At 43.1% G+C, this 115,343-nt stretch carries 94 protein-coding genes and 8 pseudogenes (1 of these 102 cut by a window edge); 76 read left to right on the forward strand and 26 right to left on the reverse strand.

The features are described from left to right. The 12 genes from ABNN70_RS05130 to ABNN70_RS05185 all read left to right on the forward strand — a co-directional run. Window positions 1-54, forward strand: the 3' end of a protein-coding gene (locus ABNN70_RS05130; protein ID WP_353948946.1) for an ABC transporter permease. It extends 750 nt beyond the left edge of the window; the window shows 54 of its 804 coding nt (coding positions 751-804); the start codon falls outside the window, past its left edge; its stop codon occupies window positions 52-54. A 37-nt stretch (window positions 55-91) separates the two neighbouring features. Beyond that, complete coding sequence (locus tag ABNN70_RS05135; RefSeq protein ID WP_353948947.1) at window positions 92-877, forward strand: ABC transporter ATP-binding protein; 786 nt, start codon at window positions 92-94, stop codon at window positions 875-877. A 4-nt stretch (window positions 878-881) separates the two neighbouring features. Then, window positions 882-1,598, forward strand: coding sequence for an arylsulfatase (locus tag ABNN70_RS05140; RefSeq protein ID WP_353948948.1), 717 nt, complete (start codon window positions 882-884; stop codon window positions 1,596-1,598). After that, entirely contained in the window at window positions 1,532-2,524 is a 993-nt protein-coding gene (locus ABNN70_RS05145) for a hypothetical protein (protein WP_353948949.1), read from the forward strand. Before ABNN70_RS05140 ends, ABNN70_RS05145 begins: the two co-directional genes overlap by 67 nt. Beyond that, on the forward strand, window positions 2,496-3,728 hold the full coding sequence (locus ABNN70_RS05150) for an IS256 family transposase (protein ID WP_353948950.1): 1,233 nt from the start codon (window positions 2,496-2,498) through the stop codon (window positions 3,726-3,728). The genes ABNN70_RS05145 and ABNN70_RS05150 overlap by 29 nt, the downstream gene beginning before the upstream one ends. A gap of 257 nt (window positions 3,729-3,985) precedes the next feature. Next, window positions 3,986-5,317, forward strand: a complete 1,332-nt coding sequence (locus ABNN70_RS05155) for an amidohydrolase family protein (RefSeq protein WP_353948951.1) — start codon at window positions 3,986-3,988, stop codon at window positions 5,315-5,317. A gap of 31 nt (window positions 5,318-5,348) precedes the next feature. After that, the gene (locus ABNN70_RS05160) at window positions 5,349-6,551 is read left to right on the forward strand and encodes an amidohydrolase family protein (RefSeq protein ID WP_353948952.1); all 1,203 of its coding nucleotides are present in this window, start codon (window positions 5,349-5,351) and stop codon (window positions 6,549-6,551) included. A gap of 32 nt (window positions 6,552-6,583) precedes the next feature. Beyond that, window positions 6,584-7,324, forward strand: coding sequence for an SDR family oxidoreductase (locus tag ABNN70_RS05165; RefSeq protein ID WP_353948953.1), 741 nt, complete (start codon window positions 6,584-6,586; stop codon window positions 7,322-7,324). Between the two features lie 24 nt (window positions 7,325-7,348). After that, window positions 7,349-8,050, forward strand: a complete 702-nt coding sequence (locus tag ABNN70_RS05170) for a thioredoxin domain-containing protein (protein WP_353948954.1) — start codon at window positions 7,349-7,351, stop codon at window positions 8,048-8,050. A gap of 38 nt (window positions 8,051-8,088) precedes the next feature. Further along, window positions 8,089-9,264 carry an amidase gene (locus ABNN70_RS05175; protein WP_353948955.1) on the forward strand — a complete coding sequence of 392 codons (1,176 nt, stop codon included), beginning with the start codon at window positions 8,089-8,091 and terminating at the stop codon, window positions 9,262-9,264. Window positions 9,265-9,415: 151 nt separating this feature from the next. Continuing rightward, window positions 9,416-10,105, forward strand: coding sequence for a FadR/GntR family transcriptional regulator (locus ABNN70_RS05180; protein ID WP_353948956.1), 690 nt, complete (start codon window positions 9,416-9,418; stop codon window positions 10,103-10,105). Between the two features lie 142 nt (window positions 10,106-10,247). Continuing rightward, complete coding sequence (locus ABNN70_RS05185) at window positions 10,248-10,727, forward strand: chromate transporter (protein WP_353948957.1); 480 nt, start codon at window positions 10,248-10,250, stop codon at window positions 10,725-10,727. 26 nt (window positions 10,728-10,753) lie between these two features. On the opposite strand, the gene ABNN70_RS05190 is transcribed toward ABNN70_RS05185, so the two are convergent. Beyond that, window positions 10,754-11,104: a hypothetical protein gene (locus ABNN70_RS05190; RefSeq protein ID WP_353948958.1), complete on the reverse strand. Its 351-nt coding sequence runs from the start codon at window positions 11,102-11,104 to the stop codon at window positions 10,754-10,756. A 117-nt stretch (window positions 11,105-11,221) separates the two neighbouring features. Here ABNN70_RS05190 and ABNN70_RS05195 point away from each other — a divergent pair, with 117 nt between their 5' ends. The 16 genes and pseudogenes from ABNN70_RS05195 (at window position 11,222) to ABNN70_RS05270 (ending at window position 25,947) form a co-directional block, all read left to right on the forward strand. Then, entirely contained in the window at window positions 11,222-12,241 is a 1,020-nt protein-coding gene (locus ABNN70_RS05195; RefSeq protein ID WP_353948959.1) for an NERD domain-containing protein, read from the forward strand. 90 nt (window positions 12,242-12,331) lie between these two features. Then, complete coding sequence (locus ABNN70_RS05200; RefSeq protein WP_353948960.1) at window positions 12,332-13,567, forward strand: IS256 family transposase; 1,236 nt, start codon at window positions 12,332-12,334, stop codon at window positions 13,565-13,567. A gap of 976 nt (window positions 13,568-14,543) precedes the next feature. Then, window positions 14,544-14,813, forward strand: coding sequence for a sporulation transcriptional regulator SpoIIID (spoIIID, locus tag ABNN70_RS05205; RefSeq protein ID WP_129928377.1), 270 nt, complete (start codon window positions 14,544-14,546; stop codon window positions 14,811-14,813). A 191-nt stretch (window positions 14,814-15,004) separates the two neighbouring features. Continuing rightward, window positions 15,005-16,005, forward strand: a pseudogene (locus tag ABNN70_RS05210) (rod shape-determining protein). An 84-nt stretch (window positions 16,006-16,089) separates the two neighbouring features. Beyond that, window positions 16,090-16,908 (forward strand): flagellar hook-basal body protein, encoded by an 819-nt coding sequence (locus ABNN70_RS05215; protein ID WP_353948961.1) that lies wholly within the window; start codon window positions 16,090-16,092, stop codon window positions 16,906-16,908. 25 nt (window positions 16,909-16,933) lie between these two features. Continuing rightward, window positions 16,934-17,791, forward strand: coding sequence for a flagellar hook-basal body protein (locus ABNN70_RS05220; RefSeq protein ID WP_353948962.1), 858 nt, complete (start codon window positions 16,934-16,936; stop codon window positions 17,789-17,791). A gap of 12 nt (window positions 17,792-17,803) precedes the next feature. After that, a complete protein-coding gene (locus ABNN70_RS05225; protein ID WP_353948963.1) occupies window positions 17,804-18,139 on the forward strand; it encodes a DNA-directed RNA polymerase subunit beta in 336 nt (111 codons plus the stop codon). 16 nt (window positions 18,140-18,155) lie between these two features. After that, window positions 18,156-18,587: a 3-hydroxyacyl-ACP dehydratase FabZ gene (gene fabZ / locus ABNN70_RS05230; protein ID WP_353948964.1), complete on the forward strand. Its 432-nt coding sequence runs from the start codon at window positions 18,156-18,158 to the stop codon at window positions 18,585-18,587. 620 nt (window positions 18,588-19,207) lie between these two features. Further along, window positions 19,208-20,344, forward strand: coding sequence for an amidohydrolase family protein (locus tag ABNN70_RS05235; RefSeq protein ID WP_353949384.1), 1,137 nt, complete (start codon window positions 19,208-19,210; stop codon window positions 20,342-20,344). A 1,263-nt stretch (window positions 20,345-21,607) separates the two neighbouring features. Next, window positions 21,608-21,808, forward strand: a pseudogene (locus tag ABNN70_RS05240) (aromatic amino acid lyase); the annotation flags it as partial. A 55-nt stretch (window positions 21,809-21,863) separates the two neighbouring features. After that, window positions 21,864-22,055 (forward strand): annotated as a pseudogene (locus ABNN70_RS05245) (aromatic amino acid lyase); the annotation flags it as partial. Beyond that, complete coding sequence (locus tag ABNN70_RS05250) at window positions 22,052-22,522, forward strand: aromatic amino acid lyase (RefSeq protein WP_353948965.1); 471 nt, start codon at window positions 22,052-22,054, stop codon at window positions 22,520-22,522. The pseudogene ABNN70_RS05245 and the gene ABNN70_RS05250, both read left to right, overlap by 4 nt. A gap of 175 nt (window positions 22,523-22,697) precedes the next feature. Further along, complete coding sequence (locus tag ABNN70_RS05255) at window positions 22,698-23,342, forward strand: ABC transporter permease (RefSeq protein ID WP_353948966.1); 645 nt, start codon at window positions 22,698-22,700, stop codon at window positions 23,340-23,342. An 18-nt stretch (window positions 23,343-23,360) separates the two neighbouring features. Next, entirely contained in the window at window positions 23,361-24,272 is a 912-nt protein-coding gene (locus tag ABNN70_RS05260; RefSeq protein WP_353948967.1) for a glycine betaine ABC transporter substrate-binding protein, read from the forward strand. Between the two features lie 24 nt (window positions 24,273-24,296). Then, the gene (locus tag ABNN70_RS05265) at window positions 24,297-25,253 is read left to right on the forward strand and encodes an ABC transporter ATP-binding protein (protein WP_353948968.1); all 957 of its coding nucleotides are present in this window, start codon (window positions 24,297-24,299) and stop codon (window positions 25,251-25,253) included. 28 nt (window positions 25,254-25,281) lie between these two features. After that, window positions 25,282-25,947: an ABC transporter permease gene (locus ABNN70_RS05270; protein ID WP_353948969.1), complete on the forward strand. Its 666-nt coding sequence runs from the start codon at window positions 25,282-25,284 to the stop codon at window positions 25,945-25,947. A 682-nt stretch (window positions 25,948-26,629) separates the two neighbouring features. Here ABNN70_RS05270 and ABNN70_RS05275 read toward each other — a convergent pair. Together ABNN70_RS05275 and ABNN70_RS05280 are read right to left on the reverse strand one after the other, a co-directional pair. Continuing rightward, the gene (locus ABNN70_RS05275) at window positions 26,630-27,982 is read right to left on the reverse strand and encodes a TrkH family potassium uptake protein (RefSeq protein ID WP_353948970.1); all 1,353 of its coding nucleotides are present in this window, start codon (window positions 27,980-27,982) and stop codon (window positions 26,630-26,632) included. Between the two features lie 40 nt (window positions 27,983-28,022). Beyond that, window positions 28,023-28,679 (reverse strand): TrkA family potassium uptake protein, encoded by a 657-nt coding sequence (locus tag ABNN70_RS05280; RefSeq protein WP_353948971.1) that lies wholly within the window; start codon window positions 28,677-28,679, stop codon window positions 28,023-28,025. Between the two features lie 529 nt (window positions 28,680-29,208). Between ABNN70_RS05280 and galU the strand changes: the two genes are divergently transcribed. The 12 genes from galU (at window position 29,209) to ABNN70_RS05340 (ending at window position 43,579) form a co-directional block, all read left to right on the forward strand. Then, window positions 29,209-30,090, forward strand: a complete 882-nt coding sequence (gene galU / locus ABNN70_RS05285; RefSeq protein WP_129928364.1) for a UTP--glucose-1-phosphate uridylyltransferase GalU — start codon at window positions 29,209-29,211, stop codon at window positions 30,088-30,090. A 50-nt stretch (window positions 30,091-30,140) separates the two neighbouring features. Further along, on the forward strand, window positions 30,141-30,788 hold the full coding sequence (locus tag ABNN70_RS05290; RefSeq protein ID WP_353949385.1) for a sugar transferase: 648 nt from the start codon (window positions 30,141-30,143) through the stop codon (window positions 30,786-30,788). A gap of 42 nt (window positions 30,789-30,830) precedes the next feature. Next, the gene (locus ABNN70_RS05295; protein WP_353948972.1) at window positions 30,831-32,021 is read left to right on the forward strand and encodes a glycosyltransferase; all 1,191 of its coding nucleotides are present in this window, start codon (window positions 30,831-30,833) and stop codon (window positions 32,019-32,021) included. 59 nt (window positions 32,022-32,080) lie between these two features. Next, window positions 32,081-32,854, forward strand: coding sequence for a WecB/TagA/CpsF family glycosyltransferase (locus ABNN70_RS05300; protein WP_353948973.1), 774 nt, complete (start codon window positions 32,081-32,083; stop codon window positions 32,852-32,854). Window positions 32,855-32,886: 32 nt separating this feature from the next. Then, complete coding sequence (locus ABNN70_RS05305) at window positions 32,887-34,143, forward strand: O-antigen ligase family protein (protein ID WP_353948974.1); 1,257 nt, start codon at window positions 32,887-32,889, stop codon at window positions 34,141-34,143. A 15-nt stretch (window positions 34,144-34,158) separates the two neighbouring features. After that, window positions 34,159-35,286 carry a UDP-galactopyranose mutase gene (gene glf / locus ABNN70_RS05310; protein ID WP_353948975.1) on the forward strand — a complete coding sequence of 376 codons (1,128 nt, stop codon included), beginning with the start codon at window positions 34,159-34,161 and terminating at the stop codon, window positions 35,284-35,286. Window positions 35,287-35,290: 4 nt separating this feature from the next. Further along, complete coding sequence (locus ABNN70_RS05315; RefSeq protein ID WP_353948976.1) at window positions 35,291-36,241, forward strand: glycosyltransferase family 2 protein; 951 nt, start codon at window positions 35,291-35,293, stop codon at window positions 36,239-36,241. Window positions 36,242-36,269: 28 nt separating this feature from the next. Next, window positions 36,270-37,301, forward strand: coding sequence for a glycosyltransferase family 2 protein (locus ABNN70_RS05320; protein WP_353948977.1), 1,032 nt, complete (start codon window positions 36,270-36,272; stop codon window positions 37,299-37,301). 35 nt (window positions 37,302-37,336) lie between these two features. Continuing rightward, window positions 37,337-38,449, forward strand: a complete 1,113-nt coding sequence (locus tag ABNN70_RS05325; RefSeq protein WP_353948978.1) for a polysaccharide pyruvyl transferase family protein — start codon at window positions 37,337-37,339, stop codon at window positions 38,447-38,449. A gap of 176 nt (window positions 38,450-38,625) precedes the next feature. Further along, window positions 38,626-39,648: a nitroreductase family protein gene (locus ABNN70_RS05330; protein WP_353948979.1), complete on the forward strand. Its 1,023-nt coding sequence runs from the start codon at window positions 38,626-38,628 to the stop codon at window positions 39,646-39,648. Window positions 39,649-39,666: 18 nt separating this feature from the next. After that, on the forward strand, window positions 39,667-41,076 hold the full coding sequence (locus ABNN70_RS05335) for an oligosaccharide flippase family protein (RefSeq protein WP_353948980.1): 1,410 nt from the start codon (window positions 39,667-39,669) through the stop codon (window positions 41,074-41,076). Window positions 41,077-41,131: 55 nt separating this feature from the next. Beyond that, complete coding sequence (locus ABNN70_RS05340; RefSeq protein ID WP_353948981.1) at window positions 41,132-43,579, forward strand: glucosaminidase domain-containing protein; 2,448 nt, start codon at window positions 41,132-41,134, stop codon at window positions 43,577-43,579. 327 nt (window positions 43,580-43,906) lie between these two features. Here ABNN70_RS05340 and ABNN70_RS05345 read toward each other — a convergent pair whose 3' ends face one another. The 8 genes from ABNN70_RS05345 to ABNN70_RS05380 all read right to left on the reverse strand — a co-directional run bounded on the left by ABNN70_RS05345 (window position 43,907) and on the right by ABNN70_RS05380 (window position 51,938). Next, window positions 43,907-44,056, reverse strand: coding sequence for a hypothetical protein (locus tag ABNN70_RS05345; protein WP_353948982.1), 150 nt, complete (start codon window positions 44,054-44,056; stop codon window positions 43,907-43,909). 52 nt (window positions 44,057-44,108) lie between these two features. Beyond that, a complete protein-coding gene (gene istB / locus ABNN70_RS05350) occupies window positions 44,109-44,861 on the reverse strand; it encodes an IS21-like element helper ATPase IstB (RefSeq protein ID WP_353948983.1) in 753 nt (250 codons plus the stop codon). After that, window positions 44,842-46,401 carry an IS21 family transposase gene (istA, locus tag ABNN70_RS05355; RefSeq protein ID WP_353948984.1) on the reverse strand — a complete coding sequence of 520 codons (1,560 nt, stop codon included), beginning with the start codon at window positions 46,399-46,401 and terminating at the stop codon, window positions 44,842-44,844. Before istA ends, istB begins: the two co-directional genes overlap by 20 nt. Before the next feature lie 740 nt (window positions 46,402-47,141). Beyond that, window positions 47,142-47,516 (reverse strand): hypothetical protein, encoded by a 375-nt coding sequence (locus tag ABNN70_RS05360; RefSeq protein WP_353948985.1) that lies wholly within the window; start codon window positions 47,514-47,516, stop codon window positions 47,142-47,144. A 182-nt stretch (window positions 47,517-47,698) separates the two neighbouring features. Further along, entirely contained in the window at window positions 47,699-48,547 is an 849-nt protein-coding gene (locus tag ABNN70_RS05365) for an AraC family transcriptional regulator (protein WP_353948986.1), read from the reverse strand. 217 nt (window positions 48,548-48,764) lie between these two features. After that, window positions 48,765-48,974 (reverse strand): transposase, encoded by a 210-nt coding sequence (locus ABNN70_RS05370; RefSeq protein ID WP_353948987.1) that lies wholly within the window; start codon window positions 48,972-48,974, stop codon window positions 48,765-48,767. A 739-nt stretch (window positions 48,975-49,713) separates the two neighbouring features. After that, window positions 49,714-50,706 carry a LacI family DNA-binding transcriptional regulator gene (locus ABNN70_RS05375; protein ID WP_353948988.1) on the reverse strand — a complete coding sequence of 331 codons (993 nt, stop codon included), beginning with the start codon at window positions 50,704-50,706 and terminating at the stop codon, window positions 49,714-49,716. Window positions 50,707-51,536: 830 nt separating this feature from the next. Continuing rightward, window positions 51,537-51,938, reverse strand: coding sequence for a hypothetical protein (locus ABNN70_RS05380; protein ID WP_353948989.1), 402 nt, complete (start codon window positions 51,936-51,938; stop codon window positions 51,537-51,539). A 913-nt stretch (window positions 51,939-52,851) separates the two neighbouring features. On the opposite strand from ABNN70_RS05380, the gene ABNN70_RS05385 reads away from it, so the two are divergent. After that, window positions 52,852-54,495: a hypothetical protein gene (locus tag ABNN70_RS05385; protein ID WP_353948990.1), complete on the forward strand. Its 1,644-nt coding sequence runs from the start codon at window positions 52,852-52,854 to the stop codon at window positions 54,493-54,495. Between the two features lie 90 nt (window positions 54,496-54,585). Here ABNN70_RS05385 and ABNN70_RS05390 read toward each other — a convergent pair whose 3' ends face one another. Continuing rightward, window positions 54,586-54,930 (reverse strand): hypothetical protein, encoded by a 345-nt coding sequence (locus ABNN70_RS05390; RefSeq protein ID WP_353948991.1) that lies wholly within the window; start codon window positions 54,928-54,930, stop codon window positions 54,586-54,588. Between the two features lie 63 nt (window positions 54,931-54,993). Then, complete coding sequence (locus tag ABNN70_RS05395; protein ID WP_353948992.1) at window positions 54,994-55,341, reverse strand: hypothetical protein; 348 nt, start codon at window positions 55,339-55,341, stop codon at window positions 54,994-54,996. A gap of 735 nt (window positions 55,342-56,076) precedes the next feature. Here ABNN70_RS05395 and rfbA point away from each other — a divergent pair. From rfbA to rfbD, 4 genes are read left to right on the forward strand one after another with little or no spacing between them, the layout of a single operon-like run. Next, window positions 56,077-56,949 (forward strand): glucose-1-phosphate thymidylyltransferase RfbA, encoded by an 873-nt coding sequence (gene rfbA, locus ABNN70_RS05400; RefSeq protein WP_353948993.1) that lies wholly within the window; start codon window positions 56,077-56,079, stop codon window positions 56,947-56,949. Window positions 56,950-56,982: 33 nt separating this feature from the next. After that, on the forward strand, window positions 56,983-57,546 hold the full coding sequence (rfbC, locus tag ABNN70_RS05405) for a dTDP-4-dehydrorhamnose 3,5-epimerase (protein ID WP_206184268.1): 564 nt from the start codon (window positions 56,983-56,985) through the stop codon (window positions 57,544-57,546). After that, the gene (rfbB, locus tag ABNN70_RS05410; protein ID WP_353948994.1) at window positions 57,546-58,568 is read left to right on the forward strand and encodes a dTDP-glucose 4,6-dehydratase; all 1,023 of its coding nucleotides are present in this window, start codon (window positions 57,546-57,548) and stop codon (window positions 58,566-58,568) included. Before rfbC ends, rfbB begins: the two co-directional genes overlap by 1 nt. Further along, complete coding sequence (gene rfbD, locus ABNN70_RS05415; protein ID WP_353948995.1) at window positions 58,558-59,406, forward strand: dTDP-4-dehydrorhamnose reductase; 849 nt, start codon at window positions 58,558-58,560, stop codon at window positions 59,404-59,406. Before rfbB ends, rfbD begins: the two co-directional genes overlap by 11 nt. Before the next feature lie 184 nt (window positions 59,407-59,590). Here the strand turns inward: rfbD and ABNN70_RS05420 are convergent, their stop codons facing one another. From ABNN70_RS05420 to ABNN70_RS05430, 3 genes are read right to left on the reverse strand one after another with little or no spacing between them, the layout of a single operon-like run. Then, window positions 59,591-60,955, reverse strand: a complete 1,365-nt coding sequence (locus ABNN70_RS05420; RefSeq protein ID WP_353948996.1) for a DUF6056 family protein — start codon at window positions 60,953-60,955, stop codon at window positions 59,591-59,593. Then, window positions 60,952-61,455 (reverse strand): hypothetical protein, encoded by a 504-nt coding sequence (locus ABNN70_RS05425; RefSeq protein ID WP_353948997.1) that lies wholly within the window; start codon window positions 61,453-61,455, stop codon window positions 60,952-60,954. The genes ABNN70_RS05420 and ABNN70_RS05425 overlap by 4 nt, the downstream gene beginning before the upstream one ends. Window positions 61,456-61,468: 13 nt before the next feature. After that, complete coding sequence (locus ABNN70_RS05430) at window positions 61,469-62,449, reverse strand: glycosyltransferase family 2 protein (protein ID WP_353948998.1); 981 nt, start codon at window positions 62,447-62,449, stop codon at window positions 61,469-61,471. 465 nt (window positions 62,450-62,914) lie between these two features. Between ABNN70_RS05430 and ABNN70_RS05435 the strand changes: the two genes are divergently transcribed. The 7 genes and pseudogenes from ABNN70_RS05435 (at window position 62,915) to ABNN70_RS05465 (ending at window position 71,976) form a co-directional block, all read left to right on the forward strand. Then, window positions 62,915-67,555: a S8 family serine peptidase gene (locus ABNN70_RS05435; protein ID WP_353948999.1), complete on the forward strand. Its 4,641-nt coding sequence runs from the start codon at window positions 62,915-62,917 to the stop codon at window positions 67,553-67,555. A 338-nt stretch (window positions 67,556-67,893) separates the two neighbouring features. Beyond that, the gene (locus tag ABNN70_RS05440; protein WP_353949000.1) at window positions 67,894-68,589 is read left to right on the forward strand and encodes a sugar transferase; all 696 of its coding nucleotides are present in this window, start codon (window positions 67,894-67,896) and stop codon (window positions 68,587-68,589) included. A gap of 230 nt (window positions 68,590-68,819) precedes the next feature. Continuing rightward, window positions 68,820-69,578, forward strand: a complete 759-nt coding sequence (locus ABNN70_RS05445) for a Wzz/FepE/Etk N-terminal domain-containing protein (protein ID WP_353949001.1) — start codon at window positions 68,820-68,822, stop codon at window positions 69,576-69,578. Continuing rightward, on the forward strand, window positions 69,565-70,260 hold the full coding sequence (locus tag ABNN70_RS05450) for a CpsD/CapB family tyrosine-protein kinase (protein ID WP_353949002.1): 696 nt from the start codon (window positions 69,565-69,567) through the stop codon (window positions 70,258-70,260). Before ABNN70_RS05445 ends, ABNN70_RS05450 begins: the two co-directional genes overlap by 14 nt. A gap of 49 nt (window positions 70,261-70,309) precedes the next feature. Beyond that, window positions 70,310-71,077: a CpsB/CapC family capsule biosynthesis tyrosine phosphatase gene (locus tag ABNN70_RS05455; RefSeq protein WP_353949003.1), complete on the forward strand. Its 768-nt coding sequence runs from the start codon at window positions 70,310-70,312 to the stop codon at window positions 71,075-71,077. Then, window positions 71,059-71,411, forward strand: a pseudogene (locus ABNN70_RS05460) (hypothetical protein); the annotation flags it as partial. The gene ABNN70_RS05455 and the pseudogene ABNN70_RS05460, both read left to right, overlap by 19 nt. A 151-nt stretch (window positions 71,412-71,562) precedes the next feature. Continuing rightward, window positions 71,563-71,976: a WecB/TagA/CpsF family glycosyltransferase gene (locus ABNN70_RS05465; protein ID WP_353949004.1), complete on the forward strand. Its 414-nt coding sequence runs from the start codon at window positions 71,563-71,565 to the stop codon at window positions 71,974-71,976. A 196-nt stretch (window positions 71,977-72,172) separates the two neighbouring features. Here the strand turns inward: ABNN70_RS05465 and ABNN70_RS05470 are convergent, their stop codons facing one another. After that, window positions 72,173-73,483, reverse strand: coding sequence for an IS1380 family transposase (locus tag ABNN70_RS05470; protein ID WP_353949386.1), 1,311 nt, complete (start codon window positions 73,481-73,483; stop codon window positions 72,173-72,175). A gap of 137 nt (window positions 73,484-73,620) precedes the next feature. Here ABNN70_RS05470 and ABNN70_RS05475 point away from each other — a divergent pair, with 137 nt between their 5' ends. The 3 genes from ABNN70_RS05475 to ABNN70_RS05485 all read left to right on the forward strand — a co-directional run bounded on the left by ABNN70_RS05475 (window position 73,621) and on the right by ABNN70_RS05485 (window position 77,055). After that, window positions 73,621-74,025: a WecB/TagA/CpsF family glycosyltransferase gene (locus ABNN70_RS05475; protein WP_353949005.1), complete on the forward strand. Its 405-nt coding sequence runs from the start codon at window positions 73,621-73,623 to the stop codon at window positions 74,023-74,025. Window positions 74,026-74,082: 57 nt separating this feature from the next. Beyond that, a complete protein-coding gene (locus tag ABNN70_RS05480; protein WP_353949006.1) occupies window positions 74,083-75,081 on the forward strand; it encodes a glycosyltransferase in 999 nt (332 codons plus the stop codon). Window positions 75,082-76,308: 1,227 nt separating this feature from the next. Further along, window positions 76,309-77,055, forward strand: a complete 747-nt coding sequence (locus tag ABNN70_RS05485) for a glycosyltransferase (protein WP_353949007.1) — start codon at window positions 76,309-76,311, stop codon at window positions 77,053-77,055. Between the two features lie 136 nt (window positions 77,056-77,191). Here the strand turns inward: ABNN70_RS05485 and ABNN70_RS05490 are convergent. After that, window positions 77,192-77,839 (reverse strand): annotated as a pseudogene (locus tag ABNN70_RS05490) (transposase). Window positions 77,840-77,981: 142 nt separating this feature from the next. Here ABNN70_RS05490 and ABNN70_RS05495 point away from each other — a divergent pair. Continuing rightward, complete coding sequence (locus ABNN70_RS05495; RefSeq protein ID WP_353949008.1) at window positions 77,982-79,595, forward strand: IS1634 family transposase; 1,614 nt, start codon at window positions 77,982-77,984, stop codon at window positions 79,593-79,595. 78 nt (window positions 79,596-79,673) lie between these two features. Here the strand turns inward: ABNN70_RS05495 and ABNN70_RS05500 are convergent, their stop codons facing one another. Both ABNN70_RS05500 and ABNN70_RS05505 read right to left on the reverse strand, forming a co-directional pair. Continuing rightward, window positions 79,674-80,873, reverse strand: coding sequence for a glycosyltransferase family 4 protein (locus ABNN70_RS05500; RefSeq protein WP_353949009.1), 1,200 nt, complete (start codon window positions 80,871-80,873; stop codon window positions 79,674-79,676). Further along, window positions 80,870-82,315 carry a polymerase gene (locus ABNN70_RS05505; protein ID WP_353949010.1) on the reverse strand — a complete coding sequence of 482 codons (1,446 nt, stop codon included), beginning with the start codon at window positions 82,313-82,315 and terminating at the stop codon, window positions 80,870-80,872. Before ABNN70_RS05505 ends, ABNN70_RS05500 begins: the two co-directional genes overlap by 4 nt. Before the next feature lie 1,489 nt (window positions 82,316-83,804). On the opposite strand from ABNN70_RS05505, the gene ABNN70_RS05510 reads away from it, so the two are divergent. From ABNN70_RS05510 to ABNN70_RS05530, 5 genes and pseudogenes are all read left to right on the forward strand, one after another. Continuing rightward, on the forward strand, window positions 83,805-84,572 hold the full coding sequence (locus tag ABNN70_RS05510; protein WP_353949011.1) for a WecB/TagA/CpsF family glycosyltransferase: 768 nt from the start codon (window positions 83,805-83,807) through the stop codon (window positions 84,570-84,572). Then, a pseudogene (gmd, locus tag ABNN70_RS05515) lies at window positions 84,569-85,554 on the forward strand (GDP-mannose 4,6-dehydratase). Before ABNN70_RS05510 ends, gmd begins: the two are co-directional and overlap by 4 nt. 2 nt (window positions 85,555-85,556) lie before the next feature. Continuing rightward, complete coding sequence (locus ABNN70_RS05520) at window positions 85,557-86,546, forward strand: GDP-mannose 4,6-dehydratase (RefSeq protein WP_353949012.1); 990 nt, start codon at window positions 85,557-85,559, stop codon at window positions 86,544-86,546. Further along, window positions 86,539-87,447: a glycosyltransferase family 2 protein gene (locus tag ABNN70_RS05525; protein WP_353949013.1), complete on the forward strand. Its 909-nt coding sequence runs from the start codon at window positions 86,539-86,541 to the stop codon at window positions 87,445-87,447. Before ABNN70_RS05520 ends, ABNN70_RS05525 begins: the two co-directional genes overlap by 8 nt. A 126-nt stretch (window positions 87,448-87,573) precedes the next feature. Then, complete coding sequence (locus ABNN70_RS05530; RefSeq protein ID WP_353949014.1) at window positions 87,574-88,923, forward strand: oligosaccharide flippase family protein; 1,350 nt, start codon at window positions 87,574-87,576, stop codon at window positions 88,921-88,923. 287 nt (window positions 88,924-89,210) lie between these two features. Here the strand turns inward: ABNN70_RS05530 and ABNN70_RS05535 are convergent, their stop codons facing one another. Beyond that, window positions 89,211-89,351 (reverse strand): hypothetical protein, encoded by a 141-nt coding sequence (locus ABNN70_RS05535; protein WP_353949015.1) that lies wholly within the window; start codon window positions 89,349-89,351, stop codon window positions 89,211-89,213. Window positions 89,352-89,720: 369 nt separating this feature from the next. On the opposite strand from ABNN70_RS05535, the gene ABNN70_RS05540 reads away from it, so the two are divergent. The 3 genes and pseudogenes from ABNN70_RS05540 to ABNN70_RS05550 all read left to right on the forward strand — a co-directional run bounded on the left by ABNN70_RS05540 (window position 89,721) and on the right by ABNN70_RS05550 (window position 92,561). Further along, window positions 89,721-89,939, forward strand: a complete 219-nt coding sequence (locus ABNN70_RS05540) for a hypothetical protein (protein ID WP_353949016.1) — start codon at window positions 89,721-89,723, stop codon at window positions 89,937-89,939. A 733-nt stretch (window positions 89,940-90,672) separates the two neighbouring features. Continuing rightward, window positions 90,673-91,645 (forward strand): annotated as a pseudogene (locus ABNN70_RS05545) (IS3 family transposase). 769 nt (window positions 91,646-92,414) lie between these two features. Continuing rightward, complete coding sequence (locus ABNN70_RS05550; protein WP_353949017.1) at window positions 92,415-92,561, forward strand: hypothetical protein; 147 nt, start codon at window positions 92,415-92,417, stop codon at window positions 92,559-92,561. 118 nt (window positions 92,562-92,679) lie between these two features. Here the strand turns inward: ABNN70_RS05550 and ABNN70_RS05555 are convergent. Both ABNN70_RS05555 and ABNN70_RS05560 read right to left on the reverse strand, forming a co-directional pair. Then, window positions 92,680-93,378: pseudogene (locus ABNN70_RS05555) on the reverse strand (IS630 family transposase); the annotation flags it as partial. A gap of 54 nt (window positions 93,379-93,432) precedes the next feature. After that, the gene (locus ABNN70_RS05560; protein ID WP_353949018.1) at window positions 93,433-93,819 is read right to left on the reverse strand and encodes a hypothetical protein; all 387 of its coding nucleotides are present in this window, start codon (window positions 93,817-93,819) and stop codon (window positions 93,433-93,435) included. A 184-nt stretch (window positions 93,820-94,003) separates the two neighbouring features. Between ABNN70_RS05560 and ABNN70_RS05565 the strand changes: the two genes are divergently transcribed. The 8 genes from ABNN70_RS05565 (at window position 94,004) to ABNN70_RS05600 (ending at window position 105,929) form a co-directional block, all read left to right on the forward strand. After that, window positions 94,004-95,272, forward strand: coding sequence for a Shedu immune nuclease family protein (locus ABNN70_RS05565; RefSeq protein WP_353949019.1), 1,269 nt, complete (start codon window positions 94,004-94,006; stop codon window positions 95,270-95,272). Window positions 95,273-96,551: 1,279 nt separating this feature from the next. Further along, window positions 96,552-99,269, forward strand: a complete 2,718-nt coding sequence (locus tag ABNN70_RS05570) for a glycoside hydrolase family 38 C-terminal domain-containing protein (RefSeq protein WP_353949020.1) — start codon at window positions 96,552-96,554, stop codon at window positions 99,267-99,269. Then, window positions 99,244-99,684 (forward strand): PTS sugar transporter subunit IIA, encoded by a 441-nt coding sequence (locus ABNN70_RS05575; RefSeq protein ID WP_353949021.1) that lies wholly within the window; start codon window positions 99,244-99,246, stop codon window positions 99,682-99,684. Before ABNN70_RS05570 ends, ABNN70_RS05575 begins: the two co-directional genes overlap by 26 nt. Window positions 99,685-99,699: 15 nt before the next feature. Beyond that, entirely contained in the window at window positions 99,700-100,005 is a 306-nt protein-coding gene (locus tag ABNN70_RS05580; protein WP_353949022.1) for a PTS fructose transporter subunit IIB, read from the forward strand. 20 nt (window positions 100,006-100,025) lie between these two features. Further along, window positions 100,026-101,057, forward strand: a complete 1,032-nt coding sequence (locus ABNN70_RS05585; RefSeq protein ID WP_353949023.1) for a PTS fructose transporter subunit IIC — start codon at window positions 100,026-100,028, stop codon at window positions 101,055-101,057. Window positions 101,058-101,078: 21 nt separating this feature from the next. Further along, window positions 101,079-103,055, forward strand: coding sequence for a PTS sugar transporter subunit IIA (locus ABNN70_RS05590; protein ID WP_353949024.1), 1,977 nt, complete (start codon window positions 101,079-101,081; stop codon window positions 103,053-103,055). Between the two features lie 468 nt (window positions 103,056-103,523). Then, window positions 103,524-105,188, forward strand: a complete 1,665-nt coding sequence (locus tag ABNN70_RS05595) for an IS1634 family transposase (protein ID WP_353949025.1) — start codon at window positions 103,524-103,526, stop codon at window positions 105,186-105,188. Window positions 105,189-105,638: 450 nt separating this feature from the next. Next, the gene (locus tag ABNN70_RS05600; protein WP_353949026.1) at window positions 105,639-105,929 is read left to right on the forward strand and encodes an SEFIR domain-containing protein; all 291 of its coding nucleotides are present in this window, start codon (window positions 105,639-105,641) and stop codon (window positions 105,927-105,929) included. On the opposite strand, the gene ABNN70_RS05605 is transcribed toward ABNN70_RS05600, so the two are convergent. Further along, complete coding sequence (locus tag ABNN70_RS05605) at window positions 105,885-107,120, reverse strand: IS256 family transposase (protein WP_353949027.1); 1,236 nt, start codon at window positions 107,118-107,120, stop codon at window positions 105,885-105,887. The two genes, ABNN70_RS05600 and ABNN70_RS05605, sit on opposite strands and share 45 nt — an antisense overlap. Before the next feature lie 698 nt (window positions 107,121-107,818). Here ABNN70_RS05605 and ABNN70_RS05610 point away from each other — a divergent pair. Then, a complete protein-coding gene (locus ABNN70_RS05610) occupies window positions 107,819-108,532 on the forward strand; it encodes an HNH endonuclease signature motif containing protein (RefSeq protein ID WP_353949028.1) in 714 nt (237 codons plus the stop codon). 394 nt (window positions 108,533-108,926) lie between these two features. On the opposite strand, the gene ABNN70_RS05615 is transcribed toward ABNN70_RS05610, so the two are convergent. Next, a complete protein-coding gene (locus tag ABNN70_RS05615) occupies window positions 108,927-109,085 on the reverse strand; it encodes a hypothetical protein (RefSeq protein ID WP_353949029.1) in 159 nt (52 codons plus the stop codon). 366 nt (window positions 109,086-109,451) lie between these two features. Further along, on the reverse strand, window positions 109,452-111,068 hold the full coding sequence (locus ABNN70_RS05620) for an amino acid permease (protein WP_353949030.1): 1,617 nt from the start codon (window positions 111,066-111,068) through the stop codon (window positions 109,452-109,454). Between the two features lie 355 nt (window positions 111,069-111,423). Here ABNN70_RS05620 and ABNN70_RS05625 point away from each other — a divergent pair, with 355 nt between their 5' ends. The 3 genes from ABNN70_RS05625 to eutC all read left to right on the forward strand — a co-directional run bounded on the left by ABNN70_RS05625 (window position 111,424) and on the right by eutC (window position 115,331). Further along, entirely contained in the window at window positions 111,424-112,860 is a 1,437-nt protein-coding gene (locus ABNN70_RS05625; protein WP_353949031.1) for an ethanolamine ammonia-lyase reactivating factor EutA, read from the forward strand. Window positions 112,861-112,879: 19 nt separating this feature from the next. Beyond that, the gene (locus ABNN70_RS05630; protein ID WP_353949032.1) at window positions 112,880-114,244 is read left to right on the forward strand and encodes an ethanolamine ammonia-lyase subunit EutB; all 1,365 of its coding nucleotides are present in this window, start codon (window positions 112,880-112,882) and stop codon (window positions 114,242-114,244) included. A gap of 283 nt (window positions 114,245-114,527) precedes the next feature. After that, entirely contained in the window at window positions 114,528-115,331 is an 804-nt protein-coding gene (gene eutC / locus ABNN70_RS05635; RefSeq protein WP_353949033.1) for an ethanolamine ammonia-lyase subunit EutC, read from the forward strand. Window positions 115,332-115,343: the final 12 nt, after the last annotated feature.

The following is a 115,343-nucleotide window of genomic DNA, read 5'->3' on the forward strand; positions in this document are numbered from 1 at the left end:
ATAATAATCCGTCGTATCCTTCACTGGCAGCAAGATTTACTGAACAATAAATGATTTATTGTCGTAATGAAAGAAGAGGTGAAACAGAAAAATGTCCTTGTTGGCGGTTAAAAGTCTGACTAAAAGATTTGAAGATAAGAAACGGAAGAAAAGTCTTCTTACGCTGGACCAGGTGAACTTGAATGTTGAAGAAAGTGAATTCATTTGTTTGCTGGGACCAAGTGGATGTGGAAAATCGACATTACTTAATATTATTGCGGGATTTGAATCTGTATCTGAAGGCGATCTTTTCACAAAGGGTGTCAAAATTACTGGCCCTGGCGATGATCGAGGCATGGTTTTTCAACAGGCAACACTCATGCCCTGGCTGACGGTATGGGAAAACGTATCTTTCTATCTAAAAATCCAAAAAAAATCAAAGAACGAGCGAAAACAGGCAGCTCAAAAATATATTGAAATGGTTGGGCTGAAGGGCTTTGAAAATCATTATCCATATGAGTTGTCCGGCGGTATGAAACAACGTGTTGGTATTGCTCGGGCGCTGCTGATGGACCCATCAATAATTTTAATGGATGAACCTTTTGCTGCCCTTGATGCTCAAACGCGTATGACCCTTCAGGAAGAGCTCGTAAGAATCTGGCAAATCAATAAAAAAACGATCATATTTGTGACCCATAGCGTTGAAGAAGCTTTGATATTGGGAACAAGAGTCGTGGTCATGAGTGCCCGACCGGGGAGAATACGTGACATTATAGATATTTCAGATCTGAACAGACCAAGAGATACGACTTCGATTGCGTTCAATGCTCACAAAAAAACCATTTTAAATATTATCAAAGAAGAAGCAGATCATCAAAATTCAGGAATGGAAGGATAAACCTATGAAAAAAATAGGCATGTTGACCCCCTCATCAAATACTGTTCTGGAACCGGTGACGTTCGCCATGGTCTCTGGTATTTCAGACGAAGTCTCTGTTCACTTTTCAAGATTCCAGGTCACAGAGATATCTTTAAAAGATAATGCCCTGGCTCAATTTAACAAGAAAAACCTTTTGAATGCAGCTAAACTTCTCGCGGATGCATATGTTGATGTCATTGCGTGGAATGGCACATCTGCCGGCTGGTTAGGATTTGATTCTGATGAAGAACTCTGCAGAACAATTGAAAAAGAAACAGGTATACCAACAACGACATCAGTTTTAGCTTTAAACGAATCATTCAAAATGCTTCATGCAGTGAATTATGGATTAGTCACCCCGTATACAGAAGATGTGAATGAAAAGATTATTGCTAATTATGAAACCATAGGTCTGAACTGTATAAAGCATGAAGCCTCACACCTGTATGTGAACCATCAATTTAGTGCAATTAATGAGGATGAGATTATGAAGATGGTGGGATATGTGGCTGAGGCGAAACCAGATGCCATAACCACTTTCTGTACAAATTTAAAAGCTGCACCTCTTGTTGAACAATTAGAAAACGAGTATCAGATTATCATTTTGGATACAATTTCAGTTGTTGTGTGGAAATGTTTAAAGATGATTGGTGTAAAAACAGAAAAAATAAAGGGTTGGGGCAAATTGTTTCAGTACTGAATCAAAAAGGAGATATCATGTGCACATTATTGATATATGTTGATCAGAAAACGCATAACTTTATTGCGGCGAAAACTGTAGATACAAGCCCAACCCAATTATCCTTTCAAAGGCTGATTACCCTTAGAAGATCACGTTTAATTGCTTTTCAAATGGGATGGCAACAAGGAATTAATTCTGGTATGAATGAGCACGGTCTGGTGATTATGAGTTCATATATGGGTTGGGTGAAATCATCTGATTTAAAAGGCCAACCCGATTATAATCATGATACACGCGGACTGGCTAATTTAGAAACCTTAGATCGGTACAGAAGTACAAATGATGCAATGATTGGACTTTACAATTTCTTCAAGAGTAATCCGAGCTCAGTAGGTGGTATACATTTTCTACTGGATAAGGATGGTGTAGCAGGAATACTTGAGCATAATGAAGGGCAGATAAAATGGAAAATATATAATGCCCATGACTGGGACAACGTTCTTTCGCTGGTTAGGGCGAACAATCCGGAATTCATTCATGATTATGAAACAGACTTAGATCATGTTCAAATTAAAGATCGAACAGACAGAATAAAACAAACGATTAGCCAAATAAGTCATTTTCCTCATGAGAACTTGATGAATGGTTTGAAAATACTGCTTTCAGATCGCACGGCAAACGAGGATGGAAACGAGTTGAGTCCGTATAATTGTGTAAAAAGGGTTTCTGAATATGAGAAAATGGTGAGCAGGGAATCTGTTTTTCTGGTGGGGCTGGCCAGCCCCTCCAGAAAAACAGCGGGATTTCATTTCTCTCTCGTCTCTGTCATTTTTTTCATAGAAAATGAGCCGGAGCCCATCATCTCAGTTAGAATAGAGTTAACCAAAAACCAAATTCTAAAGGAGAGATTCAGGGATGGCTCAACTACAGATTACTCTAGATGAACAACTTTTGCATCAATTATTTCTTGGCGATTCAAAAGAATCTGGCATGAATGCCCTTTTGGAGGCGATTTTAGATCAAGTACTTCAGGCGCAGGCCAGTGAGCAACTGAAAGCCGAAAAATATGAACGTAGTGAGGCCCGGACCGATTACCGAAACGGCTCCTATCCCCACCAACTAACGACCCGTGTGGGCAAGCTTTCGCTGAACGTTCCTCGACTACGCAACGGTCATTTTTCAACCGATCTCTTTAAACGCTATCAGCGCAGTGAACAAGCGCTCGTTTTGTCTTTGATGGAAATGGTCATCAATGGGGTTTCAACACGCCGTGTCAGTCACATCACTGAAGAGCTTTGCGGCACAGACTTCTCGAAGTCGACCGTATCGGATCTTTGCGGACATCTGGATCCACTGGTCCATGGCTGGAATGACCGCCCTCTGGAGGGCAGCTATCCGTTTCTGTTTGTTGATGCGATTTATACAAAGGTGCGTGAAAATGGCCGTGTTCGTTCTCGTGGTGTATTGATTAGTTATGGCGTCAACGAGAAAGGGTATCGCATGATTCTGGGTCTGAAAGTCGATGACAGCGAAAGCACGGAGGCGTGGAAGAACTATTTCGATTGGCTGAAGTCTCGTGGTCTGAAGGGCGTCGATGTGATTGTCAGTGATGATCATGGGGGTCTCGTCGGTGCCGTTCAAAAAGCGTTTCAGGGAGCCACATGGCAACGGTGCCAGGCTCACTTTCTGCGCAACGTAAACGATCGGTTCCCAGATGATTTACAGCGAGAAGGAGCTGAACAGGTAAAAGCGATTCTGCACGCCCCAGACATCGAAACCGCTCGTACGCTCCTTCAGTCTTTTCTGGATACTTATCAGGAGAAAGCGTCTAAAGTGACTGAAATGGTGGAGGAGGCTTTTGATGATGTCACTGCAGTCCTTTCACTTCCGGAGCCGTATCGTCGCCGCCTGCGAACGACAAACGGTATGGAGCGCCTCAATGAAGAATTTCGCCGTCGGGAGCAGGTCATTCGTATTTTTCCTAACCGCGAGTCAATCATCCGCCTCATGGGTTCTGTTCTCATGGAGCAGGACGAAAAGTGGTCGAACGGCCGGCGCTACCTGAGAATGGATGACTATTTTGACTGGAAAGCGAAACAACCCAAAGTGGCTAATTCCAGTAAAGTGACAGCCATTTATCCAGGATAATCAACCCTATCCTGGCTGAGATAATTTACACATAAAAAAAGACTTGACCTGGAAACGGACAGATTTATATAAAGAACTATATTAATAATGGTGAGAGAAGTATAGAACATGGTTTAATATCCACAGAAACAGCACTGATCTTTGATTCGTGGAAAAAGGAGTTCTGTTATTTGGATGGTACTCCTGAAAATGGCAAGTGGCAGTCACTAACGTTTCATTAAATAAACACATGATTTTAAAGTCAGATTCTTGAAAGGGTGATTGTTATATTATTAACAAATGCCTGTTTGCTAACTGTAAATGAAACAAATGAAATCATTAATCCTGGCGCTATCCTTATTAAAGGATCAAAAATTAGTGACCTCGGTGATTCGGGCAAGCTGATTAATAAATACCCCGGCGAAAAGGCCCTGGATTGTCATGGAAAGCTAATCATTCCCGGATTTGTAAATGTACATTATCATGGGGCATTAACCATTGTACGGGGAGTCGGGCCTGATTTAGGTGTCCCTCCTCTGTACAGCAGAAATATTCCCCAGGGTGTACTTTTGAGCCGCGAAGAGACCTATACTATGGCTTTACTGGGATATGCAGAAGCTTTGAGGTCCGGCAGTACCTGCATTGCTGCTAATTATCTATATATGGACGATCAGGTACGGGCAATCGCCAATTTAGGTTTACGGGCGGTAGTGAGCGAAAGACTGCATGATATCGACTTCTTTCGAATTGGACAAGGGGAATATATTCACGATGAACAGGCGGGCGAGACTTCGTTAGAACGTAATTTGCGACTGTTAAGTGACTGGAACGGGAAAGAGGAGGGAAGAATCACCTGTCACCTTGGCCCCCATGCTCCGGATACATGCACAACACCATTTCTGGAAAAGATTATTGATATAGCGAGCAGAGCACATGTGGGGATGACAACTCATATGGCGCAAAGCACAATGGAAAACAGAGAAATATACCGACGTGAAGGATTAAGTCCGGTCAAATTCTCCAAAGCTATAGGACTATTGAAGTCTGGAACCGTTGCTGCACATTGCATCCATGTTGATGATGAAGACCTGACAGAACTGGCAGATTCAGGTGCGAGCGTTGCGTTTGTATCAGAGGGCAACCTGAAAAGAGGAGATATTGCTCCGGTGAGCAGTATGGAAAATGATGGAATAAATGTCGCACTTTGTACGGATGCCATGACTGGAAGTATGATAGAAGCCATGCGTTTTGGTTCTATAGTTCATAAATTATCCAGTGGTGACAACACCCGACCAACGCCTGAGCATTTACTCCGAATGGCAACAATCAATGGTGCGAAGGCTTTATCACTTGATCATGTCGTCGGTTCATTAGAAAAAGGAAAAAAGGCTGACCTGCTTGCAATCAGTACAGATCAATATCATTTAGCTCCTGTCATATCCCCTGCAGGAACACTTGTGCATGCTGCTGTCGGAACAGATATATCTGATGTTTGGATAGATGGACGTCATCTGGTTAAAGAAGGGGAGATAGTTGGCCTGGATGAGAAAAAAATTTGCAGTGAGGCTCAGAAGATTGCTTTGAAATGTTGGCAACGCGTGCATAAATAAAAATGAAATCAAAGAGATAAGAGGAATCGTTATGCTGGATTTATTGTTTCATAATGTAAAAAGTATTCACTTTATTAATAATGTTGATATTGGCATTGAAGGAGGCATAATTACTTATATTAAGGATACAGGTTCACCGATGCCTCCAGCCAAACATGTTGTTGAGGCTGACGGCCGTGTTGTCCTCCCGGGATTTAATGAATCCCACATTCATCTGGAAAAGGCGTATTTGCTTCAAAAAATGGAAAAAGAGGCAACATCACTTCAAGAGGCCATTCAAATTACAGCGGATCTAAAAAAAACATTTACGAAAGAGGACATAACAGAACGGGCTACAAGAGTTTTGGGTAAATGCATACAAAGTGGTGTTACCAATTTGCGATGCCATGTTGAGGTAGATGATATACTTCAATTAAAAGCGATGGAATCCATTCTTGAACTTAAAGAAAAGTTTGCAAATCTTATCACTCTGCAAATTGTAACATTTCCGCAAGAAGGTATTTTTATACAGCAGCATGCAGCAGAACTAATGGAAGAATCATTAAAAATGGGGGCAGATGCAGTTGGCGGTATCCCCTATAATGACAGAGATTCCTCGGAGCATCTGGACTATGTTTTCCATCTTGCCGAACGCTATAACAAGCCAATAGATCTTCATATTGATTTATCAGATGATCCTGATGATTTATCCATTCTTGATATTATTGATCGGACAAAAAAATACCATATGGAAGGAAAAGTGTCAGTAGCTCATATGACCTCTCTCGGATCAGTAGAGCATCATAAGGCGCGCAAGATTGCAGCGAAAATTGCAGATGCTGGAATTAATGTTATGGCTTTGCCTGCGACAGATCTGTATTTAAACGGACGTGGCGATTTTGAAAAAATCAGACGGGGATTAACTCCAGTGTCTATTTTGTTAGAAGAGCGTGCCAATGTTATTTTCGCGACAAACAACATACAAAATCCCTTTACACCGTTCGGGACAGGCAATATTTTAGACGTTGCCTATTTATTTGCTGAGGTCACCAGAATGGGAACAAAGGAGGATGCTAACACCATAATAGATATGCTGACTTATCGATCAGCTAAAGCTCTGAATCTCACAAGTTATGGATTTAAGATAGGTGGAACAGCCGACCTGGTTATGTTTGATGCAAAGAATCTGCGCGATGTGCTGCTGACTCAGCCGCATGTTGTCTGCTCTTATAAAAACGGAAGAAAAGTGATCTGAAGAAATCTAAAACAATGAAGAAGGGATGTCAAATGGGCAGGTTTGAAAATAAGGTAATTTTGATTACAGGCGGAGGTTCTGGTATTGGTCTGGCCACAGTTAAACAATTTATTAAGGAAGGTGCCAATGTTTCCGTCTTTGATTACAGAATAACTGATGATTTAATTTCTACAGGGTGTGATTACTATCAGGTAGACATAAGAAATTCTAAACTGATTAAAGAATCAGTGGCAGCAGTGATAAATAAATGGGCTAAAATTGATGTATTGGTGAATAATGCAGGTATTGAATTCGTATGTCCACTTGAAGACATGGAAGAAGAAGATTGGGATCGTGTCCTGGATACGAATTTAAAGGGCATGTTTTTAACCACAAAAGAAGTGCTGCCCTATTTAAAACAAACACATGGTGTGATTGTAAATACAGCTTCCCAGCTTGCTCTTGTGGGATCAGGACTATTTACTGCATATACCGCTTCAAAAGCTGCTATTCTTAACTTTACTAAGAGTTTGTCCATTGAGATTGCAAAAGACCAGGTCAGAGTAAACGCTATATGTCCCGGAGCAATCAATACACCATTACTGAACAGACAGTTTGAGAATGGGAAAATTGGGCCGCAGGGGTCCCTTAATGATTTGATTAATATGCATCCTATGGGGCGTCTGGGAGAACCAGAAGAGATTGCCAGCCCAATTCTTTTTTTATGCAGCAATGAGGCTTCGTTTATGACAGGAGCTTATCTTGTAGTTGATGGTGGTTATACATCTTGGTAAAGCCACTGACGGGAGAGATATCACTTGGAGAATCACACAGGAAATAATAACAGATTCCGAACTGTTGTCTTAAGTATCCTCATTTTATTTTGTTTAGTAATAGTGAGCTATACAGGCTATAGATTGTGGGCTTCTTCACAGTTGAATAACCAATTATTGGCACAGGATAAACAAAAAATTGATGTACAAGGCTTCCCATATTTAGGAAGTAAGGATGCACCAATAACTATTGTGGAATATGGGGATTACCGATGCTATTACTGCAGATTATTTTTTAATAACGTTCTTGAAAATAAGAAAATTCAAGGCCTGATTAAGTCTGGAGAAATAAAGTTTATTTATAAGGATTTTCCTTTTTTAAGTGAAGACTCAAAACGCAGCGCCATTTACCTAAGGGGTGTTTATGACCATTTTGGTACAGATTCGTACTGGAAAATGCACGATATGCTTTATCAGAACCAGACAAAAGATAAAAAAATAAAGAATTATTTCACGGAAGACAGGCTTTCTCAATATGCATCAGAAACTCTTGGTAAAAGTAAGACGCAACAATTAAGAGAAACTTTTCAAAACAAGCAATACTCGAGTTTTACTGACAAGAGTTATTTGGATGGGGAAAAACATGGTGTGGATGGAACACCTGCTGTGTTTATAAATGGTCATCTGATTTTAAAAGAACCCTGGGATGTAGACAATATATTTAAAGCTATAGAGCTTATTAAATAATACATACCTGGGTTAATATGGATCCTGAGGTACAAAATATGGTTAAAAAAAATGATTACGGTGCTTTCATTGATCCTGACATGGATCTACCTCCGACAGGTCATGGATTATTAGATGATCTGACTTTCGCTGTAAAAGATGTATTTGCAGTCAGAGGATATAAAAATAGTGCAGGAAATCCTGAGTGGTTTGCTCATGCTGAAAAAGCAGAACAACATGCAGATGTTATTGATCAATTACTGGGTCACGGTGGAAGGCTTACTGGCCGCACCGTAACTGATGAGCTGATGTATAGTCTGAAGGGGGATAACATACACTTTCCTCCGACCATTAATCCACGCTCCCCTGAATCCTTTTCGGGCGGTTCTTCAAGTGGATCAGCAGTTGCGGCAGCTGCACGTCTGGTAGATTTTGCGATGGGGACAGACACTGGTGGATCTGTACGTATACCCTCAGCTTATTGTGGCATTTATGGAATGCGCCCCTCCCATGGCCTGATTTCAATGAGACATGTGATCCCTTTGGCACCGAGTTTTGATACAGTGGGATGGATGTCGGATGACAAACATGTATTGACACAAGTCGGCGAAACGATTTTGCCGGAACAGAAAATAAACAGCTACAGAAATTTCTTTAGATTAGAAGATGCATTTCAATTGTTGAGTGGAAAGGATGATCTGAAGGAATATTTAAATGTCATGACGAAATTGAATCAAAAATACAAGCTTCAATCCATACATCTTTCAAAATGCTGGTCTTTCCATGACTTGACTGAATGCTTCAGAATCCTTCAGGGGAGAGAAGCCTGGGAGTCTCATGGGCATTGGATAAATAAACACCATCCGAAGTTTGGTAAAGATATTGCCAATCGCTTTAAAATGGCTTCTGAAATTCAAAAAGACAGCGAATATTATGGCATGCGTCAACTAAAGGAAAAATTTACTTCAGCAATTCGAAACTTACTGGGGCATGATTCATTGTTAATCATTCCAACAACAATTGGGCCTGCCCCTGAAAGAAAAAGCGACTTTAACACAATTGAGTCTTTAAGAAATGAAACGATGAAATTGACATGTATTGCAGGCCTTTCCGGACTTCCGCAAATTACCGTGCCAATTTCAAATTCCGTAAAGCCACTTGGCCTTTCATTCATATCAGGATTAAATACGGATAAGCAGTTGTTATATTTTATTAATCATCTGGACATTTCATAAAAAGCGATAATTAATCGAACTCAGTTTCGCAACTGTTCATATTGTTCTGTTGATTTATCTGATAATTTGATAAAATAGTATTAACAAAATAACATAGTGTAAGATCGTGAGAAAGACCGGCATGAAATAGTCAGTAGAGGAGATTGAATACGTGATCGTTGTAAGTGAAACGGTTCAGAAGTATTTACTTGATTATATCAAGAAGAGAGCAAAGCCCGGCGAAAAACTTCCTTCAGAGAGGGAAATTGCCCGAATGCTTGAAGTTGGCCGTTCTTCAGTACGTGAAGCCTTACAGTCTCTTTGTGAGCGAGGGATAATAGAAAAAAAGCCAGGGAAGGGAAATTATCTCAAAGAAGATTCAGCAAACCAAATTGCGTATAACATTCGGACATTGCTTCCAACCTTTGATATCCATTCATCAATTGATCTGCTTGAATTTCGCAGAGGAATAGAGACCGAGACTGCGTATTTAGCTGCTTTGCGCCGAACTGATGATACAATTGCTGTGCTGCAAAAATCAATTGAAGATCTGGAGCTCTGTGTGAAGAATGGCGCTTCGATTATTGCACCCGATCTGACTTTTCATAACACAATAGCTCATTCTGCTCAAAATAAAGTGATTACGGAAGTCTATGATTCCCTTGTTGAATGGTTTAAAAAGGTTCGAATTGAAATGGCGATAAATGATGATGTAGACCATGCCATTTATTATCATACTGAAATGCTGAAAGCCATTAAGGAAAAAGATGCTGATAGAAGTAGTTTGTTAATGAGAAGGCATATTGAGGATGTTCTGTTACATTACAAAAAAATGCTTTCTGAGATCACTGAACAAAATTAATTCAAATTAAGGATTGCATCTGGATGATATATGCTTGATAAAATATATATAAGTTTTGCTCACAAAATTCGCATATTCTCTTGAGGTCGACAGACGAGCAATTCGACTACCCTGATTTTCCTGCCCGTCAAAAAGGGTACCCATGCTTGCAAAAAGAGGCATGGTGGCGACCGCACAGCAGCTCGCTGCACAGGCAGGACTGGACATACTGAAAAAAAGTGGGAGCGCCATCGATGCACCCATTGCCACAGCCGCATCACTGATTGTACTGGAACCGACGTCGAATATCGGTTATGAAGTCGGAGGCCTCCCGGGTTCGATCGTCGCTCTGCTGGCGACCGTCAGCCCTTCGCTGATTCTGCTGATTGTGCTGCTTCGCCTGCTGTTCCGGTTTGAAGATTCGCCGAAGGTCAAATGGCTGACGCTCCTGATCCGTCCGATCATCGTGGTCATGCTTGGCATGATGGCCTGGGACTTTTTTTCAACGTCGCAGGCAGAATCCGGCTGGCTCCCGATGATCCTGATCGGAGCCGCAAGTTTCGTGCTGATGCAGCGATTCCGGCTCCATCCGGCCTTTGTTATCGCCGGTGCCCTTCTGATCGGCGGCCTGTTCATGGGCTAAAGTTCTTCCTTTTGGGAAGAGCTTTTTTAATGGAAGCTTTGTTGAATTTCTGTGCGATGCCGAAGCATTTTGACTAAGCCGGGCAGTGCCAGAACGACCGGGATGACGGACAGAATCGGGGCGTGATCCGTCCCGGTGGCCCGGTAAACAGTGAATCCGGCAGCGCATACAACGGCGGAACTCAGCACCAGTGCTGCTCCGCAAATGATGACCAGTTTTCCGAAAGCCTGCGTTTTGAAAAATGTACGCCACTTTTCCTCAGTCATGCGCCTGATTCGAAAGATCAGATGAAAGATGCCAAGAATCAGCCCGACAGTCAGGAGCGATTCGGCGACGGACAGAAGGATAATCGTTAATAGAATAAGCAATAGATTCATCAGGCCACCTCTTTTTTTCTCCATTATACTGGATTGACACACAAATATTGAAAAATTGTGCAGGAATTTCCTGCCCGCAGGACGAATTAGATCATCATGCCCCGAAAGGAGGAAGAAATGGAATGCAAAAAGCAATACGCCCCGCTGCGTCTGCTAACGGCCGGGGCCCTGCTCGATCATCTGCCGCCAGGATGGCCCGGTTGTATGCCGATTGAGGAGGAGCATGCCAGAAGGCTGACCGGATGGCGCGGCGAGCAGAATCTCGCTTACTACCTTGATCTTCTGACTGAGGATTTCAGAATTTTTTATGGTCTTCGGGAAAACGCGATGAATCATTTTTTTCAGATGGATGTTCTTCTCATCAAAGAAAATTTTGCCTTAATTTTAGAAGTGAAAAATTATGCAGGAACGCTCGTGTTCGAATCCGCTACCGGGCAAATGATCCGACTGTTAAACGGACGGCGGGACGGATTCCCCAATCCAATCGTCCAGGTCCATCGCCAGCGTGATATGATGCATGTCTGGCTTCATGCGCGCCGCCTGCCACAAATCCCCATCGAACCGCTCGTAATCATTTCCAGCTCATCAACAATCATTGAAAACCCGAGTAATTCCCGGGAAGTGCGTGATAAAGTGATTCACGCCGAACAGGTTCCCTTCAAATTAGCCATGCTGATGGAAAAATACAAACACAGCCCGACCCTTTCTCACCTGAATCAGATCGAACGCCAGCTGCTCGAAGGACATACCGATCCACCGCTGAATATTTTGGAGAAATACCAGATACTTCCGGACAACCTGCTGCGCGGCGTTCGCTGCCCGCACTGCCATTTGTTCGGCATGCGGCGTGTCTATGCCACCTGGGTCTGCCCGCGCTGTGGCACGGCATCTCGAACGGCCCACGAACAGATGATTCTGGACTACTTTCTGTTATGCGGGGAGACGATGACCAACAAAGAGGGCCGCTGGTGGCTGGGCACAGAGAATCGACAATTGATCCACCGACTTACGCAAAAAATGAATATTAATATTGCCGGCTCCGGCCGCGGAGCCGGTCAATACTATGTCAGGCCATCCCATGAATACTTCCATCAGTACGATCAAATGCAGAGATCTATGAACAGACGCATCCGCTGAGAACTCCCTTTGTACCAGGGAGTTCTTTTGAGAACGTATTTGACTATGTGTAAATGGTAATACTTAACTCTAAAAGGAGCTGAACCATTTATGCAAAATTATCGCAACTACGGTAACATGACAATTCGTGAACTTGCCAGCCAATGTGAAAGTGTCGACGATGTACAAACAATGATTCGTGATTTATTCAAAGAGACCCTTCAAGTGATTTTTGAAGCTGAAATGGACCATCATTTGGGTTACGAGAAGCACGCTTTTGTAGGAAATAATTCTGGAAACAGCCGCAATGGTTACAGTAAGAAGTCGATCAAATCCAAGTATGGAAACATGGCTCTGGACATTCCAAGAGATCGAAATGGGGCGTTTGAACCCCAAATTATTAAGAAACATGAGACCGCCCTGAACGGTTTGGATCATCAAATTATTGGCTTGTATGCTAAAGGGATGTCTACCCGCGATATTGAAGATCATATGCGCGATCTCTATGGGATCAGTGTTTCACCGGCCATGGTGAGTAAGGTTACCGATAAAGTGCTTCCCCTTATCTATGACTGGCATTCTCGTCCCTTAGAGAAAGTCTACACGATCGTTTATCTGGATGCCATTCACTTCAAAGTGAAGCAAGATCATCGGATTGTGAATAAGGCTGCGTACACCGTACTTGGCATCAATACGGAAGGAATGAAAGATATTCTCGGGCTCTGGATTGGTGAAAATGAGAGTGCCAGTTTCTGGCTTAGCGTCTGCAATGACTTGAAAAGCCGAGGTGTCGAAGACATCCTCATTGCCTGTAAAGACGGGCTTTCCGGCTTCTCCGAAGCCATCAATGCGGCCTTCCCAAAGACGCGCATCCAGCTCTGTGTGATTCACCAGTTGCGCAACAGTATCAAGTATATATCGACTAAAAATCGCCAGCCTTTTCTCAACGATATTAAAAAAGTCTATAAAGCCTTTACTATTGAACAGGCAGAATTAGCCTTTGAGGAGGTCAAGAAAAATTGGGCGGATAAATATCCAAGAGTTATTGAATCCTGGGAGACCAACTGGTTAGAACTCACGGCTTATTTTGAGTATCCAACTGAAATCAGAAAGATAATCTATACAACCAACACCGTTGAAGGGTTCCACCGTCAACTCAGAAAAGTGACCAAGTCAAAGAATGCTTACCCTACCGATGATGCGTTGCGAAAGATTATCTATCTGGCTACGATGGACATCACAAAAAAGTGGACGTTAGCCATTCCAGGATGGTTTGAATGCAGGGCGCAACTCCGGATCATTTTTGGGGACCGCTTCACGTCCAGTCTCCCAGACAAAGACTTATGACGTTTGAGTTTAACGCTTTAAGTTCTCCTAAAAAAGGGCAGAATAAAAGAAGAGAGTGATCCTCTCCCCCTTTTTAGCTGAACCCTGACAGGTGCTCGAGTTGCTCTCCAGCAGCGCTCTATCCCCCTGTCAGGTAAGAGCTTTATCAGTGTGAACCAAACCAAGAAAATTAATCATTTACACAAAACAAATGACATTCCCGTTCTTTTTTTGATACTCAGGAAAGTTGGACCGAATCCGAAAAAAGTCGGTCCAAATCTCAGGAAAGTTGGACCGAATCTCAGGAAAGTCGGTCCAAATTCCGAAAAAGTCGGTCCGAATCCGAAAAAAGTCGGTCCAAATCTCAGGAAAGTTGGTCCAAATTCCGAAAAAGTCGGTCCGAATCTCAGGAAAGTTGGTCCAAATCCCGGAAAAGTCGGTCCTATAATCATAGAAAAGTCGGTTCAAATCTCAGAAAAGTTGATCCGAATCTCTCAGAGAAGTTGATCCGAATCCGAGAAAAGTTGGTCCAAATCACAGGAAAGTTGATCCAAATTCCGAAAAAGTCGGTCCGAATCCCGAAAAAGTTGGTCCGAACCCGAAAAAAGTCGGTCCTATAATCATAGAAAAGTCGGTCCAAATCCAGGAGAAGTCGGTCCAAATCCTGAAAAAGTTGGTCCGAACCCGAAAAAAGTTGGTCCGAATACCAGAAAAAGTTGATCCAAATCTCAGAAAAGTCGATCCGAACTCCGAATCCGGTGAACTCCAAATTAAGCAACGATGTGCTTTTACAAAACTTCTCCGTTCCTTCTCTTTCAGGCGTGATCCCTTGTCCCACTTGACTTTTTGGCATATAACCGGAACTCGTTTAATAAGATGTTACAAACTCACAAACGGGGTTTCGAGGTGAGCGCGGCGGGCCTGGAAAGCGTCTGGTTTCCGTTTCCCTCCATACATGGTCTCATTTCGCATCTTCAGATTACAGGAGGCGAGTGGTGTGCACGACTACATCAAAGAGCGTACCATCAAGATTGGAAAGCATATCGTGGAGACAAAAAAGACGGTGCGGGTAATCGCCCGTGAGTTCGGAGTTTCAAAAAGTACGGTTCACAAAGATCTCACCGAGCGGCTGCCGGACATCAATCCCGAACTGGCGAGCGCGGTGAAAAAAGTTCTCGACTATCACAAATCAATCCGCCATCTGCGCGGCGGAGAAGCAACGCGGCTCAAATATCAGAAGGAGACAGAGAAAGCGGTCCAGTCCTGAATCCCGTACAAACCCATCCCGCACCATTCACAGCACAAACCTCACACACAAGCAGCCCGCCAATCTGCGACAAAAGTCGTACTCAAAAATTATTATCCGACAAGCTCCCTGTTTGCATCTATTTATGCTAAAATGAAATAATGTATGATAAACGTACTGGCACGACCAGCGGATGGGGAGGAAATACACAGGTGTTCTCTAGAGATATTGGAATAGATCTTGGGACAGCGAATGTGCTGATTTATGTGAAAGGCCGGGGATTGTCCTGAACGAGCCGTCGGTCATTGCTTTGGATACGGATACGAGGCAAATGCTGGCAGTCGGTGAGGAAGCAAGACGTATGGTAGGACGCACCCCTGGCAATATTGTGGCTATCCGCCCGCTGCGTGACGGTGTCATCGCTGATTTTGAAATTACAGAAATGATGCTCACTCACTTTATAAATAAAATTAATGTTAAAGGTTTTTTGAAAAGGCCACGGATTCTCATCTGTACACCGACTCATATCACCTCGGTGGAAAAGAAAGCGATTCGCCAGGCGGCTGAGCGCAGCGGAGGCAAGGAGGTTTACCTTGAAGAAGAGCCGAAAGTTGCGGCGGTCGGCGCCGGCATGGAAATTTTCGAACCCAGCGGCAATATGGTGATTGATATTGGTGGCGGAACAACGGATATTGCTGTCCTCTCTATGGGCGACATTGTGACCTCCCAGTCGATTAAGCTTGCCGGTGATAAATTTGACCAGGAGATTCTCAACTATATTAAGAAAAAGTATAAACTGCTGATCGGTGAACGAACCGCTGAACAAATTAAAATTCAGGTAGGAACCGTTTTCAAAAATGCACGTGATGAGTCGATGGATATCCGTGGACGCGACATGGTCACCGGTCTGCCGAAAACGCTGACCATTCATTCCAATGAAATAGAAGAAGCACTGGCCGGCTCAATCGGCACGCTCATCCGTGCGGCGAAAAACGTTCTCGAACAGACACCGCCGGAACTTTCAGCGGACATCATTGACCGCGGCGTGATCCTGACGGGCGGCGGCGCGCAGCTTCACGGGATCGATCAGCTGCTGGCAAGTGAACTTCAGGTGCCGGTTGTCGTTGCGGACAATCCGCTGACCTGTGTCGTTGAAGGCGCGGGAAAAATGCTGGAGCATCTGGATAAAGCACCGAAACGTAAGGCAAATTGACGAACATACGGGAAAAACGTTTGTAAGGAAAAGAAAAGCCGGCATCCCGCCTGCTTTTCATACATAAAAAAGAGGTGAAGCGTCATGATCAGAGGACTCTACACTGCGGCTTCCGCGATGATCGCCCAGCAGAGGCGCACGGAGATGCTGTCGAATAACCTGAACAATGTCGATACGCCCGGATACAAGCAGGATCAGGACAGACTCCGTTCCTTTCCGGAGATGCTGATCGACCGTCTCGGCGGCGACCGGCCGAATCCTCAGCGTGTCGGCACGATCGCGACAGGTGTGTATCAGGATGAGACGATCCCTGACTTCACCCAGGGAAAGCTGAAGGAAACCGGGAAGGCGACAGATGTGGCACTGATCACCTCACAGCTTCCGGTCAATCCGCAGACCGGTGCTCAGGAAGGCACGCTGCTCTTCAATGTACGGACACCGGCCGGCGAGACCCGCTACACGCGGAACGGGCATTTTACACTCAGTCCCAGGGGCGAACTGACCGACAGCAACGGCAATCTGGTCCTCAGCACAGCGGGTCAGCCGATTCGCCTTCCCTCCGACCAGTTTGACCTGACGCCAGACGGAACGATCCTGATCAACGGTGCAGCAGCTGATCAGATTGCGGTCAGCTACGCGGCTGATCCCCATCAACTTGTCAAAGAGGGCGGGAGCCTGTTTCGCCTGAACGGCGGAGCCGCTTTGCCCGCAGTAGCCGGTCAGGCTGATATCGCCTATACGCTGAGGCAGGGCTTCACCGAAGGATCAAACGTGTCGCCTGATGAGACGGTCACCGACATGATGGCCGCCTACCGGGCGTTTGAAGCCAGTCAGAAAGTCATCCTGATGCTGGATCAGTCACTGGATAAAGCAGTCAATCAGGTCGGCAGGGTAAACGGCTGATTACACTAATAAAGCGGGTGAACATATGCAGCGGCAAATGATGGCAACAGCAGTCACACTGGGACAGATCCAGCAGCAGCTGGCCACTGTGGCAGACAATATAGCAAACGTCGGCACGACCGGGTTCAAAGGACGGGACGCCTCATTCAGCGACCTGCTTTTTCAGAACATCCGTAATGTCGATCCCGCAGCAGACGAGACCGATCAGGCGGGCCGGCTGACTCCCTCCGGCATCCGTGCGGGCAACGGGGCAAAAATCGGCGATACCCGTCTGGATCTGACGCCCGGCGCCATCCGGCAGACGGGCAATCCGCTTGACCTGGCTCTGACGGATGACCATCAGTTTTTCACGATCGGCATCGCCGGACCCGGCGGTCAGCGGGTGACCGCCTATACACGCGCCGGCAGTTTTAACGCTCAGCCGGATCCGCAGAACGCCAATCAGCTGCGCCTGCTTACGAAAAACGGTGATCCAGTGCTGGCTCAGAATGGTCAGCCGATCATGCTTCCTGCCGGTTACCGCAATCTCGAGATTGATGGCGCGGGAGTGATCACCGCAGTGATGGCAAATGGTGCCCGGATTGCCTCCGGACAGCTCGGCAGAGTTACGGTCAGCCGGCCGCAGCTGCTGGAAAATCAGGGGAACAGCCTTTTTACCCTTCCTGATCTGGCCCCGCTGGGTGTCGGACTGGGCCAGGTGCTCCAGCCTGTCGCGGCAAATGACCGGTCCGTCCGGCAGGGGGAACTGGAAAATGCAAATGTCGATCTGGCCGATGAGATGACGGAACTGATCAATCTGCAGCGCAATTATCAGCTGAACGCACGCTCACTGACTCTCGGGGATCAGATGGCAGGACTTGTAAACGGGCTCGTGCGTGGATAAGTGGTGAAACATATGATGGCGAAAGATAAAAATCTACATAGTAAAACCGCGGGAACGCCGGCCGGCGAAACGCGGGAGTCGGTAAAAAAGGCAAAAGCTGAAGCCCGAAAAGCCGAGCGAAAACAGGAGAGCAAAAAGGAAAGCCAGCCGGTGTACAATCCCTTTTTCAATTATCATAAGCGGAAATTCCCGATCTGGCAGCGCCTGGTTCTGCTGATCAGTATCTGCGCCATCGCCCTGGTCGGGGGTGCCATGTTCGGCTACGGTGTTATCGGGAAGGGCAACCCCTGGGAGGTCTTTAATCCGAATACATGGCAGCACATTCTGGACTTTTTGAGAACTGATTAACGAAGGAGAGTTACCCATGTTGAACATAGATGAAATAAAAAAAATCCTGCCGCACCGCTATCCGTTTCTGCTCGTTGATAACGTCCTCGAAGTCGAAGAGGGAAAACGCGCCGTCGGGATTAAAAACGTCACAGCGAATGAGCCGTTTTTTACCGGCCATTTTCCGGATTATCCGGTGATGCCCGGCGTGCTGATCGTTGAGGCCCTTGCCCAGGTCAGCGGCATTGCTGTCCTGCATCAGGGAACAGCTGAAAAGATGCTGCCCCTTTACGCCGGCATCGACAAATGCCGTTTCAAACGTCAGGTGCGCCCCGGTGACCAGCTTCGCCTGGAGTCGGAAATTCTCCGCTTCCGCTCCGGATTCGCCAAAGCGAAAGGCGTCGCCACCGTTGACGGCGAGGTCGCCTGCGAAGCGGAAATGCTGTTTGCTCTGAAAAAAGCAGAATAAAACACTGAAACCGGATCGGGGCAGATGGCCTGACCCGGCTTTTTTTGTAATCCTCCCCGCCTGATCTCGAGCGGGTTCGATTTTTCTGCGCAGTACACGTCACAAGGTTCCGTTGCCTGCCTCATGACGCTGCTTCCCATTTTCCGGATGTCGGCTGCCCCTTCCTTTCTTGAAAATGCTATTCAACGCTCGTCATGATAAAATAAGCCTAAAGTTGCCTCATCCCTGGCAGTTACGTAGAAAGGCTGCAGAAGATGCCGGTTGGATCAAATTCCAATGATCAACGAGAGGATATCACGCAGTACCCGGGCGGAACAGGGATTACGATTAACTTCAAAACTTATTATACGAGGAGGAATCATCATGGAATGGGATGTCGTCATTAAAAATGGAACGATTGTCACCCCGCACCAGAGCTTTAAAGCCAGTATATACATAAAAGACGGAAAAATCGCGGCGCTGTCCGATCAGCCGCTTACCGGCAGAGCAGAAAAAGAAATCGATGCATCAGGAAAGTACATACTTCCCGGATTAATTGACGTCCACGTGCACTCCCGTGACCCCGTCCAACCTACAAGGAAGACTTCTTTACGTCCACTCAGGCTGCAGCGGCGGGCGGGATCACAACGATCTTTGATATGCCGAATACAACCCCGCCGACCCGCGATCTGGAAAGCTTCAACCGGCAGACCGCGAATCTCACGCCGAAAGCCCATGTCGATTTCGGGCTCTGGGGTATCCTCCTCGGCCGGATGAACAGCGCCGACCTTCCGGATCTGGCCAAAGCAGGCGTGATTGGTTTTAAGTATTTCTGGGGTTACGCCATCAATAAAAAAACGTTCCAGCTGACGTACAACTACCGGCCCGGCATGGACGACGATGTGATTGCCCCGTTTTCTGACGGTGAAGTCTATGAGATTTTTCAGAATGTGGCGAAAACCGGCAAGGTCATGGCCATCCACGGAGAGGACAGCAGCCTGATTCAGACGCTGACTGAGCAGGTGCGTCAAACCGGTCGCAACGATTACAACGCCCTGCTGGAAGGGCGGCCGAATCTCGCGGAAGAGGTCACCGTCCAGATGGGACTCGCATTCTCCCGCGCAACCGGTGCCCGCCTTCATGTGCTCCATGTCACCACCGCTGAGGCAGTAGACGCCATCCGCCGCGCCCGGGCGCAGGGCGCACCGGTCAGTGCCGAAACCTGTCCGCATTACCTGTTTCTCAGTAACGAAGACTATCCGAAAATAGGTCCGGTCATGAAAATCTATCCGCCGATCAAATACAAAAAAGATCAGCAGCGGCTCTGGCAGGGCATCAGCGACGGCACGATCACCATCATTTCGTCCGACCACGCCCCGCATACGCCGGAGGAAAAAAACGGCGATCTCTGGTCGATCCCGGCCGGTATGCCCGGTACGGAAACGCTGGCGCCGCTGATGCTGAACGCCGTCAATGACGGGCGTCTCACCCTGCAGAAACTCACTGCTCTGCTCTCGGAAAACCCGGCCCGGCGTTTCGGCATTTATCCGCAGAAAGGATCACTCCAGATCGGTACCGACGCGGACCTCACCATCGTCGACATGGAAAAGGAAACGGTGATCCGCGCTGAGAACCTGCACAGTAAAAGCAAAATTACTGCTTATGACGGCTGGCATGTCAAAGGCATCCCTGTCGAAACCATCGTCCGCGGCGAGACCATTATGAAAGACGGCGAGATTGTCCATAAGCCGTGCGGGAAAATCGTTAAACCGCTGTAACAAGAAAACACCGGCAAAAGCCATCGCTTTTGCCGGTTTACTTTTATCCGGAGAAGGAGCACTTGCAGTCGGGAAGTTCCCCATTTGCGGAAAACGCTTCCGTCATTAAAGTCGGTCCGAATCCCGAAAAAGTTGGTCCAACTCCAATAAAAGTCGATCCGAAATCTCAAAAAGTCGGTCCGAAATCCTGAAAAGTCTGTCCGAAAGCAAAATAAAAGTTGGTCCAAATTCCTGAAAAGTCGGTCCAAATCCCGAAAAAGTCGGTCCGAATCCCGAAAAAGTTGGTCCAACTCCAATAAAAGTCGGTCCGAAATCTAAAGAAGTCGGTCCAAACCCGGCAAAAGTCGATCCGAAATCTCAAAAAGTCGGTCCAAACCCACCTCCAATATAAGCAGTCCCGAATTTCGGCAACGGCAACCGCACCAGCTGCATCGTTAAGTTACAATTCATTATTATAAAGTAATAGAATAGTATAACTTATTCAGTATTCAAACTTATTCTGTACACGATCGTTCAACAAATCAACATCATTCACTCAAAGCGTCGGAACCGGGCACCTGAATACATAACACCCATCGGAATCTAGATAGACCACATCGTTTTAAATGGACACAAACTGACAATTGATGTTAGGATGGTCTTACGGGCACATTTCAGTTAAACTAAGAATTAACGAATGGGTGTGTTCCCGTATGGGCAGCGGAAAGACGGCTAAAAAATGTAATAAAGAATTCCGCCAGATAGCCGTGGACTTTATCAATCAGTCAATTCGGTCAAAGACCTCAGCAGCGAATACGGCGTATCAGAAACGACGATTTATAAATAAATAGATTGAGAAACTGGAACCCATTTCTTTAGAAGACGGAAAATTCTTTACTCTTGAGGATTACCTGAAGCTTCAGAAAGAGATGAGACGCATTCAGGAGGAAAATGAAATATTAAAAAACGCTATGGCTAGTCGTGCTCTCTTTCAATACATTGATGGCCGGAATAACAGGGCTGGAATTACATAGTTCTCTCGATTATCTGACGCCTCAGGAAGCAGAAGATAAACTTTTGAAGACGGCCTGATCAAACATGCCGCATGAGCACCGCTTGACATGGAGAGGCGAGCGATGTAGGCTATCTCGCCAGACGAAAGAGATTTACCCTTTTGCCCTTCGCCAAAAAGCATCGCCTGTAGAGGCTCCATTTCAAACGATTCATATCAAGCCAAAATGATGCAACGCGTTCTCATCCACTAAACTTTTTGCGTTTAATCTATTGTCTTACATCCAAATTGGGGACATTGTTCGGGCTGCAAACGGCGAGGTACAGGTGGAAATCTCACAGGAAGTTATAGAGCGTATCACCAGAGCGCAGGCATTTGTCTATCAGCAAGTCGGCAAGGATGAACCCGTTTACGGATTTAACCGCGGGGTGGATCTGAACAAGGATCGGCCGGTGCAGGAGAGCGCTTTGAAGCGTATAACCGCAGTCTTATTTACTCCCACTCTATCCGGTAAAACCCGAGACGACCGGGCAGGTGGTTGGCGCAGCAATGCTGATTCGACTGAATACCCTGCTGCCTGGCTGCACCGGAATTCAGCCGGAGATTGTCAGACTCTATCAGGCGTTTCTAGATAAAGATATCTGTCCCGTCATGAATGAACGGGGATCCATAGCCGCAGCGGATATTGGCTGCCTGTCTGCGCTGTCGGTCTGGCAATGATCGGAGAAGGCTATGTCGATTACCGGGGGACGCGCATGTCCGCGGAACAGGCGCTCAGCCAGTCGGGACTTCGTAAAAACCGGCTTGGGCCAAAAGATGCCCTGGCGATTGTCAGCTCCAATGTGCTGGCAGCAGGGGAAACGTCACTGCTTGCGGATCATACTGAAAAGCTGGTGAACACCGCCAACCTGATTTATGCCCTGTCCCTTGAAGGATTTGACGGCAACATCACGCCATTAAACCCGCGGATCATTGAAACGCGTGCTGCACTAGTCCGGAACGCTCTTGAAGGCAGCTATCTATGGGACGGACATCAGCGCCTGAGCCTGCAGGATCCGCTCAGTTTCCGGGGTGGTTTCAGCATTCATGGATCGGTCAGGGATGCGCTGGATATAGTAAAAAAGACGCTCACCGTTTTCGTCAATGTATCAACTCTCAGGTCTGAACGACTGGCTGGACTCGCTTGAAACTGATATTTTATCTCAAGTATGTCAAAATTATCGAAACTGTGAAAGCTTACTGATAATACAATATCAAATTATGATCAGCATTTATCATATTTTGATATATCAGATATTCAAAGGGTGATACGGCAACCTGAAAACATGAATGCGGATGTAAGAAGGAGGGAGGGAGAAGGGATTGAATCTGCTTGTTGAAGCCATGCAGTATATCCAGGCGAACAGTCAGGAATTTAAGGAGGCCGTCGTCACACATCTGGAACTCAGCGGGCTAGCTCTTTTGATTGGCTTTTGTATCAGTATCCCCTTAGGTATCATTTCGGCGAAAAATGATCGACTCTCCAGTTTGATCATGAGTGCTGTGAATGCGATGAGGGTCATTCCCAGTTTAGCGATATTAGTGCTTGTCATGCCGATTCTTGGAACGGGTTTTGTTCCGTCACTGGTCGCTTTAACCATTCTTGGCTGTCCGCCGATGCTGATCAATACCTTTCTCGGCATTAAAAGTATTGAGAAAGAGGCGATTGAATCGGCAGTCGGTATGGGCATGGACACCCGCCGGATTCTCTTCAGAATTGAGATTCCTCAAGCCGTGCCGCTGATCATGTCAGGTGTCCGCACGGCATCAGTTGAAGTCATTTCCAGTGCAACACTTGCTGCTTTTATCGGCGGCGGCGGCCTCGGCACCTTTATTATCAATGGGCTTGGGATGTATGATTTTGCTCTGCTGTTTGTCGGAGCCATCCCGGTTGCCCTGCTGGCGATTTTTTCTGAAATGATTTTCGGACTTATTGAAAAAATGTTAACCCCTTATAAAAAAGCGTAACGGAAAAGAGGAGAAACGATGAAAAAAGTGATATTGGCAGGGATCATCCTGGTTCTCGCCCTGTCCCTGGCCGCGTGCGGATCCGGATCGGGCAGCGGGTCTTCAAATAAAGTAGAAACGGTGACGATCGGTTCCAAGAACTTTACAGAAAGCCTGATTCTCGGTGAGATGTACGCGGACGCTCTGGAAAACGCCGGTTATAAAGTCAACCGGAAACTGAATCTGGGCGGCACGCTGGTTGCTCATCAGTCGCTGGTCGACGGACAGATTGATATGTATCCGGAATATACAGGAACCGGACTGCTCAACATCCTGAAAAGGGACAAAGCAACCGATGCAGATGAAGTGTATGACACTGTATCCAGAGCCTACAAGGATAAATGGAACCTGGTCTGGCTTGAACCGACTCAGGCTAACGATTCACAGGGACTGGCTGTGACGAAAACCGTATCGGATAAATATAACATTCATACCTATTCCGATCTTGCCAAAGCCGCACCGAATATCCGGTTTGCCGCTACCCCTGAATTCAATGAACGTCCGGACGGGCTGAAAGGTTTGCAGGAGGCTTACGGCGGCTTTAAATTCAAATCGAACAAGCTCTTCGACTACGGTATTAAATATAATGTTCTGCTGCAGGGCAAGGAGGACGCTACAGTGGCCTTCACAACGGATGGTCAGCTGACGGACAAAAATCTGGTTCTGCTGGAAGACGATAAGCACTTCTATCCTCCGTATTACGTGTGCCCGGTGATCCGTAACAGTGTGATTAAGAAAGATCCGAAAGTAGCGGATATCATCAATAAAGTCTCTGCAGAACTCGACAGCAAAGTGATGCAGGAACTCAACGCTAAAGTAGACATTGATAAGCAGAAGTATCAGCAGGTTGCAAAAGATTTTCTGGTTGAGCATGACCTGATTAAGGGTTAATCAGAAGAAGGGAGGTTTGACAGCGTGCCTGAGCATGACGCAATTGTTCTGGATGGCATCAGTAAGACATTCAGACGGGCTAAAGCCCCCTCAGTGTATGAAACCCACCTGAAGGTGGAAAGCGGAAAGTTTGTCACTATTCTTGGAACATCAGGGTGCGGAAAAACCACCTTGCTGAAAATGGTTAATCGATTGTATGAGCCGTCATCAGGCAGAATTCTGATCAATAACGAAGATGTCACGGACATCCCGCCGACGGTATTAAGACGCAGGATCGGTTACGTCATTCAGCAGATCGGGCTTTTCCAGCATATGACGATTGAACAGAATGTTGCGACCGTGCCGAAAATCCTTGGCTGGGACAAAGCACGGATCAGCAGCAGGATTGATGAATTGCTGAATCTGGTCAGGCTCGATCCGGCCTTATACAGGAAAAGATATCCGCGCCAGCTTTCAGGCGGGCAGCAGCAACGAGTCGGAATCGCAAGAGCGATGGCGGCGGATCCCTCAATCATGCTGATGGATGAACCGTTCGGGGCGATCGATGCCATTAACCGCACGATGCTGCAGGATGAAATTCTGAAAATACAGAAACAGCTTCATAAGACCATCCTGTTTGTCACCCACGACATCATGGAAGCTCTGAAGCTGGGTGACAAAGTCATTATTATGAACGACGGCACGATCCAGCAATACGATGAACCCCTGAAAATCCTGCGTCATCCGGCTAATGATTTTGTCCGCCATCTGGTGAATTCGGACGACATTTTGAAGAGTCTGAGCTTCATCAAAGCGAAGGATGTTATGAATCCGGAAGAGGCGGGCGCAGATCCGGGTGACGATCCTGTACTTCATGAAGACGACAGTCTGAAGGAGGTGCTGATCGCGCTTCTCAGGGAAAAGTCAGACGAGGTACGGATTATCGGTCAGGCGAATAAAGTCACTGGAAAGATCACTTTCCAGGATCTCAAGAAAATATAATTGAAGGAAAAAAGGGAGTGGTGATCCCATGCTGGATTATATCAGATGGAGCAGTCAGGAAATCATAACCCTGTTTATACAGCATATGCAAATCTCGGGCCTGTCCCTGCTGATTGCTGTACTGATCGCCCTGCCGCTGGGATTCCTCCTGTCGAAAAGTAAGCTCGCTGCCACGATCATTCTGCCGGTTCTCAGCGTGATGTATACCATTCCCAGTCTGGCTCTGTTTGCTCTATTAATTCCGCTTGTGGGTCTGGGCATGAAATCGGCGGTGATTGCCCTGGTGGGTTACAGTCTGCTTATTCTGGCCCGGAATGTCATGGTCGGCTTTCATTCGGTGGATCCGGCGACGGTTGAAGCCGGAAAGGGCATGGGTCTGAACGTCTGGCAAATGTTTTTTAACATTGAGCTTCCGCTCGCCCTGCCGGTGATACTGGGCGGGATACGCATCGCAGCCGTATCCATTATCGGAATCGCAACGATTGCTTCGTGGATTAATGCCGGCGGGTTAGGCGTCATGCTGTTTCAGGGGCTGAGCCAGAATAACGTTCCGGAAATCATCTGGGGAACGATCTTCGTCGCTTTACTGGCGATCATCGTGAACGTTGTCCTTTCCCGGCTTGAAAAAGCGGCCCTGGCCAGATCAAAAGGCGAACGGATAATCGAGCGAAAAAAGCGCAGGAAAATCTTTTGACTTACTCTGAGGAGGGAAACAGATTGTCTGAAAATAAGACTGTATCGAATAAGAAAGCAATAAGAGCCGTCGCAGCTGCGTCAATCGGTAATGCTTTGGAGTGGTATGATTTTTAAGTTTACGCCTTTTTTACTATTTACATTTCTCAAAACTTTTTTCCGGCGAGGAACAGTTCGGTCCAGTTATTAAGTTGGTCCGGAAGCAGAAAAAGTCGGACCGAAATCTCAGAAAGTCAGTCCAAATTTCAGAAAAGTTGGTCCATATATCTCAGGAAAGTCGGACCGAGTCCACGAAAAGTCGGTCCGAATCCCGAAAAAGTCGGTCCGAATCCCGAAAAAGTCGGACCGAATCCCAAAAAAGTTGATCCGAATCCACGAAAAGTCGGTCCGAATATCTCAGGAAAGTCGGACCGAGTCCTAGAAAAGTTGATCCGAATCCCGAAAAAGTCGGTCCGAATCCCGAAAAAGTCGGACCGAATCCCAAAAAAGTTGATCCGAATCCACGAAAAGTCGGTCCGAATATCTCAGGAAAGTCGGACTGAGTCCTAGAAAAGTTGATCCAAAATCTCAGAAAGTTGGTCCAAATCCACAAGAAGTCGGTCCGAATCCACGAAAAGTCGGTCCAAAATCTCAAGGAGTCGATCCGAATTTCGGCAACCCTCGAAGACAGCGCATTCTCCCCGTCATCCGGTATAGATCTCGCCATCCGGATAGCGGATATCCACTTTTGAGCGGCGGGTGACGGAAAAGGCGAGGGTCAGTGGCCCAACCTTGCCGAAGAACATCACGCACATGATCACAATTTGCCCGAACACGGACAGCTCAGAAGTCGCTCCGATGGACAGTCCGGCGGTACCGAATGCCGAGATCACCTCAAACAGAATCATCATAAATGGCAGATCCTCCGACAGGCACAGTAAGAACAGAGCCAGGAACACCACAGCGACGGAAATCGATATAATCGACACCGCACGGACAATCACCTGATGTTTAATTGTACGTTTGTTTAACACCACTTCACGTCGCCCGCGCAGGAACGTAACGACTTCTGCCACCACAATCATGAACGTCGTCAGCTTTATGCCACCGCTCGTTGACGTGCTGCCGGCGCCGATAAACATCAACAGCATCGTCAGCAGGAGTGCCGCCTGGCTCAGTCCGGCCGGATCAAACGTACTGAATCCGGCCGTCCGCGGCGCAATACCCTGGAAGAAGGCCGCCCATGCCTTATCCCATCCGCTCAAAGCGCCAAGAGTCCGGGGATTGCCCGCTTCAATCAGGAAGATTGCGAGAACGGCGCCAACATTAATGATCACCGTACCGACGAGCATCACCTGTGAATGCAGCTGCAGTTTACGAAACCGGCGCGTCGACAAAAGATCAGCCAGCACCGTGAAACCGATACCGCCCAGCGTAATCAGCATCGTCAGGGTGAGATTGACAATCGGGTCACCGACGTACTGCGCCATACTTCCAGGGAAAAGGGAGAAACCCGCCTGATTAAACCCGCTGATCGAATGGAAAACGCTGTAATAAATTCCGCGTCCCCAGCCATAATCCGGTACCAACCGGAAGACGAGAAAAAAGGCACCGACCAGTTCAATCACAAAAGAAAACGTGAACAGCCAGCTGACCAGACGAAGCACACCGCCGATGGACGGCGAACCCAGCGCTTCCTGCATCAGCTGCCGCTGGCGGATGGACACTTTCTTACCCATCAGGATAAAAAAGAAGACCGCAAACGACATCACGCCGATGCCGCCAACCTGAATCAGTACCATCAGAATAATCTGACCAAACAGGCTGAACGTCGCAGGGACGTCAAATAGCGTAAGACCCGTCACTGTCGAAGCGGAAGTGGACAAAAAGAGTGCATCCAGCCATGAAATCGGCCGGACAGTCGACACAGGTAGCTTCAGCAGCACCGTTCCGATCAGGATCAGAAGAGCCAGCAGCCCGGACAGGAGCAACGGCGGATTAAACGTCACCGGCTTCAGGTCCAGCCGGGCAAGTATTTTTTTTATCCACAACAACATTGATGTATCAGTCCCTTACTAAATACAAAGGCCCCTGCACTCAGAGGCCTTCCTGCTCGAACCGCTCCAGATCCTCGCTTTTTCCGATAATCAGCAGCACATCGCCGCGCTCAAGCTTCAGTTCGCCGATATTCCGCACGATCACCTGCTGGTTGCGCCGGATGGCAATCACGTTGCAGCCGTAGTTGGCCCGCACGTCAATCTCCATAATCGACTTCCCAATCAGCTGGTCCGTCACTTCAATTTCAATAATGCTGTAATCCTTTGACAGCTCGATATAATCGAGAATCTTGTTCGCCGTTGCCAGATGCGCAATACGGAATCCGATCTCGACTTCCGGCCGGATAATCTTGTCTGCCCCGAGCTTCTTCAGAATCTTCTCGTGATAATCATTTTGCGCTTTGGCCCAGATCTCCTTCACGCCTGCCTCTTTCAGGAGCAGCGTCGTCAGAATACTCGCCTGAATATTTCTGCCGATCGCCACAATCACGTGATCGAAATTGCGGATCCCGAGTGCCTGCAGGACCTTCTCATCTGTTGAATCCGCTTGCACCGCCTGCGTCACAATATTTGAAAAATCATTGACCTTATCCAGATCAGTATCGACAGCAAGAACCTCGCAGCCCATATTGCTCAGCTCTGTGCAAATGCTTGCCCCGAGCTGGCCGAGTCCAATCACCGCGAACTGTTTATTCATGTAAAAACTTCCTTCATAAAAAGATCCGAGAATCGCTGATTTCCTATAATGTAACGGCAGAAAACAAAAATGTCAAATACCCGTAAATCCCGGACCATCCGCACTGAAAACCGGCCGAAAACGTGGGAAAAAAATTTCTTTTATTTCGGTTTATCTGTGAAAAACAGGCGAGAGAGATCCATAGAGTGATTCATTTTGATTGAACAATCCATCTGACCATTGAAACAAAAATGTAATCTAACTATAAAGGCAAGGATACACAGAGACAAGAATGCCTTTACATGGGCACTCTGTGACTTTTTTCCCATATCTTCCTCTTCTCAGAATACGATTCTATGCTATAATGCAAATAGCTTGACGCGCCGGATATTGTCGATTCCTGGTTTATACTTTTCCTGGATCGGACAATCATGTATAATAGCTCATTATGTGATGCTGAGCACATAGGACGTTGATAAACGGCACGCAGACACGTGCTGCGGGTATCATGAGTTACATTATTTTCCGAAATGACTCGGGGGGTTATTTGATGAAAAAGGTCAGAAAAGCTGTAATTCCTGCTGCCGGACTCGGAACGCGATTCCTGCCGGCAACCAAGGCGCTTCCTAAAGAAATGCTTCCGATTGTGAACAAACCAACGATTCAATATATCGTCGAAGAAGCAGTCGATGCCGGGATTGAAGATATTATTATCGTAACCGGAAAAGGGAAACGTGCTATTGAAGACCACTTTGATATTGCATACGAACTGGAACAGAATTTGATTCATAAAAAGAAATTTGATTTGCTCGAAAAAGTACGTGAGCCATCCAAGATCGATATCCACTATATCAGACAAAAGTCGCCAAAAGGTTTGGGTCACGCGGTTTGGTGCGCCCGCAAGTTCATTGGCGACGAGCCTTTTGCCGTCCTGCTGGGCGACGATATCGTTCAGGCGAAAGAGCCGTGCATCAAACAGCTGATTGATCAATACGACAAAACCGGCTGCTCCGTGCTTGGTGTCAAGGAAGTGCCGATGAAAGAAACGAAACGTTATGGCATCATTGACCCGAAAGCAAATGACGGTCGACTCTATAACGTCAGCAAATTTGTTGAAAAACCGGAATCCAACCCACCTTCGAACCTGGCGATTATTGGCCGGTATGTCCTGACCCCGGAAATCTTTGGCTTCCTGGATAAGAAGGAAATCGGTGCCGGTGGCGAGATCCAGCTGACCGATGCCATCCAGAAACTGAACGAACTTCAGGGCGTTTTTGCTTATCAGTTTGAGGGCAAACGGTTCGATGTCGGCGAAACTCTTGGCTTTGTCCTGACCAACATTGAAATGGCCCTGCAGAATAAGGATCTGCAGAAAGGCGTGCTTAAGGGCATCGAACGGATTTTGCACGAGAATAAATTACCGCTTGAATGATGGAGGAACCGGCGATGGCTTTATCAAGAACTGAGATCGACTCACGCTACATGGCACCTGAATCGTACAGCCAAGCCTTGGTTAATGATAGCCACTTTTATTTGTTCTTTAAAAGGGTCATGGACATCTTTGGCGCATTGATAGGGCTCATTTTACTCTCACCTGTATTTTTGATCGTTGCCCTTGCGATCAAGCTTGAAGATCCAAAGGGAAGGATTATTTTTAAACAAATACGTGTTGGAAAAAACGGAAAAACCTTTTATATATATAAATTCCGCTCAATGGTCACAAATGCTGAACAATTATTGGTGAAATTACTTGAAAAAAATGATACAAACGGTGCCATGTTTAAGATGAAAAATGATCCGCGAGTCACTCGAATCGGTCGCTTTATCCGCAGGACAAGCATTGATGAGTTACCACAGCTTGTCAATGTTTTAAGAGGAGATATGAGCCTGGTTGGACCAAGACCTCCTCTTCCAAGAGAAGTTATTGATTATTCTGAGTACGATAAGCAAAGGCTTATCGTGAGACCAGGCTGTACAGGATTGTGGCAGGTCAGCGGAAGAAGTGATCTGGGTTTTAAAGACATGGTTCAGTTAGACTTAACCTACATTCAAAATAGATCAATATGGACCGATATTAAAATTATATTTAAAACTCTGGGTGTCATGGTTGAGTCGAAACATGCATATTAAGAGAAATGTTAATATAAGTCATATTTAGAGGACGGAATGAATTTGAATATTTTATTTTTAAACAATTTATTGCCATATCCTCTTGATAATGGTGGAAAAATTAACACGTACAATACTATCAAGGCACTGTCTAAAAACAACAACGTTGATTTACTATCGTTCATTAATGATGAATCGGAGCGAGTAAATATCAAAAGACTCAACACACTGTGTGATAGAATTCAAGTTGTTAAAAAGACGGTAATCAGAGGCACTTCAACATCAACATTTGTAAAAGATTATATCATGAGTTTTTTTACACCTCTTCCCTATGTAATTAATAAATTTTACAGTAAAGAAATGGAGAAACTGATTATTCAGTACCAGGGGGAAAGAAATTATGATTTGATTTATGTTAATCATCTATCTATGATGGTTTACAATAAATCATTTTATGCAAAAGTTTTATTACACGAACAAAATGTTGAATCTAAGATATTTGGTCGTTTTATTAGAGAAACAAAAAATCCTGTAAAAAAGATTTTAGGTTACAATGAATATTTAAAATTAAAAAAGTTTGAAATTAAAATGCTCAATAAGTCAGACTGTGTCATAGCATTGAGTTCGATCGATAAAAACGAGTTTCAGCAAATGCTGAATGATAAAGCTGATAAAATTCATGTGATTGCTATTCATATTGATGCTGATTTATTAGCATTTGATCACCATTCTGACCAAAAGATCAATCTCCTGTTTATGGGTACAATGTCTTGGTATCCAAATCAGGACGGCATCATTTGGTTTTTGAAAAATTGTTTTCCCCAATTGGATCCTCAAAAATTTAACCTTTTTGTATGTGGTTCAAATCCTCCGGAAGAAGTATTAGAGTACGAAACAGAAAAAAACATCACCGTTACGGGATATGTTGATGATATAGATGATTATATGAAATATTGTGATATTGGCATTGTTCCACTATTTATCGGGAGTGGGCAAAGAGTAAAAATTATAGAATCATTTGCTAAAGGACTTCCAGTTGTTTCAACTTCTATTGGAGCAGAGGGAATTATTTCTGAACAAAACAACATACTGATTGCTGATAGTAGCGAGAAGTTTATTCAATGTATAAAAATGCTGGCAGCAGATTCTGCTTTTAGAGAAAAAATAAAAATAAATGCGAGAAAAATTTACGTAAAAAATTACTCTACGAATAGTCTTATCGGGAAACTGGATAAGATAATTTCAGAAATATGATTTGATTTGCTTATAGTATCAACGATGATATTAAGCAAATATAAGCAGGAGTGCTTCTTGTGAAGAATATCAATATTTTTTCAATAAGGATAGATAATGTTACCTTAGATAAAGCAGCTACCAGTGTTATAGAAATGGCAGATGATAAAGTTACATTTGATTTTGTTGTAACACCTAATGTAGATCATGTTGTGAAATTGCAGGCAGATGTTGAGTTCAAAAAAATATACGATAAGGCGTCCTTGGTTCTTGCTGATGGTCAGCCGCTAATATGGGCTTCTAGAATACTGAGGAAACCATTAGTTGAGAAAGTTTCAGGATCTGATTTATTTCCAAAGATTTGTGAAAAATCTGTTCAACATCGTTTAAAGATCTTTCTTGTTGGAGGAAATGATGGGGTTGCGCTACAAGCATCTAAGAGGCTTATAAAGAAATATCCAGGATTAAATATCGTGGGGACGTATTCCCCGCCACGTGGTTTTGAAAAAGATAACAACGAAAATGATAAAATCATCCGACTAATTCATAAAGCATCACCTGACATATTATTTGTCGGACTGGGAGCTCCAAAGCAGGAAAAATGGATTTATGATAATCTCTATCGTTTGCGTGTACCTGTATCATTAGGAGTTGGTGCGTCATTTGATTTTGAGGCTGGAAATATTAAAAGAGCCCCAAAAGTTTTACAAAAAATAGGGATGGAGTGGTTCTGGAGATTCTGTCATGAACCAACAAGATTATTTAGGAGATACTTTATTGATGATATAAAATTTATTAGACTCTTCTTTAAGGAGTTTAAGGGACGAAAGTATAGTCATTCGGAAAAAATATAGGACTATAAACTGTTATTAGCAGGAGATTTAATATGAAAAAAAGACTACTGGCATTAATTATTATTTTTTATCCAATTTTAGATATTATTTATAGTATTAATACAAATGTATTAAAAATTAATCTTCCTGTTAATCAGTTCTTAAGATTATTGATACTGGTTTATTTAATCACTTTTATTAAAAAGAAGAAACAACTTATTTTATTGTCAATATTGTTATTCTTTCTAGTTTGTGGGGAAGTTTTTTACAAAATAATGGATATATCACAAAATAATATATTTGATAATTTGTCTTATATTCTCAAACTTCTTTTTTTCGTTATAGTTATTTTTTCTTTTGAAAATATATTGCGAAGAAAAATTCTTGCTGCTGAAGATATTTTTAAATATATAATTTGGTCAACTTACATTATTACGATTAGTATATTAATCAGTCCACTCGGTATTGGATTTCATACATATTCCAGTACTGTACCACGTTTTGGATATAAGGGATTATTTGTCGTCCATAATGCTGTTACTGCTACTCTACTCATTATTAATCCATTATGCCTTTATATGTGGTATAAATTCAAAAAAAAGATATACATAATAAATTATATATTAATCATTTTATCATTAATAATGTTAGGTACTAAATCAGGGCTTGTGGGAACTTTCTTCGTTCTTGCAATTGAAGTTATTTGTTATATGACGGTGACTAAATGGACAAAATGGAAAACACTTGTTTCAAGTTGCATAATTGTTTTTGGAACAACTATGTTATTCTTTTTTAAAAATCCTATATTACATTTTATTGATATGCAGCGGAATCTATTACAGACACTTGGAGGAAATAACTTATATAGTTACCTTGTATCGAATAGAAATTTACAAATATATTACGTGGAAAACTATTTGAATAAATTATCTTACCCTAATATACTATTCTGGTTATTTGGTTTAGGATTTTCTACAGTAAATTCTGTCATTCATCTTGGAAAAAGTGATTTTATGATAATGGAAATGGACTTCTATGGTATTTTGTTTTATTCAGGTATATTTGTCACAGTTTTTATTACATCAATCATACTTATAAGAGTATATGCTTCAATAAGATTAATGACTAAAAATTGGTTTGATCCAAAATATTTGAACTTATTATTGAGTATATTCATGGGAATTACTCATTCATTTTTTGGAGGGCACGTTATCTATGAGGCAATGTCAGCTCTTTATTTTGGGGCAGTATTGGCAGTTTCCAAAGTAGAATATGAAGTAGTGGCTGAGGAGAATAAAATTTATTCTTGAAATGAGGTTCTAATCATGACTGCATCTTATGACTATTTAGTAGTGGGTTCTGGTCTGTTTGGAAGTACATTCGCATATGAAGCGGCAAAGCGCGGAAAACGTGTAAAAGTTATTGATAAAAGGTTACATATTGGTGGGAATATTTATACAGAAAATATAGAGGGCATAAATGTACACAAATATGGTGCACATATCTTTCATACAAATAATAAAAAAATCTGGGACTACATTAATCAATTTGCTGAATTTAACCGCTACACAAATAGTCCAATAGCCAATTATAAAGGTGAAATTTATAATCTTCCCTTTAACATGAATACTTTTAATAAATTATGGGGTGTTGTTACCCCAGAACAGGCTGCAGCGAAGATAGAAGAACAAAAAGCAAAAATTCAAATTGGTCAACCAAAGAATATGGAAGAGCAGGCTATTTCATTAATTGGAACAGATATTTATTATAAATTAATAAAAGGATACACAGAGAAACAGTGGGGGAGAGAAGCTTCAGAATTACCTGCTTTTATTATCAAAAGGCTTCCGGTTCGTTTTACCTATAACAACAATTATTTTAATGATAAATACCAGGGAATTCCGATCGGTGGATACACACAGATTATTGAAAAGATGTTGTCTAGTGAATTGATTGATGTTGAATTAGGTACTGATTTTCTTGATAGGAAAGATGAATATCTAAAAAAGTATCCTAAAATAATATACACAGGTATGATCGATCAATTTTTTAATTATTTATATGGAAGTTTAGAATACAGGAGTCTGGATTTCAAGACGGAGATATTAGATATTAAAAACTTTCAGGGGAATGCAGTAGTTAATTATACGGATTCTGAAACACCATTTACTCGAATTATCGAGCATAAGCACTTCGAATTTGGAACACAACCAAAAACTGTTATCACCAAAGAATATCCGAAAGAATGGGAAAAAGGCGATGAACCTTATTATCCAATGAATGACCAGCGTAACAACAAAATTTATCGACAATATCGACAATTGGCTGAAAAAACGCCCAATGTAATTTTTGGTGGCAGGTTAGGTATGTATAAGTACTATGATATGCATCAAGTGATTGGAGCGGCATTAGCCGTTGTAAATGCTGAGTTTGATGATAAAAGGATGAGTTAATGGGATGGAAAAAATCTGTGCAGTTGTTGTGACTTTCAACAGGTTAGATCTCTTAAAAATATGTCTCAACGCTTTAAAAAAACAAACGCGAATATTGGATGAAATATTAATTATTGATAATCATAGTACTGATGGGACTACTGAATTTTTAAAAGAAACATATTCTGAAGATCAAAAAGTTGAGATCCTCTATTTAAAGGATAATTTAGGTGGTGCCGGTGGATTTGAAACTGGGATCAGGCACGCTTATCAGGAGAACTTCGATTGGCTTTGGGTCATGGATGATGATGCCGAACCTGAATCAACTTGTCTGGAAGCTCTTCTGAAATATAATAGTCGCTCCATTGGTCTGCTAGCCCCTGTGATAATAAATAAGAAATCAAAAAAGGTGCAAAATTATCACCATAAAAGACTAAATGATTCATTAACAAAAGATATATATATATCAAACGATGAAATTAGGTCACATTCTATAATTGAGTTGGATGCTAATGCATTTGTTGGGCCACTCATTTCTCACTCTGCTATTGAACGAATTGGTTTTCCTAGAGGAGATTTTTTTATTTGGTTGGATGACACAGAATATACATACAGGATCAGTCGTAGGATGCCAATAAGATTAGTTACTCACGCCTTAATTTATCACAATGATAAAGCAGGGAATAATAATAAGGTGCTTAATTTCTGGAAACACTGTTATGGGAGTCGAAACAGATGGCTGTGGAGACATACTACTTTACATGGAGTTAAACTAGTGCGTGGAAACGTGGCTGCATATGTGGATTATATAAAACAATTCATCAAGATTTTAGTTAAAAATGATTGGAAAGGTAACCGCAAAACTGGGCTTAAGTTTTTAGTAAGAACAATCATTTTTTCGCAAAATAGGATACCAGGCAAATTTATTGATCCCGCTGACTATTTGTCAATGATTCGTAATACACTGTTCGAATAAATATTCACTTGACAGATTTGAGGACAAAATGAATAAAAAACCGTTGGTAAGTATTATTATTCCTGTATACAATGCGGAAAACTATATAAAAAATTGTATAAGCAGTATTTTGAATCAATCTTATAAAAACTTTGAGGTTATCTTAATTGATGATGGCTCCACTGATTATAGCAAGAGATTATGCGAAGAATATGCAAAAAAGGATGCACGCATTAAATTATATCACCAGGAGAATAGTGGTCCTTCAACAGCAAGAAATCTAGGGTTACATTTGGCGACAGGTAAATATATTCAATTTGTTGATGCGGATGACAGTTTGGAAAACGATGCGATAGAAAAATTGAAGGTGGCTGTCAAACCAGATGTTCAACTTGTTATATGTGGATATCGAAAATCAAGTAAAACTAAAAATATTACAGAAGATGTGCATCCTGTGATTAGCGGGACTTATCGTACAGAAGATTTTTACAAATATTTTGGAGTATTATATAAAGATTTATCAATAGTATTTCCGTGGAACAAGCTGTATTTGAAGGAGATTATTAACCAATTCGAAATAAGGTTTAATCCGGAGCTAAAACTCGGAGAAGATCTGTTATTTAATCTTGATTACCTTAAACATTGTAGAAAGATCAATATGATAAGTAACGAATGCCTTTATAATTATATGATTCACAAAAGCGAGAACTCATTATCGTCTGGGATCATTGAAGGCTTTTTTCGAACTCAATATATGTTAATTTCTAAAGTTAGAGAATTTCTGATTTCCAAACAATGTTATTCCGATCAAAACAAATTAATTATAGATAATGCTTATATGTCCAGTGTAGTTTCCTATACTAGTGCTATCATTTTTGGAGATCTTCACATTTCAAAGAGAAATAGATTAAATATGATTGAAAAATTGGTGAATAATAGTTATGTGGAATCAGAGTTAAACAATATTCATTATGATTCTTTACAAAATTGGGTAATGTTCAATCTAATTAAAAGAAAACTTACCAGAGCCATTTATCTGTTGTTAAAATTGAAGAGTACAATTCGCTCGTTTTTAAGATAACTATTTCATAAACAGCGAGGAGGGCACAAATATCAATGAAAAAGATCGGTATTATTACAATTAATGATTATAACAATTATGGTAATAGATTACAGAATTATGCAACTCAGGAAGTATTAAGATATCTAGGCTTTTCTGTGGAAACCATCATAAATCACAGTGTAAACAGCATACCATACGATTATATTGAAAAAGAAAGTTTGTTGAAAAAAGTAAAAAAAATAAAGAATAAATCTATACAGCAAATATTTCAGAAGATTAGAAGTATAAAGTTGCAGAAAAAAAGAATGGATGAATTTAAGAAGTTTACTTTAAATTTTATCAATGAATCAGAGTATGTCGTAAGTAACGATAATGTCCCATCCTCTCTAAATAATGAATTTGATTTTTTTATTTCGGGGAGTGATCAAATATGGAACCCTGTATACGGGCATGGAACGCCAATAGATTTTTTAATGTTTGCAGATGAAGAAAAAAGGATAGCCTATGCCCCAAGCTTTGGTATCTCGGAAATTCCCTCAGAATATGAACCATCTTTTAAAATTGGATTATCAAAGATGAGTAAGTTATCTGTCCGTGAAAAATCCGGTGCAGAAATTATAAAGAAACTAACTGGTAGAGATGCAGATGTTTTAATAGATCCGACGATGATGCTAACTGCAGAAAAGTGGTTATCTGTATCTCAACCAGCGTCATGTAAATCTCAGGGAAAATATCTACTGACATATTTTCTTGGTGATTTACCTAAACAGAATAAAGTGCGGATCCAGAAAATCGCTAAGATTTATTCTCTGGAGATCATTTCCCTCCTGGATATTAATTGTGAAAAAGCTTTTACTGCTGGTCCTGGTGAATTTATTGATCTGATTAATTCAGCCAGTATCGTATGTACGGATTCTTTTCATGGGGTTGTTTTTTCTTTACTTCTGGGAATCCCCTTTATTGTATTCGAGAGAGAAGGAAAAGAACCATCGATGGGATCGAGAATACAAACATTGTTAGCAATATTTGATATGAGGAATCGTACAATCCAAAACATTACAGACGATCACAACATCATGAGAATTGATTTTTCAAAGGTAAAGGCTGTATTAGAGAACGAAAGAGAAAAAACGATACGCTATTTAAGTACTGCGTTAAATGACTAATATTTAATGTTAAGAATAAATTTTTGACAATTTATTAATTTGATCAATCATGGTAAAAATGAACCATGTCTTTTTCATGGAAATACCAGGTGAGATATTGATACTAAAGGATAATTTTAACTATCTGAGAAGTTGATTCTTAACTGGTATAGATAATTTAAGGAGGTAACCAGGGCATGAAAAAAATAATGAAAAGGATTCTTCCTAATGTAATTATCAACATACTAAAAAAGATACGTAGTAAGATGACCTTTACTTCAATAACTCTGATAAAGAATTATATTTACGATTTTCGAAGATACAGAAAATACTCAGGAACATTAAATATTCTTAATGATCAAAAGAAAAATGATGCATACATTATCTATATTTATCACGCCATTGAAAAGGGTATGTCGTTACCTGAACCGAGAATTGGGTTTGGTAAGGATAAAGTGAAACTTCTTATTAATCTGATTGAAAGAACTCTTGCAATTTTTGGACCAAATGAAACTACAGAAGTTGCAGTGAATACACTATTTACTTACTATCACTTTAATCTTGAGCATGGTTTGGATAATCCTGAACTTTTAAAAAAACTAAATGAATTTAAACACTCATACCATCACCATTTTACAGATGATGGAGGTACGCTTATTACTGGTCGGGAAGAGATTAATAAAAAAGCAAAGCTGGATACATTTGGAAGTTTTCTGGAGAGCCGTTATAGTATCAGAAATTTTGCTAAAGGAACAATTGATATAGATTTAATTAAAAAAGCTGTAAAAATGGCGAGAAAAACGCCATCCGTGTGCAATCGACAGGGCTCCAGGGTTCATGTTTATTCCGATAATCAAACCAAACAAGCTGTTTTGAATTGCCAAAATGGAAACAGAGGTTTTGGGAATACAGCTGATAAGGTATTATTAATTACTGAAGATTTATCCATATTTCATGGGGTAATAGAAAGAAATCAGGCATATATAGATGGTGGTTTATTCAGCATGACCCTTGTATATGCATTACACTCTTTAGGGATTGGAACATGTTGTTTAAATTGCTCGATTGATAAAGAAATGGATATAAACTTAAGGAGGGTTACCGGAATTGATGCCACTGAAACACCAATTATGATGATAGTGATCGGATGGATACCGGAGTCCCTGAAAGTAACTCAATCACACAGGAAACCCGTTGAAGAAATACTTTTTATCCATTAAAGCGGTGAAGGACAAATTATGAATCCATATAAAAAGCTAGCAAAAAACTCGATAATATTTGCTATTGGTAATTTTGGGAGCAAACTGATTTCTCTAATTCTCGTTCCCCTTTATACTTTCTACTTATCGACCGGTCAGTATGGTACAGTTGATCTTGTAACCACTACAGTAGCATTGATTGTCCCAATTATAACACTTAGCATTTCTGATGCTGTTCTACGATTTGTAATGGATAATAATTCGGATAAAAATTCTGTTCTAAGTAATGGCGTATGTCTTATTATTATTGGTTTATTAATATCCCTTGTATTTTATCCGATTTTTAAGACCTTTTTTCCTTTCCGTGAATACATCAATCTATTTTATCTTTTCCTTCTTACCCAGTCTTTAAATGGTCTGTTTCTTCAGTTTACCCGTGCTGTAGGTAAGGTAAATCTTTTTGCGGGAGTAGGAATAATTAGCTCAATTGTTGTCCTTGGTGGTAACATCATTTTTTTAGTGATATTAAAAATGGGAATAACGGGTTATTTATTATCACTTATTTCAGCGGATGTTGCCAGTTTGATCATAATTATGACAGTTGGCAGCGCTATTCGTTATGTTGACTTCCAAAAGATAAATATTTCTTTACTAAGGAAGATGATTATTTATTCACTGCCACTGATGCCAACAACCTTAATGTGGTGGGTGCTCAATCTTTCGGGTAGATTTATTATCAGTTTTTTTGTTGGAGTTGCGGCTAACGGATTGTTCGCAGTGGCAACAAAAATTCCAAATGTATTAAATGTTTTAAGCAACGTTTTTTTTCAGGCGTGGCAAATGTCAGCTATCGAAGAAATAAATTCAAAAAATAAATCTCTATTCTTTTCAAACGTTTATATGATGCTTTCATCAATCATGTTCATTGCAATGTCGTTTATTCTAATTGTTTTAAAATGGATAATGGGACTGATTGTGTCTGCTGAGTTCTACGATGCCTGGAACCTTGTCCCTTTTTTACTGATGGGTGTTGTTTTTTCCAGTTTTGCTAGTTTCTTTGGACAGATTTATGTTGCGAATAAAAATACAGTTGGTGTTTTTAAAACGTCATTTCTGAGTGCGTTAATTAATGTTATTATTAACTTTATACTTGTCCCTTTCATTGGGACGATTGGCGCTTCTGTTTCAATGATGGTAAGTTTTGCGGCTATGTGGCTCATGCGAGTAATAGACACAAATCATTTTGTAACAATTGATATAAAAGTGCACAGGACAGTAACAAATTTACTGATACTATTTTTGCAAATATTTCTGTTATACATACCAATTCCATTACAAGTAGTCTTTCAAAGCATGCTTTTCTGTATTATATTACTACTTAACAAGGATAGTATAAAGATTTGTTATAAAAAAGTGGCAGCTACTCTAGAAAAGAGATATTCAAAATAACTAAATCATCAGTCTCATAGACATCGTAAATATACAAATAAGGGGATTGGAGAAAATGAAACATAATTCGATGATTAACAGAATTATTTTGACTAGCGCCCTGTTCCTTGTGATTACTTTGGGGAATTTATCAGATGCTCATGCGACTACTCAAACACAGAATAATAGTCTGGATAGTTTTTCTCCATTAACGGCTAATCTTAATGTATCTCCATCATTACGCGCAGAATCAGGGAATAAGGTTGCACTTCAGGCCATTGGGCAAGGGGGATCGGGAGTATACCAATATAAGTTTATTGTACAGAGTGAGACAGGGAAATGGTATTTACTAAAAAATTATTCGAGTAGTAATACATATACATGGATTCCTGGACCGACCGGGAACAAGACTTTATACGTGGATGTGAAGGACAGCACAGGAAAAGTTATACGAGAGCAAGCGTCCTACACGGTTACTCCGAGGATAGAACCCCTTGCAATCAATTTGACGGCTTCACCGGCCGGCAAAGCAGAGAGCGGCAGCAGGGTGAACCTGACAGCCAAAGCGACGGGGGGATCAGGCGATTATCAATATAAATACATTATTCGGGATAACGCAGGGAAATGGTACTTATTAAAAAATTATTCGAGCAGTAATACATTTACATGGACTCCCGGACCGACCGGGAACAAGACTTTATACGTGGATGTGAAAGACAGCACAGGCAAAGTCATACGAGAGCAAGCGTCCTACACGGTTACTCCGAGGATAGAACCGTTTGCAGCCAATTTGTCGGCTTCACCGGCTGGCAAAGCAGAGAGCGGCAGCAGGGTGAACCTGACAGCCAAAGCGGCGGGAGGATCAGGTGGTTATCAATATAAATACATTATTCGGGATAACGCAGGGAAATGGTACTTATTAAAAAATTATTCGAGCAGTAATACATTTACATGGACTCCCGGACCGACCGGGAACAAGACTTTATACGTGGATGTGAAAGACAGCACAGGCAAAGTCATACGAGAGCAAGCGTCCTACACGGTTACTCCGAGGATAGAACCGCTTGCAGTCAATTTGTCGGCTTCACCGGCCGGCAAAGCAGAGAGCGGCAGCAGGGTGAACCTGACAGCCAAAGCGGCGGGAGGATCAGGTGGTTATCAATATAAATACATTATTCGGGATAACGCAGGGAAATGGTACTTATTAAAAAATTATTCGAGCAGTAATACATTTACATGGACTCCCGGACCGACCGGGAACAAGACTTTATACGTGGATGTGAAAGACAGCACAGGCAAAGTCATACGAGAGCAAGCGTCCTACACGGTTACTCCGAGGATAGAACCGCTTGCAGTCAATTTGTCGGCTTCACCGGCCGGCAAAGCAGAGAGCGGCAGCAGGGTGAACCTGACAGCCAAAGCGGCGGGAGGATCAGGCGATTATCAATATAAATACATTATTCGGGATAACGCAGGGAAATGGTACTTATTAAAAAATTATTCGAGCAGTAATACATTTACATGGACTCCCGGACCGACAGGAGCGAAAACCCTATATGTGGATGTGAAAGATGGTAAGGGAAGAACGGTTCGAACTAAGTTAGCATATACAGTAAATCCCAAAGTGAACCCTAAAGAATATCAGCAGACCCACTATGATTACACCCTGAACGAGGCAGTTCAGAAGCAGGTTAATTCCGGTGCAAAGACGGACAGTGACTACCCAATGTATATTTATCAGGATGCTCTGAAAAAATCGGGGAATCAGGCTACAGTGATTAATGGGAAGTGGAATGTTCGGGGTGGTCCGGGAACAAACTTTTGGATGATTACACAAGTAAATACAGGTAAAAAAGTAAAGGTCATCCGGAAAACGGGTTCCTGGTATCAGGTCGACTTTCAGACTGGATGGATCAATGCCAGTCCCGCTGATGTCAGACATGCAATGGATCCGGTCAGTTATTCCCGTGACACAACAGAGTATTTCCAGTTTCTGAAATTATCTGCAGTAACAAATGTATATGCGGATGAAGTCAACAGTCGAATACTCAGCAACAAGGGCATATTATCAGGTAAGGCCGAAGTATTTTTACAGGCTGCCAGAAATACAAATATTAATGAGATATACTTAATCTCACATGCATTGCATGAAACAGGAAATGGCAGATCCGAACTTGCTAACGGTGTAGTGTATAACGGGAAAACCGTTTATAATATGTTCGGGATAGGTGCAAATGATTCCGATCCAATCAGGCATGGTGCTGATTTTGCCTATTCGCACAAATGGTTTACTCCAGAGGCGGCCATATTAGGTGGTGCACAGTTTATCGGGCAGAATTATATTCATAATCCACGATATCAGCAGAATACACTCTATAAAATGCGGTGGAATCCGGCTGCTCCGGCCAGTCATCAATATGCGACTGACATCGGGTGGGCCGTGAAACAAACCTATGAGATCAAACAATTATATGATCTTCTGTCCAGTTACAAACTTATTTTTGATGTTCCACAATATAAATAAAAATAGGTACAGTAAATATTAGTCGATGGGTCTCCATCGATTTTTTTTATCTCCAGCAAAATACAGTAATCTGGAAAATGGGATAGGGTTAAGCGCCTTCCTTATAAGGGCTCTTCGCTAAAATCCGTGAAATGGGCCATAGTTTGGTAAAGTAATTTCCAAATAATCTATGAAAATCGGACAAGGGTGAAGGCGGCCATCGGAATAGGCCACTTGTGCCAAAAAATAGGCCGTTCTCTGCCACAAAATGAGCCACCTTCTGCCGGAAAATAGGCCAGGAGGGCAACCCATCAATCAAGTTGTCCCTCCTGGCCTGCGTTTATACAATCATTTGTCGTCCGGCCGGCGTCGATCGGGGTAGTCATCGATCAGCTTGATGCAGATTTTAACGAGCTCATCACTACTGATTGTTTCATTGCTTTTAAAGATAGCGTCGATCAAAGCGCCTGAAAGGCGATTCTCAAAGTCTTCCTCCATATCTCGCATGAAAAAATAAATCAGCCAGGGGGGTACCCGCCTTACTCAGCGATCATCGTGCACCACCGATACCATAACGTTCTCGCATGGACTTGCTGCCATCGATCACAATCGAATAGGAATCATGAACGATCCGATCTAAGATGGCATCGGCGATCTGGGCATTGCCCAGCTTACTGTGCCACCCCTTTGGATCAAATTGAGAACAGAAGATCGTTGAGGTTCGGTGTAATCGTCGCTCGATCAGTTCCAGAATGAAAGTCGATTGTTCCAGCGACAGATCGGTCAGTAGCCATTCGTCAAGGATCAGAAGATCGATTTTCCGATACCGTTCAAGAATTCGGCGAAAATCACCGTTGGCCTCATTCTTGGCGATTAATAGATCATCTAACAGTTCAGGTAACCCCACGTACTTGACCTTGAGGAATTGACGACAGGCCTCGATGCCTAATGCCGTCGCCAGCCAGGTCTTTCCATTACCAGAGGCACCCATAATGATGATGTTGTGATGCTCCTTAATATAACTACCCGAGGCGAGCCGTGTGATCAGTTGTTGATCCAGCTGCCGATCAGGGAGATAATCAATGTTGGTGATCGAAGGTTCGATTGTTTTAAAGCCGGCTTGCTTGATGAGACGTTCCAATTTATTCGACTGCCGAGCGGCGTAAGCTGTATCGACCAACAATTCAAAGCGATCGTTGAAACTCATACCACGGCAATTCTCGTTCGTCTCTTGGGCATTGAGGGCCTCAACCATAGCGCTGAGACGCATTTCATAGAGTTTTCTAGTCGTTTCTTGATTCATGAGTAGTCCTCCCAAAGTATTCGGCGCCACGAGTGAAGCCGAAGTCGTTTTGTCTCTGATGCAGCTGTGATTGTTGCTTCCGGGTCGTGTTGATGAGCATTCGCTCGATCACTCTGACCGTTGGTGCTTTTGCGACGCGCATGACATCAGTACATGCCTGTTCGATTTCGTTTAATTTGTATTTCTGCGCCAATTTCTTGAGCCGCAACGTCGCATTTAAAGCCTGACGTTCGGCTCTTGAAGAAGTTAGGAGATACTCAACAACCTGAACTGTGGCTGGTCCAACTTTCTTTGCCCATTCACGACTGGTTTCTGGCGTATGAGAAAGGTAGAGCTGATGGCTTTCGGGCATATGCTCCGATAAAGTCGCAAACTGGCCAGGTTGACCATAGTGACGTCGGTGTGATGCCAACCGAATATCTTTGAAGAAGATCTCGACGAGATCACGGGTCAGTCGAATATCGACACGACTACTGATATACTGAAAGGGAACTGAGTAAAACATACCTTCGACCAGAATATGATAGTCGGGTTGTACGGTGGCAGTCCGCCAGGCTGCCATCTGGAAAGGGGATTGAGGTAAAGGTTTGAGGGCAAATTGTTCCTCTCGTTTAAAGCCTTCTTCTCGATTGCCTACCTTATATTTTTTCGTGAACGGCCGTCGGTTGAACTCCGCCAACTTCAACCCGACGGCTTTATTGAGTTCCTCAAGGGTGAAGAACTGCTCATTGCGCAAGGCCGCAATGACCCACGTTGAAAGGATATTGACCGTCCCTTCGACGGCTGCTTTGTCCTTAGGCGCCCTTATGCGTGCTGGGACAATCACTGTGCCATAATGCGCCGCCAAATCACGGTAGACAGGATTCAAAATGGCCTCGTAGTCTTTGTGTTTCGTGACGCCGACTTTTAGATTATCGGGTACCAGTATTTCGGTCACGCCGTCAAAGAACTCGTAAGCGTGAACGTGTGCGCGAATCCAGTCTTCGGTCTTCATCGTCAGACACGCTTCACAGTAGCTATACTGGCTGCTGGGCAACGTCGCAAGAAACAGATACGCTTTGACGAATTCGCCTGTGTCTCGATCGATCAGCTTTAGGGTCGATCCAGCCCAATCGACCTCCATGATCTCGCCCGGTTTACGTTTGATTCGCATAGTGGCTTTGAACTTTTGCGCATACTCCGTGTAGTTGCGGCAGAACGTCCGGTATGAGTAGGGCGCGGTACCGGATTGCCGACAGCTTGCCTCATACTCGTAGTAAAGCAGGGTCAAGGTGACATTAGGCTTGGCAAGTTCCTTGTGCAGGTACTCATAGTCTGGCACTTCGCGCCCTTTCGCTTCCGGCCTCAGTTCAGGAAAGAGTCGCCGTGCCAGATCATCGTCACTGACCGTTGAATCAAACGGTGGTCGTATTCCCATCGCTTCGGCCCGGTGAATGGTGTCACCGATCTTGGCTCTTGAGTTCCCCGTGCTCGCCGCAATACTACGTTGGCTGTGTTTCTGGTCGTGCAACTCCAGGATCCTTCGATATTGAATCGCCATAGAAAAACCCCCTGTATCGTTGATGTCACGTGCTTTTGACACGTGCCACCAAAGTATACAGGAGGCATTATCTGGTGACTATGGATCAAATTATGGCAAAAGGTGGACTATTTCTTGGCATTGAGTGGACTATTCTTTGGCAAAAGGGGGCCGCTGAGGTGGCTGCCATCACAAGGGAACAGGTTCAGTTGTGAGCGATACGTGGCTCCATACTTATGCCTGTTCTTTTATTTGGGTGAGAAATATAATTTCCCGGCAAGCAGGTAGACCATGGCGATAATATTTTTATCGGAGCGGTAGCCTCTTGCTTTCCGTTTTGTTGCCTAGAATAGGCTGTTGATGCTTCCCTTTATTGAATTGAAGGACCACCTGACCACGCCACCATAGTGCTTTTTTAGTGTCTTTACGAGTTCTACTGCCTCCACGTACAATATCATAGATCCCCTGGTGCTCGGCACTACAGTTTGGGTACGTTAACAAGGCTTCTTTGTATACTTTTAAATAAGCATCCAACTTTTTTGACTTTCGTTGAAGATACAGTCATGAACATATCAGGGCTCTGTAATATGGAATAAGTTATCCAGGTCATTGAACTCTACTAACATTTGAAAACCACCTGGTTTCTAATTGCGTAGTTTCCGGTATTTCCAGGTTTATTCATTTTAATCAGCGAAGAAGCAAAATTTTTTAAGGCTGGCAAGTCTTTTTTGTATCTAATCAAAATGCAAGGTTATGTACTTTTAGGCTGCATAACTCTGTACTTTTATTTTGTCACAAACATCATGAATGATCTGGCCCATGCCCAGCATTTTCCAGAGTTGATCCAGTGTCCAGGCCCCGCCCAGCCTTCTGGATGTTTTGAAAGCAAAATCAGCCGTCTGGCCAATCTCAGCCTGAACCCGCAGGGCTTCTTCAGGAGAGAGAAACCTTGGAAGGCTTTCCACCAGCCGGCGGAGCGCGTCAACATCCAGCTGATCTTCGCGACCGAACGAATAAATCACCCTTGCTTTGGCATATTTGGCCTTGGAATCCCACTTATTTTGAGCCAGCTGCAGATAGGCTACTGTACGCTCATCTTTATTTTTTTGAGGAACTCTTCGTAAGTAAGTGCCCATATTATATTACATATAAGTTTAAATACCAGTCATAGTTATCCAAAAATGTGTGCCTATTGATAATTTTAGATGACCTATTATACACATGTGGATAATTAAAAAAATACCAAGTACCAGGGATTCCTTCAATCGACCACTTGAAGGATTGTGCCTACAACTGTCGAAGTCGAGACAGGGGTCATTCATATATTCAGTAAATTCTGTGGATGCTTATAAATTTTACGGTATTCCTGTGGCGTCAGGAAGTGTTCGCTTTTAAAGGCACGAGAAAAAGCAAAGGGATTCTTGTAACCGCTCTCCCCTGCTATTTCAGTAATAGGAGCGTCCGTTTTTGCCAATAATTCTCCGGCGCGGGTAATTTTGGATTGTTTGATGAATTGCTGTGGGGACATATTTAAATATCTCTTAAATAACGAGTAGAGGTAACTTCTGCTGACATGTAGATGATTGGCGACATGCTTCACGGTGAGCCTTTCATAAGAATGTCTGGAACTGCTGATGATGTAATTCAATGCCTGAGAAATATAAACGTTATCAGCTATTTCCATGTCAGAAAAGGAAGCGCCTGTGTCTTTTTCCAGAAGAGCAAAGATATGGTACAGATTACCCTGTATATACAGTTCATTTGCGGGTGTTAATAATGAATCGTTCATCATTTCAAAAATCAGATGTTTGACCTCTTCGATGTGAGGGACACAACAAATCGCATGTTCTGCGGACAGGTGGCAGTGTTTCAAAATGGAGGAAACTGAATTTCCGTCAAAACAGATCCACACATAGGTCCAGGGAGTCTGCGAATTTGCGCGATAAAAGGTAGTCAGTTCGTGTGGCGTGAAAAAACACCAGTTTTTCTGCAGCATATAGCTCTTGCCGTCGATCCAATAGTAACCGCTCCCATTTAAAACAAAATGAAGCATATAGTAATTACGACTTAATGGACCAAAAGATTGTGTCTTTGTGCATTCTTCATAGCCGCATGACACAAGAGATAATTCCCTGGAATGGGTTTTTAGTTCCATAACCTTTTTCATTAAGAAGCCCTCCTAATTTTATGCAATGCGAGGAAAATGGGTGAATCATTTAATTGGGAAAATAGATATCCCTGACCACAACTTGATGACAAATCGGTTGTTTCGATCATTTGTGCATCCGCTTACATACCATAGTCTATCACATTTTAAATGATTTTTTTGTGTGAGGAACCATTCAGAAAATGAAATCTTTCGTCATGCTTTTTTCTGTGTAAATTCAACTCAGCCGGAATAGGATTTTTGATGCTAGGAGTTGTTGCGCCCTCCACTCCCCATAATCTGTCATATCTAAATAACGGCGACCTTCCAGCCATTTTTCATTCGTCTTCATGAGGACAGAAACCATAAGTCGGGTCACAGGATCCCGATTGGGTAAAAGCCGAATGACACGTTCCCTGCGACGGAATTCCTCATTCAGGTATTCCATCCATCCCGTTGGTCGTGCGCAGATGACTCCGGTAGGCTTCAGAGAAGGGAAGTATAGTCGTCACGTCATCGAATGCTGCCTCGACGAGCACCGTGCCCCTGGATGCTTTTTCTTGACAGGTATTCAGAAAAACGTTGAAGCAACGTGTGGGCCATCATGAGATCGCGCGATAGCCTTGATCTGTTCGCCCCCTTTGTTGTTCAAAGCTTTGGGCAGGTGATCCCGGACGTTGCGCAGAAAATTGTCACGTCATCGCTGCCAGGTGTAAAAGCCTTCTTGAACGTACATAAACTTGCCGGCGGGTACATTTTCCATTCAGCTGGATGCATGGTAATTTTGATTTGTTATTCCACTGAATTGTTATTATATACTCCTTAACAGCGTAAAGAAAACAGATCCACCTATTGCTCAGCGGATCTGCTACAGATAGAGTTTGAAAAACTTATTGTTTGACGCGCTTTTCGATAAAGGAGATAGACAATCAGCTACCTGGTGCCGAATTAACTGAATAGCGTGCTGAAATGACTGAATCGGAAGCCGGAGTGCCAAAATCGTGTGCCTCAGCGTTTTTCCAAAAAAATAAGCCGAAGTGACTGAAATAGGGCTGAAACGTAATTTAGAGGAAACGAAATGACTGATAGAGCGTTCGTTGAATCGGTACAATTATTCATAAACGATTTGTTGGATGGGGAAAATCAGTCCCTAAAACAGCGCCTGCCGATCATATGAAGCATATAGCTCATCTGCTGCTCTTTCTGATCACCAGATCGGTCGCGAGAACAACTTTTTCGGTAACGCGGCGCCGGCCAAGCACCCGTTCTTCGAGAAGCTTGATGGCTGCCTCGCCCATTAGGTCGGTGTGCACCTTAACCGTACTCAGGGGCGGGGTGACAAACTGTGCCAGATGGATATCGTTGAAGCCGATGATGCTTACCCGTTCTGGAATGGCAATGCCATGCTCATGAAGCGCTTTTATTGCACCGATGGCGATGCTGTCGTTCATAGCGAAAAAGGCCGTCGGGAGCCGGTCGCCAAGATCATGAATGGCCTGACGCATCATAGCATATCCACTGCCAGCGGAGAAGCTTCCATAAAAACAATAGTCTTCGTTCAACAGATGGTGACTACTCATGAAATTGCGGAATGACTGCAAACGCAGATCCGGAATCGCTGTCGAATGGTCGCTGAAGTATTCTTCCCCTGCTAGCAATCCAATTTGACTGTGCCCGTGTTTCACAAAATAATTCAGGACGGATACAGTGGCCTGTTCGAAGTCGGGAACAACTGAGTCACAGTTCAGCACGGTTCGGTCAAAGTCGACTAAGCAGAGATTGCTACTCCATGCCTTCAACTGTTCAATCTGCCGGTCAGAATATTTACCGATCGCGATAATGCCGTCGATTGGATGCTGCGGCCGCTGATCCAGCGAATGAAAGGAACGGAAATAGGTGATTCCGGCTGCGTCCATTTGCTTTTCAATGTGCATGCGCAGGGAAAGATAATACAGATCGTTCATTTCCTCTTCCTCGCTGTACCACTGAATAACGGCGATACGCAGCGCTTTCTTTGATTTTTTTTTCAAATGTTTCCGGTAATTCAGCCGATCCGCCGCTTTGAGAATCTTCTCTTTCGTCTGGTTGCTGACCGATAAGGTTTCATCGCCGTTTAAAACACGGGACACTGTTGTAATCGACACATCGGCCTGATGCGCAATATCTTTGATTGTTGCCAAATGGATCATCCTTTGGTAATGGACAACATATATTTAGTAAAACAAGAACACATAATTATAATTATAAAATGACAGGAAGATGAAAACAAGTCAAGAAATGATCAGTGTATGAGTCAAACTTTTCTCGGTAGTCTTTACCAGACAAGATCTGAGCTCTAAGAAAATGTACACTTTTTCGGCTAGCGCGCTTCGCTTGTTATCCTAGACATAAGGCAGATGCCATAGAACGGCAATCCCTCCAAGGCCAGGCTTGAACCCGTCCTCAGAATTCGCCGGTAATACTTTTGTTCAACTATCCGACAGAACTGGGGGCTGAAGCATAGTCGGTAATCCTTTCGGATCTGTTGCCCTTTGACGGCCGAGTCTCGGACTTGAGTAGCGAGGCCATTCTAACCATTTTCCTGATCACTCGTGCTTACCTGCTGTTCACAATGGGTGTAGCCTGTTCCCAGAAGGCATCGATACTTTGGGTTGTCATCACCGCATAGGGGCGACAATACGGCGTTGCTTTTCATTTTCCCACCCTAATTCGTCCTCCATTCTCAATCGCTAGTATACTATCATGATTATACAGAATTGAGACAAATGAATGTGTCCAAGAGAGGATAAGTCAGAGCTTTTCCTAAGGGTGGCGGTGGCCCGCGGCCCCTTAGGAAAGTATCCCCCCTTCCGAAAGTGTTCATTTTTATCTAGCAATTTCTGTCTACTTTTGGTTTAGCAGTTACAATTCCGTTGCCATCTCGCCCTATTCAGTCTTTTTAACCAACTCCTGATCCTTTTTTCCTGGGCACTGCCTACTGGACACACTTCATCACCGTGGTGTGACTAGTCTAAACAGGCGTCCAGGTCGCCAGGGCCTCTGCGACCTGACGGCCGGTCATCTGGGTGGCCAGCCGGGCGGTCTCGTATTCCACATGGGGGGAATAACGCATATGTCTTTTTAGTTTTAGCACGTCATCCAAGAGATAGCACGCCGATCTATCTGTGGAATCATGCGTGTTTGATGGATCGTCACCGGGCCAAACAGGAACTGAAAGGTTCGTATCCTTATGGCCGTCTATTCCCCCTCCCTCTGCCAGTTTATTCTCTACAATTACCCAATCCAGTCGAGCAAACAGATCTTCTAAAGTCCGGCACATCCATTGGTACATGTACTTCATCGCTTCCTGTTTAAAATCAAAGAGATTCCCTTTCTTCTTCCAAATTTCGAATAAATCTTTTATACTGTCCATTGAGAAGACTCTATTCTTCATGTACTCGCCTTGATGAGTGTACATTTAGAATAAAGAGTCTTCTCTTTTTCGTCCAGTATTTTGTCGTTTTTTTCCACCAAGTCCCCGCCAAGGAATATTTTACACATAGAAAATGATCATCGCACGGCAGCAGGGGCTGTTTTATATCTGCAGACACATCATATTTTGTTAAAATTATATGTACAATTTGAATTGATGAGGGTGTTCCGATTGACTGCTGGAACTATTGGCTGAATAGAATAACGAATTAGGCGATTGTAAAATCTTTAGTAAAACCTCGAATCACAGTTGAATCTGTATCAGAAATGATTTGGGAGTGGATACGCAATATTTAGTCAGTCATTCCATCTATAGAGGTGATGTGAACCCCAATAGCGCATGATCTGGATTATATATGATGTTTTGCTGACAGCGATTAAGTTTTCAATGTTCACCATTCTGCCTGCCGGTTGACCTGCTCCATCACATGACTCATTCTTTTCTTTCAATCCGCGGAGAAAGGCAGACAGAATCCACTTTAATGGTTTTTCCCGATCATGATGCATATTGTTGAGTCTATGGTGAAGTTGCTTAGACCTGATGGGGTGGGGGTGTATCAGATCGTCAGGTAACGTTAAGTTACATTAATGCCCTCCCATTCAGGATACTTCGTGGGTCTTTTTTTAACGATCAGAATGTGCAGCCATGTTCAGATGGCGCCAGGTTTTCTTGATTCGTTGTCTGCAAATTGTGTGCAGAGAAAATTTTTCTTGATCAGCTTTTATTCTTTCAGGGAAGAATGGATAGCACTTGTCAGTAGACATTCTGCAATGCTGAGCCTACTTTTCATCATGGAAGTCTATAATGGCTGAGCTTTATAATGAAGGTGTGAAAAAGAAAGGGAGATGACATCATGTTAAAACACGTGATTGATATGGGCAGACCGTCATGGATAACCGTTGAAATCGATGACGACAGAATCTCAAAGATTTACAAAGAAGGTGCTCGTTACTTTAATGATGTGCAGGTGGATATTCAGTGTGATCCTCGGCATGCCGACGTTTTTGTTACCGCTTCAAAAGCGTCCGTTAAGTATCTTAAACTCAGATGGAATACGGTTAAATTATCTAAATCTGCAAAATTTCTGGGTGATGAATGGGAAAGAGCTTATGGTTACATGGGCTTCAGAGGGATGATCCCTAATCGCATCATGCCTTGGTATTTTCTGATGTCTGAAGACAATAAAACATCTGGATACGGGGTCATGGTGCAGCCGTCGGCCATGTGTTTCTGGCAAATAGATACGTCAGGTGTTACCCTGTTTCTTGATTTAAGAAATGGCGGAAGCGGTGTTGCGTTACAAGGCAGAAAATTGAAAGCGGCAACAATTATTGCTAGATCTTATGAAAATGTCAGCTCGTTTGAGGCTGCACAGTCGTTTTGTCGCGACATGTGTCCATCACCCTTACTGCCTGATTTTCCTGTATATGGAAGTAACAATTGGTATTATGCGTACGGTAACAGCTCAGAAGAAGAGATTCTGAGTGATACCGATTATGTTCTGAGGGTTACCCATGGAACGGATAATCCGCCCTTTATGGTTATTGATGACTGCTGGCAGGAACACCACAGATTGAATGAATACAATGGAGGTCCGTGGACTCGCGGTAACGATAAATTTCCAGATATGGCAGGTTTAGCTGAAAAACTGCGTGAAAAAGGGGTCCGCCCTGGCATTTGGGTTCGATTGTTGCTGAATGAAGACCAGAAGATTCCAGAAGAATGGCGTTCTCCTTTAAACGGTTGTCTGGATCCCACGCATCCTGAAGCTCTGGAGTACATCAAAGCCGATGTTCAGAGAATGTGTGCCTGGGGATACCGTTTGATCAAGCACGATTTTTCTACTTTTGACCTGTTTAATCGATGGGGATTTGAAATGAATCCGCTCGTGACCGAAGAGTCCAAACAGGGCTGGCATTTTCATGATCGATCAAAAACAAACGCAGAAGTCGTCAAAATGTTGTATGGTGCGATTTTAAAAGCGGCCCGACCATACCGAGCGATCATATTAGGCTGCAATACCATTGGTCACTTGGGAGCCGGATTGATGCATTTGAACCGAGTGGGCGATGATACAAGCGGGCGAAACTGGGAACGCACGAGACAAATTGGCATTAATGCCCTGGCCTTTCGTTTGCCGCAGCACAATACATTCTATGCCATTGACGCGGATTGTGTTGGCATCGCGGGTCCTGTCAAATGGTCATTCAATAAGCAGTGGGCGGATCTGCTTGCGAAAAGTGGTACAGCATTGTTCATATCTGCCAAACCGAATCTGTTGAATGATCATGATGAAGAAGAATTAAGACAAACTTTGGTAAGTGCTTCAAAGCAGGATCATCATTATGTTCCGATTGACTGGGAAGAGACCGATTGTCCGGAAGTATGGGCTGATGGTGAACATTCCGTTCAATACCACTGGTATGAAGAAGGCGGTCTTTCATTCAAATATGATGCGATTCGTTATCAAAGCTATCTGTCCGTCGTCAATCAATAACAGGCTTGACTCAATTTCTAGGTACACAAAAGTCCGAAAAAAGGCGGCAGATAGCCTGTTTTCGGACTTTTTATTTTTATATGTGTGTATCTAGGATTTAAGGTCGATTCGACTTATCTTTCGAGGAACTTTTATCCCCAGAGCCTTAATGATTTCATGCTGTTTTGCGGTGATTTCCGTCCTTTGATAGAAGTCTCCTTTTTTCGAAGAAAATTTGCCCAGAACTATCTGATCCATGGTATTTTTCAGCTTTGGCCAGGTTTCACCGGTCTTCAGTTCCGCCAGCCGAATGAGAAGCAGAGCCAGCCAGTTCAGCAAAACGTGCGTCTTAATCCGTTTCTCGAACCGATGGTACATCGGTCGAAGACAGAGTGTAGACTTTAAGTTTCGAAATCCATTTTCTACAGCCATCAGGTTCTTGTATCCCAGCGCCACTTCTCCTGCGGACAGGTTGTCATTCGATGTTCGAATCAGAAATTTCCCGTCATAACGCGCATTTCAAAGCGCCTGACGATTCATTCTCAGCTGCCCGTCTTTCAGCTGGCGAAGATAATGACCATAAAGCTTATGTGACCGCAGGGCACAGGCCGCTTTGGTATGTTTCTTTTCAGGCAACTGATGTAAGTCTTCACAGAGCCATCTCCAAATCACGAACCAGCCGTTCCCATTGTTTCTTATCTTTCTCTGCTTTTTTGAGTTGTAGGCGAGGATAAAACGCTGCCGTTTTTCTCCCTCCCTGACGACAATCTCCTTAACTTCAAGATAATTGCGAACCCTTTGATAACGTCCCTTTCGGGATATCGCTTCATCCACAATTTTCTTACTGGAACAAGTATAGTTATCCATAGGTGTGTGCCTATGGATAACTTTTTGGATGACCTATTATACACCCTGAATTCCCGTGCTTTTATACCAAGGTTCTGATAATCCCTGATATTAAGGCATCTTTGGCAAATAGCAACCAGCATAATTATACCAATGGGAAAAAGACCATTGTATTAAAAATCCTTTTCTGATGCGCCTTTTTGGACTCCTTGGTATAATTTTCCGGGAATGCAGGATACACATGTGGAGACTCAACAAAATCTCTGGAACCGGGGATTCCTTAAATCGATCACTTGGAAGATTGTGCCTACAATGTCAAAGTCGAGTCATAACCGATTACTATTTGTGGAAAACAGCCAGAACAAATAAATTTCAGATAGCATGTGCCTATGGATACAGGTTATCAGTGATGACATGTATGAGAAGAGTCATGCCTCATAGCTGAGTCTATTACTTTGTTTACGGAAGCGGTTTGTTCATTGACTTTTAGATTGCCGGTTTTTTACATTTTGTCCGTTATGAACTGTGCTATAATATTGTTATCCTTATGGATTATGTAAACATAAACCCATGCGTTTTTGATAGGTCTAACATGACTTGGGGCCCGTTTCTCATTATTGCACTGCTGACGGGATCGAAGGATACGTATTGACTTAAAAATAGAATGAATATTGAAATTCAGTTATTAAGGGAACTATAGTCATATTTTAATATCATGTCAAATAATCTGATAAATGATCAATAGGATGTGAGATTATGAAAGGAATAATTCTTGCCGGTGGCAGCGGGACGCGTCTGTACCCGATCACCCGTGCAATTTCTAAACAACTGTTACCTATTTATGATAAACCGATGATTTATTATCCTCTGTCTGTGCTCATGCTGGCAGGAATCAGAGATATCCTGATTATCTCAACACCGAAGGATACGCCGCGCTTCCAGGAACTTCTGGGGGACGGATCTGACTGGGGCCTCCATCTCCAATATAAGGTGCAGCCCAGTCCCGATGGTCTCGCCCAGGCATTTATATTAGGGGAAGAATTCATCGGTGATGACCATGTCGCTCTTATTTTAGGGGATAACATTTTCTATGGTCACGGGTTTACAGATATTTTAAAGAAAGCCTCCTCGCAGGAGGCAGGAGCCACCGTATTTGGTTATAACGTGAAAGATCCGGAACGGTTTGGTGTTGTCGAATTTAATGATCAGGGTAAGGTGATTTCTATTGAAGAAAAACCGGCTGTGCCGAAATCAACTTATGCGGTTACGGGCCTCTATTTTTATGACAATCAGGTAGTAGATATCGCGAAAAGCATCAAACCATCGGCCCGCGGAGAACTGGAAATCACATCGATCAATGAAGCGTATCTGAAGCAGGGCATGCTGAACGTGGAACTGCTCGGCCGCGGATTCGCCTGGCTGGATACGGGGACGCATGACTCTCTGCTTGATGCTTCTATGTTTATTCAGACGGTGGAGAACAGGCAGAGCCTGAAAGTGGCATGCCCGGAGGAAATCGCCTATCGTAAGGGCTATATTGATGCCGATAAGCTCTATGAACTGGCGCAGCCGCTCAAGAAAAACGGTTATGGGAAATATCTTCTTAATATGCTTAAAGTCAGAGTGTAAATTATTGAATGGCAGGTGTTCTGTGTGTCGAAAATTAAAGTAACGGATACATCCCTGAAAGGGGTCAAGATTATTGAGCCCAAAGCCTTCGGGGATAATCGCGGGTACTTTATGGAAAGCTACAATGAGAAGGATTTCGAAGAAGAAGGATTGCATATTAACTTTGTTCAGGATAATCAGTCGCTTTCAAGTGAACCGGGGATTGTCCGCGGCCTGCATTATCAGCTGAATCCGAAGTGTCAGACCAAACTGTTACGGGCACTGACCGGAGCGATTCTTGATGTGGTTGTTGATATCCGCAAGGGCTCTCCGACATTCGGAAAATGGGGTGGCTTTATTCTGAGCGAATATAATCGTCGCCAGCTGCTGATTCCCAAAGGTTTTGCTCACGGATTCTGCACGCTGACTCCGAATGTCAATGTATTCTACAAAGTGGACGCGTATTATGCACCGGAACAGGATCGGGGGATCATGTGGAACGACCCCGACATTGGTATTGAATGGCCCGTCAGTGATCCGATTCTTTCCGAAAAAGACAAGCATCATCCGCTTTTGAAGGATGCGGAGATCAACTTTGAGATGGGGGCTGAAGACTGATGAAACTGCTTGTGACCGGCGGTGCCGGCTTTATCGGCAGCAATTTTGTCCATCATATGATCCGCCTGCATCCGGAAGATACGGTGGTCAATTATGATTTACTGACCTATGCCGGTAATCTGGAAAATCTGAAGGACGTTGAAAATCAGCCGAACTATCATTTTGTTCATGGCGATATCCGCAACCGCGAACTGCTTGAACATGTGATCAACCAGTTCGATATAGATACCGTTGTCAATTTTGCCGCGGAATCGCATGTCGACCGCAGCATCACCGAACCGGACATATTTGTAAAAACAAACGTGCTGGGGACGCAGACACTGCTTGATGTGGCGAAAAGTAAGAAGATCAATAAATACCTGCAGATCTCGACAGACGAGGTCTACGGTTCACTGGGCCCGGACGGCTACTTTACGGAGACCACGCCGCTGGCACCGAACAGTCCGTATTCGGCAAGCAAGGCTTCCGCAGACATGATGGTTCGTGCCTATTATGAAACCTACGGCATGAACGTCAATATTACGCGCTGTTCGAACAACTATGGTCCGTACCATTTTCCGGAAAAACTGATTCCTCTCGTGATCACGAACGCCCTTGAAGGTAAAGAGCTTCCGGTTTACGGTGACGGCAAAAATATTCGTGACTGGCTCTACGTTGAAGATCACTGCGCGGCGATCGATCTTGTTCTGCACAAAGGCAAGCCTGGAGAAATCTACAATGTCGGCGGACATAATGAAAAGCAGAATATCTACATTGTCGAGCTGATTGTCGATACGCTGGGCAAGTCCCGCGATCTGATTAAACATGTCACCGACCGCCTTGGCCATGATCGCCGCTACGCCATCGATCCGACAAAGATCGAAACGGAACTGGGCTGGAAACCGCAATACACGTTTGAAACAGGGATCAAAGAGACGATCCAGTGGTACCTCGATCATGAAGAATGGTGGCGTAAGATCAAATCTGGCGAATACATGGATTATTATAAGAAGCAGTATGGGGCGAAAAGCTATGTCAACTAAGGTTCTCGTCACCGGCGGACACGGCCAGCTCGGTACGGAACTGACCCTGATGCTGCAGAAGAGGGGTTATGAAACTTTTGGACTTGGTCACCGGGATCTGGATATTACGAATCTGAGTCAGGTGCGTGACGCGTTTCAAACCATTCATCCGGATGTGGTCTGCCACACGGCCGCTTACACAGCTGTAGACAAGGCGGAAGCCGATCGTAACAAGGCTTTTCTGGTCAATGCCTATGGGACGCGCAATGTCGCTCTAGCGGCCGAAGAGGCTGGCGCAAAGCTTGTCTATGTAAGTACCGATTATGTATTTAACGGTGAAAAGGAGGGCACGTACTCCGAATTCGATTCCCCTTCACCGCTTGGCGTCTATGGACAGTCCAAATATGCCGGAGAGCAGTTCGTTCATGACTTCTCGACAAAATACTTTATTACCAGAACGTCCTGGGTGTATGGTCAGTACGGCGGCAATTTTGTGAAAACGATGCTGAAACTGGCTGAAAACCATGACCGGCTGAAAGTTGTCAATGATCAGCGCGGCTGCCCCACCTGGACAAGGGATCTTGCTGCAAAAATTATTGAATTGATTCAGACGGACCAATACGGCACTTACCATATTTCCAATTCCGGCAGCTGCACGTGGTACGAATTTGCGAAAGCTATTTTTGAAATCAAGGGCATCGACATTCAGGTCGCCCCCTGCACGACTGAGGAATTCCCGCGACCGGCGAAGCGTCCCCACAACTCCGTATTCGAACATATGGCACTGCGACTGAACGGATTTGATGAAGTAGAGGACTGGAAGAGCGGCTTGAAAGACTTTCTCAGTATGAAAAGATAAAAGCATCTGCGTTACAGGATTCCGTATGTGACGCAGGTGCTTTTGTATATAGCAGAGTTTTACTCAGCACGAACCCCTGTATATCGTCATTGAAAACTCCCCCACTTGATCGTTCGCCAGGCGAGAGATAGCTTCTAAACGAATCTCGGCCTGGTTGTCATGCCAGGTGAACGATCGCGGGCTATCATCCTCCCAGTATATACCCATTCAAGAACGCCAGTCCCGCAAATAATCCGGTTACGGTCAGCAGCATAGGGTTAAACGGTGCAGGTTTCAGCCGGAGAAGCTCCTGATAAACAAGAATAATGATGATCATCAGGGACACATACAGAAAAAAGAAGGCGCGGACACCGGAACCCCATGCGCTCGGCGTAAAGCCGATGACCATCCGGGACATAAAACCGGCCAGCAGCACCAGATAGATCAGGATGAGGATTCGCCGGCCGTTAAAGAGATACAGCAGGGCAAGCATCAGGCACAGAACGGTCAGTCCCAGAACAGCGATCGGCAGATAACTTTCGAGCGACCAGACATTCTCAAGATGAATATAGCCGTAGGGGATCACATCCACATCGATCAGACTTTTTCTGATCCGCGGGTAAAGGGCTGAAGTCATCGGATGCATCATGCCGAACATAAGCACGCAGAAGAGCGGGACGGTACTGATCGTGCGCAGAAACAGTTCCTGATATCTCGCGTAAGTCGCCGCCATAACGACAAAACTAAGCAGAACGAAGATTGGATCAAATTGAAAAATAAAATGATTAAGTGTCGACGAAAAAGCACCGATTTCAATCTTATTGATCATCGGGAGCATAAAAAAGTGATGATTGTATTTTTCCACCTGAACCATCAGTCGGGCATGGTTTCCGGGTGCGTTCATAATAAACAGGAAAGAAGCCGCAGCGATCAGAAACTGGCTCAGGATAAAGAAAGGCAGCCGGCGATAAAAGATGAAGTAAATCAGAAAACCGCCGTAAATGATCAGCAGAGAAACACATAACTGTTCCTGATTGGCCGCAAAAATCAGAGCGCACGCATACAGGAAGGACTCGTATTTTTTGAGTTGCTGCTTAAGCAGTATTTTTTTCAAAGGAAACAGCGCGATGAGCCCAAGCGTCATTGGCCAGAGATAGTTCAGTGTCGTGGATGCCCAGCCGGCGCTGTGGAAGGCCGGGGCGGGAATCAGCAGAAACAGACAGACGATCAGCCAGTTGGCTGTTCGCTTTTCCCTTTTCACAAACAGGTACGACAGAGAAAAGACGAACAAACCGATCATCATCACGTTCAGCAACTTCCACAGCCACCCGCTGATATAAAGCAGGGTGACCAGAACCGCCTCAATCAACACCCGCGACGACCACCCGGAATAGCGTTCGCAGAGCCATGACAGCAGATCATGATTCTGCAGGATGAGCCGGAATTTGGCATCATCACCCCGGCTGACCGGGATAAGAAGATGATAGCCAAGCATGAAAAAGGTTAAAGCCAGGAAAGGGAAACAGGTCGATCGGTACATAGCGGACAGGTTTCGACTGACTGTTTTCACTTTGAGGTCCTCTCTCCGCTTTGCTGCACGTTGCGATGGGTATTGATGAAAATCTTTTGATGATTATTGAAATACTGAATGCAGAGCTCATAACGGGATAAAGGTGCAGGCAGCTGGTCCGTTCTTGCACGTGCCAGAAAGCCGCCGGACGCATAATTGAATGAGGACGGATACTGTTTATTCAAATCTTCCCGGATAACCATTTTTGTCGGCAGCCGGTAGAGCGCACCGGTTTTGACGTCCCGTAAAACAAGATGTGTGCCGTAAATAAGGATCGATTCACCTGGATAAAAGGCCCAGCCGGTGATGTCCACACTGGATCCGATGTGGATCTTCTCGACTTTCCATTTCAAGGCGGGATCTGCTGGTGGCTGAATGTCTTCGATCGGCCGGATACTGCCGATTCCGTCGGATAAGGCAAAAGCAAAAAGGACAAAGAGGAGGACCCCACCGCCGAGAAAGATCAATGTGATGATTTTCAATTGTCGCACTCCGGACATGAAATTTCCCCCTTCACGACGTTTCACGCCGGATGGTCTCCTGACGAGGCGTGGACGCTTCAACCTTTTCGCCGTTAAACTCATCGACAAAGTACAGCGGGCGGTGTTTCGTTTCATTGAACACCCGGCCGAGGTACTCACCGATCAGACCGATCGACAGGAGCTGGATGCCGCCGAGAAAGAGGATCACGGCCATCAGTGAGGCATAACCGCCGACACGGTTTCCGAACAGCAGCGTTCGAACAATAATAAACAGCATGTAAAGGAAGGCAAACAGGGAAACAAAACTGCCGGCAATTGAGGAGAGCCGGAGCGGCGCCACGGTGAACGAAGTAATCCCTTCGATCGCCAGATTAATCAGTTTCGGATAGTGCCATTTGCTGCTGCCGGCGGCGCGGGGCTCCCGGTCGAACAGGATTTCTTTCTTATTAAAACCGATCCAGCTGAACATCCCTTTCGTGTAGCGCTGGGTTTCACGCAGCCGGCGCACCGCCTGAACAGCGCGGCGGTCGAGCAGCCGGAAGTCGCCGGTATCCGCCTGCAGCGGGATCCGGGTTGTCTTCTGCAACAGTCGATAAAATCTGGCGGACGTCACTTTTTTCAGCCACGACTCCCCATTTCGGCTGCGGCGCCGGGCATAGACATCGTCGTAGCCCTGTTCCCAGTATTTCAGCAGCTCAGGGATTAGTTCCGGCGGATCCTGAAGATCGGCGTCCATCAGGATTACGGCGTCGCCCTGGGCATAATCGAGCCCGGCAATCATTGCAATCTCCTTGCCGAAGTTGCGCGACAGATTGACGAAGGCGACGCGTGGATCCAATCGGCGCAGCGAGCGAATGATCGTAAGCGTGTCGTCCTGACTGCCGTCATTAACAAAAAGCAGTTCAAAATAATAGCCCGTGAGCGAGCGCAGCACCTGTACGGTTCGCTGGTAACACGGATTCAGCACCGCTTCTTCGTTATATGCGGGGATGAGAATCGTAACAAGCTTCATGATGCGCCTCCATCTATGTCCTCCTCAAAACAGCCACTCCACCCTTTTTTTATACACAGAGAGCATCGCGAAAATGGGTAAGCATAGCAGAAACGTGTACCCGACGGTTTTCTGGCATCAGGGCAGGGTTCTAATAAAAAGCAGCTCCGGGCTGGTCACTTAGCCCTGTATTTCTGCGCACGGCTACCTTTATGCAACTTTTGAACTGTTTTTATAAAATACGGATAATTCCCTCTTGTTCGACAACATATTTCTTATCAAAGCGCTATAATATTCTCTGTAATCATAAAAAAGATACAGAATATTTTGAACAAATGGGAAGGGAGGAGCTGTACAGTCGGAATATGGGGAGCATGAGACTCAGTTTGACAGACAGTTTTCAACAAGCCAGCTGCATGGAATGGAATGTTTGAACGCGCACGGGTTATGGGAATTGCTCATTCATGAGTCAGGGGGAATATGAACGTGCATAAAAGTCAATGGAGTCAAGCGCTTTGCGTGCTGATTTGTTTCTTATTGCTCACGCCTGGATCTGTTCAGGCCGCCCCGGTGTTTGATAAGACCATACCGATAAAAACATCTGTGAAAGAACAGGCGCCATCTTTAGCCAAAAACAAAATCAGTGCTGATCTGGATGACGTGTTTCAGTCAAAGAAGAACGCAACGTTCCTTGTGAAATTTAAAACACAGGCGGATACCAAAAAGGCAGCTGCCAACGCAAAAAAATTGGCGAGTAAGCAAAAAATGACGCCCGCGAAAAAGAAGTTTGCGCAGAAATCCGCGGTGCTCAGCGCGTTGCGGACGACCGCTTCTGAAACTCAGGCTAACGTCATCAAATATCTGGATGACGCAAAGAAAAAAGGCCTGGTCAAAAACTATCAATCTTTCTATATCGTAAACGGCATCGCCGTGACCGGCACGAAAGACGTGATGAAGAAGATGGCAACATTTGCTGAAGTTGATAAAATTCTACCGAACCGCACCCGGCAACTGACAGCGAATACAGCGATCGCCTCTGGCAGCGAAACGGGTGAAGCAAAGGCAAAAACAAAGTCAAAAGCAAAGGCAAAAACGGCAACGGATGATGAGGTCGCCTGGGGTGTTGCGCGAATCGGTGCTCCGTCAGTCTGGAACATGGGCATTGACGGAACAGGTGTCGTGATTGCCAGCATTGATACAGGCGTGCAATGGGATCACCCGGCGCTGCAGGGCAAATATCGCGGCTATGATCCGGCCAGCCCGGATCAGCCGGACAATGAATACAACTGGTTTGACGCGGTGGCCGGCGAATTGACGCCCTATGATGATATCGGCCACGGAACCCACACCATGGGGACGATGGTTGGCGCGGAAAACGATGGGACGCATAAAATAGGCGTCGCACCAGGCGCCAGATGGATTTCTGTAAAAGCGTTTACTCCGGATGGCGGGACCGATGTCGATCTGCTGGAGGCGGGTGAATGGATTCTTGCACCTAAAGACGCAGCCGGCAATCCGCATCCGGAAATGTCCCCGGATATTGTTAATAATTCATGGGGCGGCGGACCCGGCCTTGATGAATGGTACCGGCCGATGGTGCAGAACTGGCGTGCGGCCGACATCTTCCCGGAATTTTCTGCAGGAAACACGGACCTGTTTAATCCGGGTGGCCCGGGTTCAGTAGCAGCACCGGCGAATTATCCGGAAGCGTTCGCGGCCGGAGCCACGGACAATAGCGACCAGCTGGCCGGGTTCTCTCTGCAGGGGCCGTCACCGTATGATGAAACGAAGCCCGATGTATCCGCGCCGGGCGTCAACGTGTACTCATCTGTACCGGGCAGCACTTATGACGGCACGTACAGCGGAACATCGATGGCCGCGCCGCATGTAGCCGGGACGGCAGCGCTCCTGCTGTCGGCGGATGCCTCGCTGACGGTTGATGAACTGGAACAGATCATCGTCGATACGGCAACACCGGCGACAGACAGTACCTTCCCGGAATCGCCGAATAACGGTTATGGCTCCGGGATCATCGACGCCTTCTCAGCGGTCACATCGATCACAACCGGCCTCGGGACGCTCACCGGCCAGGTCATGAAGGAAGGCGAGGACACGGAAGCGCCGGCCTATCAGCATACCCCGGTTTCCGAGACGTATGAAGGGGTCGCGCTTCCGCTTCAGATCAGCGTTCAGGACAATGTCAGCATCCAGTCCGTCCAGCTTCAGTATAAAGTAGCCGATGGAGCGTGGCAGACGGTGGAAGGCGAGCGGACAGAGGGGGACTATCGCCAGGGCGTTTATCAGGCAACGATCCCGGGCGACGACCTTGCACAAGGCCCGCTGACCTATAAGTGGCACCTCACCGACTTTGGTGGAAATGAAGTCGACTCCGATCTTTATGAGGTCTCCGTCCTTCCGCCGATCACGACGGGCTATTCACAGGACTTTGAATCCGTCCCGTCCGGCTGGCGGTCCTATGGGGATCAGAACAGCTGGGAATGGGGCGTGCCCGCCTCCGGGCCGGAACAGGCCGCATCAGGTGAAAAGGTCTACGCCACGAATCTGGAAGGGAATTACGACAATGATGCCAACGCAACACTATTGATGCCTCCTGTACACGTAGCGGAGGGACAGAGCTATCTGCAATTTAAAAACTGGTATGAGATCGAGAACAATTACGATCACGGGCAGGTTTTCGTCTCAACAGATCAGGAAAACTGGACATCGGTCGCCGATTTCACCGGGGCAGGGTCCGGCTGGTCAGATGTTTCGGTTGACCTGTCGGCATACGCCGGCCAGAACATTTTTATCGGTTTTAATCTCAGCACCGATTCGAGTGTCGTTCGACCCGGCTGGTATATTGATGACGTCTCGCTGACCGATACAGCGGCAACCGGCGCGACGAAGGCAACGCTCGGCCTGGCCAAAGCCGGGAAGCAGGCGGATGCGCCATCACTGAGCAGTAAAAAGCCGGTAGATCCGCAGACGATCCAACCACAGAAAGTGAAAAATGTACGGCTGCCGTCGATTGAGTCCCGTTCGTTAAAATCCGCCCCGCCGGCAGAGACAAACGCACTGCCGCTTGACGCGACAGTCACGGTTCTGGAAACGGGACGTGCAGTGTCCACCAATCCGGCGGACGGCAGTTATGCGATGCGGCACGCGGCGGGGACGTACACCGTGAAAGCCGAGAGATATGGCTTTGCATCGCAGGCACAAACGGTAGAGATCACCCGCGACAGGACGACGGAATCCAGTTTTATGCTTCAGCCGATCCCGCAGGGCACCATTACCGGTACGATCACGAATGACGCCACAGGTGCCCCCGTTTCCGGCGCGACCGTCCAGGTTATGGAAGACGCGAACATCGCGCCGGTGCAGACGGACAGCAACGGGCATTTCGAATTAACGGTCTATGAAGGGACCTATACGCTGCATGTCGGTGCCCCGAGTTATTACGCCAGCGACGTCCAGGTCACCGTGGCGGGTAATGAATCGACGGAAAAAAATGTCGCTCTCGAACCCTTCATCGGCTATCCGGGCGAAATCGGCTATGATGATGGCACAGCAGAAAATGCCCATGCCTTCTATGACGCCGGAAACGGCTGGGCGGTGAAAATGTCACTCGCTGAGGGGCATGACACGGCGATGGTAACAGGCGGGCTGTTCCGGTTCTGGACGGATGAATGGCCGGTACCGGGCGGCACGGACTTCAAGGTCGCCGTGTATGATGCCACCGGTCCGGACGGTGCACCGGGCAACCTGCTTGCCGGTCCGGTCGATGCGACGGCACTCCGGGATGGATCATGGACGCGGGTCGATCTCTCCGATAAAGGGATACTGGTCCACGGCGATTTCTATATGGTCTACATTCAGACGGATGTCAATACACAGGCACCGGGGCTCGCGACCGATGAAGACGGGACGAACGCGGGCCGCAGCTGGCAGCTGGTATCAGGTAGCTGGGCGCCGTCACCTGCCGAAGAGGGCAACTATATGATCCGCTCGACCGTCAGCTATGAAGTGAGTGTACCGGTGATCACCGCGCCGGCGACGAACATCTACACGAATCAGGAAAGGGTATCCGTTGAAGGGAAAACAGCGCCGGCAACAACGGTCAATCTGCTTAATCATGGAGAAAAAGTGGCGGAGACCACATCTGCCGAAGACGGGACGTTTGCTTCAGAGGTCGCCCTTCAGACAGGCGAAAACGCGATTACAGTGACGGCTTCCACCGACACCGGCACCACCGATCCGTCAGCACCGGTGACTGTCTTCCTCGATCAGACGAAACCGGGCCTGACGATTGACAGCCCGGCAGATGGATCCAAGACCAACTGTGAAGCCGTCACGGTCAGTGGGACGGTGGATGAGGCCAATCTTGACTCGGTGAAGGTCAACGGACAGGCCGCCGATGTCACAGAAAGCGGCAGCTATTCGAAACGGATCCTGCTCGACAGCGGAGTCAACACCATCGAGGTTGTCGCTAAGGATAAAGCCGGAAACGAAGAAAGCCGGTCGATCCGCGTCGACGCGAAATTCACCGCACCAGAAATCACAAACTTGAAACCGGACGAAGACCGTTATCTGGACGCCGGCCAGACGGTGGAAGTGGCTTTCGACAGTGAGCCGGGTCTGGAAAGTACCTTCGTGATTCAGGCACCGCTGACCAATACGAGAGCTCGAACCACTAATGAAGCGAATGAACTGCCGCTAACTGAAACTTCAGCAGGGCATTACGTGGGCTACTGGACAGCGACCTCAAACCTCACCGCCGATGGCGCGCAGATTGAGGTTAAAGCAAGAGATGCCTACGGTAACGAGACGCGTCAGACCGCTGCCGGTAAACTGTTTATCAATATCCCTAATGAAAAGCCGGTCGCACAGTTCGAAGCGCCTGCCAAAGCGAAGAAAAACAAAACCGTCACCTTTGACGCCTCGGCGTCTTCCGATCCGGACGGGAATCTTGTCACGTACGCCTGGACATTCGGCGACGGCAGCACGGCTGAAGGGGAAACGGCCACCCATCAATTTACGAAAAAGGGCAAATATAATGTCACACTGACCGTGACAGACAATCGCGGCAAAAACGACTCGATCACCCATACGATAAAAATCACGCGCTAATCCGTGTGAAAAAGGCTGGCGAGAAATTAAGCACTGATCAAATACCGGAGAGCAGATTAATAAAAATGCGCTCCGGTATTTTTTTAATAATCAGAATCTCATTTTTGCTCGCCATAAACTGTGCTATAATACTGTTATCCTGACAAATATGTAAAAAGAAACATATATTTCGTGCGTTTTTGATAACTTGGTATGATCTGCTCGCTTTCATTGGACACAACTGAATATGAGAGACGGTCACGAACAATTAAAAAATAGCCCATCGAATGGTCCACTGCATTACATTTACATTCCTGCTGACCGCCAGTTTACAGTTACAGCTTGATGAGGTGAATACTATGGCAATCATTAAACCATCCATTGGAGAAGATCAACTATTTAAACAAGATGAGATACATACTTCCGGCCGGGTGAAAATAAAAGAGAAACCTCTCTATTTTCTGGTTAAGAGATTAACAGATATTGCCGGTTCCTTAATTGGACTTGTTTTACTTTCCCCTGTTTATCTCATTATTGGCCTGCTGATCAAGCTGGACGACCCAAAAGGGAAAATTATATTTAAACAGGTGCGGGTTGGTAAAAACGGCCGGCTGTTTTATATTTACAAGTTTCGTTCCATGGTCAGTAATGCCGAACAGTTACTGAACAAACTCCTCGATAAAAACGATACGACAGGGGCCATGTTTAAAATGAAGCACGACCCCAGAGTGACAAGAATCGGTCACTTTATCCGGAAAACCAGTCTGGATGAACTGCCTCAGCTGGTCAATGTGTTAAAGGGAGATATGAGTCTGGTCGGCCCACGGCCTCCGCTCCCAAAAGAAGTGAAGAACTATACAAATTATGACAAACAGCGGCTGCTGGTTGTGCCAGGCTGCACGGGCCTGTGGCAGGTCAGTGGCAGAAGTAATGTCGGATTTAAAAAAATGGTCGAACTGGATATCGACTATATTGAACACAGGTGCGTGTCCCTGGATCTTAAAATTATATTAAAAACCTTTACCCTGCTGAAGGGATCGAAAGATGCGTATTAAGAGGTTACCGTATTTAACGGCATGAGTACATATGCGTTTTCCACAAATTGTTTATTCAGATTAAGCCTATCCGTGTTATAATTACCGGTACTTTAGTAACAGAAGCTGATCCCAAATTCCTGCTGCTAAATGTTTTGAAGATAATCATTGCCCGACAGAATCTATGCTATAATACGATTAGCTTTAAATTCTTTCAGACAGAAACTATTACTCTTGTGTTGGGGGATATTATGGAAGAGACGATCAGCCTTAAAGAGATCTTTCAGACACTCAGAAAAAGAATCTCTCTTATACTTATCATTACACTTCTGGCAGTAACAGCCAGCGCAGCAGTCACCTACTTTATCATGACACCGAAATATGACGCATCAACGCAGATTCTTGTCAATCAAGCAAATTCAAACAACAATAATTTATATCAGGGTAATGCCGTACAGACCAACGTACAGTTGGTCAATACCTATAGTGTAATCATCAATAATCCTGCCGTCCTGAACCAGGTCATTAAAAAAATGAACCTGGACATGACAGCCGATGAACTCAAAGATATGTTGACGGTGAATACGGAACAAAATTCACAGGCATTCACCTTAACAGCGGAAACAGACAGCCCGTCCCAGTCCGTTAAAATTGTGAATAATGTCGCAACCGCCTTTAAATCCCAGGTGCAGAAAGTGATGAATGTGGATAACGTCAGCATTCTCGCACCGGCAACAGTCGGGGGAAGTGCAGATCCGGTGAAACCGAAGCCGATGATCAATCTGGCTGTTGCCTTTGTTGTCGGTCTGATGGTTTCTGTAGGGCTGGCTTTTCTGCTTGAATATCTGGATAACACGATTAAGACAGAAGAAGATATTGAGCAGGTGCTGGGCCTGCCGGTACTTGGTGCCATCTCAGAAATTAAATCTCATCATGAGAAGACGTCGAGAGGCACCCATGCCGCAGCGCACAACCATGTGAGAGGGGGAAGCCGAGTTGAGGCGAAGTAAATTTGTATCAAAACAGCGACATCTGATCACGTTTTATAAGCCCAAGTCCACCACTGCTGAACAGTACCGGACGATCCGGACGAATATTGACTTTTCCCATGTCGACAGTGATCTGAAGACGATCATGTTTACTTCAGCCGGCCCGGGTGAGGGGAAGTCAACCACAGCAGCCAATGTGGCAACAGTGATGGCACAACAGGGCAAACGCGTCCTGCTGATTGACGCAGATATGCGAAAACCGACTATGCATTATACGTTCCGCCTGATCAATACACAGGGCCTGACTACTCTGCTGACCAAACGGACGACCTTTGATGAGACCATCCAGAAAACAGAGGTCGAAAATCTTTTTATTCTGACGAGCGGACCGATCCCGCCGAATCCTGCAGAGCTCCTCAGTTCTGTAGTCATGGAAAGCTTTATCAAACATGCACTCACGCTTTTTGATACAGTAATTATTGATACGCCTCCGGTACTGGCTGTAACGGATGCCCAGATCCTGGCTAATCTCTGTGATGGAACCGTACTGGTGGTACGGAGCGGAGAGACAGAAAAGGAAGCCGCACTGAAGGCCAAAGACCTGCTTTCCAAAGCAAAAGCGAAAGTTCTTGGCGTCGTCTTAAACGGTAAACCAATATCCAAATCCGACAGTCATTATTATTATTATTATGGCAATGATTAATGTGTTTTTCCCTGTTTTTTAAAATACGACATGGAGAGGAGAGAAGCAAATGATTGATATACATTGCCATATCCTTCCGGGCATTGACGACGGAGCTGCTGATGAACAGGTTTCGCTGGCCATGGCCAGACAGGCGGTGGCCGAAGGCATTACTCAGATCGTCGCCACACCGCATCACCGCAACCGGCACTGGGATAACCCAAAGCCCTCCATTATAAATATGGTCAAAACATTGAACCAGTTCTTTGAACAGAACCAGATAGGCTTAACCGTCCTTCCCGGTCAGGAACCGCGCATCTTCGGCGAAATGGCTGACCCGGATTCGGAAGCGGAACTGGTGACGGTCAATGATAACAAGAAATACATCCTCGTCGAATTTCCAACCCACCATGTTCCAAGATATGCCCAGCAGCTTTTCTTTGATCTGCAGGTCAAAAGTATCACGCCCGTAATCGTCCATCCGGAACGCAATCAGGAAATTTTTGAACATCCGGAGATCCTCTACAACTTTATCACAGATGGGGCACTGTCCCAGGTTACAGCGTCCAGTTTGATTGGTAAAGAGGGGAAGAAAGTCAAAAAGCGAACCTTGCAGTTTATTGAAAACAACTTATCCCAATTCGTTGCATCAGACGCCCACAATGTAACGACTCGTCCCTTTTATATGCAGGAGGCTTTTATTGAGTTAAAAAAGCAGTTTGGAAGAGAGTTAGCTCATACTTTCAGAGAAAACGTGGAACTGTTGATTAACGGGGAGCTCGTCAATCGAGCGGAACCGGTTGAAATTAAAGAAAAGAAATTTTTCGGGATCTTTTAGTCTGGGGGAATGAAGTGGTTATTCGGGAAGCGGGTTTAGGCACTCGGTTCTTCTCGACTACAAAGGCTCTACCCAAGGAGATGCCGCCAATCGTTACGTCAACAAGCCAACCCCACCCAGTATATCGTTGAAGAAGCTGTCCAGGTAGGAAGACATAATTATTGTCACAGGTAAAGGAAAACGGGCAATTGAAGATCATTTTGATAATACTTATGAATAGCACTTGAGCCACAAGTAAAAACTTGAACTTCTGAAGAGGGTCCGCGAACCTTCGAAAGTAGATATTCACCAGATAAGACAAAAAGTGCCAAGGGGTCTTGGTCATGCAGTATGGTAGGCCAGAGAGTTCATAGATTACGAATCTTCTCTGGATCAAAAAATGCTTTTAAATAAAATGGGCACTAAGAATAAAAAAGTAAATAATGAAAACATTTGGGAAGGAACTTTGAATAATTAGATTATGTCTTAAGGGTGATTCTATCAGAATGACTAATGACTTATTAATAGAAGACTTTCTTGGTTTACAAGTGTCGTGTAGTACTCTTGAAGAAATTTCGGAATATATACTTATAAATACAAAATTAAACAGAAGAAATAAGTATTTTGCTATTAATCCAGATTGCATTCTTAAATACTTCAATGATCCAGATTATAGGCGAATATTGAAAAGAAACGACAACATAATCTATATTGATGGAATGGGCATTATATACGCTCAGATGTATTTAAAATTACCTGTGGCAAAAGAGAGGGTTGCAACTACAGATTTATTTCCCAGTTTATTAAAAAGTATTGACAATACTAACAGTAACAGTCTTAAAATCTATTTATTGGGTGGAAAGGACGACACTGCACAAAGAGTTATTAACAATCTATCAAAAAAATACCCAAATTCCTGATTTATTCACCATTCATCGTTTCTTGAGATTTTTGTTTATCGGGACGAGGTTGCCTAATTTTGTCTACTTTTTCGCGTAAAACGTACTCGAAAGATTAATTTCTGAACTTTCGCTCAACAATGGACCGTTTTGAGATGGACTTTCCCCGTTGGCCTGATGAAAACGTTTTGATGCTACCAAACTGAGTGCCCTTTCACTATTCGATTTGAAGTTTTTGAATCCGTCCGAGTACTTTCCAGAGGAAGTCCTGATAGACAAAGCTGGAGGACAGCTTGAAATAAAGGGAGCGCCCCGACCTCACCAACTTACTGGCCACTTTCACGATCCGGGTTCGAATGGTTTCAATTTGCATGTTCTTCTGCCCCTCTGGAAACGTCAGTGTACGCATCCAGTTCGTTAAATTGTAGGCGATCAGGCTGAGCATCAATCGGCCTTCGTTAATTTCAAATTTGTGACTGGACAGTTGATCCAGACTGAATCCGGATTTGGCTTCCTTGATGTAGTTTTCCATGGTCCCTCGTTTCTGATAAGTCAGAACGACTTGTTTCGGGGAGAAGCATTCAACCAGATTGGTCACGATAAAGGTATGCGTGAAGAAGAGTTCGCTAGCCGGGCGAACCGATTGAACGATTACTTTTCTGGGCTTGTCCCAAGACTTCGCCTGGTACGCCATTTCTTCATAGTAACACTGGGTCTCCCCGGTCGACGCATCGTTGGGATGAAGCTCCTCAGCCATCCGCTGGAGTATGGCATTCGACTTCAGGCGAATCGCGTAGTAGACGGATTCTTCTTCGCACAGCTCGTAGAGCTCAGGCGTGGCAAAACCGCTGTCGCCACGAAGGAACGGCGTGGTTTCCGGAAAGTGCTCGTTGTAGTGTTCCAGAATCGGCCGAACAAAGTCCGCGACCCCATGAGAAGTATAGCGATTTCCGGGACGCAGTTTCGCCTTCAAAAAATCTCCCGTCGCCCCGTCGAACGCCACCAATGGATGGAAGCCGATGGTACCGTAATGTGCATTATAGTCTGAGGATTCCTGCTTGCCGTACGTATCGACGTGAGTGGAATCCAGGTCAATAATCAGTGCCCGGCTCTTGCGATATCGATGAACTTTGTCCAGTAATTTCTGATTGGCCACTGCGAGCTGATCAAGAGTATTCTGGTCGAAACGATAATAAAAGCGGGATAACGTCGGTTGTGACGCCAGTTTGGATGTTTCAACAACCTGGGTAAACACGGGATCATGAATCAATGCATCGGCTGAGTCATCCTCGGAGTAACCGGCCAGCAGCTGATAGATCTTCTGGCGAAAGAGTTTTGCGTTGGAATAGAACGGACTCTTGCGCGAATCATTCAGTATCAAATGGCGTTCAAACGTCTTTGAGAAACCGATTTTCTCGTCAAACTCCTTAAAAAGCAGTTGACCGCTATCTGAAGAAAGTTCACCACCATCGTTTGATAGTTTGATTTTTCGATTGAAATCTAACGTGATTTGCGATAAAGTAGTCATCATAAAGGATCCTCTCTGGTGTTGTGGTGACTTAATTTTACCAGATTTGGATCCTTTTTGCGTGCACTTTTTTCATGCACAGGGTGTAATCGAGAAAAGTGATCAGATCAAGCATCTGAGCGTTTTGGAGAAATTCTGTGAATAAACTAGGAAATTGTAATTTTGCAGGTTGGCATAATGGCTTTTTTGATGAGAAAGAAAGTCCTGAAATTATTAAGGATATTAATCAAAAAAAAGCGAAAATATTATTTGTTGGTTTTGGTACACCAATTCAGGAAAAATGGGTTGATAAATATTATGTTACTATTAATTCTCCAACGATAATAACATGCGGAGGCCTGTTTGATTACTACTCGGGCAATGTAAAAAGAGCTCCGTTATTCATGAGAAATCATGGACTTGAATGGTTGTACAGGCTCTGTCAAGAGCCAAGAAGGTTATTTTGGCGTTATATTATTGGTAATACAAAATACGTTGTAAAAATATTAAGATATAAGAAGCTGAAAAAAAATAACAGTGTCAACAGGAAAATATGGTTTTAGAATTAAAAAACACTCTGTACATTTTTTTATTTTATCAAAATGGAGTGATTGACAAAAATGAAAGAGTTCATGGTGAGTATAATCATCCCTTGTTATAATGCTGAAAAATACATTGATAAATGCTTATCCAGTATAATTAATCAAACATTGAAAAGAATTGAAATAATAGTAGTTAATGATGGATCTACAGATAAAAGCCTTGATGTAATAACAAGATATCAAAATAAGTTCAGCAACATAAAAATTGTTAATCAGAAAAACATGGGTCAAGCAGAATCAAGAAATAAAGGAATAAGACTTGCAAAAGGAGAGTATATAGGCTTTGTTGACAGTGATGACTATATCGAATCTGGTATGTATGAAACACTTTACAATGAAGCTAAACAAGATAATTTGGATTTGGTTATATGCAATTTTGATAGAGTTAGTGAAGATGGGAAAATATTAAGAACACATAACCAAAAAAGGTTTAATGAAAAATATTTTAATAATAAACAACTTATATATGAATTCTTTTTGAATGAGAATGAATTGATTGAAGGATATTGTTGGAATAAGTTATTCAAAAGATCCCTTTTTATTGAAAACGGAATTTTTTTCCCCAAATTAAAGTATGAAGATATACCAACAGTATTTGAAGTACTTTGCCTAACTAACAGAGCAAAATATATCAATCGCTCTTTTTACCATTATGTCCAAAGAAATACTTCCACAGTACATTCAACAAATGAGCAAGCTATTAAGGATTTTATAGTAGCAATTAATTTAGTTAATCAAATTTTAGTTAATAAGGGATATAAACAAAGGTTTAAAGCTGAATTTTTGTTATACATTGTAAGATGTGTTTTATATTTTTATGTAAAAAATAAAAGTATTATAGAAAGAAACAAAGAAATATATGATCAGATAAACTGTTGGATAAATGAGATATCATTAAAGAAATGTATATTATCAAAAAAAATGACTATCCGAAATTTTATAAGAATTATTCTTTATAAAATAGGGGCGTTTAAAATATTCTTTCGACTGTTTCACTTATTTCGCCCTTCCGTTTAAGACAATTATTGGAAAATATTTCCATGATCAAAGAATTTTAACGGGAATAACTGCCCTCTTTTCCAAATAGTCTGATAATACGAATTGATCTTCTCAAATTGTTGTTGTGTTAAGGAGATAAAATGGTACAAAAATATACCTTTTTCATCATAACAGGCATGGTACTAATTTTTGCATATGCATCTAATACATTATCCGTTGAATTAGATAAAGCTAATGCAATATCTAGTTTGGCAATTATTCTAATACTTATATTATGGGCAATCAAAAGAAATATAAAACTTTATTTCTACCAACTAGCTTTAATTCTATGTTCCTTAATCGTGATTGCAATATCTCTGAAAGCAAATTTAATATCATTGACATTGTTGCTGTTACTTTCGATCGCGGCATTTTATAGTGGAAGGAATATGAATAAAGCTATAATATTTTATTCGATTCTCAATTTAATTCTTTTTTTGATCGTTACATCACTGTACTTTGTTATTGGCTTTAATTTAAATAATGATATCAGTATGTGGAGAATTGACAGGATAATTCATAGAAGTTCATTAGGCTTTTCTCACCCAAATCAAGCAATGATTGTATGGTTGAGCTGTGGATTGTCATTATTATCATTTTGTACGAAAAAAAATACTATAAGAATATCAATGTTAGTTTTGGTTTTATCGTATATCATATATCTGTACACTAAGAGCAGGACGTCAACATATATAATTATATTGCTTTGCTTATGTATGATAATATTGAGAAAGAGTATGAATAAAATTGTTACAAGAAGAATGCACCTTCTAATTTCTATCTTTCCTTTAATGTGCACTATCATCTCATATTTATTATTAATTATACCGTATTACCCCAAATTAGATGCTCTATTTTCTGGAAGAATAGCATTGTATCGTACCTTTTATGGACAATATGGAATAACATTATTTGGGAATTCTGAATTAGAAAATGCCATGTTTGATAACTCTTATTTGCAGGCATTGATGTCAAAGGGATTTCTTTTTACAATGCTATTTCTCGTAATATTAACTGCTCTTATAACAAAACTAAAAAAGTTAACATATAATGATATTTTGATTATGATGGGCTTCTTTACTTGTGGATTGACAGAAACCATGCTGTTTAGACTTGAATTAGTTCTATTAATTATTATGGTAATGTATAGGCACAACAACTATGAAATAAACATTCATCCTCGGTCAGAAAGGAGATCACATACTATTGGAGACCATACCCAAATTGATTCATTATTTTTGGTTAGGAAATAAAAATAAAAATGCACTGACCAAGAAATGCATAAATAGTTGGAAAAAATTTGCTCCAAATTACAGAATAATAGAGTGGAATGAGAAAAATATACCATTTGAAAGGATTAAAGCGCAATATGTTAGTGAAGCAATAAGCAAGCAAAAATGGGCTTTTGCCACTGATTATCTAAGATTGTTTATATTAAATGAATATGGTGGTTTGTACATGGATACAGACGTAGAATTGATTCGACCCATTAGTGAGCTTGAAAGACTTGAATCATTTATTTGTTTTGAAAGTGAAAATACTCTTTGTACTGCATTAATCGGAGCAAAAGATCACAAAGCTTGGATTAAAGAATTACTTGATAATTATAATCGCCGGAAGTTTATAGTTAATGGGAGAATTGATATGACACCAAATTCAAAGTATATACTCAAGTTTTTAAATCAATATCATGGGCTAAAATTAAATACTAGTTATAAACAGAACTTAAAATGTCAACTTGTTGTTTTTCCAGCAGAATATTTTTCTCCCAGAAATTACTCTACAAAGGAGATTAATATTACAAGCAATACTTACGCTATTCATCATTATGCAGGAACTTGGAAAACATCCTTCGGAAAGATAAAGGATAATTTTTTTGCTCTACTAGCACGTATAACAAGTGAAAGATTTGTTAATATAATTAAAAATAGTTTAAAAACATTTTTAAGGTAAATTAAAGGGCTCTTCGCTAAAATCCGTGAAATAGGACAGAGTTTGGTAAAGTAGTTTCCAGATAATCTATGAAAATCGGACAAGGGAACGGGTTCGGTTGTGAGCGATACGTGGCTCTGTACTGATGCCTGTTCTTTTATTTTTGTGCGACGTCTAATTTCCCGGCAAGCAGATAGGCCATGGCGATGATACTCTTATCGGAGCGGTAGCCTCTGGCTTTCCGCTTCGCGGCCTGGAATACGCTGTTGATGCCTTCCAATATCCCATTGTTGAGTTGGGATTGGAACTACCTGACCACACCGCCGTAATGCTTTTTCAGTGTCTTTGCGAGATCCACAATGGGAGCCAGCCGGCAGCGTAGGCCCCATTGGATCCAGTCTTCAAGCACCGCCGGTGCAATTTGAGCCGGATATTTGTAGATCTCCTGAAGGCATAGACGCATGCGGTAGGCCTTGGCTGTATCCAGTTCGCTGTCCTTCAACTTATCGGGAGTTTCTTTTTGCTTTTTTGTCAGGTTCTTCTCGTTCTTCAGCCAGATATAGCGCGTATTCTTTAAATCGGCACAACGATTCCGTTCGTTCCGGCGTACGGCATCAACAGCCCGGTTGGCTTCCTGAATCACATGGAACTTGTCAAAGGTAATCGACGCGTCCGGAAAGTAGTCGGAAGCCCCTTTAATAAAGGCCACAGACACTCGACTTCGACAATTGTAGTTGTAGGCACAATCTTTCAAATGAGCGATTAAAGGAATCTCTTGTTCTAGGGATTTTTTTAAATTATCCACATGTGCATAATAGCCTGCATTCCCGGAGATTTATACCAATAATCAAGACTGATTCCTTATAAATCAAGGGATTCAGGCTTTTTTGCGCTTGCTTTTTTTACCAAAACATGGTATAATTATACCATGTTTTGGAGGGATGAAGATGTCGCTGGTTCATTTGAAAAACAAGAAGAATGGTGTGACCTATGTATATGAATCCGTTGGATATTGGGACAAGGAGAAAAAACAGACACGAAACCATCGGAAATGTATTGGTAAACTGGATCCGAAAACTGGGAAACTGATTCCATCTAAAAAGTATACCGAAGGTCTGAAAGACCTTCTGAACCAGAAAAAGAAGAAACGGGGACCAGTTCCGTCGGTTACTTATCAGCGTCGTTTCTACGGGGCAACTTACCTGTTTGACGCCATCGGCGCCAAGCTTGGAATCACAGAAGATCTGGCGCGATGCTTTCCAAAGTCCTATCAGCAGATTCTTTCGCTGGCTTATTATCTGGTGCTGGAAGATCGCAATCCGATGAGTCGTTTTCCCCGTTGGGCGAAAACTCATGTGCATCCCTATGGTAAGAATCTGCCCTCTCAGAGGAGCAGTGAACTGCTTGGTTTGATCACGGAAAATGCCAAACACCATTTCTTTATTCTCCAGAGCAAACGGCGTATCCATGAAGAGTATCTCGCTTATGACACCACCTCCGTTTCATCCTATTCCAAAGCACTGAAGCAAGTCCGCTACGGTAAGAATAAGGATCATGATCCGCTGCCGCAGATTAACCTGGCGCTCCTTTATGGGGAGACCTCCGGTCTGCCGGTGGCTTATCGTAAACTGCCGGGGAATATTTCTGATGTCAAAACCATACGGACACTGCTCGCTGATGTGGACTTTCTCAAACAGAAGAAAGTGAAAGTGGTCATGGACCGTGGCTTTTACAGTGAGAAGAATATTAATGCTTTTTATCAGAATCATGTCAAATTCTTGATGGGTGTCCGAGTGTCACTGAAATTCGTTCGTCAAAAGTTAAACGATGTCCGTCAGAGCATGATTACCCGTGCCCATTATGCTTCCGACTGCAATCTCTATTATCAATCTTTCCTGACCGACTGGGACGATACCGAGGTCAAAAAGCGATCCGGGCAAATCATCACTGGCAAGAAAAGGCTGTACCTTCATCTTTTCTATAATGACCAAAAAGCAACCGACGATAAGATGGCGTTCAATAAAATGTTGGACCGTCTGGAAGAAGAGCTGCAGTCCGGCAGGAGAGAACCTGAACATGAAAAGCTATATTCACGTTATTACGAATGGAAGGAAACGCCCGTAAGGGGGCTCTCCCTGACGCCAAAAAACGAAGCCATAGCTAAAGCAGAAAGGGACTTTGGTTATTTCGCACTGATTTCTAATGGAATCAAAGATCCCATTGAGGCATTGGAAGTTTATCGAACAAAGGATCTGATCGAGAAAGCCTTCGGTAATTTAAAGGAACGACTGAACCTGCGTCGGACTTCTGTTTCCTCTGAGGAAAATCTGGAAGGCAAACTTTTCGTCCAGTTCATTGCCCTGTTCTATCTTTCGTACATAAAAAAGGCCATGAGTGATCATCATCTGTTCAAACAGTACACCATTCAGGAACTTCTGGATGAACTGGACGTGATCGAACAGTACAGTCAACCCGGTGGTCACACCCATTTGGGTGAGTTGACAAAGAAACAGACGAATCTTTATCAATACCTTGATGTGGATTCGCCTGCCTTGGTATAATTTCACGGGAATTCAGGTTACCAGAGGAAAAGGAATTTTCCAAAAATTCATGTCGATCTTCTTATTTTGGGTGAATGCCTACTGCACTCCCATGTCTAGGAAAACCTTGTTAAGCGCTCTGCTTAAACTCGCGTTTGAATAATATTGTTCATAAACAGTTCGCGCATTTCTCTTGATTTTCTGTCTGAGTTCCGGATGGGTTGCCAGTAATTTTATCGATTTCAAAAAGGTATCCGGCTGATCTGCAATTAAGATATTTTGCTGATCTGTGATCAGGCCTTCTGCGCCGATACTGGTTGAAACAACCGGCAACCCCTTGGCAAAGGATTCAATGATTTTCACTCTTTGACCACTTCCTATAAATAAGGGGACGATTGCAAGATCACATATCCTGATGTATTCGTTAATATCCTTAACGTATCCGGTAACCGTAACGTTCTTCTTATCTCGATACTTCTCGATTTCTCTCGGGGGATTTGCACCGCAAATGTACAGGTCGTATTTATCTGGGTTTAAATTTAGAAAACAATTTTTTAAGAACCAGATTACCCCTTCCTTGTTAGGGTACCAGCTCATTGTTCCCATAAATAATAAACGAATCTTATTGTCTTTTCGTGGATAAAAATCCAGAAATGGTGCATCGACATGAATCGGAATGACATCTATCTGTTTCCGAGTTTTGGATAACATATTTACAAATTCATTTTTGTCTGTCTGGCTAAGAGCAATCACACGATCCGCCCTGTAAAGCATATCTTTCTCAAATTTTTTTAATTTCACATACTCCACTTTTCCAAAAAGTCGTTTTACTTTATTTTTCATTTGACCAATTATCCGTTTGAAAATCAGTGATTCAACATTCTGCTGATCCAACAGTACTTTTGAATGAAAATATTTATTGTATACCATCATCGATAAATGGTTGACATAGATTAAATCATAGTGTTTCTCCTGCTGAAATTGAATAAGTTTCTCTTTCATTACTTTTGAAGAAAATTTTTTGATCACGTAGGGCAGAGGGGAAAAGAGACTAGATACATAATCTATTATGAAATGGAGCATGGATGCATCTTTAATGACTGTTTTTGGAATCACATGAATCTTGCGGCATACGCCGCTCAGTTCTGTCACGTACTTTCTATCCTCTTCATGATTGATAAATGCGAGTAAGTCGATTTCATGCTTCACAGACAAGGCTTTTAATGTGTTATATGTCTTAATTTTCCCGCCATTATCCAATGGATAGGGCAATAAATTATTCATGAATAATATCTTCAATGATAATCCCTTCTTATGTTCACGTTTCTTTCTGATAAGTAAGCACCTGCCATCACAAAAATAAATCCTGAAGAGATAAAACTAATTGCTGATTCACTGAGAAAAGAAACCATAACTGTTCCTGACAGAGCACCTGCCAGGATTAAGGAGTTCTTCTCATGACCTTCTTTATATTGTTTAAGCAAACCTGAGATAATAAGTGCTATAAAGACGAGAAACAGTGCGGTAACCACTAGACCTGTTTGACCAACCATAGTGCCGATATAACTCTCGCCGGCATTCATATTCATTGAATTGGCGCGTTCATTATATAAATTGGCGAAATTTCCGCTTCGCCCCAGTCCTGACCCGAACGGGTGTCTGACAATTGCCGCCAGATTACTGACCAGGCCGTTAATATGGGCCGGTAAAGAAGCAAATTTTTGATAGTTGGAGAAAATGAACAGGACAAAGAAAAATAAAATATAACTTATAAAAAGCCCAACCAGTTGGCTGCTCCTGTTCTTTTGGAAAATAAGGCAAAACAGAATACCAATAGCTACCGATAAAAGCCCACCCTTAGATAGAGTCATGACCAAACCGGTTGTGAGGAAGGTCATATAAAACAATTTCCTTATTCTGCTTTTTTTATAAAAATCTCCTAATATGGAATACAAGACCGGAATAACGAGAAATTGTCCCAGAAGTGTCGGATCCGCTATAAATGAGACCATTCTTCTTAAACTGGTACCAATAAAACTGGAAAAATCAAAAGTGTAAAAATTTCCGGGGAGGCCTTGAGTACCATATGCCCACAAGGACATCCCTTTATTTTCCATATAACTTTTAATGCCAAGACTGATCCAAAATTTATCTCCCAGCACCCAGGTCTCTATAAATCCAAAAGATACGATTAACAACGATATTTTAATATAAAAATATAATAGTTTATCCTTGCATGAAACCACATAATAGCCAAATAAGTATAAAATGACAGGCATAATCAATTGGCGCCCGGAAACCCCTTTGACAAATAAGTCCGGCTGATCTGGCCATATGAAATAGAAAAGAATGCAGAACAAATATGTATATGAAATCCAGTTAATCATGTTCAATTTTTTTGATCTGTCTCTTTTTTTCAGCAATGAAAAAAGTAGGATACAAGTGTAGACATACAATTCCTTTATGGAGATTAAAAGCGTCACAAAAAATGGTCTATTTAATCCTGACAAAATGATGGCAAAGAAATTTTGAAAGACAATCATGATGAGCAATAAGTAGGCAAATTTATTTACGTTCTTCCAATGGATAAATACGAGAATCAAAAAAATTCCCGACGTGATTAAGAACAAATTAAACTGCAGTAAGGCACTCAAGGTTCCAATAACAAGACCAGATATAATGACTAAAGTGGTCCGGACGGGCTTTTTAAGTCTTGCCGAGATCAATCTTTCTTCGTTCATATAAGCATCCTCTGTCATCACCCGGTTCTCATTAAAAACATGATGTTGCATACAATTTTACTTTCATTGGCAATTATTTGTATCGAATGCTTATCACCAGCGAGCCGGCAGGCCCGTCTGCAAGAATGATCAGGATCTTTTGTCAGAGCCATGGCCATCGTTCTTCAGGACAGAGATACCGGCAGTCAGATTAAAACTCTGAAAGATAAACACGATTCTTTGCCTTCTAAATGCCAGCTGATCTTTTGCAGAAAGATCACTTATTTCAGTGTGTTGTTAAAACGACCCTGACCGTCAGTGTAACTGTCCAGACACTCAAGCATACTCAGTAGCGTTAATTTCCCAAAAGGAAAGTCACCGTCCGGGAATCAAATCCAAATTAATGTCCTGCAAAATATGAACACGTTTTTGAGTATTCTCTTTTTGCGGTTTTTTATTGAAATTAAGATATTCCCTTCCAGGTGGACGCTAACCGGAAGAAGTTGAGTCTGGGAAAATTTGAATTCAAATTAACAACCAAGATAAACCTGATGAGACATAGAAACGCATTGGAACTAAGGTAGCATCATATTCCACTTCTGTATGGTGTCAGTTTTTTTGTTTTCGGAAGTATCATGTTCCCATAGTATAAAGATGATGGGTGCCGAAGCAGTATTCTCTAATAATTGAAAATACCCTCCGACACCCATATCTGTTTACTTATATTCTCTGCAGAGAGTACGCCAAATCAAAGGATTGATTCGATTTTCGCCAGTAATTGATAAAGAATTACACCTAAACTGCTTAACAGCATCCCTTATTCCCCCCCATTTTTTCTCATAATACATGAAAAGTGATTTTGTACAATCTCAGAGAATTGATCCAAGTTTAGCAAGCAATTGATATAAAATAACGCCTACAGTACTTAACAGCAAGTGTGCTTCCTCCCTTTTGATTAATGTCAACATATTTGCTCACTTCGGGCCCACATCCAACTTAGCACGGTATAAAAGCGGTTACAATATACATAGGAATCAGGTATATAGTCCTCCTTTAATTCTTGCTTGTGACCAATAAGGAGCCATATCTGACATGCCTGACTCCCATCTGGAAGGCACTCAGTCTTCAGCTCACCAGACGGCCCTCTCGCTGGAAAGTCATTGATTTTACTGCTGTTAACTGCAAGGACGTTCGTTATTTTTTTCCAAAATAAAAAGTTTTTTCCCCAGACGTTTCGTAAGATCTATTGGGCCCCTGTCTTTAGAACTATATTGATCGTGTGATCTATGTTACTTAATCGATACAAAAATAGAGTTCACAAATTCGACATATATTAAACGAATTACTGATATATCAAGCCTATCATTTAAGATTTATTAAGTAATTATTATGATCCTTTAGTACTAAATTGATTTAAAGTAAAACATTAATTTTTTTTTATGCTATTATATTTGATACATGTAACAAAAGTCACTGGGCCCTCAGTTTCAACTTATGGAGTGTGATGGATTTGGAAAAAGTAGATCTATTTGGAATAAGTTTTAACAAAGTCACGATTGCCCAGATGATCGCTATCCTGACTCATTCAATTTGTAATAATCAATATCTTTTTATCCAGACGGCTAATGTCGATCATATTATCCTAACCCAGAATGACAAATTATTTCGAGAGATCGTCCAGTCTGCAAATATTATTACTTGTGACGGAATGCCGATCATTTGGGCATCCAGACTTTTGAAAAATCCGTTACCGGAACGTGTTACAGGGGCAGATTTGACGACTGCAATTTGTAAATATTCTTTTAAGCGTTTTTTTAATCTATTTATTCTTGGGGCTGCACCGGGCGTAGCAGAAAAAGCGAAGCGTATGGCGGAACTTAAATATCCGGGTTGCCACATTGTCGGTGTCTATTCTCCGAGCTGTTCAGAACTTGCAGACAGTGAAAAAAGCAGGAATATTTGTGAACAGATTAATCGCAGTGGATCCAACATCCTGCTTCTTGCCTTAGGTACACCAAAGCAGGAGAAGTGGTATTGGCAAAATAAAAAGCGCTTACATGTAAACGCTATTATAGGTGTAGGGGCGGCTATAGATTTTCTCGCAGGTACAAAAAAACGTGCGCCAAAATGGATGAGGGATGTAGGTTTGGAATGGCTGTACAGACTTACTAAAGAACCTGTCCGATTGTTTCGCAGATATATGATAAGAGACCTGAAAATAATACCCTTATTTGCCAGGGAATTAATAAAACAAATGAAAGTGAGATCTGAGCAATGAAATCAGCACTTATTACAGGAATCACGGGTCAGGACGGCGCTTACTTAGCGAAACTTCTCCTTAACAAAGGTTACAGGGTATTCGGCTTAGTCGCCAGAAGAAGCACGGATACAAAGTGGAGGCTCCGGTATCTGAATATAGAGCATGAAGTAGAATTGATACCGGGGATATTACTGATGTCAGCTCATTGATCAGTGCGATTAATTATTCAGAACCATGCGAAATCTACAATTTAGCTGCTCAGAGTTACGTTGGCACATCGTGGCAGCAACCCATACTCACTTCAAGAATTACCGGCGAAGGGGTCCTGAACATACTGGAGGCGATCCGGCTAACCCGTCGTCCAGTAAGATTTTATCAAGCGTCCACCAGTGAAATGTTTGGGTTAATTCAGGCACCGCAACAATCGGAAAAAACGTCCTTTCATCCCAGAAGTCCGTATGGTGTCGCAAAGATGTACGGTTACTGGATGACCGTTAATTATCGTGAAAGTTATGGCATACACGCTTCGAACGGGATTTTATTTAATCATGAATCACCTTTACGAGGGACAGAATTTGTTACGCGAAAAGTTACCGATGCGGTTGCAAGAATTAAGCTGGGTATCCAAAATGAATTACGACTTGGGAATATAGATGCTAAACGGGATTGGGGATTTGCCGGTGATTATGTGGAAGCGATGTGGCTTATGCTGCAACAGGATAAACCGGATGATTATGTCGTAGCCACCGGGATCACAACGACAGTCAGAGAGATGTGCCGAATGGCTTTCAATATCGTTGGTTTAAATTATGAAAATTATGTAAAGATTGATCCCAAACTATATCGACCGGCAGAAGTAGAATTATTAAAGGGAGATCCCGAAAAAGCAAACAGAAAACTCAACTGGCATGCAAGAACATCCCTGGATAAACTCATTGAAATGATGGTTGAAGCCGACATGACAAGAGTTTCCAACAGCCTCAAAGTGAGCAGGATATGATCATGAACATACTGATCACGGGAGCTCATGGATTTATTGCAAAACATTTAGCAAGTAAACTCAAAGCGAGCCATCACAAGGTTATTCTGACGTCCCATACCCATTTTACTCATGAACAAACCTGTAACATGGTGATAAAAATGGATCTGTTGGACCTGAACGAAATCATGAAAGTTATCAATAAAATAAAACCTGATGTGATCATGCATCTTGCTGCTCAGAGCAGTATACCGAGATCCTGGAAAGATCCGATGGAAACGGTCCGGGTTAATACATTGGGAACAACGAACATCATTCTGGCAGCTGGTATACTTCATCTGAAAACGAAGATGATTATTGTCGGATCGAGTGAAGAATATGGATCGACTGCCGTGAAAAAGACATTACTTGTAGAAAACGATCCCTGTTTTCCTCAAAATCCATATGCGGTCAGTAAACTTGCTGCTGAACAGCTCGGCACGCAAATGTCGAAAAAATATCAATTGAACATTGTCTTTCTCAGACCATTCAATCATTTTGGCCCGGGTCAGAAAATAGGATTTGTCATCAGTGATTTTTGCTCACAGATTGCAAAAATTGAACAGAATCTGTTGCCGCCGGAAATGATCGTCGGAAATGTTCTTTCGTACAGAGATTTCCTTGCTTTGCCAGATGTGATTGATGCCTATTATCTGGCTATTGAAAAAGATCTGCCAAATGGAGTCTACAATATTTCATCGGGAAAAGCTGTCTCTATACAATCAATTCTTATGAGATTGCTGAAGTTGTCCCGTAAAGCGATCCGTATCAAAAAAGGTAAGTTTCATGATCGAACAGCGGAAATCAACTCTTTCGCGGGTGACAGTACAAAATTCAGAAGAGTAACAGGCTGGAATCCCACTCGATCGATCAACGAATATCTGAAGGTGACATTAGACTGGTGGAGAGACGAAATAGAACGATGTGGTCGTGATTCTGAGCAGCACATTGGACGGGATAACATCAATGTCTGATAAAGTAGCTATTATACTGCTCAATTGGAATAATTACAAAGACACGGCAGAATGCCTGTTATCACTGAGTCACCTTGATGATCAGAATTTCTCTGTTTTCTTAGTCGACAACCATTCAAATGATCATTCATTTGAGCAAATTAAAGCAGACTATGATCACAATAAATACGGAAATATTGAATTTTTTTTCATTCAAAGCAGAAAAAATCTGGGCTTTGCCGGAGGAAATAACATTGCTGTTCAGAAAGCATATGACCTGGGGTACCCGTACTTTTGGCTGTTAAACAACGACACGGTTGTTTTAAGAAACAGTCTGACTTATCTTTTAAAAGAAATCAAGATGCATCCGGAAGTCGGGATTGCAGGATCAAAAATCTATTATTACGGGACAAATAAAATATGGTTTGCCGGTGGCGAAATTAATACTTATACAGGAAAAACAAAACACAGGGGCATTGGGGAAATGGATCACGGTCAATATGATGAAAAAAGAATGGTTGATTATATTACAGGATGCAGTCTGTTTTTTCGAAGAGATGTTGTTGATACCATTGGATTCATGAAAGAACGGTATTTTCTGTACTATGAAGAAGCAGAGTGGAATCTGAGAGCGGGAAATTATGGATGGAAGATCCTCTATGTCCCTCAGTCCCAAATCTATCATAAAGTTTCAGCTTCAAGCGGTGGAGAGAACAATCAGGCACCCTATGTCGCGTTTTATGAAATAAGAAATGCTTATTGGATGATTAAGGATACACAGAGAAGCAAGATAAAAAGGACGCTTTCCTTCCATCATAAATACTGCAAAGCTCTAAGAAAGTTAATACAAATATATTTATTTAATCAGGACAATAAGTCTGTGCGGATAAAATACATTATCAAGGGCCTGTTGTACCGTTGAATAGACCGGTCGACACATATTCACATCATAAAAGAAAGCTGGTTTATGTTACTGAATTAACGAACTCAATTCATATGCGTATTGATTAACAGATCAGACGAAGTGATTTTGCTCAGGAGAATATTCATGAAAATGATTCACGATATACGAAAGGTGTTTAATGCTCATTTAATAACATTGATTACGGGTACTGTAATCGGTTTTATCCTGCCAGCTTTACTCCCGGTTGGTCAGTATGCAGAGATTAAAACATTCTCATTGTATCTTTCTCTGATTGGTATTTTTCACTTTGGTTTTGTGGATGGTGTTTTTCTCAAATATGGCGGGAAAAAGGCTGCAGAAATCGATAAGCAGTCATTAGTATCGGAAAAACGTTTTTTATTCTGGTTTCAATTGTTATTGACATTATTATTGGTTATAGCAGGTCTGAAGTTAGAAAATAATATTGTGCTGGCTTTTGCTCTGTCATTACTTCCAGCAAATATGATTGCTTTTTATCAATTCATTTATCAGGCATTGGGAGAATTTTCTCTTTATGCTCGAATTATGTACGTTACCTCTTTCGGTAACCTGATCATCCCACTGATCCTTATCGCTTTGAAAGTGAAATCATCTCTGTTTTATATATCAGGGATGGTTATTATTTATTATATTGTCTATCTTGCCCTGGAGCGATTTAACCCTTTCAAGCAGCATAGCAAAATAAAATGGGATTTTGCCGATTATAAGCAATGTTTCTATTCGGGTATCTTTATTTTAATCAGTAATTTTTCGATGCTCCTTTTTTATACTATGGACCGCTGGTTTGTTAAATTGTATTTTGACACGAAAAGTTTTGCCTTCTATTCTTTTGCCATTTCAATGATGACGGCTGTCAATGTATTGATCGGATCACTGACTACAACGATGTATCCCTATCTGGCAAGAATCAGAGACTCAGACAAATTATGCCGGATCAGAGATTATTTACTGATCCTCGGAACATTTGTAAGTGGCTCTATTTTCATCTTCAGTTTCATTGTCAATCATTTCATTACTGAATATGTTCATTCACTGAACATTATTACCATTCTGTTCGCCGGGTTTCCGGCAATTATCATCGTTAATGTGCTCTTTATCAATTTATATAAGGTAGAAAAGAAACAAAAAAAATATCTGATCATTGTGTCGATCCTGCTTGTGGTCTCAGCTCTTGCAATTATAATCACTGTTCATCTGTTTCACAATTATTTATCTGTTGCTTTTGTAACAGTTCTTGCGTTTTACATTTGGTTTTTTTATTCAACACATGATTTTACAAACATACAACATTCATCTGGGATTGTTTTATATTTATTCAGCTTTCTTGTTTTATATTCGGTTACTACCTATTATTGTAACGACATTGCCGGGATTATTATTTATTACCCGGCAATGGCCGTCATCACGTATTTTTTTATCGGTAAGCGTAACCCCTGGTCAAAGATGCGGGATTGATTTATACCTGACGGGAGGAGGGTTTGTGGTTGTAGTGACCAGACGTAGCCTGTCAAGGGTATCGCCGGGTGGTTCTTCAAGATTCGGAGGTTGATCAAACAGATAAGTTGTTTACTTTTGTAGTTTCTTTAACGCTGTAAATGGTGCTGCTTGCTACGGCCTTTACTGAACTGTCAGCTTTTTATCCATCACAAAAGATTTGGTCGAAAGCCCCGCTTGACACAGTTACAGAACACAAATAAACCTCCACCCGTTTACAGGGTGGAGGCTGCATATCATTCAGCACTTTAGACAGATCTGATTGCGTCACCAATAACTCTTAGAGCATCCTGTGCCTGGGGCAGGACACCAAGCTGATCAAGAAATCCATGATCACATCCGCAATATTCGATAACAGAAAGGTCAACATGGTTTTGGGCCAGTCTCACCGCAAAGATATCCATTCCTACCCGGAAAAAATCAAATTCCGCTTCAATTAAAAGAGTTTCCCGGAATGTCAAATCAAGCGCAACAACCATGGAGTCAGGCCGTGAGCTAGCTTGCCAGCGCGGCCTCAATAAGCTCGGAGGCGCTAGCATAGCTGAGCGCCTTACGGTGTTTCTGATGTATATAGTAATCTAAAAGTACCCCAGGATAGTCACTGAAAACTCCCCCACTCTATTATAATAAACCCACAGACTATAAATTCTTTTGTGGGGAGAATGGGAAGATGATTGCTTTGATGCAGAAACAAGACATTTTACTTATGTATTTGAGAGAGGGGCGATCCTAAAGAGAGATTGCGAGAGAAACGGGGGTTGATCGAGAAAGCCTTCGGCAATTTAAAGGAACGGCTGAATCTTCGTCGGACTTCTGTTTCCTCCGAGGAGAATTTGGAAGGCAAACTTTTCGTCCAGTTCATGGCCTTGTTCTATCTTTCGTACATAAAAAAAGCCATGAGCAATCATTATCTGTTCAAACAGTACATCATTCAGGAACTTCTAGATGGACTGGACATGATCGAACAGTACAGTTAACCCGGCGGTCACATCCATTTGGGTGAGTTGACAAAGGAACAGATAAATCTTTATCAATACCTTGGTGTGGATTCACTGGCCTTGGTATAATTTCACGGGAATTCAGGTTAAAAAACGGTTCAACAGCGGTTGAATGATTATCCTCCCATGACGAAAAAAAAAAACAAGGAAAGAAACTAATGTTTCAATACTGATGAAGCTTTTCGCTTGATCCATAACTATATAGTAAAGGTCGAAAGAGGAGAGCTTGAGTGATGGCTTAAAGAAGATCCAGCCGTTCAATCGGATACGGAAGGAATTATGTGTGATGCGTGGATGTATCGTTTCAAGAATAGGAATATTTATCATGTGGTAACCCCGTTGGCAACCCTCGTGAAATTCTTGGCATCAGTGGTAAAAAATGGTATGACTGATACAATTCATTGACCGTATTCAGTCGAAGATGGATGTTGATATAATAAGGGGAAATAATCCATTTACTATTGTCATTGGGACGGGAAAACCAAATTGTATGATCTTCTTGAACATGGCGAACAAACTGTTGTGATGTTTTAGGGTAAGATTAAGAGAGTGAAGTCAGGAAGGTGGGGATGAGTGGTAGACAATATTAAATTATAGAGAGAAGCTGCCGACAAAACAGAAAAACAAAACTTGGAGATGATTTAATGATGTTAGGATAGTCTTACGGACACATTTTAGTTAAACTAAGAATTAACGAAAGGGTGTGTCCCGTATGGACAGCGGAAAGACGACCAAAAAATTCAATAAAGAATTTCAGCAGATGATTGTGGAGCTCTACCAGGCAGGCACTCCGGTCAAAGATCTCAGCAGCGAATATGGCGTATCGGAAACGACGATTTATAAATGGATTAAGAAACTGAATCCCATTCCTTTAGAAGATGGGAAATCCTTCACTCCTGAGGATTACCTGAAGCTTCAGAAAGAGATACGACGCATTCAGGAGGAAAATGAAATATTAAAAAAAGCTATGGCCATATTCGCAAAAAAGTAACTTCAGCTGAGATGTGTGTTTTGATTGATCGCCTGCAACAAAAACATCCTATAAAAACGGTATGCCAAGTGCTGGACATGCCGCGAAGTACTTATTATCAGGCTAAAAGTGCCTGTGAGTCCAGCCTGGCCCGTGAGAATCGAGAGTTGATGCAGCGCATTCAGGCCCTTTATACAGAAAGTAAACGAATATACGGAGCTCCCAAGATTCAGAAACGCTTGAGAAAAGAAGGCTTCAGGGTCAGCCTCAAACGCGTGCAGCGGCTGATGAGACGAGCCAATCTGCGTTCCATCATTGTGAAAAAGTATCGTCCGCAATCGAACCAGGGACCGGTTGAGAACAGAAAAAATGTACTGGCTCAAGATTTTACAGCCACAAAAATCAACCAAAAATGGGTGGCTGATATCACTTATATTCACACAATCAAAGAGGGCTGGTGCTACCTGGCCTCAGTCATGGACCTGTGTACACGACAAATTGTTGGTTATTCTTTTTCACGGAGCATGACCACGGAGCTCGCCCTGCGACCTTGAATAAAGAGGAAATTCATCAGACGACCTATAAAGATTTCGATGAAGCAAGACGTGCTCTCTTTCAATACATTGAAGGCTGGTACAACAGGGCTAGAATACATAGCGTTTTCGATTATCTGACGCCTCAGGAAGCAGAAGACAAGTTTTTGAAGACGGCCTGATCAACATGCCGCACGAGCACCGCTTGACATGGAGAGGCAAGCGATGTAGGCTATCTCGCCAGGCGAAAGAGATTTACCCTTTCGCCCTTCGCCAAAAAACATCGCCCGTAGAGGCTCCATGTCAAGCGATTCAGATCAAACTCAAAATGACGCAACAAGCTCTCAATCTAAACTTTTTTGTGTCCAATATATTGATTTACATCCACGATTCAAATGTATCGAAATCAGGAACAGCAACTCATTATGCCGGAAGACTTTTCCTCCCCTTCGGAGGTACATTGAATAAAGATAACCGCTGGGTACATCTGGCTCAGACCATCCCCTGGTGGAAAGTTGGGGAGCACTACGCTGCAACGAGTCTTAATGAACTGGTGGATAGATATTATGAAACTGATGATTGCTAAAGGAGAACGGGTACACTAAAACTGTGGTGAAAAATTACTGGAATAATCCGATTAACCCTTATAATCAATACGTTCGTGAAGAATCCAGACGGGTATGAATTTGAGATTTAGTATCATACGGCGGAAAGCTTTGCACTGAAGAATGGCAGGCTTCATGAGCTGTATGAAAAATGGCGGGCTATTGAAGATAAGGCTTCAAAAAAAGCCGTGTCTTTAGCCAGAGAAATGGCAGGAAAGAGGCTTAAACGGCCCAATCGAATAAATAAGGTGAAATAGCCTATGAACTTTATTATATTAATGATTTGAAACTGCTAGGCAAAGTTGACCGCTTTGTACCGTATATTTACCAAAAGGGTAAGGACTGGATGGTCGATAATCAAAACATCCTGATGGATCGGCTCATGGGCTATGATAGCGGAGAAAAATCCCTTGGGAATACCTCGGCGCTGACCTTGATTGACGAGATCACGGAAGAACAAGCAAACGAGAAAATTAAAGAGCTCGAAAAGTAAGTGGCGTTCAAAAGTTGGGTGCTTTTATTATTGGATATCAGTAAACTGTTAACCCATATTCATCAGGTCCCCTAACTCGACTTCGACAGTCTAGTGCATCGTAGCTACCATATTTGCTTTAATTTTCTACCGTGAGTTTAGGGTACAGCGATTGTAATTTGGTACGGGCATCGGCTGTGGTGAATTGCCACTTGACTGCAATCGACTGATGATTACGATCATCGCACCAGGTATTTAGCTCCCGATCCAGTTCTTCGATGGTCGGTATCCTGCGATTTAAGCATTGTTTCGAAAATAGATTCAACCCGATCTCTGCGATATTCAGCCAGCTGCCATGTTTCGGAGTGTAGTGAATGTCCAGCTTATCCAGAATCCGCTTCACTTCGGTTGGCGGATACTTCTTATACAACGAGCCGATGCGATGTGTGTTCAGATTGTCCATGACTAAGACGATTTTTTTGGCTTGCGGATACAGATCATCGACTAAATGATGCATCACTTCGGCAAAGTCCATCGCCGTCCGGGTAGGTCTGACGTCGACATATTGCTTACCGGTCAAAGGTTCGATAAGCCCGAAGATCGAACAGGAACCTTTCCGCTCGTATTCATAGTCAACTTTGCGAGGACTTTTGTTTCGGATCGGCAGGGGCTGAACTTTATCGGCATGCATCATGTAGGATTTTTCATCCAGACAGATTAACGGCTTTTGTGGATCGTACGGGCGCGAATAGGCGTCCAGCACATCTTCTATATGAGCTACGAATTCGGCGTCTTGTTTTTTGGGGATGGCCCAGTATTCATCGTGGTGAGGCTTAAGTTCGTTTTTTTTACATCCGGCGGATCGCGTCTTTTTTCACGGGGACATCCAGGATCACTTTGCATTCCTGTTCCAATAGCCGTAATGACCAGTGCGAATAGCCTTCAGGTGCCCACAAGCGAGTTTGACAATTTTCGTTTCGGCTTCACCATCGATTTTCTGGTGCGAGTGATTCGACCCCTCACCGCGATTAAAGGTTAGGACCTCATCAAAGCTATTGTTCACAAAAAACCGGGTCACTTTGGCCACGGTTGAGGGGGCAACACGATTATACTTCGCAATCTCTTTGCGCTGGTGTGTTTCTCCGTGATTGATATCGGCATCAAGTAAAATCTGACTGCGTTTCTTGATGGTTTGATTGGTCGTTTTGTCTTTCAGGATGTTCTTAAGCCGGGTCACTTCGTCGTCAGTTAAAGCAACGATGTATTTTATAGGACGCATTATTTCACCTTTTTAAATAGATTCTATCAACAAAGGTAAAGTATTACAGTTCATTTTAAAAACTTGGCTACGATGCACTAGATAGATAAAAATACTAATAGAATAATGATGGAGAGCAAATCAGCATTAACGATGAACAAATTAACCGAAACGAAAGCTTATTCAGAAAGAATGTGGCTTCTTTATGTCATCTTCAAAATATAGTATACAAATAGTAAATCAATATTTGGTTCTCAGTAGAATGTATGATATGTTCAGATTCCCAACAGATTATAAAAGCACGCCAACGATACTGTATTATTTTCATTTATTAGAAAAAGACAATATTGACAATGTTTTTTCACTTCAGAATAGTTTTAAAGAGATAAATTACGAACAGCAGGCTGATCTCCTAAGTGACTTAAATGACGAGGAGACTCTTTCGTTTGTTATTGGGAAACTTAATGGTAGTTATTATCGATTAGTTGGATTAAATATTAATCCTGAAATAAGAATCTACTTTGCAAATGATTTACAAATCAAGCCTTATTTTCTAGTTGTTCAATCTTCGAGGATTCGACCAAGCCTTTGGTCTAGAATTACTAGTGTAACGAATCAGAAGAAGTTCTACATTGGTGGGGACGAGGAGACCGCTTGGAATGAAAATGATTTTGTTCAAATGGCCAGAAGTTTTCCCAATAGAACAGAAATTGACAAATATATCGACAGTGAAACATCCAAACGAGTACAAAACTACGTTGACTTGAAGGAAAATTACCCTAAAAAATTGGACAATTACATTTCAAGGAAAATCATTTATCAACCGATGCCCGCCGCCCCAGAGATAAAAGAACTTGATTTACAGACACGCAAATCGATTGAAAAATGGATTCAAAAGATGGATGGTTGGTTGAAAGAAGACGTGGATGAAAAATCTTGGCAACGGTTCTTGTTACAGATTTTTCCTTTCCTATTTCCACAATATATATATTTCAAACGAGAAATACGTATTCCAATAGACAGTAATTCTAAAAAACTAATAGATATCCCAGACTTCTTCGCATTGAAAAACACGGGTTCTATAGATCTTATCGAAATTAAAAAACCTTCATTCCAGGTTTTACGCCGTGGACAATACAGGGGAAATTATGTGTTTAGTAATGAACTAGAGGGGCAGATCACCCAAACCCAAAAGTATCTATATAATCTTACTAGATGGGGTAAGGCCGGTGAAAATCAACTGTCAAAAAAATTTCAACAAGAAATGAGAGATTCAAATGTTCGTGTTTTTACTAGGAATCCGAAGGCATTGCTGGTTATTGGGCGATCAAATAAACTGGATGAAGAACAAATCAGAGACTTTGATATATTACGACAAAAACAAGAAGATATAGCCGATATAATTACATATGATGACCTCTTAAAAAGAATGAAAATGATTCTATTACGGAACTTTAACGGTTATTGGGAGTGATGCTTGTTAGCATCGATGAAAAAATGTCACTTTGCCTGCACCCGTTCCTACGTTTGAGGCTTCTCAGTTTTTTCGGAACGCTAAATTTTTTTAGCCAACATTCGTAACGTCATCTAAGTCCAATTTTTAATTTTTTTGCAGGAATTCTCAATTCTCCGTTTTTTCTCGAATGTGTTTGAAAAGGCTGTATTCATCGGGAAGAGGCGATAATTTTGGAAAAATTGGATCAGGTGCTCATGTTATCAGTCGGCACTTTCCAGCTGATCGCCGCCATCTGTGAAGAGATTGGCTACCGGGAGACTATCGACTAACTTCCTGACTGGGATCGAGTACGGGCACAGGCCTCACCCGGCCGGCGTCAGGTTGAAGGCTCTGGTTATCAATCTTCTGATGGATCACCAGCCGATCTATTAGATGCGCATCTTTGCGGATAAAGATCTGGAAAAGCTTCGTATCCGATGTCAAGCTGCAGCAACTCAGTGATTATGAGAGGGTACTTTTAGATTACTATATACAGTTACAACCCGGATTAATTTATACCAAGGTCGTAAGCGTCAAATCCCCTCCCTTTGCCACAGATTAACCTGGTGCTCCTTTACGGTCAGACATCCGGTCTGCCGGTAGCTTATCGTAAGTTGACAGCCAGCGCATTGCCGATGTCAAAACGATACGGACACTGCTCGCTGATGTGGATTTTCTTAAGCAAAAGAAAGTGAAAGTAGTGATGGATGAACTGACCCCTAAAAGTTGGACATAGTTTTTTTAGAATTCCACTGGCATCGCTTCATAACGACCACTCAGCATCCTCAATTGATAAACTCTACATGATTTTTAACAGACTGAAGGTTTTTTTAAGATCTAATCCTGTTTTGAAGATGTGAAAAGATGCGAAGAAAGTGAACTGAAAGAGAATCAGGGGGAACAAACCCAGTGATACCGCCGGATGTCTGGGTGGCAAATTTGTTATTGCAATCAAGCACTTCGAAACATTTTAAATTGAGATGGAGTAATTAAAGCAGAAAGTCCGTCGAGGAACCCGTCAAGCTTTTTTTAGTGCACCCGTCATGGACGATAACTTGGCAGTGAAAGACCGCTGTGGGTTGCAGTGGTCCAACTACTAGCTGAAGACAAGGCTGTCCACCGCGAGGGAGAATCTGAAGAAGGTCTGAGGTAAAGTGCTGAACTTACTGTACACATTTTTTCAGAGCATTCAGCAACACTTTGGTATTTTTTAAAGATGAAAGCGCTTTTATACTTATATTGAAGGGAGGGAAGCAAGGTGAAAAAGAAGAACGTTCATATCGTTCCCCACACTCATTGGGATCGTGAATGGTATTTTACAAATTCTCGTTCGACAGTTTACTTAATCAGTCAGGTCAATGAGGTGATTGACGTCTTAGAAAAGAACCCTGATACGTACTATTATTTGTTTGACGCACAGAGTTCTTTGATTGAGGATTACTTGTCATTTTACCCGGAGAAGCGCTCGATACTGGGGAAACTGATTAGTGATCAGCGGTTATTAATTGGTCCATGGTATACCCAAACGGATCAAATTGCTGTGGCACAGGAGTCAATTGTTCGTAATTTGTACTACGGCATAAAGTTTGCAAAACAATTAGGACATAGTATGATGATCGGTTATTGTCCGGATATCTTTGGTCAAGGAGGTAATATGCCCCAGATTTATCAGAAATTTGGTATCAGGACGGCTATTATTTGGAGGGGCATCGGTCATTCAAAACTAAAACAAAACGAGTTTTTATGGGAAGGAGACGACGGAACAAAAATATTAGCTATTCAGATGCCGTTTGGTTACTTTTTCGGTGCTAATATTCCAGAAAACGTTGAAGAGTTGAAACAGTTCAGTTCCTCAATGATTCCTAAATTAGAACAGCGCAGCGCTTTTAACCAACTCTATCTTCCAAATGGGGTTGATCAATTACCGATTAATCACAGGCTGAATCAAATTGTTACAAAACTGAATGTGATTGATACTAACCATCAATACATGATATCCTCCCCTGAGCAATATTTAGTGGAGCTTAGAAATGATATACGTACGAAAGAAGATAGAAAATTACCAACGATTAAGGGTGAGTTACTCGATGGTGAAGATTCACGGGTTCATAAATCTATCTACTCGACTCGAGCTGATCTTAAGAAGAAAAACAACCAACTGGAAAATTATGTGACCCATATTTTGGAACCCATATCGACACTGGGATATCTTTGCGGTCTTCGCTACCCTCATCGTGAGATTGAACATATTTGGAAAATAGTATTTAAAAATGCTGCTCATGACAGTATCGGCAATTGCAATAGTGATTCTACCAATTTTGACATTGGGGCTCGAAACAAACTGGCACATGATTTTGCGCAGAATATAACTGAGAAAATGATGCGGGATATCAGCATGAATATAAAGACAGATCATGACTATTCTTTTACAGTTTTTAATACGATGCCTGTACCAAGAAGTGAAGTACTTGACACATTCGCTTATCTTCCTGGAGGAAGCTATCATTTTGAAGATACAGATGGTAATGAGATCCTATATGAAGTCGTAAGCCGGCAAGATCAAAGCGACTATGTATTGCATCAAGCTGAATTACTGACGCCGAACATGTATCGCAGCCATAAAAAGAAGAGAAAGTTACCACAAAAAGTCTATTATACCCATATTAAATTTTGGGTTGATAACGTTCCGGGCTTAGGGTACAAACAGTTTTATCTGTTTCCTGATGAGTCAGCAGTACCGATCACGATTCATGAAACAAATCAAAATCGAATTGAGAATGAATACTATCAGGTATGGTTTGATTCATGTACGAGAACTTTTAATGTGAAAGACAAGAAAACGAGCCGGGTTTATACACGTCAATTTGAAATTATTGAAAATGGCGATGGAGGAGATTCCTATAATTATTCTCCGCCCTATCAGGATTTATCCATTACATCATCGGAAGCACAGGTCGTTCAGATTAAATCTCACTTGGGAGTCCTGGAACAATCTATTACCGTTCAAATGAATTTTCAAGTACCTCAGGATTTATCGGTAAGGGCGCTGAAGCAGAAAAACGAGCTAATGCCCTTGAGTTTATGTGTCAGTTTAAATCGGCAAGACCCGGTGGTTCATGTTGCGGTGAAAGTAGATAACCGGGTGCTGTCTCATAGAGTGCGATTCAGATGCCATACCGATATTCACAGTCAAAATTCATTGGCTGATGGCTTGTTTGGCACAGTTCAGCGGCCCTTTGTTCATTCACAGGATGCTAGTTGGCAACAATGCCACTGGGTTGAAAAGCCCATCGAGCTTAATCCCCTGCAATCCTTTGCTGCTTTGAGTGACGCACATGCGACTGTGGCTGTATTTACAGACGGCGCACGTGAGTACGAAGTCACTGGAAAACACTTTTCAGATCTGACTGTGACCTTATTTCGGACTTACAGTTACATGGGCAAAGAAAAGCTGCTCTATCGTCCGGGCCGTGCTTCCGGAGAAACCATTGTACCGACACCTGATGCCGAAATGTTGGGGATCAATGAATTTACCCTGGGGGTTTACTATTCTGATCAAACCTTTGATCAGGCAAAGGTCGGACATGTGTCCAAGATGATTTATAGTCCCCTGCAGTGTTATGAACTGGCTCCATTCCTGAATAGTCGAATCCGCTTTATTCGAAATGAGCCAAGCGTCAAAAAATTGCCGGTTCAGAAAGGATTTTTAGACATATCGGGATCGACGGCAGTGGTGAGCGCTTTAAAAAAAGCTGAAAAAGGAAGTAGTGTAATAATAAGATGTTTCAATAATTTTATTAAGAATTCAGCTGCGGTTATCTTTCCGGATGATGCTGAATCTGTTGACTTAGATGAAGCAACACGTGCAGAACAGAAAGATACGGGATGCCATTTTACTTTAGCGACAAGTGAATTTAAGACTTATAAATTAACAATAGGTGATGAAAACCTTGATCATAACACCGGATCTCATTGATATGGATGTTAAAGCAAACGACAAAATGACAATCATCAATCATTTAATAGAACTTGCCAGACGGGATGGGCGCCTGCGAAGTGTGGAGAATTATCGCCAGGCCATCATAGACCGTGAAAATGAAGCTTCAACGTCTTTAGGCTATTCTGTGGCTGTGCCGCACGGCAAAACAGATGCTGTCAAATCACCCTTTGTCTGCTTTGCAAAATCAAAAAAAGGGGTGCTGTGGAACAGACAAGTCGTACATCTAATTTTTATGATCGGTGTGCCCGAAAAAGAGAAAGGGAATTATTATCTGAAGATTTTGTCCAATATTGCGAGAAAGATTATCGAGACAGATTTTCGTCAGAAATTGATACAGTCCAGCAATAAGCAAGAAGTGATTGATATTATTACTTCCAGTGAAAAAGAGTAAGAAAGGATGAGTCAAATGAAAATTGTTGGAATTACTGCCTGCACGGCGGGAATTGCTCATACGTATATGGCACAAAGTGCATTACAAGATGCAGCTAAAAAGAAAGGTTATGAATGCAAAATTGAAACTCAAGGTGCCATGGGAGCTGAGAATGAATTATCAGCAGATGATATTTCTACGGCTGATGTAGTGATTATTGGCGCTGACATTGAAATTGAAGGCCGTGAACGCTTTGAAGGGAAGTCAGTTTATGAAACGTCAGTATCCTCCTGTGTCACAGATCCGCAAAAAGTATTGACAGAAGCAATTAAATCCATCTAAATCTTGAAAGGGTGAGGGCAGTGAATAAAAGTCTAAATCAAATCAAGAATCATGCAATGACAGGCGTTTCCTATATGATTCCAACAATCACTGTTGGCGGGATTTTATTGGCTATTGCTTTAGCTTTCAGCGGCGGTGCCGATGTGACCAATCCGCTGCTGGTCAATATTATGACCATTGGTTCGGCGGGTATGGCCTTGTTTGTACCTGTATTAGCCGGGTACATTTCCTATTCGATTGCAGGGCGGCCAGGCTTAGTACCAGGGCTTGTTTTAGGCTATCTGGCAGCCAATCCTGTGGGCGACGGAAAAATATCGACGGGATTTTTAGGCGGCTTACTTATGGGATTTGCTGCCGGTTATTTGGCCAAATGGGTCAAAACATGGAAAGTTCCAGCTTTTCTTAAGCCTTTAATGCCGATCATTATCATTCCTCTTGTTGTGGCGATCGTCATAGGATTGTTGTATATCTATGTGGTTGCTGCACCATTAGGATCAGCAGACAAATTCATTCAAATATGGCTGAAAAGCATGTCGACAGGAAGTACGGTACTCCTGTCAATCATTATAGGCTGTATGATATCATTTGATATGGGCGGCGTGATGAACAAAATTGCTTATACCACTGCTGTTGCACTGATTTCAACGGGGGACGGTAGTCTTATGGGAATGGCCGGGGTAGCCATTTGTATTCCTCCCATTGGTTTAGGAGTTGCTTCACTTGTTTTAAAACACAAGTTCTCTGATGATGAGAGAGAATCAGGTAAGGCCGCAATTGTAATGGGGGCTTGCGGTATTACCGAAGGCGCGATTCCATTTGCAGCTACAGATCCCTTACGGGTTATTCCATCAATTATGCTGGGATCGGCAATAGGATCTGTGATTGCGGGATTAGCCGGTGCAGCTGATATGGCTCCGTTGGGTGGCTTGTTAGTTTTGCCAGTAGTCCATCGCCCCTTGATGTATTTTTTCGCAGTGTTAGTCGGAGTTGCAGTTGTGGTATTGATGATGGCAATTTTGAAAAAAACAATTAAGCAGGATATGGATGCGTGACATTGCTGATGAGGGAATGATATGATAATGAAACCGCGTACGCTGAAGATACTTATGATGTTGATAGATAATGCGAATCAAAAAGCTATCTCCCTACGCGACTTGACTAACATGTTCCATGTTTCTGAACGTACGATTGCAAGTGATATAAAGGAAATAAAATCCTGGCTTTGTGAACTCGATGCGGTGACCATTCAGAATAAACCAGGTGCAGGTTTTATGATATCCGGTGTGCCGGAGAATCTGTTACTGATTAAAAACAAACTTAAAGCTGCGACCAGCCCTCTAAGTGCTATGACACGACGTCAGCAGATTAAGCTGGCTCTTTTGATGAATCATCGCCGAATCTCTATCAATCAATTAGCAGATAAGTATCATGTTTCAAGAAGTTCTATCGCGCGAGATTTAGATATAATTAAGCATGATTTAGTACAACAGCACTTAATCATGAAGTCAGATTACCAGGGAACATACATCGCAGGTAATGAAGTGTTAATTCGCAAGGCGCTGCGGCAAATCATTAAAGATTATCAGCCTTTGGATCAACAGCAGTGTTTTTTAAAAAATCGTTTGAAGACTCGTTTAACAGCGACAACTTACTTGCGACTTCAAGCTTTGTTTGGCAGCGAGAAAATTTTTAAAACGGAACAAGTTTTATCTCGGTTTGAAAAAACTACTGATTTTCACTTTAATGATGCAAACTATGCTAATGTGATGACCCATATATTAATAGTCATAGCACGAAATGCTCAGTTTCGGCATGTTCAATTCTGTCCTGATTTACTTAGTCAGCCTCATTCAAGACTGGCTATTCTCTACACGCTGCTTGATGAACAGTTTCCACATACTTTCGGGCAGGATGATCTGAAATATCTCAATCAGCATTTGGTGATGTCAGGGATTCAAAGTAGCATCAGTCCAGATTCATTGGTGAATTTTTTAAATCGATTTGATAACGGTGCCGATAAATTCGCTCAAAAGTTGACTGCTAAGGTGTCGGCGATCTTAAGAATTGACTTAACACAAGATCAGGAATTGTACCTTAATTTACGGTCACATTGTTATGCAATGTTTGAACGATTGAAAAATCATCAATCATTAACCAACCCTTTACTTGATGAAATCAAAGAAAATTTTTCTTCGTTATTCGGTATTGTGCTGTTGGCCGTTGCAGAATTGCTGGATCAAGGAGGTCAGAATCATTCCTCGAAGCTTGTTTCTGAAGCTGAAATAGGTTATTTAACCATTCATTTTCAGGGTTCATTGGAGAATAATGTAAAAATAAAACGAGTGATCATCGTTTGTCCGGAAGGAGTTGGCTTTTCCCGACTGATTCAAAATAGAATTTCGTCGGCGTTGCCACTGATTAAAGTCGTTGATACAGTTCCCTACAAGGACATCACCAATTATGATTTGAGCCGTATCGACTTTATCGTCTCAACATTACAATTCGACAGTGCTGTTCCTGTAATACAGGTATCCAATTTTCTGGATTCTTATGATATTGGCCGAATTAATACGTACATTATACATCATCCTCAGCTAATTAATAAGAATCAACTTGGACCATTTATTAAAAAGACTTGCCTTTTTCCACATCAAATCTTTAAAACGCGTCGTGAGATCCTTGACTTTTTAACTCACCAGCTGCTTGCTCAAAATTTAGTTCGTTCGGGTTTTGAAAAATCGGTATTTAATCGTGAAATGATTATGCCGACGGAAATTGGTAAAGGAGTCGCAATTCCTCATGGGGCGAGCAATCTGGTACTTGACCCCACAATTTGTGTGATGACCTTAAAACAACCGATTCAGTGGCAGAAAAATTGGGTTGATTGTATCTTTCTATTAGCCGTCAAGTTTGATAACAGTGTGAAAAATAAGACAGCTATTAACAGCTTATATTACTTGATAAATTCAGAAGTGATGGTTCTGCAGTTACACCAGGCACAAACAGCAGAGGACATGTATAACTGTCTGTCTGTTGAAACTATTAATTAGGACAGAGATTCAAGGGATAATAATTTCTAAATGCTCGCCGATGTTAACATTAACACATGCAGAAAGAATCAAGAGACCGAGAAGGGTTATTGTTATGTCCTTTTCGGCTTTTTTAGTAACCGCTATTACGCCTTTCGAATTCGGGTGTGTGAGTGTGTGATTGATACATCCATCATGAGGCAAAGTTAGAAAAGATATACCTTGTATGGTTCTCGAAAATTACCTGAGGGGGTTCTAATTAGGACTTGATGAAAATAAAAAAATGTTGGTGACATAGCAGGATTTTTAACTCGACTTCGACAGTTGTAGGCACAATCTTTCAAGTGAGCGATTAAAAGAATCCCTTGTTCTAGGGATTTATTTAAATTATCCACATGTGCATAATAGGTCATCCAAAAGTTATCCATAGGCACACATCTGTGGATAACTATGCTTGATGTTGAAACTCACCTGTAATATAATATAGGCATGTACTTACGAAGGGTTTCTCGAAAAAATAAAGATGGTCGTACAGTAGCCTATCTGCAGCTGGCTCAAAATGAGTGGGATTCCAAGGCCAAATATGCCAAAGCAAGGGTGATTTATTCGTTCGGTCGCGAGGATCAACTGGATGTTGACGCGCTCCGTCGGCTGGTGGAAAGCATTTCAAGGTATCTCTCTCCTGAAGAAGCCCTGCGGGCTCAGTCTGAGATTGGTCAGGCGGCTGATTTTGCTTTCAAAGCATCCAAAAGGCTGGGTGGAGTCTGGACACTGGATCAGCTCTGGAAAATGCTGAGCATGGACCAGATCATTCATGAATTATTGGCGGGTCGTAAACATGATATCGACGTCGAACGACTCATCTTCGCTATGGTAGCCAATCGAGCTCTGGATCCAACAAGCAAGCTGGGGCTTGAGGAGTGGATACAGGATGAAGTGGCACTGCCCGGACTCAATGAGGCACATGTCCATCAGTTTTACCGTGCCATGGATTTACTCCTGGAAATGCGCAGCCAGCTGGAGGAACAGGTTTATTTTTCGACAGCGAATCTACTGAATCTTGAAGTCGACCTGATCTATTTTGATACAACCTCGTCCTACTTTGAGGTTGAGCCCCAGGAAGCTCCGGAAAAGGAAAATCTGCGAAAGCTGGGCTATTCCAAAGACAAACGTCCGGATCTGCTGCAGGTGGTCATCGGCATGGCCGTTACGAAGGAAGGCTTGCCCATCCGATGCTGGGTCTGGCCAGGTAACACGGCGGATAAAACAGTCGTTGAAGAGGCCAAAAAGGATTTAGTTGGCTGGAAGCTGGGACGGGTGATCAGTGTGATGGACCGTGGCTTTTCCACGGAGGACAATCTAACGACGCTGCAGCGTGCCGGAGGGCATTATATTGTTGGTGAGCCCATGCGTTCCGGTAAGAAAATTGTGGATGAAGCGATGTCCCGCAAGGGACGTTATCAAAAGGTTCGCAACCATCTTGAGGTTAAGGAGATTGTCGTCGGGGACGGAGAAAAGCGGCAGCGTTTTATCCTCGCCTACAACTCAAAAGAAGCAGAGAAAGATAAGAAACAGCGGGAACGACTGGTTCGTGATTTGGAGATGGCTCTGGAAGACTTACATCAGTTGCCTGAAAAGAAGCATACCAAAGCGGCCTGTGCCCTGCGGTCACATAAGCTTTATGGTCGTTATCTTCGCCAGCTGAAGGACGGGCAGCTGAGAATTAATCGGCAGGCGCTTCGAGATGCGGCGCGTTATGACGGGAAATACCTGATTCGAACATCGGATGACACCCTGTCCGCAGAAGAAGTGGCGCTGGGATACAAGAACCTGATGGCTGTAGAAAATGGATTCCGAACCTTAAAGTCTACACTCTGTCTTCGACCGATGTACCATCGGATCGAGGATCGGATTAAGACGCACGTTTTACTGAACTGGCTGGCTCTGCTTCTTATTCGGCTGGCGGAACTGAAGACCGGTGAAACCTGGCCAAAACTGAAACATACCATGGATCAGATGGTTCTGGGCAAATTTTCTTCAAAAAAAGGAGACTTCTATCAAAGGACGGAAATCACCGCAAAACAGCATGAAATCATTAAGGCTCTTGGGATAAAGGTCCCTCGAAAGATATGTCGAATCGACCTTAAATCCTAGATACACACATATAAAAATTAAAAGTCCGAAAACAGGCTACCTGTCGCCTGTTTTCGGACTTTTGTGTACCTAGAAACTGTCGAAGTCGAGTTTAAGCGATTTTGTCGAAATGATATGCAAGGATAAATGCCATATATCCGGACATTATCGACAAATTACCTTGCACATAAGGCGATTCAATTGTACAAAAATCAGGAACATCAACTATGCCTAAAGACTTTTTCCTTCCTTTCAGAAGAACTATGAATAAAAATAACCGCTAGGTACGAATGGCTCAGATCATTCCCTGGTGGAAGGTCGAAGAACACTATTCCACAGCATCAAAAAAGGCTACAGCTAAGGGCACCCAACCGTGATATAACCCGGAGGATAGAAAATGGATTGGAGATTAGATGTGTAAACTGACGAAGCGTAAAAAAAACGACTATTTATTAGGACGGAGGAACAAAGTTGACTCTCAAACGAAAAACTGCATTTATAAGTTATAGCTGGGATAGCGATGAACATGGGAAATGGGTCTGGGAATTTGCAAACGATTTAAGATCAAAAGCAGGAGTAATTGCTGATATTGATAAATTCCATGCCCACGATGAAACAGTAAATTTGTATGAAATGATGATAAATGGTATACGTGATAATGATTATGTTATGATCAAGTCTTTTGTTGTGTGTAAATTCATCTCAGTAGAAGCCGAGTCATCCTTTTGGATAAAGGGTAGTGACTTTACCCGGTTTCGCTGATCTGGGTTGCTTGGCCTTCCAGTCAAAATAGTCGTCCATTTTCAAATAACGGCGACCGCTCACCCACTTTTCATCCTGCTCCATAAGAACGGCCCCCATCAGACGGACGACCGAATCTTGATTGGGAAAAATACGAATCACCTTCTCGCGGCGGCGAAACTCTTCGTTGAGGCGTTCCATGCCATTGGTTGTCCGCAAACGGCGGCGATAAGGTTCGGGCAAGGAGAGCACCGCAGTCACATCATCAAAGGCCGTCTCAACAAACTCTGTGATTCGTGGTGCTTTTTCCTGATAAGCTTTCAAAAAAGAGTGAAGCAGGGTCTGAGCTGTGTCGACATCGGGCGCGTGGAGAATCGCTCGAACCTGATCGGCAACTTCGTGTTTTAATGGCTTTGGGAGCCGGTCACGCACATTGCGCAGGAAGTGTTCCTGGCATCGCTGCCAGGTCGCGCCCTGAAACGCTCTTTGAACGGCACTGACCAGTCCTCCATGATCATCGCTGACGACGACATCAACGCCCTTCAAGCCGCGTGCTTTCAGCCAACTGAAATAGCTGTTCCAGGCTTCCGTGCTCTCGCTGTCATCGATTTTTAACCCCAGAATCGTTCGATACCCTTCTTCGTTGATCCCGTAGCTGATCAGAACGCCCCGGGAACGGACACGCCCATTTTCACGGACCTTGGTATAAACGGCATCCACGATGAGAAAGGGAAAGCGGCCCTTTAAGGGACGATTATTCCACCCCTCAACGATGGGATCCAAATGTCCGCAAAGTTCAGAGACGGTCGTTTTTGAAAAGTCCGTGCCGCAAAGTGTCTCGGTAATTCGGCTGACTCGCCGGGTGGACACCCCGTTGATCACCATTTCCATCAGGGAAAGGACCAGCGCCTGTTCGCTGCGCTGATAGCGATGAAAAAGATCCGTTGAGAAATGGCCGTTACGGAGTCTGGGGACGTTCAGGGTGAGCGTTCCCACGCGTGTTTTCAGTTGATGAGGATAAGAACCGTTTCGATAATCCGTCCGCTTTTCACTCCGTTCGTATTTTTCGGCGTTGATCTGTTCACTGGCCTGCGCGTTCAGAACCTGATTTAAAATCATCTCCAGGAGGTCATCCATCGCCGAATCTTTTTCGTTGCCAATAAATAAATGATGCAGAAGTTGTTCATCTAGAGTAATCTGTAGATGAGCCATCCCTGAGTCTCTCCTTTAGAATTTGGTTTTTGTCGACTCTATTCTAACTGAGATGATGGGCTCCGGCTCATTTTTTATAGAGAAATGAAAGGAACAAGTGAAATCGAACCCCGCTGTTTCTCTGGAGGGGGCTGGCCAGCCCCCTCCAGAGAAACAGAATACCTTCTCATTTCCTCATATTCAGATAACCCTTTTTACACAATTATAAGGACTCAACTCTGCTTACTTCCATTTTAAAGAATCCTTAGCTCAGTCGGAACAGTTATCACGTCAAAGTAATTAAGAAGTATCTAAATCGAAAAGAGCACTTGCACAAGAAACAGATGTAATTATAGAATCTTAATGAATAAACTAGGATTAGATTTGATTTTTTGAACCGTCTGAGTATTTTCCAGGGAAATGCCTGATAGACAAACTGGAAAACACTTTATCAAGGGATTGTTCCGACCAGCTTAATGTCCTTTACGATCTGATTTCAGATTGCTTCGATTTGCATGTTTTTCTGTTTCTCTGGAAACGTCATACGCATCCAATGGGTCAAACTATTTGTAGGCGAGCAGGCCAAGTATCAGGCCGGACTTCAGTGATTTAAAAACTACCCTTGGATAATTGATTTTGGCTAAATACAAATTTGGATCCTTTTTACTTTTATTCGAAAGAATGATCAGATTAAATGGCCAGTAGGGGATGTGACCAGGATGTCGAATAGATATATACCAGCAGAAATAAGGAGAAACCTGAGACAAGAGGCACGATTTGGTTGTGTTTTATGTGGCAGTCCGATAATTGAATACCATCATATTGTTCCATTCCATGAAATTAAGAAACATATAGAAGAAAAAATGGTTGTTGTATGCCCCGAACATCACCATCGTGCTGATTGTGGGGAAGTACCAAGAGAGGTCTTATATAGGGCGAAGAAGTCTCCGTATAATTTAAAAAACGAAGTTATCTCCAAGGATTTCTTTCTTCGAGACTATGATCATTTAAAGATAAAGGCGGGTTCTAACACTTTTATTCGAACTCCAGAACTTATTGTTGTTGATGGCGAGCCATTACTAGAGATTCATAAAGATGAAGGTATCGCAAAGATTGATGCCAAATTCTATAATCGTCACAATAAATTGCTGGCAGAGATCATAAATAATGAATGGTTTGCATACAGAAGTTCAGAATTTTGGGATGTTCAGTACTCTCCAGGGCACTTGAAAATCAATAGGTCTGCGGGGAATATTTTAATGGATTTTAAATTTCACGATGATATTGTTAACTTGACAGCTAGAATGTACTTCAATGGTCATATTATTGATCTTCAGCCTAACCAAACCGTTCTGGGGAATAATACTATTTCGAATAGTGTTATTGCAGACTGTGAGGCTGGAATTGTATTAAACTATGGTCATAAAAAATAATATGTTACACAGCTTGTTCAATGGCTGAGTTTTCTAAGATAATCGGTAAGTCTGTCCCTCATAAAGTCAGCAAAGGCGATAAACACTTTTTTAGGATCCTTGCCGGTGCCAACTTTGTTCAGATCAAAACGGATAAAGGCATCATTTATTTCCTTATAAAGTGCGTATTTTTTTTAAAACTCTGGCTACCTTGGGCTCAATTCTGAATCGTAGCCTATTCTCAGTTAATCGTCCTTACCATCTGGAATGCTGTCCAGGTAATCATCTAAAGACATGAGGTTGTAATCGGCATTTTTCCGGCTTCTTCAGTTTTTTCATCAAAAACACGTTTTAAAGCCCCGGGGATCTGTGCTTTTACTCTGTTAAATTCATCATAAAGTTTTTTTCCTTCAAATTAACGATCAATTAAATCTTTTAAAATTTGCGAACTAAAGTCAAAGCCATCGGATTCGCCAACTGGCTTGATGATCAGCCGTTTCCCTACGGGGTCGAATTCGACCATTGCTTCTTTTCCGAAACCGCCTTTTTTGTAAAACTCAGCAGGGATTGTCAATTGTCATTTATCCGAAATCCTCATTCGCTTCTTCGGGTTAAACTCAGGCATCATCATTGAAGCACTCTCCTTAGTTGATGTGACTCTCATAGTACGCCCTCCCGCCATAAAAAATACTGTTTTTCTTTATTGTTTGAATCTTTACTTCTTTACTCTTTTAGAATGAAATGCTTTTGTTCCAATATCAAATGTCCGGCGGGGCATGGCGATTTCATAAAGCGTTTCCAGTGCCTTGCCCGGGACGATCTTGTGTGAAGAGAGAAGAAAAAATTAAAGGTATAGTCTGTTTATTAACAAGAAAAAAGTCATTCCGGCGCATCGATCCCGCAGAATGACTTTTTTTACTAATATACAATGAATGTTTTGTCAGTGTTGAACCGTCTCTCCGGAGGGAACAGCTGTTCCTTCTTTTTTACGCAGCCGTTGACTGATTTCTGCATAGGAACCTAAATGCGGTCCTTTAAAATGACTCTTTGCATAGGCAAAGAAGTAGATAGTCAGCAGCAGGAGAACGGAAATAAATATTTTTCCCGTGGCATAGTGAAGGGTGTAATGGCTGGTTATGGTCACGTCGCTCGGTGAGATCACCATCAGGGCAACTAAGAAAATAATCCAGGCACAGGCGATCACACTCACGGGACCGCTCCAACCTTTCAAGTTCCACGGGCCGTCATCTTTCGCTGTCCAGGCCCCCTTGCTCTTTGCCCGCAATTTAAGAAAGATGGGAACAAAGTAGGAACCATAGAGACCAATCACACTAAGAGAAGTGATTACCGCGTAAACATTATCGAAGATTGCGGACAGAAAGGCGATAACGGACACCAGCCAGATGGCGTAATTCGGTGTAAAGAATTTTTTGGAAATATGGGACCAAATTTTAGAAAAAGGCAATCCTTTGTCTCGGCTGAATGCGAAAATCATGCGTGAAGATGAGGTAATCGAAGACAGTCCGCAGAACCACATCGCGATGGTGACCATCCAGAGCATCGCCTGGCCGAACCATCCACCGACTGCCTGTTGAATCGCGACAATAAACGCATTACCGCCGGCCTGGGCAACCGCGGCAGGATCCTTAATGGACATCGTCACAACTGCGAGAAGAATAAACCCAAAAATTCCCGATATGGCAACGGAGAGATAAACGCCCCAGGGCGCTCTGACTTTTGGGTCAATGGTCTCCTCACTTGTATGCGCAGAAGCATCATACCCGGTAAGTGTCCATTGTGCCTGCAGCAGCCCAACAAGAAAAGCGAACCAATAAGGAGTGCTGCCACTTGTTACGGTTGAGAAATCAGCATTGAAAATATATCCGACGTTATGTTGTGGACCAAAAGCCGTCAACACGCCGATAATGATGAAGACACCAATAATATGATAAATGGCTGAAAAAGAGTTTAGTTTGGCCACGACATTGATTCCGATGTGATTGAGTGTAGCGTGCGTTAATAGAATCACAGCATACGTAATCAGTATTTGTCCATGTGTTGGATTGCCGAACAGCAATGCTGAGGCAAAGCCTGCACAGCCAAAATCAATCCCCGCAACAATAGTGACCTGACCGATGATGTTCAGCCATCCTGTAAACCAGCCCCATCTTGGTCCGCCCAGAATGGATGCCCAATGATAAATCGCACCTGATGTTGGAATGGACGATGTCAGTTCTGCCATGGCTGCAGCAATGAATAGAACAAATAGAGTAACCAGCGGCCAGCCGACGCCCATGATTGCCGGCCCGCCCTGGTTAAATCCATAGCCATAAAGTGTTACGGCTCCTGTAAGGATAGAAATAATCGAGAACGAGACGGCAAAATTTGAAAAGCCGCCCATATCACGCAGCAATTCTTGTTTATACCCGAATGACTTAAGATCTTCTGACGGCGCATTTTTCGATCGCACGCTGGTGACGGAACGATTCGCCTTAAGTATAATGGCGAACATGACAATGAGAAGAAGAACGTTCACCACAATCCCAAGTAGTAGCATAGAAAAGAATCTCCTTTATGATGGAATAAATCATGACGGAACAGCCATAGAAAGGGTAAAAGGTAATACAAAAGATTCGGAATTTTAAACTTGCAACCCAAGAGTTATTTTTTAGATGAGAGCCTTAGCGATTAAGTTGGAGAAGAAAAGTCGAGTTAAGCCATCAATAATCATTTGTTTGTCGCATCACCTGACATTGATTTTTAATAAAAATATGAATAATTGCTTTCAACAGAAGAGAAAAGAGTTAAAATGATCTTAGCACGTGAGGATTTATAACATGTAGTAAATCATAACATATCTGATTCTTTCTGCAACCTGTTCGTTCAGAAATTGGGAGAAGGAGGATCGAAAATTGGAACATGTTGTTTTGAGTGTGGGTATTGACATTGGCACATCTACAACACAATTAATCATCTCAAGGTTAACCATTCAAAATAAGGCATCTCTATTTTCGATTCCTAATATCGTCATCACAAAGAAAGAGATTATTTTCCAAAGCGAGATCATCTTTACGCCGCTTTCACGCGGCTGTCAAATTGATGACGCAGCCATTGCGCACTTTGTCGGCCAGCAATACAGGCTGGCGGGTGTAAGCAAACAGTCAATCGGAGTGGGTGCCATCATTATTACCGGTGAGACGGCCAGAAAAGAGAATGCAGATCGTGTGGTACAAACGCTGAGTCAGGATGCCGGTGACTTTGTAGTGGCAACCGCCGGTCCCGACCTTGAAGGGATTTTAGCGGCTAAAGGATCAGGGGCGGGAAGGGTTTCATCGGAAAGAAAAATGCCGATTATTAATCTGGATATCGGTGGCGGAACGACTAATCTTGCTGCTTTGGACGGCGATCGGATCCTGGACACAGCCTGCTTTGATGTTGGCGGTCGTTTGATTAAAATTGATCCGGAGACGCTTCGGATTAGCTATATTGCTCCGAAAATACAGCAGCTCATTCATCAATTAAACCTTAAGTTGTCTGAAGGAACCATCCTGAAATCAGCAGAACAGCTCAATCCAGTCATTGATGTCCTTGTTCAAGTGCTGGAAAACAGCGTTGGCATTGGTGAGAAGAACCGCTTTTTTGACTTGCTTGTCACAAATCATCGTTTTACGCAACGTGATACGAACCAGATTCGATCTATTTCTTTTTCGGGCGGTGTGGCCGATTGTATGTCGCAATTAGAAAATCTTCCGCCGTTTGCCTATGGGGATATCGGGCTGTTACTGGGAAAACGGCTGCTGGATTCAAAAATAGTTCAATACAGAGATGTTGCGCCGTCACAAGAGACGATTCGGGCCACAGTGGTTGGCGCTGGATCTTATTCGATCACCGTCAGCGGAAGTACGATTTCTTACACGCCGAATGTGCTCCCTGTTCGTAATGTGCCGATGATTAAACTGCCGATTGAACCGATGAACGGCAACGCTCCCGGGTTAACGGATCAAATCAAAAGCTGTCTTGAAATCTTTCGCAGCCAAGAGCTCTCAAATGTTGCCCTATATATCGTTGGTTTAAAAAGTCCTTCATTTAATCAATTACAGCACTGCGCACGAGAAATTGTGGCGGGGACTCAGGCATTGCTTGACCATCATCTGCCACTGATTGTGATTACTGAAGAAGATATCGCCAAAGCACTGGGGCACAGTTTATTTTACAATCTGCCACCCAATTATCCCTATATCTGTATTGACCGCATTCATGCGAATCACGGCGATTATATCGATATAGGAACACCTGTTTCAAATACGACCGTTTTACCGGTCAGTGTCAAAACACTCGTATTCAACTAAATCAGGGAGGTGCCTCTTTATGATTTTAAAGACCATGCTGGCCGGACAGCTGTATACGTTTGATTCGGTTAAAGAGGTTTTGGCAAAAGCAAATGAACTCAAATCGGGGGATCAGCTGGCCGGTGTCGCTGCGCAAAGCGCTCAGGAACGCGTAGCAGCTAAGGTCGTCCTTGCTCAGCTGACACTCAATGATCTGTTTAACAACCCGGTTGTTCCCTATGATGAGGACGAGGTGACGCGAACTATTATTGATGGTGTCAATAAGCGAATTTTTCAATCAATAAAAAATTGGACGGTCGAAGAACTTCGTGAATGGCTGCTCTCCTATGCGGCAACAGACATTGCGATCAAACGTCTTTCAAGAGGGTTAACCTCTGAGATGATTGCTGCTGTCTGTAAGTTAATGACCAATATGGATTTGATCTATGCTGCGAAAAAGATACATATTGAGAAAACGGCAAATACAACAATCGGACGCCCCGGGACTTTTTCTTCACGACTGCAACCGAATCATCCGACTGATGATTTAAATGGAATCATGGCTTCAGTCATGGAGGGTCTCAGTATGGGTTCAGGGGACGCGGTGATCGGTCTGAATCCTGTGAATGACTCTGTAGAAAGTGTGCGAAATATTTTAAATAAATTTGAAGCGTTCCGAAGCAAGTGGGAGATTCCGACACAGACTTGTGTACTTGCACATATTACAACGCAAATGGAAGCCGTCAGACAGGGTGCTCCTACCGGTTTGATTTTTCAATCGATTGCCGGTTCAGAGAAAGCCAATAAGGCATTCGGCATTAATCGCGGCATGCTGGCCGAGGCGCGCCAGCTTGCAGAAGACCAGGGCCAGGCATGGGGACCGAATGTCATGTATTTTGAAACAGGCCAGGGCTCTGAATTATCGTCTGAAGCGAATTTTGGAGCGGACCAGGTCACGATGGAGGCACGCTGTTATGGCTTTGCTCGAACATTTGATCCATTTCTTGTCAATACGGTTGTCGGGTTTATTGGCCCGGAATATTTGTATGATGCAAAGCAGGTGATACGCGCCGGGCTGGAGGATCACTTTATGGGCAAACTGACGGGCATTTCAATGGGTTGTGATGTTTGCTATACCAATCATATGAAGGCTGATCAAAATGATGCTGAGAATCTCACCGTTCTCCTTGCTTCAGCGGGATGCAATTACATCATGGGCGTTCCGCATGCAGATGATGTGATGCTCAATTATCAATCAACAGGATTTCAGGAGACGGCGACCATCCGTGAATTATTTCATCTGCATCCAATTCGAGAATTCGAACATTGGATGGAAAAAATGGGCCTCATAGAGAACGGGCAGTTAACAGAACGCGCCGGTGATGCATCCATTTTTCTCGAATGAAGTGATACGAGTACAGTCGGCATTTCTTCAATGAATCGATAAATCGATCTCGGAAAAGGGAAGTGCGCGGTGTCTGCGGGCTTGCCCCTTGTTTGATGGCCATGGACATCTGAGGAAGCTCTCGGATTGGCTGCGGTGAAGTACCGTTCACAAACAGGGCTGATCGATCAAAGCCGCCTGCAGTGTGAAATGTGAAGGTGCCACCGCCTATGTACAATGCGAAAGCCACTGGAAGTAAGGACCAGATGCAGCCTGGTTTTTCTAAATCGAAGGAGATGATTTCATGGAAAAAGAGACAGATCAGTCAAGCAAAATACTCAATGATATCTCGGAAATTAATTTGAGAGAGCAGCTTTTGGTTCCGAATGCGCATCATTTGGACGGCTACATGAAAATGAAGTCCTTCACTCCGGCAAGGCTCGGCCTTTGGCGCTGTGGCCCGAGATATAAAACACAATCCATTTTAAGATTCAGAGCGGATCATGCAGCGGCCCAAGATTCGGCTTTTTCATATGTGGATCCCAACTTAATCAAAGAGATGGATTTTATTTCCATCCAGACACTCTGCCGCTCAAAAGACGAATACCTGACACGCCCGGATTTAGGACGCCGATTTTCAAAGGAATATGCAGAAAAAATCAGGAAGCACATCACTAATCATCCGAAAATCCAGCTCGTTGTTGGTGATGGACTAAGCTCTGCCGCGATCGAAGCCAATATAAAAGAAATCATTCCATCAATCAAACAAGGGTTGAATTATTATGGCCTCGATTGCCAGCAGCCTATTTTCGTCACATATTGCCGGGTTGGCGTGATGGATCAAATTGGCGAAATTACCGATGCTGATGTGGTGTGCCTGCTGATCGGCGAACGTCCGGGACTGGCAACGGCCCAGTCCATGAGTGCCTATATCGCCTACAGACCAACCATGGGGATGCCGGAAATGAGACGCACGGTTGTGTCGAACATCCATGCACAGGGCATCCCTCCCGTTGAAGCAGGAGCCTATATCAGTGAGCTGCTCTATAAAATGTTGCGTTATAAAAAGTCCGGACTTGATTTAAAAGCAATCGAAAATACCAGGTAATCGTTCAGTTAT

This window comes from Sporolactobacillus sp. Y61 (assembly GCF_040529185.1).
Lineage (GTDB): Bacteria > Bacillota > Bacilli > Bacillales > Sporolactobacillaceae > Sporolactobacillus.

Bases quoted from the DNA above. Each gene is read 5' to 3' on its own strand.
- ABNN70_RS05135 (WP_353948947.1), top strand. From the start codon at position 92: ATGTCCTTGTTGGCGGTTAAAAGTCTGACTAAAAGATTTGAAGATAAG.
- ABNN70_RS05140 (WP_353948948.1), top strand. From the start codon at position 882: ATGAAAAAAATAGGCATGTTGACCCCCTCATCAAATACTGTTCTGGAA.
- ABNN70_RS05145 (WP_353948949.1), top strand. From the start codon at position 1,532: ATGTTTAAAGATGATTGGTGTAAAAACAGAAAAAATAAAGGGTTGGGG.
- ABNN70_RS05150 (WP_353948950.1), top strand. From the start codon at position 2,496: ATGGCTCAACTACAGATTACTCTAGATGAACAACTTTTGCATCAATTA.
- ABNN70_RS05160 (WP_353948952.1), top strand. From the start codon at position 5,349: ATGCTGGATTTATTGTTTCATAATGTAAAAAGTATTCACTTTATTAAT.
- ABNN70_RS05165 (WP_353948953.1), top strand. From the start codon at position 6,584: ATGGGCAGGTTTGAAAATAAGGTAATTTTGATTACAGGCGGAGGTTCT.
- ABNN70_RS05175 (WP_353948955.1), top strand. From the start codon at position 8,089: ATGGTTAAAAAAAATGATTACGGTGCTTTCATTGATCCTGACATGGAT.
- ABNN70_RS05185 (WP_353948957.1), top strand. From the start codon at position 10,248: ATGCTTGCAAAAAGAGGCATGGTGGCGACCGCACAGCAGCTCGCTGCA.
- ABNN70_RS05190 (WP_353948958.1), bottom strand. From the start codon at position 11,104: ATGAATCTATTGCTTATTCTATTAACGATTATCCTTCTGTCCGTCGCC.
- ABNN70_RS05195 (WP_353948959.1), top strand. From the start codon at position 11,222: ATGGAATGCAAAAAGCAATACGCCCCGCTGCGTCTGCTAACGGCCGGG.
- ABNN70_RS05200 (WP_353948960.1), top strand. From the start codon at position 12,332: ATGCAAAATTATCGCAACTACGGTAACATGACAATTCGTGAACTTGCC.
- ABNN70_RS05215 (WP_353948961.1), top strand. From the start codon at position 16,090: ATGATCAGAGGACTCTACACTGCGGCTTCCGCGATGATCGCCCAGCAG.
- ABNN70_RS05220 (WP_353948962.1), top strand. From the start codon at position 16,934: ATGCAGCGGCAAATGATGGCAACAGCAGTCACACTGGGACAGATCCAG.
- ABNN70_RS05225 (WP_353948963.1), top strand. From the start codon at position 17,804: ATGATGGCGAAAGATAAAAATCTACATAGTAAAACCGCGGGAACGCCG.
- fabZ (WP_353948964.1), top strand. From the start codon at position 18,156: ATGTTGAACATAGATGAAATAAAAAAAATCCTGCCGCACCGCTATCCG.
- ABNN70_RS05250 (WP_353948965.1), top strand. From the start codon at position 22,052: ATGATCGGAGAAGGCTATGTCGATTACCGGGGGACGCGCATGTCCGCG.
- ABNN70_RS05260 (WP_353948967.1), top strand. From the start codon at position 23,361: ATGAAAAAAGTGATATTGGCAGGGATCATCCTGGTTCTCGCCCTGTCC.
- ABNN70_RS05270 (WP_353948969.1), top strand. From the start codon at position 25,282: ATGCTGGATTATATCAGATGGAGCAGTCAGGAAATCATAACCCTGTTT.
- ABNN70_RS05275 (WP_353948970.1), bottom strand. From the start codon at position 27,982: ATGTTGTTGTGGATAAAAAAAATACTTGCCCGGCTGGACCTGAAGCCG.
- ABNN70_RS05280 (WP_353948971.1), bottom strand. From the start codon at position 28,679: ATGAATAAACAGTTCGCGGTGATTGGACTCGGCCAGCTCGGGGCAAGC.
- galU (WP_129928364.1), top strand. From the start codon at position 29,209: ATGAAAAAGGTCAGAAAAGCTGTAATTCCTGCTGCCGGACTCGGAACG.
- ABNN70_RS05290 (WP_353949385.1), top strand. From the start codon at position 30,141: ATGGCACCTGAATCGTACAGCCAAGCCTTGGTTAATGATAGCCACTTT.
- ABNN70_RS05305 (WP_353948974.1), top strand. From the start codon at position 32,887: ATGAAAAAAAGACTACTGGCATTAATTATTATTTTTTATCCAATTTTA.
- glf (WP_353948975.1), top strand. From the start codon at position 34,159: ATGACTGCATCTTATGACTATTTAGTAGTGGGTTCTGGTCTGTTTGGA.
- ABNN70_RS05315 (WP_353948976.1), top strand. From the start codon at position 35,291: ATGGAAAAAATCTGTGCAGTTGTTGTGACTTTCAACAGGTTAGATCTC.
- ABNN70_RS05320 (WP_353948977.1), top strand. From the start codon at position 36,270: ATGAATAAAAAACCGTTGGTAAGTATTATTATTCCTGTATACAATGCG.
- ABNN70_RS05325 (WP_353948978.1), top strand. From the start codon at position 37,337: ATGAAAAAGATCGGTATTATTACAATTAATGATTATAACAATTATGGT.
- ABNN70_RS05330 (WP_353948979.1), top strand. From the start codon at position 38,626: ATGAAAAAAATAATGAAAAGGATTCTTCCTAATGTAATTATCAACATA.
- ABNN70_RS05335 (WP_353948980.1), top strand. From the start codon at position 39,667: ATGAATCCATATAAAAAGCTAGCAAAAAACTCGATAATATTTGCTATT.
- ABNN70_RS05340 (WP_353948981.1), top strand. From the start codon at position 41,132: ATGAAACATAATTCGATGATTAACAGAATTATTTTGACTAGCGCCCTG.
- ABNN70_RS05345 (WP_353948982.1), bottom strand. From the start codon at position 44,056: ATGGAGGAAGACTTTGAGAATCGCCTTTCAGGCGCTTTGATCGACGCT.
- istB (WP_353948983.1), bottom strand. From the start codon at position 44,861: ATGAATCAAGAAACGACTAGAAAACTCTATGAAATGCGTCTCAGCGCT.
- istA (WP_353948984.1), bottom strand. From the start codon at position 46,401: ATGGCGATTCAATATCGAAGGATCCTGGAGTTGCACGACCAGAAACAC.
- ABNN70_RS05360 (WP_353948985.1), bottom strand. From the start codon at position 47,516: ATGGGCACTTACTTACGAAGAGTTCCTCAAAAAAATAAAGATGAGCGT.
- ABNN70_RS05365 (WP_353948986.1), bottom strand. From the start codon at position 48,547: ATGAAAAAGGTTATGGAACTAAAAACCCATTCCAGGGAATTATCTCTT.
- ABNN70_RS05370 (WP_353948987.1), bottom strand. From the start codon at position 48,974: ATGGAATACCTGAATGAGGAATTCCGTCGCAGGGAACGTGTCATTCGG.
- ABNN70_RS05380 (WP_353948989.1), bottom strand. From the start codon at position 51,938: ATGGACAGTATAAAAGATTTATTCGAAATTTGGAAGAAGAAAGGGAAT.
- ABNN70_RS05385 (WP_353948990.1), top strand. From the start codon at position 52,852: ATGTTAAAACACGTGATTGATATGGGCAGACCGTCATGGATAACCGTT.
- ABNN70_RS05395 (WP_353948992.1), bottom strand. From the start codon at position 55,341: ATGGATAACTATACTTGTTCCAGTAAGAAAATTGTGGATGAAGCGATA.
- rfbA (WP_353948993.1), top strand. From the start codon at position 56,077: ATGAAAGGAATAATTCTTGCCGGTGGCAGCGGGACGCGTCTGTACCCG.
- rfbB (WP_353948994.1), top strand. From the start codon at position 57,546: ATGAAACTGCTTGTGACCGGCGGTGCCGGCTTTATCGGCAGCAATTTT.
- rfbD (WP_353948995.1), top strand. From the start codon at position 58,558: ATGTCAACTAAGGTTCTCGTCACCGGCGGACACGGCCAGCTCGGTACG.
- ABNN70_RS05425 (WP_353948997.1), bottom strand. From the start codon at position 61,455: ATGTCCGGAGTGCGACAATTGAAAATCATCACATTGATCTTTCTCGGC.
- ABNN70_RS05430 (WP_353948998.1), bottom strand. From the start codon at position 62,449: ATGAAGCTTGTTACGATTCTCATCCCCGCATATAACGAAGAAGCGGTG.
- ABNN70_RS05440 (WP_353949000.1), top strand. From the start codon at position 67,894: ATGGCAATCATTAAACCATCCATTGGAGAAGATCAACTATTTAAACAA.
- ABNN70_RS05445 (WP_353949001.1), top strand. From the start codon at position 68,820: ATGGAAGAGACGATCAGCCTTAAAGAGATCTTTCAGACACTCAGAAAA.
- ABNN70_RS05455 (WP_353949003.1), top strand. From the start codon at position 70,310: ATGATTGATATACATTGCCATATCCTTCCGGGCATTGACGACGGAGCT.
- ABNN70_RS05465 (WP_353949004.1), top strand. From the start codon at position 71,563: ATGACTAATGACTTATTAATAGAAGACTTTCTTGGTTTACAAGTGTCG.
- ABNN70_RS05470 (WP_353949386.1), bottom strand. From the start codon at position 73,483: ATGACTACTTTATCGCAAATCACGTTAGATTTCAATCGAAAAATCAAA.
- ABNN70_RS05480 (WP_353949006.1), top strand. From the start codon at position 74,083: ATGAAAGAGTTCATGGTGAGTATAATCATCCCTTGTTATAATGCTGAA.
- ABNN70_RS05495 (WP_353949008.1), top strand. From the start codon at position 77,982: ATGTCGCTGGTTCATTTGAAAAACAAGAAGAATGGTGTGACCTATGTA.
- ABNN70_RS05505 (WP_353949010.1), bottom strand. From the start codon at position 82,315: ATGAACGAAGAAAGATTGATCTCGGCAAGACTTAAAAAGCCCGTCCGG.
- ABNN70_RS05520 (WP_353949012.1), top strand. From the start codon at position 85,557: ATGAACATACTGATCACGGGAGCTCATGGATTTATTGCAAAACATTTA.
- ABNN70_RS05525 (WP_353949013.1), top strand. From the start codon at position 86,539: ATGTCTGATAAAGTAGCTATTATACTGCTCAATTGGAATAATTACAAA.
- ABNN70_RS05530 (WP_353949014.1), top strand. From the start codon at position 87,574: ATGAAAATGATTCACGATATACGAAAGGTGTTTAATGCTCATTTAATA.
- ABNN70_RS05550 (WP_353949017.1), top strand. From the start codon at position 92,415: ATGGTCGATAATCAAAACATCCTGATGGATCGGCTCATGGGCTATGAT.
- ABNN70_RS05560 (WP_353949018.1), bottom strand. From the start codon at position 93,819: ATGCGTCCTATAAAATACATCGTTGCTTTAACTGACGACGAAGTGACC.
- ABNN70_RS05565 (WP_353949019.1), top strand. From the start codon at position 94,004: ATGTCATCTTCAAAATATAGTATACAAATAGTAAATCAATATTTGGTT.
- ABNN70_RS05580 (WP_353949022.1), top strand. From the start codon at position 99,700: ATGAAAATTGTTGGAATTACTGCCTGCACGGCGGGAATTGCTCATACG.
- ABNN70_RS05590 (WP_353949024.1), top strand. From the start codon at position 101,079: ATGATAATGAAACCGCGTACGCTGAAGATACTTATGATGTTGATAGAT.
- ABNN70_RS05595 (WP_353949025.1), top strand. From the start codon at position 103,524: ATGTACTTACGAAGGGTTTCTCGAAAAAATAAAGATGGTCGTACAGTA.
- ABNN70_RS05605 (WP_353949027.1), bottom strand. From the start codon at position 107,120: ATGGCTCATCTACAGATTACTCTAGATGAACAACTTCTGCATCATTTA.
- ABNN70_RS05610 (WP_353949028.1), top strand. From the start codon at position 107,819: ATGTCGAATAGATATATACCAGCAGAAATAAGGAGAAACCTGAGACAA.
- ABNN70_RS05620 (WP_353949030.1), bottom strand. From the start codon at position 111,068: ATGCTACTACTTGGGATTGTGGTGAACGTTCTTCTTCTCATTGTCATG.
- ABNN70_RS05630 (WP_353949032.1), top strand. From the start codon at position 112,880: ATGATTTTAAAGACCATGCTGGCCGGACAGCTGTATACGTTTGATTCG.
- eutC (WP_353949033.1), top strand. From the start codon at position 114,528: ATGGAAAAAGAGACAGATCAGTCAAGCAAAATACTCAATGATATCTCG.